Here is a 115,343-nt window from a genome sequence, read left to right on the forward strand (position 1 = left end):
AATAACTACAATCATTAAATAGTTTAATGGTATTCGTCTCCTGAAAATATTCAGTACCGAACTCCCCGGTGGGAATAGTGGAAGCAATGGCAATAACCGGTGCACCCGAACGGTGCGCGTCATACAAACCGTTGATAAGATGAACATGCCCCGGCCCGCTACTTCCGGCACAGCATCCCGGACGACCGGTCAGTTGTGCTTCCGCTGCCGCAGCATATGCTCCGGTTTCTTCGTGGCGGACATGTATCCATTTTATTTTATCGTTCTTTCTGACAGCTTCGTTTACTTCATTCAGACTGTCTCCCGTCACTGCATAAATGCGTTCTACCCCGGATTGCACCAGGGTATCTATGAGTTGTTCTGCTACTTTTCTTGCCATATCTGTAATAGGTTTAGGATTGATTTTTAAGTAATAACAGCTATCTGCAAAGAAAAGTTCTAATTTAACATATGCTAATAACTGCTTTGTGTCGGAACACATCGCTGTTTTTGTGTTAAAAAGAATTTTGTAACAACTTTTTAGCAAAGCGGTATAAATAAATGCAATATCCTTTTGTTATCTTTATAGGCGAAATCTTAACCTAATGTTTTAAACCTCTTAATAACTGTAGAAAATGAATAGAAGTGAAATCGGCGTGAATGCCGGTAAAGTTTGGCAACTGCTTAGCAATAATGAGAAGTGGGGCTACGGACTTCTGAAAAGAAAATCCGGGCTGAAGGACAAAGAGTTGGGCGCCGCTTTAGGATGGTTGTCAAGAGAGAATAAGATAGAGTTCGACCAGTGTGATGAAGAACTTTACGTATATCTCTGTGTGAATGTTTACATTGGCTAAAGGAGTTTAGTACCTTAACAAGAACAAAAAAATCCCCGAAGTAACGACAGGATGGTCAATGCTTCGGGGATTTTTGTTTTTATTCCTTTTCTTTTTTATGGATGTTCATTTCAATGAGGAAAGCGCTTAAAAGACCTATACCGCCAAAGAAAAGTACGCATGCGCCATAAACGAGACTGGCTTGCTGTGATACATTCCATGCGGCATCTCTACCGGTAGAGTAATTAGGAAAAGCTGCACAACAAATGAAAAAAGCGATTAGAAGTCCTAAACCTATGCCAATCATCAGGAAACCGGCTTTCAGACTACTGAAGGTGAACCGTGAACGGGAATAGTTGACATTGAAAGATAATTTGCTGCTAATATCCCCCATGCTAAGCTTATCGCCTAGTTTCTCAATCATGATTATCCGTTCTTTTTTGCATACAAAGAGTTCGAATAATTTGTAAATACCCAATGTGATAATACCTACCACTAAAGGAACCAAGATAAAATCCATCATAATTATACTATTTTTAAGTGATTATTTTCGTTCTTTGTACCGTTTGACGCAGACAGCAGAAAAAGGTTACACATCACGGCTGGTTATTTTTCAATTCTATTTTTTTATTCTGAAACTGTAACCTTTTATAATACATAGCGTCTAATTGGTCAAGATGGAACAGAAAGACGAGATATACTATATAACACGAATACTGGATGGGGAAACAGAATATTTTTCTGTGTTGCTTGACCGTTACAGCCGTCCTTTATATTCGTTGATAGTACAAATCGTCGGTTGTCCGGAAGATGCGGAAGAGTTGTTACAAGATGTTTTTCTGAAGGCTTTTCGCAATTTGTCCGGTTATAAGGGTGAATGTCGTTTTTCTACCTGGCTCTACCGGATAGCCTATACTACTGCTATCTCAGCGACTCGAAAGAAGAAACTGGAGTTTCTGTATATTGAGGAGAATACTATTAATAATGTACCTGATGAGAAAGCGGATGAAGTGATTTCTTCGGCAAGAGATGAAGAACAGATAGAATGTCTATGTAAAGCCATCGAGCAATTGACCGGAGAAGAAAAGGCATTGATTACTTTATTCTATTATGAAGGGAAATCAATGGAAGAGATAGGTGAGGTGTTGAAGATAACGATAAGCAATGTGAAAATCAGACTGCACCGTACCCGCAAGAAAATATATGTATTAATGAATGGTAAATGATAGAAGAGGAGATGGAAACGGAGAAGAAAATAGAAGATAATATGCGAAGTGCATTGAAACAGGCACTTGAACGGCGGCAAATGGAACGTTTGTCTTCCAATTTCTCCTATCGGATGATGGGACATATCCGGCTGGAAGCAGAGAAACAGCGAAAAAGAAAAGCGAAAATCAGTTGGGTGGCCCTGCTGACATCTGTCTTTGCATTGCTGGGACTCGGCATTTACTTTTTGTTCTTTTATGTGGATATTAACTTTGCCGATTACTTGCCACAGACAGATGTCCGGTCGGAAGCTCCTTTGTTGAAGTTTTATATCTATATAGCTTTGTTGGTCTTAATTTTACTGGGGGTAGATTATTGGTTGCGTAAGAAGTATATTTGGAAATAAATCTGTTACTTTGCAATTCAATTTAAAATGCAAGGAAACAATGAGAAGTTTTGCCTCTGATAATAATTCCGGTGTGCATCCGTTGGTGATGGAAGCGTTGAACCGGGCGAATATAGACCATGCACTAGGCTATGGCGATGATAAATGGACAGAAGAAGCAGTAGCTAAGATAAAGGAAACCTTTACGCCGAACTGTGTCCCCTTATTTGTATTCAACGGTACAGGCAGCAATGTCGTGGCATTACAATTAATGACACGTCCGTATCATTCTATCTTTTGTGCGGAAACAGCTCATATCTATGTAGATGAGTGTGGCTCTCCCGTAAAAATGACCGGCTGTCAGATTCGCCCGATTGTTACCCCGGACGGCAAACTCACCCCGGAACTGATGCAACCTTACCTTCATGGCTTTGGCGACCAGCATCATTCACAGCCCAGGGCGCTTTATATTTCCCAATGTACCGAACTTGGCACGATTTATACTCCCGAAGAACTGAAACGCCTGACCGACTTTGCCCATCTGAACGGTATGTACGTCCATATGGACGGAGCAAGAATCGCCAACGCCTGTGCTGCCCTGAATCTCTCTCTCAAAGAACTGACCGTAGATTGCGGAGTGGATATTCTGAGTTTCGGCGGTACAAAGAACGGATTAATGATGGGAGAGTGCGTTATCATATTCAATAAAGACTTGCAATCGGAAGCACGGTTCATTCGTAAGCAGTCTGCCCAGTTGGCTTCGAAGATGCGTTACCTTTCCTGCCAGTTTACAGCTTATCTGACAAACGACCTTTGGCTGAAAAATGCGAAGCATGCCAATGCGATGGCAGCCAAACTTTACAATGAGTTGAAGAAATTCCCGGAAGTAACCTTTACTCAAAAGGCGGAAAGCAACCAGCTATTCCTGACCATGCCCCGCCCGGAAATCGACCGGATGCTGGAATCTTATTTCTTTTATTTTTGGAATGAAGATAATAATGAAATCCGCCTGGTAACTTCTTTTGATACCACAGAACACGATGTTGACGAGTTTATTCGACTTTTTAAACGTTAAAAAGGAAAAAAGGGTCAACAAAAGCTCCTGAAACTCTGTTGTAATAAGAAGTTTGAAACTAACTTTGTCCCAAAAGTTTTCTACTTCTTATTACAATGAATACTAGACAGAACAGGCTAATATTATTCGCGCTATTGTTACTAACACAAACCTCACTTGGCGCGCAGATGCATTCTACCGAAATTGAACTGCCTGGAGATTCTGTATCAGTAATTGCCGAAGATACTGTTGCGGTAAAGCGCAGCTTCTTCAAGAAGTTTCTCGATTACTTCAATGATGCCAATAAGGAAAAAAAGAATAAAAAGTTTGATTTCAGCGTGATAGGCGGTCCTCATTATTCCAGCGATACTAAATTCGGACTTGGACTGGTGGCGGCGGGTTTATACCGCACCGATTATAATGATACGATTCTTCCCCCTTCCAATGTATCCCTCTATGGAGATGTCTCTACGGTTGGCTTCTATTTATTGGGAGTTCGTGGAAATCATCTGTTTCCACAAGATAAATACCGTTTGAACTATAACCTTTATTTTTATTCTTTCCCCAGCCTTTATTGGGGCAGAGGATATGATAATGGAGCAAACTCTGATAACGAAAGCGATTATAAACGCTTTCAGGCACAAGTGAAAGTAGACTTCATGTTCCGTATGGCGAAGAATTTCTATATCGGCCCGATGGCTGTATTCGACTACATCGACGGACGGGACTTTGAAAAACCGGAACTATGGGAAGGAATGGCAGCACGGACTACTAACACAAGTCTCGGACTTTCCCTTCTCTACGACTCACGTGACTTCCTGACAAATGCTTACCGGGGATATTATCTGCGACTGGACCAACGGTTTAGCCCAGCTTTCCTTGGCAATAAATATGCGTTCAGCAATACCGAATTGACTACCAGCTATTATCACACCGTATGGAAAGGCGGAGTGCTGGCAGGACAATTTCACACATTGTTGACCTACGGAGATACCCCTTGGGGACTGATGGCAACCCTGGGAAACTCTTATTCGATGCGTGGATACTACGAAGGTCGTTATCGTGACAAGTGCGCGATGGATGCGCAAATAGAACTCCGGCAACACGTTTGGAAGCGGAATGGAGTAGCTGTATGGGCAGGGGCGGGAACAATCTTCCCGAAATTCTCCGAGTTTACCCCGAAGCATATTCTACCCAATTACGGTTTCGGTTACCGCTGGGAGTTTAAAAAGAGAGTAAATGTACGTTTGGACTTAGGTTTTGGTAAACACCAGACCGGATTTATCTTTAATATCAATGAAGCTTTTTAAGAATATAAAGAATTGGTTGGAAAATCAGGAACACTTGTTTTATCTGTTCCTGTTTATCCTGATAGTGCCTAACATCGTCCTCTGTTTTACAGAGCCGCTGCCGGTGATGGCAAAAGTTGCTAATGTATTGTTGCCTTTTGGCTGTTATTACCTGTTGATGACGCTGTCGAGAAACTGCGGTAAGATGCTTTGGATTTTGTTCCTGTTCCTATTCTTCGGAGCTTTCCAAATCGTACTGCTTTACTTGTTCGGACAGTCCATCATCGCTGTCGATATGTTCCTGAATCTGGTGACTACCAATTCGAGTGAAGCACTCGAACTGCTCGATAACCTGACTCCCGCTATTATCGCCGTAATCATACTTTATGTCCCTGCATTGATTTTAGGAACGATTTCAATGATTCGCAAGCGCAAGTTATCGGTAGAGTTCATCCGCAGAGAACGGAAAAGGGCTCTCATAGTCTTTGGTATTTCCCTTCTCAGCCTTGCCGGAGCGTATGTACAAGATTCGGGCTATGAACTAAAGTCGGATTTATATCCGCTGAATGTCTGTTATAATGTAGGTCTTGCCTTCCAACGGACAGCCTTGACGCAGAATTATCATCAAACCTCGAAAGACTTTACCTTCCATGCCAAAGCCACCCATCCGCAAGAGGAACGGGAAGTGTATGTGATGGTAATAGGCGAAACGTCCCGTGCCCTGAACTGGCAATTGTACGGTTATGAACGCGAGACGAATCCATTATTGTCTCAGCAGACAGGATTGATTGCTTTCCCGAAGGTACTGACAGAGTCGAATACGACACACAAAAGCGTACCTATGCTGATGTCGGACGTCAACGCCTGCAACTACGACTCTATTTATCACCAAAAAGGAATCATCACCGCCTTTAAAGAAGCCGGTTTCAAGACCGCCTTCTTCTCTAATCAGCGTTACAACCATTCATTTATCGACTTCTTCGGAAAGGAAGCCGACACCTATGATTTTATAAAAGAAGATTCTCTTGATTCGAGCTATAACCCGTCCGATGACGAACTCTTGAAACTGGTGGAACAAGAACTGGCGAAAGGCGCAACGAAGCAATTTATCGTACTTCATACCTACGGTTCCCACTTCAATTATCGCGAACGTTATCCATTGGAAAACACTTTCTTCACACCGGATTATCCGGTCGATGCGGAACGGAAATATCGGGATAATCTGGTGAACGCTTATGATAATTCGATCCGTTACACGGATGGTTTCCTGGCAAGAATCATCCGTATGTTGGAAAAGCAACAGGTAGACGCCGCTATGATTTATACCTCCGACCATGGAGAGGATATTTTCGACGATTCCCGTCATTTGTTCCTTCATGCTTCGCCCGTGCCTTCTTATTATCAGCTTCATGTGCCGTTCTTCATTTGGATGTCCGACAGTTACCGGGAAACTCATCCCGAACATTGGCAAGCGGCAATGGATAATAAAGAGAAGGACGTTTCTTCCAGCAGTTCCTTCTTCCCGACCATACTGGATTTGGGCGGGATAGAAACTCCTTACAGGGATGATTCACAATCCGTAGCAACTTCACTTTATCAAATGAAGCCGAGAGCATATTTGAATGACCATAACGAACCCCGTCCGTTGGATGATTTGGGCATGAAGAAACCGGATTTCCGAATGTTGGAGCAGAAGGAGATTAAGTATAAAGAGAAGTATTAAGTAGTATGCCATGCGGACGGAAACTTGCCGGAAGCCACGGCTAATACCTAATACTTAATACTTGCTAAAATTTGCATCCAAAAGCAGGATTGGCGTGTTATTTGCCGTATGATGTATGAACGATTAAATTCATAAAACATGGCCTATATAGATTATTACAAGATTCTTGGAGTAGACAAAAGTGCTTCTCAGGACGATATCAAAAAGGCTTTTCGCAAGTTGGCCCGGAAATACCATCCTGACCTGAACCCCAATGACCCGAGTGCAAAGGATAAGTTTCAGGAAATCAATGAAGCCAATGAAGTACTGAGTGACCCTGAGAAACGTAAAAAGTATGATGAGTACGGAGAGCATTGGAAGCATGCCGATGAATTCGAAGCACAGAAACGAGCGCAGCAACAAGCCGGTGGCTTTGGCGGCGCGGGCGGTTTCGGCGGATTCGGTGGTGGCGGAAGTGGCGGACAAGGTTTCTCTGACGGAAACGGTGGATACTGGTACAGTTCCGACGGTGAAGGTTTCTCCGGTGGTAATGCCAGTGGTTTCTCCGATTTCTTCGAATCAATGTTCGGTGGACATCGCGGTGGACGGGGACAAGGTTCTGCGGGATTCCGCGGACAGGACTTTAATGCCGAACTTCACCTGTCTCTTCGTGATGCTTCTCAGACGCATAAACAAGTATTGACCGTTAATGGTAAACAAGTGCGTATCACTATCCCTGCCGGTGTAGCCAACGGACAAGTGATTAAACTGAAAGGCTACGGAGCCGAAGGTATCAACGGCGGTCCTGCGGGCGACCTGTACATTACTTTCGTCATAGCCGAAGACCCCGTATTCAAGCGCCTGGGTGACGATTTGTATGTAGATATGGAAGTAGACCTTTACACAGCCGTATTGGGTGGTGAAAAGCTGGTCGACACGTTGGACGGTAAAGTGAAACTGAAGATAAAACCGGAAACACAGAACGGTACGAAAGTCCGTCTGAAAGGAAAAGGATTCCCGGTTTATAAGAAGGAAGGACAATTCGGTGACTTGATTGTGACCTATTCTGTCAAGATTCCTACGAACTTGACGGACAGACAGAAAGAGTTGTTCCGCGAGTTACAGAGTATGAACTAAAAAGAATGAGTACTATGCAGACCGAATTAATTATTGTCAGTGAATACTGTCACAAATGTCATATCGAGCCTTCATTCATAGAACTGTTGGAAGAAGGCGGTTTGATTAACGTACATACCGAAGGCGGTGAACATTATCTGCTTTTGTCGGAACTTCCGAGCGTAGAACGTTATAGCAGAATGTACTACGACCTGTCCATCAACATGGAAGGTATCGACGCCATCCATCATCTGCTGGAAAGGATGGAAGAGATGAGACGTGAAATGAGTTCACTTCGCAATCAACTTTTGCTGTATCGGAAACAGGGAATAGAAGATGTGGACTGGTAAAAAAACGAAGGCTCTGTTTGCGCCAAACAGAAGGTCTATTTATATAAAACAGAGGCTCTGATTCATTCAATCAGAGCCTCTGTTTTTTTGCATGATAGCGGTACTCCTGCAATTACCCGATGTATGTGCAAATTTCTTCCAGATAGCGTGCGTCAACCGTATCGAAACTATCCAGCGTATCACTGTCTATATCCAATACCCCGATAACTTCTCCCTGCTTTATCATCGGCACTACTATTTCCGATTTTGAATCCGAACTGCACGCGATGTGTCCGGGAAATCGCTCTACATCAGGAACAATCAGTGTACGCGCTTCTTTCCAGGCTGTTCCACAAACTCCTCTGCCGATTCGGATACGTGTACAGGCGATAGGCCCCTGGAAAGGACCTAATACAAGTTCATCTCCTTTTACCATATAAAAGCCTACCCAAAAGAAACCGAAAGTCTGCTTCAGGGCTGCCGCGACATTGGCAAGATTGGCAATGAAATCTGTTTCCGTACTTACTAAAGCATGTAGTTGCGGAAGTAACTCGCGATATTTCTCCTCTTTGCTTCCTGTGCTGATTAATAAATTTTCTGCCATATCGTCCTTATTTGATTTGGTTCAGGATACTCGGGTCTTTTATCTTATTGTCTTCTGCAAAGAAGATAATCTTAGTCAATATCTCCGCCGTTTTCGGGTCTTCATCTACAAAAGGCAGGAACAGGCGTCCGCGGCTTTGCGAATGTACCGGAAGAACTGCAATCTGTGCACCGCCTTCCTGATGAATCACACCGCTGCCCAGGTGGATGTTGTATTTACCCAGTTTGCCTTCTATATGGGCAAAGTTGCCTTTTACCTTCACGTTGTTGAGATGGAATAAAGGCATAGTCAGTTCCACCAACGTGCTGCGCATTTCGATAGTAGAGTGACTGGTTTCCGGGTCTACGCTTCCGGCATGGGCTACACTGACCGCCAAGTCCACATCTCTCATTACTTCAGAGAAAATAACGGGTGGAATTTCCGAGATATTCATCAGTTTGTAGTCCCTGCGGTTGTGGAAGCAGACATATTCCAATGTCGGAGCTTCGATGTCGGCAGGAGAGAACCAGTCCGCCATAGCGTAGATGGTGGCGATGATATTCTCTTTATAATATATCTTCTGAAGTCCGTCTTCATAATCGGCCACCCATCGGCGTCCTTTCAGTACGGCGACAGTTTTCTGCGGTTGAATCTGATTTCCGGCATAGCGGCGGGATTGTGTGGCGCCTTCCTCTTCCGAAGTAGGCACATAAAGCTCGCGGAATACCTGTTTGAAAGGTTGGCGGATGGCTTTATCGAACAGGAATTTCTGATACGTATGCCAGTCACCGCTTGCGTACAGGTCGGTAGGATGGGCGATACGTAATTCATCTTTCGACTTCAACGGGAGACAAACGGCATTTGCCGTCACCAGTAATCCGTCGGTATAGAAACCTGCTTGTCCGTTACAGATAAAGACAAGATGTCTCAATAACGGCCAGATAACAGGGTTCTGCATCAGTTTGCGAAGCTCGTTTTCTTCAAAACAGATGCAGTCTTCCATAGCCTGTTCCAGCATGACGCGGGAGCGGGTGTACTGGTCTTTCAGCTTCTTGTGTACCGCTTTCAGTTCTTCTACATACGGATGCTTTTTCAGCTTGGCAGGCATACTGTTGAGCTCTTTTCCGGCTTTGATTTGTTTGATTTCCGCCTTGCCTTCGTCGCTGATTTGCACATACACTTCTACATCTTCTATTTCTTTCGGAGAGAGGTAGGGGAGAAGTTCTTTAATCAGTTCGGTTTCCATACTCCAGGTCAGACGGGTGACGTCACCGTAACCGGAGTTGAGGGCTAAGTTTTGCAGGGCGATGCCCACTGCTTTCTTTTCGCTTTCCTGTCTTTGTGCGCCGAAGTCCTTGCTTTCTTTCAGGAACTTTTGCAGGAATTGGTAGCGTTCCAACAACTCTTTATCCGCTTTCTTTCCTAGTGGGATGAGGCCGTAGCTCATTAATAAATCTTTGTTGCGCTTGGCTGATATTTCCTTCTTTATATCCGCTGCTTTTACTGCTCCGTTAGTGGCGTCCGCAAACTTGCGGGCACGGGTGTGGCTGTTGCTGCATGAAATATACTTGGCAGCATTGTAGACTACTTCAAAGCGTTGTTTGCCAATCGTCTTGAAAGCATCTTTGAACCAGCCGATGTCAAAAGCGCCATCCCGAAGGTCTTCTACGTCAATCGGAGTATAGCGGGCGATAATTGCTTTCTTCTTGTCGTCGCAAGTCTCGTTGGTATGGGCATGGAAGTAGTAAGCTGCGCTTGTCAGTCCTTTCCATCCTGTGGCTTGCTCGGTGAGTTCAATCCATTGTGGGGCGAACATGGCGGCTTCCACCAGACGTTCGTCGCTGATTTCTGCTTGCTTGGCCAACTTCTTGAGATGCTCGCTTGTGTCTGTTGCCAGCGGATGGCAGGCATGAAGCAGGCTGCTCAATACACCGCGTTTGGTGTTTTTCCAATTATAGCTATCACGTATGAACGTATCTTTGCCGAATGCTTGCAGGATACGGATAAACGTTTCGGCACCATAAACACAAGTCAATTCTTCAGCCAGGCGGGTAACCTGCGTTTCGGAATCTCCGCGTGACAGTTCGATGTCGAGGATACGGTCGACTACCTTTTGCAGCAGGGGTCGGAAGAGAGAGAAATTGAAGTTTTTGGTGTATGTTATCAATTCTCTGTCTCTTTCGTTAGGGCGGCGATTTTCGTTCAATACCAGGGTGATATTCTTGATTTGTTCGGGAGAGTTGACACGGGCTATCAGTTCACGATATACTTCTTCTGTCGGAATCAATCCCAGCATCCAGGCACGGGCAAAGTCCACGCATTGCAGATAGGAATCGGTTTCTTCCAGTTCGGGCGTGTGCTCCATATAGTTGGTGAGCTTGTAGAGCTGATAGCGCACGGTGAAGTAGCGGGTAAACAAGGCATCGTCTATCTGTTTGCGGGGCGTGTCGAGCCAGAACTGGACAAACTTATTGTTGTGTATCGGATAAACGATGAGCTTTTCTCCGTATTCCAGTTTGTCTCTGAGCCATGCGTGTTTGTTCGTATATTGGCGGAAGATATTCTTTGTATCGAGTAAGGGTGTCAGTTGGAGCAACATATTGGCAGCCATTCGTTGATAAACCGTTTCGTCTCTGTATTCAGACGTCAGCGCGTCGATAATATCCTCCATTTGTTCATAGTAAGGCAACTTCCGGAGTACCTTCTGCAATCCGCGGTAGGTGAAACCCGCATACATCTTGTTGACAAGCGGTTCAAAGCTGTTGGCTGATTTGATATCGGCTTTTCTGTCTTCTTCATCCTCCTCGTCGTAGTCGTCATTATCCTGGGCAACGCCTGTCGATGCAAGCATGAAACTCATCATCATTAATTTCTCGTAACTTCCGATTTCACGTTCGTAGAAATCCTGCCAGAGTTCCGGGAGTCCAAGACCGCTCAAACCGCCATAGTTACTCCATTTCATCAACACACTGTTGCCCACCAGGCGTGCTTCCCCGTAGTCGTTTTTAAACTCGTCGTTTTTGTGTGCGGCGATGTATTTACTCAATCTTTCGAAAGTGAGTTTGGCTCTTCCGAAGCCGATAAACTCGAATGCTTTCTTGACATTGAATCCTTTGTCCGGCGCAATTTCCGGCAGGCTTACTTCGAAATCAGGAGTGTACAGACCGAAACCGTTTTCTTTGGTGTAGTGCTGCGTGGCTTTCTTCTCCGTTCCGTCACCAATCAAAGATTCTATCAGCACCTTTTCTTTTGCGTTCGGTTTCTGAATCTCTTTGATGGCGGGAAGAAGTTCCTGGTAGATGTCTTGCAGAAATTCTACATTATGAATTGTCTTCATCATATCCAGTCCCGCCAAGCGGCGTTCGGCCACTTTGTCTGTAATCAATCGTCGGATGCTGCCGGCCAGTTCTTCTTTCGGCTGTTTCATCAGCAGGTTGATAGCGTTGATACGCATCTCGCTATATTTGAAACGAAGCAACTCTTCCACTTTCTGATTTTGTTCGGGCGATAAGGCCATTTCAGACAAAACTTTGTAAGCCTCGTTGCGCACATCGAGAGAACGGTCACCCAGTGATTGTAATATATATTCTTCTTGCAGCGGACTGCTGGGCGGATTCAGTACGATGCCGATATAGCTTGCCCGCATATAAGAATCTAAGGACACCAGATAACTGCAAAGGTCATCTTTCATGGCAGAATCATTCAGCATCCAATTGATATATGCCATTTTGAGAACCACTTCCGACTGGGTGAGCTGTGTGCTTTCCCACGGGAATATATAAGGAGCATAGGTTTCTTTTGCGGAGATGGACTGATAGATTTGTTTCAGATATCCGTAATGGCGCACGGCTTCTTCCCTGTTCTCAAAGTAATCGGTGAGTTTCGGGTCTTCACGTCCACCATACCGGCTAAGGTAAAAATCAGAAAGATAGAGTGGGAGGATACCTGCCACGACCGACGGGTCATTATGCCACTTTTCAAAGGCATCTTTGCTGATACAATAACTCATGGCGGAGTGTTGCGTACAACGCAGGAAATAAAGGTAGGTCTGCACTTGATGTTTGACACCGTTCTTGATGATGTCCGATGCAAGTGCCTGAATATCGTTTGTATTATAAAATCCGATGCTCCATAAAGCCAGATAAAGTTCGATGCTATCTTTGCTTTGAAGGGCTTTGCGTGCCTCGTCCTGATTCTTCAGGAATTTCAGGATTAGTTCTACATATTTATTGTTGATACGCTCGCTGCTGTCCTGCTCTCCGATTCCCGTGCTGACTGCGATGCCCCGTTTCACGGAAGCAAAGCGTTGCAGCCCGTTGTCGTAAATCACCGAGAGCAGATAGATATAACTTTCGGGACATCCTTCGTCCATTGTTTCCATGATGGCCTGTCGGAGTCCTTCTTGTAATTTGGCCGCCAAAAGTAATTTTCCTTCTAGTTCCAGTAATGGACGGTGTCCGCTTATTGCGATAGCTTTAAGATGTCCTTGATTAAGGCGATTAGCGTTATTCTCACTGGTCAGTACGTTGTGCAGGTAGTCAATGACGGCTTGGTTGCCTTCTGCTATTTGGGCTGCCATCCAGTTCTGACAGTTCATGCTGTCCCTGTAGGCTTCTATTTCTTCCGGCGTATTTCCACCGTTCAGTATGACTTGGTCTGTGAATCCGGTAGCGCGTAGTTTTAGGAATTGCGTCAGCGCGTCTATCACATGAGAGAAGTGCAGATAGGGATTGATGGCGCGTTGTGACCGTCTTGAATATCCTAGTGTGTATGGGCAATGTGCTTTGAGCTTCAAATAAGTGTGGAACAGATGTGCGTATTCATCCCCTAATAAATAACGGAGCAGCTTGTTCAGTTTTCCGTCGAAAAGATTGGCTACGCTCTTGATTTTCTCTTCCTTGATAATACTTATAACGCAAGGTTCCAGCTTGTCGCTATATGTGCCATACCGGGTATCCATATCAAAGTATAGCATAAATATATCAAACAAGACGCCGGTCTCTTTATCCAAACTACTTTTCTTCTTGGTTAATTTCTCCAAGTACGGAAGTATCCGTTTATTTAATGCTTCATTATAAATGAGTCTCATGATTCTATTGTTTTTTTAAGTGTTTTCTTTTCTTTTATGGGATATGAATTACCACAATCTTCCTGACAACATGGCTAGCCGGATAAAAGTCAGTGTGGATTCTTCTTTCACTAGGATAGGAGAGGATAAATCTCCCGCTTCCTCGTCGTCGATGAAGATACGGAAAATTCCGTCTTCGTAGGATTGCAAGGCGTTTGTGATGGCTTCGGCTTCTGCGGCGGGCTTGCCGTTGTAATTTACCCCGAAACCTACCTTGCCGGAAGCAGCTTTATCTTCCACTTCTTCCCGGGTGAGGTATTTCAGCACTTCGCTTTGTTGCAAGCGTTCGTTGTATTCACTGACTTGCCAACTGACGATGGCTTCTATCAACTCCTGTACATGGGCAGGTGGAGCAGGAAAATCGACGGGAATCTTTTCAATACCGCACTTCCGCTTTCCTAATTGTTTGACTTGGATATATACTCTCATATTCTCTTTATTTAGTTATCTGAATACTTGATGCGATGGCTTCTAAATCGGGTTCCGCTTCTTCGTCATAGACGAGCATGACAATACTAAAGATTCTTTTATTACTCTCTTGGAAATATTGTAATACAATTTGTTGTATATCTTCTCCCGGTTCGTCGGGAGCGCCAATATGCAAAGGGTTGGTAGTCCTTGTCATGGATAGTCCGTTGATATTGACATTGCTCTGCTTATAATCTTCCGATGGTTGTCCCTGTGCATTTCGCGGGAGAGTGAGCAATAATTCTTTCGTATGTTCAAATTCTTTCTGCGTATCGTAGGCAAGGGACGTAACAGTCAACTGGCTAGCTCCGTTGACAAGTTTGAGCAACGGCGGCCGTGCGTTGGGTGTTAACCCTTTTGCTCCTGTTATTTTTGTCCAGTTGGTAGGATATTGGCAACTGAATTTGGTTTCTGCATCGTAGTAAGAAAGCCATGTATCGTTATTACCCACGGGAACATATGAAGGAAACTGCCTGCCGGAAGAATCATCGGAAGCACTCATAGCCGAATCATCCTCGTTGTCTTCTTCCAGTTCTCCGTTAAGATAGGCTTCTACGATTCCGCTGTTCCACTCCTGACGTATCTCTTGATACAGGGGCGAGACATTCTTGCAAAGCATAATGAAACTGAATAGGAATATGCAGAATATGCCAAGTTCTCCGATGATGGATATGGTTCGCCGTGCATCGGCTTTTTCGAACTTATAGCTGAATACATAAACAATTCCCAGTAGGAAGCCGCTTAATAATCCGCCGATATGTGCTGCATTATCAATTCCTTCTTTCATCCCATAAACCAAATTATAGCCGACGAAAATAAGGATACTGGTTAGTAATGCCTTTCGTTGTTCTTTGGCAATGCCGTGGAATAAGAGGAAGGCGAGGAATATACCGTAGAGTCCGAAGATTGCCCCGGAAGCTCCGGCGCTGATTGTCTCGGCATGCATATATAGGCTGAATACGGCCGAGCATAGCCCGGTCAGGAGATAAGAAGCGAACATCCGGCGGCTTCCTATCAGTTGTTCCAGGAAAAGGCCGACAAACATGAAGGCATATATGTTCATCGCAAGATGGAAACCACCGATGTGAATGAAGTTGCAGGTCACCGTACGCCACCAGTCGCCTGTAAGAGTCAGCGGTCCGAAGTCTGCTCCCCACTTTAACAGCGCCAATGTGCTGGGTTCTAAGACTCCTACTCCCGAAGTAACCATCAGGATAAATACCAGAATGTTGATGTCTATCAGGATAGGCGTTGCTATAAATCCTTTGCGTGGAATGAAGAAAGACAAGAGAGAACCTTTTTTCTTTTCCTCTTCCATATATGCTTTTTCTTCTTCTGTGAGCGGACGGTTAAATTCTTCTTTCAGCTTATTTGCTTTTTGGATAAGTTCTTCCGAGGGAAGGGTAGCTCTAACTTCTTCCATCATCTCTTGTAGCTTTTGGATATTCTTCCTGTTCTTTCCATAATCAACAAATTGCATGGACGTACATTCGCTGTGGATGGATACCTCTCCGTCACCTTCCTTTTCCAGAGTGAAAGTTATTTCTTCTCCGCTGGTGTGCATATTTATGGGGACTTCAAAACGGATCCATTCCGGAGCTATTTCTTCAATATTCCATTCAAGTTTTTGAGAAGCCTCAAGAGCTAATATAAGAATTTCCGTGTTTGATAATCCTGATATGTGCAGTTTGTCATCATATGAAGGTTTCAATGCCATATTTCTTTCTCTATCTCTGGTTACTGATTAAAAATTTACTTATCTCCCTGACAAATGTATAGAATAATAATGAAAAATGACAGAATATGACAAATAAAAAAGCATCCGCTTCGTGAGAAGAGGATGCTTTTTTTATTATTAGTAGCTAATCTGTTACTTTTTGTAGAAAGCCAAGTCTTCTTTATCGAAGTTCTCGATGAAATTTGTATGCTTTTCTACCTCTGCTTCTGCATAATTCAAATATACATGTGCAGATTTGGAGAACAGCTCAGAAGATTTGCTGGCGTCTTGAATCAACAGGTGACACATGATGATGTCAGCGGACATTTCCATCAGTCTGCGGGCAACGAAGTCCAGCAATTCCTGATCTTGTGCTTCTTTCACAGCGTTCGTACTTGCTTCGAACTTATCAGCCATTTTCTTCAGACGGGACATCAACGGTTCCATTTCCGGTGAGCAAGGAATTGCCTCATACTCGCGGATAGTAGCGATGTAAGAACCATTTGTCACGTAACGGATAGCGGCTACGGTTTGCAACTGGGTTGTTCCTTCGTAGATGCTGGTGATACGTGCGTCGCGATAGATGCGTTGACAAGCGTATTCCATCATGAAGCCTGAACCACCGTGAATCTGAATACAGTCATAGGCATTCTGATTGGCATATTCAGAGTTCATACCCTTGGCAAGCGGAGTGAGACTGTCGGCCAGTTTGGCATATCTCTTCTGCTCCTGGCGTTCTTCGGGAGTCAGCTTGCGCTCGCGGGAAATGTCATCCAGCGCTTTGTAGATGTCTACGTAGCGGGCTGTTTGATACAACAATGCACGTCCGGCATCCAACTTCCCTTTCATGATAGCGAGCATGTCATATACTGCCGGGAAATCGATAATCGCTTTACCGAATTGCTTACGGTCTTTGGCATAAGCCAATCCTTCATTGTAAGCAGCCTGGCTCAAACCTACGGATTGTGCGGCAATACCCAGACGGGCGCCGTTCATCAAAGCCATTACGTATTTAATCAAACCGAGTTTGCGGTCACCGCAAAGTTCGGCTTTAGCGTTCTTATATACCAATTCGCAAGTAGGAGAGCCGTGGATACCGAGCTTGTGTTCGATACGACGTACATCTACACCACCTTGCTTTTTGTCGTAGATAAACATAGAAAGACCGCGACCGTCTCTTGTTCCTTCTTCAGAACGGGCTAACACGAGGTGAATATCAGCATCACCGTTGGTAATGAAACGTTTTACACCGTTCAGCAACCAGCAGCCGTCTTTTTCGCTGTAAGTCGCTTTCAGCATCACTGCTTGAAGATCGGAACCTGCATCCGGTTCAGTCAAGTCCATAGACATGGTTTCGCCCTGGCACACACGAGGGATGAAACGGCTGTGCTGGTCGGTTGTACCGAATTCGTACAGAGTTTCGATACAGTCCTGCAAAGACCAGATGTTACCGAAGCCTGCGTCGGCAGCAGCCACAATTTCTGCGCACATAGTGTACGGAGTAATCGGGAAGTTCAGACCACCGAATTTACGTGGCATAGTCATACCGTTCAAGCCGGCTTTGACCATAGCGTCCAGGTTCTCTTTGGTTCCTGAAGCGTATTCTACACGACCGTTGGCACAGTGAGGGCCTTCTTCGTCCACGCCTTCTGCGTTGGCGGCGATGATTTCTCCTGTGATTTCTCCTGTAATCTCCAACACTTTGTCGTAAGAGTCTACAGCGTCTTCGAAGTCCAGCGGAGCATAGTCGAATTCATCTTTATCTCTGTAATTGCGTTCTTTGAGTTCGCAAATACGTTTCATCATCGGATTGTTCAAGTGAAACTTGAGTTCCGGTATGTCTGTATAATAATTAGCCATCTTTCCTTACTTGCTATTTTGTTTATAATACTTAATCATCTTCGGCACAACTTCTTCGATACTTCCGTTGATTACGTAATCGGCAATCGTGTTGATAGGAGCATCCGGGTCGTTATTGATAGAGATGATGATACCACTTTCCTGCATACCGGCGATATGCTGAATTTGTCCGGAGATACCGCAAGCGATATAGAGTTTCGGACGAACCGTTACGCCTGTCTGGCCGATTTGACGGTCGTGAGCGGCGAAACCTGCGTCGACAGCAGCACGGCTGGCACCTACTTCTGCGTGAAGTTCTTTAGCGAGGTCGAACAATAGGTCGAAGTTCTCTTTTGAACCTACACCGTAACCACCGGATATGATAATCGGAGAACCTTTCAGGTTGTTCTTCGCTTGTTCTACGTGGCGTTCGATTACTTTTACTACATAGTCCGTATCGGCTACATATTTCTTCACGTCGTGACGAATCACTTCTCCCTGATAAGTAGGAGAGAGGATTTCTTTCTTCATCACACCTTCGCGAACGGTTGCCATCTGCGGACGGTGTTCCGGGTTCACAATCGTAGCTACGATGTTACCGCCGAATGCCGGGCGAATCTGATACAACAGGTTCTTGTAAGTCTTACCTTCTTTTTTGTCTTCGTGGTCACCGATTTCAAGTGAAGTACAGTCGGCAGTCAGTCCGCTGGTCAAAGCAGAAGAAACACGCGGACCGAGGTCACGACCGATAACGGTAGCACCCATCAGGCAGATTTGCGGTTGCTCTTCTTTGAAGAGGTTCACAAGGATGGCAGTGTGAGGAAGTGAAGTATAAGGATAGAGCCCTTCGCCGTCGAAAACGTGAAGTTTGTCTACTCCGTAAGGAAGGATTTGTTTTTCAATCTCTTTGAGGCCGCTTCCGGCAACCACAGCTTCGAGCTGACAGTTCAACTGGTTGGCTAACGAACGACCTTTGGTCAGAAGTTCGAGGCTAACGTCCAAAACGTTACCTTCTTCTATTTCGCAATATACAAATAAGTTATTCATGATTATCCGATGGTGTGGTTAGCTAACAGTTCAACAATCAGTTCTTCCACGTCACGGTCACTGCCGCTGATGGTTTTGTTCTCTTTAGCCTGGAACACGATGTTCTGGATGGCTTTCACTTTTGTCGGCGAACCGGACAGACCGCACTGTGCAAGATCACCGTTTACGTCGGATACGCTCCATTCCGCTAGATTCAGATAGTCGCGCTTGTCATACAGGTCGGTGTAATCAAGATTACCTTGCTGCTTTTCAGTAACAGTTTTTGCGTGTTTGTATTTCTGAACCAGTTTCGCGTTGCGCGGACGACAGGGAGCTGCAGAACCGTTTACGGTAATCACGATAGGCAACGGGCCTTCTACTGTTTCAACACCACCATCAATGTGACGTTTCACCTTAATCTTGTCTTTACCCACTTCCAGAATTTCTTCTGCGTATGTGATTTGCGTCAATCCCAGCTTCTCTGCTACTTGAGGACCCACCTGTGCGGTATCACCGTCGATAGCCTGACGACCACCGATAATAATGTCACAGTTACCGATTTTGCGGATGGCAGTAGCCAGTGCGTAAGAAGTAGCCAGTGTATCTGCACCAGCGAAAGCACGGTCGGTCAGCAAGTAACCGTTATCTGCACCACGGAAAAGTCCTTCACGAATAATGTCGGCTGCCCGTCCCGGTCCCATTGTCAGGATGGTTACGGTAGAGCCTGGATGAGCATCTTTCAGTCGAAGCGCTTGCTCAAGAGCATTCAGGTCTTCGGGGTTGAAGATGGCGGGAAGTGCCGCACGGTTAATCGTTCCGTCGGCTTTCATGGCATCTTTCCCAACATTACGTGTGTCGGGAACTTGTTTTGCCAATACAACAATTTTCAAACTCATGCTATAAATTTTAGTATTAGTATTTCTACAAGTTAGCAGCCAGTAGTCAAGTAGTAATATCTTGCTATCCAAACTATCCGGTTAACTATCAGCGTGCAAAATTAGTCAAACACTTGGTTCTGACAAGAAAACCGAGTAAAAAATGCACAACTTTAAGGATTTTGAGCAAATGAAGAGGAGCTTTTGTAGATTTGGTTTAGGGTTGGCGATGCGTTTATCGAATTTATTTTTGCTCATTTGGGTACGGTTGTGAGTCAATTATCAGTAATGAACTAATTAGTTACTTTTAGGTAATTGCTTCCTTATTGATATATAGTTCATAGCCTAACGAGTTTTCGTTCTACAACTGTTGAACGAACGCTCTACAACTGTTGAACTATCGTTCCACATATGTTGAACGAAAACTCATTAGGCTATGAAGAAAATAATATAGGTGAGAAGAGGAAATAAAAGCTGCATATTGACGAGCTATTGTCAGCGATAGCATCTTTGGCTCATTTATGCACCATTTTACTCTTATTCAACTACTGATTTGCATAACTCATAATAATGTGCATCTATAAAGATTCCATTCTTGAAAATAGCCTTTCGTAGAATCCCGACTTTGGCGAATCCCGCTTTTTCTAATACACGCATGGAAGGAATGTTATGTTCAAAAATGGTAGCAAATACACGTACCTTATCTGTGTGTGCGAAATAATAGTTGATAGCTTCTTTCAAAGCATCAGTCACGATTCCTAGATTCCAATAAGGTTCTGCAAGCCAGTAGCCCACTTCTGCGTTAAAGCGTTCTACGTCTGCGCAAGGTACAAAACCAATATTTCCGACTGCTTCCCCGTTTATCTCGATACAGAAGTCATGAATACCTTCTTTCCTCTGTGGCATGTCAATAAAGGCTTTTGCGTTTTCCTTGCTATAAGGATAAGGAAGACCGTCACGGCAATTATCCCAAATCTTTTTATTATTCAGATAGTTGGATAATGACGCTGCATCTTCAGCTTGCCATGTGCGAAGTATATAGTTCTCTTTTTTTGCGATAATGGTATGACAACGTTTCATGGGAATACTGGATATACCTTGAACGGTTTGCTTTTCTCCCATGACTATAAATCCCAGGCTTTGGTAGAAAGGAACAGCATAACTGGAAGAGTTTACCGTCATTTCTACTGAAGGACAATCATTTATAGCATAGGAGAAAAGCTCTTTTCCTAACCCTTTTCTATGATACTGTGGCTTTATGAAAAATAATGAAATATGTTTGCCGCTGTTTTTTATTCCGATAATACCTGCAAGTTCTCCATCGTTCTCGAAAGCTCCATACAGGGCAAGTGCGTCAATCTGCTTTTCATCATAGATAAAACTTTTGAAAGCATTCAGACCTTCTTCATCGAAATCTGCTTTACCACATTCCACATATACCTGGAGAGATAACTCAACGGCGGCGTGATATTCATTTTTTTCTAATTTTCGTATCATAGCATATCTATTTATTTTCTATGTTATTGTATGCCAATCTCGGCTATTCCCATCGGTTCTCCGTCATGTATCATCCGTGTTGCTTTCAACTGAACATAGCGGGCTTTGACTGGGGTAAAGTAGACGGATTGTAGAATCGGATTGTTCTTTATATTAGAAAATTCGTCTTTCGCTACTACTTGATTGACTGCATTACTATCCGTTCCGACAGATATTTCATATGCGGCGATTACACCTTTATTATATTCGCTTTGGTCGGGAAGGTAATGGAATGAAGTAATTGTACGCTCTTCTCCCAAGTCAATCAAGACTGTATTTCCATTGATGAAACAGGTCGTTTGGTCGTTCTTATCCATACCTTTCTGAGCTTCTTCCGCGTCTACTCCGCTAATAGTGAACGGGAAACTCTTCAGTTCTTCCGCTTTTGCGGTGTATGTGTCTGAAGTTTCTCCTGCATAAAATGCTTCAATATTATTGATGCAAAGACAAGCACGTGAATCTGTGAAGCGGACACGAATCTTATCGGTCGTGATTGTTTCGAAACGGAGAAGACGTTTGTAACCAACGGTTGTTGTTTCTTCATTGAGTTTCACGGGAAGCCATTCACCTTCCTGGTTATATTCTACTACGAATGATTTTACACGCTGTCCGAGAGGTACGTATTCCTGCAACATCATACGGTTGATTTTCTCCGGTTGAGGCAAGTTGAATTCGATAGTGGCAGACGTTACTCCGTCGTTAGTAGCCCAATAGGTATCGTAATCATTGTCTGTGACAGCTTTAGCAGAGAATGCAGAACCTCGTTCGTCCGATGCCTTAGGAGAAAGACCTGCCAATAGGTTGTTTGCCAGTTGTTTTTGCACGTTCTTGTGGAAATTAACGGCGTTGGCAGAGTCTGTCGGATGAATCAATCCGTCACGGTCAACGGGGAAGTTCAGTAATAAGGTTGCGTTATGTCCTACACTGTGGTAATACAAATCGGTCAGGTCGTCCACTGTTTTCACACGGTCGTCTTCTTCGGGGTGATAGAACCATCCCGGACGGATAGAAACGTCACATTCGGCAGCTACCCACTGGTTGCCGTCGGCATGACCGTATTGCAATTCGCGATAGTTGGGATAACCCGGATAGACCTCTCCGGCACGAAGGAAAGACCAGTTGGTCGCTCCGGCAAATCCTTTCTCATTGCCTACCCAGCGACAACCCGGGCCACCATCGGAGAAGATAACCGCTTGTGGTTGCAGTTCGTCAATCATCTTATAAGCTCTCGGATAATCATAATAAGTTTTGCGGTCGATAGTACGGCTGTCTTTTGCGCCGCCGTACCAGCCGTCACCGCCATTAGCGCCGTCGAACCAGATTTCAAAAACGTCACCGTAGTTGGTCAGTAGTTCATTGAGTTGTTTATAGAAGTAGTCTACGTATTCGGGAGAACCATAATTGGCTTGATGCCTGTCCCATGGAGACAGGTAAACAGCGAATTTGATGCCGTACTTTTTGCAGGCATCCGATAGCTCACGGACGATGTCACCTTTTCCATCTTTATACGGAGTGTTGCGAATGCAGTACTCTGTCAGTTGGGTAGGCCAAAGGCAGAAACCATCGTGATGCTTGGCTGTCAGGATAACTCCTTTCATTCCGGACTTTACAAAGGTTTGTACCCATTGCTCGCAATCCAGTTTGGCGGGGTTGAATGTTTTAGGGTCGGAATCTCCGTATCCCCATTCGCGGTCGTTGAATGTGTTAAGTCCGAAGTGTACAAAAGCGTAGGTTTCCATCTTTTGCCATTCTACCTGTTTAGCTTCGGGGATGGGCAAGATAGCTTCCGGTGCTTTTGCCGGTTGGCAGGCACTTAGTAGAAGAACTCCTGCGCAGAAAATAAGAGAGTGTTTTTTCATGGGGGTGATAATTAATAAATTATTAAATAGATAAATTAATTTGCTAGAGTGTAATTCCGAATACAAAATAAACCTGTTCCGCGTAAGGATTGGCTATCAGCTTTCCGAATATGGGCAAAGAGAAACTGGATGTTATTTTGATTTCTTTCGTTGCGGATAGTCCGACGTTGACTACATTGAATTTATCAGAGTAGAAGCTCTCCCAAGGGGTAAATCCAGCCTCGATACTCAAATCTACCTCTTTTACACTGAACGGATAGCTCAGTTCGCAGTAACTGGACCAGGCGCGTTTCCCGTTTTCCCGGTAGTCATTTCCGGCAAATGTAGTGTACCAGCTTACTGATAACGGGAATTTCTCGCTTAACATATATCCGGCACCTACTTCAAAAGTATGTCCGGTGGAGTGTGAGTTGTAATTGAAATATTTGAAAGGTTCATCCTCTGTTTGGGTAAAATAGTTGTTGGCGTAAAGAGTCAGGTTTTTATAGGCATATTCCAATGAAAGGTCTATTTCATTATTCTTTTCACGAAATTCGGTAGAGCCCCATGCATAAACGGTCAGTCCTTTCCAGTTGAGGCCGAGTGAAGGTTGCACATTTGCATTACCACTGTCTATACCACGCCAAATATAGCTGCTGACAAAGTCCGCATTTACAAAAACTTCTTGTGCCTGTGCAAAGGCTGTGCAAAATAGGAGGGCAATAAGTACAATATGTTTTTTCATTTTATCGGTTGTATCTTTTCATTTTCAGGGGGTAAAGATAATCAATATATGGATAAATATTGGCAGGTAGGGTAAAAAAAGAAAACGGCTGCGTTGTGCAGCCGTTCCTTAATCAATTGTAAATCTTACTAGTTATTTAGAAAGTGACATCCATTTTCAGTACGAAAGTACGTGGAGCGGCAACTGCCATCGGGCGGTAGCTGTATTCCTTGTTCAACAGGTTGTTCACCATAAACTGGAATGCTACTTCTTTGGTTGCTTTCACTCCGAAACGCAGGTCAACAGTGGCATAGTCCGTATTATGTTTTTTCCAGTAAGTAGCCAGTGTTTCGCCTTTTGAATAACCGAAGAGAATACCGCGTACATAATCCATCAGGTCATTTTGCTGCTTATCGCGTTCGTCCATCATCAGATAGTCTACTGCGAGAATTTTGCTCTTCCATGCTACGTTGGCACCTACGTTGATACGTTTCCACTGGAAGTCTACCGTGGCTTTGAAACTATGTTTCGGGCGATACTTCAGATACTTTCCGGTATTTGATTTCTCTTTCATCTGCAATGGATCGGTGTAAAGACCTTCTACGGCATTGCGTTTCTGATAATCTGCGTCACGGGGTTCGGTGTATACATATCCTAAGTTATAGAACAGCTTCGTATTCTTATTGAAGTTATACACACCGTTTGTGGAGATTTCAACTCCGTAGATTTGCGCTTTCGATACGTTGTGGAATTGAGCGCCGATACCAAAACCTTTGCCGTCTGACAACATTTGGATAGCATCACCGATGCTGTTAATCATCGTATAATTAGCATTGTTGAACAATCCGAACTGGAATTCAACCATGTCTTTATATTGTGTATAGAATCCGGCAACGTCTACAAATCCCTGGAAGTTACCGATTTTATATCCTTGTTTGAATCCTAATTCAGCATTAAATCCTTTTTCCGGTTTGATGTCCAGGTTCGGATAGACGCCGACTCCGCCAATATCCTTACGTAGATATTTCTCATTGATAGACGGGTTGCGGTAACCTTGTCCGAAGCTGGCACGGATAAAGCTGTAATCAGCCAACTGATAGTTTAATCCGGCACGGAATACGGGACGGAAAGGAACTTTTGTTCCGAATATTTTGGTTTCTGCTTCACGGTGGTGATTGTTTACACGGTAATATTCGGCACGTACACCGGCGGATACACTCAGTCGGTCCCAAAAGCGTTGGTCATACTGGAAGAAAGCGGCGATGTTGTCACTTTTGTATACTTCGTCCATGATGGCAGAATCATAACGGATATGCTCAAAAGTAGCTCCGGTTGTGATTTGTGCGCCACAGTCCCATTTTTTGTTGAACTGGTAGTCGAGATAATAGTCGAAGTTCTTATCGGTTTGAGTTTTCGGATTGTTACGTGAAGGATTGATGACATTGGATAACCAGGGAACAAGGTCGCCCGGTAATTTTCCATCCTGTACTAACTTGTCCAAATCACTAGGCAATCCATTATCCATAGCCCATGAGATAAGGTCACAATAATCGGCGGTTGTTGCATTCGGGAAGATATTACCTAATGAAGTAAATACTCCGTTCATAGCATCATCCAGATTTCCGTTAATCAATCCTGAGCCAATGCCGACTAATGCCGGGTAGAGTGAACTATAATCACCACCTGCAATATTCTGTATGGTTTGGGCGTCTGTTCCCATATTTCCAAGAATATCGGTAATAGATGCTCCTTCGGTTGGGCGTACGATATTGTCAGAGCTATAATAGAAACGGCCTTTAATTTTGTGTGATGTACCGTTTTCGGGATTTACATAGTTGATGAACGGGTCGATATGGAAGTTATTTTCTTCACGTCCCATGTTGGTGAAAGGAGATGGCTTGTACACTTCTGTCGGTGAACGCCAAATGAAGAAGTCACCATACTGGTTGGAAAGGAAGTCTACATTGAAACCATAGTTCAACAGTTTCATTCCCATATCCGGCTGGTGGTAAGTTAAGCTACCGCCCATGCGGAAACGTTTGTTGTATCCTTGTTCACGGTATCCTTCGTCTGTGAAAAGATTAATACCTCCACTGACATCGAAATTACCAATACGGCGGGAGTGAGAGAGGTCGAATCCTTCGTAAATCGGATTTCGTACACCGCTAAGAAGACTTCCGCGTAAAATCGGTTTTACTGCATACTTGTCGTCTTTCCAAAAGCTCTTGTCACTCCATTGATATTCATCATTTTCTGCATCTCCATATACACCGACATAGGCACTGAATCGTGTTTTCGGTGTCAATCCCGGACGTGCGGTACGGATGTTGATGATACCATTCAAAGCTGATGAGCCATATAATACGGAAGAAGCTCCTTTAATCACTTCCACCTGTTCTACATTTTCCAAAGGAACAGTGTTCCAGTTGATTTCTCCTGTTTTAGGATTCAGTGTACTCATTCCGTCTACAAGAATCTGACTGCGTGCACCTACTCCGTAAGTCCATCCGCTACCGCCACGCATAGAAGGTTGTTTGTCTACAATGTCTACACCGGGTAGGGTGCGGAGAGTAGAAGAAATGTCTGTTGGCGCTTGGCGTGCAATATCTCCCGATTTAACAACGTCCATGGAAACAGTGACGTCGCTTAGTTTCTGTTCGAAACGACCTGCACTAATTACAACTTCTTCCAGTAACTTAGTGCTTTCCTTCATGTAAACATCTTTGGTTACTACTTCACGCTTGTTAATAACGATTGGCATCAATACGTCATCATAGCCTACGTAGCTGAATACGAGGTCAACTCCGCCTTCGGGCAGTTTGATTTCGTATTCTCCGTTGATGTTGGATACTACTCCCTGGTTACCGTGAAGCTTATACGTAACTGCTGCACCTACCAATGGTTCATTGGTTTTTGCATCATATATATGTCCTTTCAAGGTTTGGGCAAAACTTGCTCCAAAGCTGGTAAGGCATAAAAGTAAAGTTAGAATATATATTTTCTTCATTGTTTCTTGTTTTTTTATTTAATATCACTGACTTTGAGATCTAAGCCAATATTTAGTGTCTTGATAACTGGCCAAGCCTTGACTATTGGTTTTACATATCCTGTGACTAATAGTTCTCCAAAAGTTGGAATAGCTTCTAGCGTTGGTATCATTCCTGATAAAAGATTGATAAACGGAGTCAATACAGCTTTATCCACATAGATGTGAGTGTGTCCATTAGCATTATCCAAATGCATAGGGATACCATTTTTTATCCAAGTGAAGATGGTTTGAAAGTCATTTTTATCCATTTCAGCTATTATGGATAACAATGAATTATCTAGCTGTTTATTGATAGTTACAAGAATAGTTTGTAATTGGGCAGGGTTTGATTTTAATAGAGCGTCCGTAAGAGTTGCTATTAAATTATAGTCAACATTTTTACCTTTATCTTGCATTGCTTTTACAATGATGGCAGGGAGATTCAGTTTAACATAAAAAAGTCCGTTTTGGGAATACCAGTATACTAATCCTCGAGGAGAAGAAGTATAAGTACGACCTGTTGTTACGCTTTCTATATCAGCAGCACTAAAACCACCTCCATATTCAACAGGAAAGAACAACTTCATTGAAATAAACTGCATCAATTTACTCATCGAATCTTGATTGTCCATGTCTATTTCACTGAATTTTTGTTCTCCTATTTGCATTTCATCTGTAGTATAATCAGCAATAATATTTCCATCCGGTGAAAGAGTAACAGTTTGTAGTAGTTGTGGAACTAAATATCCTCCAAAACCTTTTATGACATCCGAAACTGTGGCATATAAAAAGAGAGCCTCATCTTCCTGTAAATCAATATCCATGTCTGTATGGAGTGCGGTTATAGATAATTTATTCTCAGCTTCACCCCATTCGTACAAATTAGTTTCCTTATTAAGTACAGGGTCTTTTCTCTTACCATATTCTAAATCACTCATTCGGTATGAATGTCCCCATTGAGTACTATTGCCCATTTTTATTTCAGTTAGATTTATTTCTAACTTACCTTTTTCTACATAACCTTCATAATTAAAAGTAGTTTCTGTATTTGAACCAACTCCATTACCTTTGAAAGAGTAGCTATTTGCATTTCCTATGAGTGTAATTGCTGTAAGTTTTAAAGCTTCTTCTCCTGGGATAATGTCATAAAGAGTTATATTACCAGTTTCTCCTTTTACTGTACTGAAATCTACAGACTTTCCAATCATTTCTTCACCATTATAAGTCAGTAACAAATTGGAATTGGTATTTGAAAATTTATTGGAGTAATTGGCTGTTACATCCACAGGATTCGGTCCTGGATAGTCTTCACTACATGAGGTCAGCATTCCTGTGATACATCCTAAAAAGCTTATTAGAACGATAGATATTTTTTTCATATTGTTTTCGTTTTGGAATATTAATTAGTCTGAAATGAAATCGAAACCTAGGTCGAACTCTTCGACTAGTGGCCATTCTTTAGTCATACCTGTTAATAATTGGGTTATAAAACTACCCATTCCCATTGGGTTGGCTTCTTCTATTAGGGGACTAAGAGCAGGTAGTAATTCGATGATTGGGGTTAGGGCTTCTCTATTTAAATAAATATGTGTATGCTTATCATCTGTGGTTGCTATTGTTAATGGAATGCCATCCTTTATCCAAGAGAAAAATGTATTGAATTTGGCGTCGTCCATATTAGTAATGATAGATAATATATCATTTTGCAAAACAGAGTTCAAAGTCATCAGTATACTTTTTAATTTATTGGGGGCTGACTTTAAGATGGCCTCTGTTATTCCTGCAATAAGGCTTTCGTCAATCTCTGTATCGCTATCTTTTGTTATTTGAGATATGATGGATGCTACATTTAGTTTAATGTAGAAGTTTTCTTTTCCTTTACACCAAAAAGCGATATTTTCAGGCGAAGGGGTATATGTACGTTTATCGACTAGTGATTGTATATAACTAGCATTTACCCCGATTCCTATAATCTTGAGCCAGTTTTCAATAACTAATTCTTCAGAAGAATATGTTGCATAAATATTTCCATCATTTTTCAATTGAATATCATTCAATATTTGAGGTAAAATAAGTCCTAATGCAGCTTGCGCTATTGAGCCTATTGTTTTAGATATAGGATTACTTGGTGCGTCAGGACTCATTTTTACGTAGGAATAGGCTGCATTAATCTTTTGTTGGGTGTTATATTCCGCAAATTTATAGCTTTTTGCAATATTATTGGCATTTGCCATCACCACATTCATATCCAACTTCATTGTTTTTGGAGTAATGCTACCATTGTATTTCACCGTAGCACCTCCCATCGTGATATTCGTTCCGCTGAAAGTATAACACCCTTTCTCTTCATTCTCATAAAGTTTGATGTTATTGATGGGGGTAGTAGCCTCTCCTGGAACTACATCATTCAGCGTCAACGTTCCCGTCTCACTGTTTTCTGTCTTAAAGCTGACAGTTTTTCCAATTAATTTCTCTCCACTGTAGGTTAGGTCTAACGTGTATGGCTTAATATACGAGCCATATTCCTGGCTGATTTCTCCCGGCCAAAATAACTTGTCATTGTAAGTCTCTTCACATGATGTAAAGAAAAAGGCAATACAAGCTACACAGAATAGTTCTTTTAAATTTCTCATTTTGCTTCTTGTTTTTATTGCATATTTAATAAAACTTTGCAAAGTTCGGCTAACAATCCTTTATTAACAAGGTCTATTTTTCTACAATGATGTTCTCTTTTTAAGTATTATGAGTTGAATGGTGAATAAAGTGCAATTATTAGTGTTCTATTTTTAATATGAATTGTTCTTCTTTTAAGAATAGCTATAAGTGAAAAGAAAGAAAAAATAGAAAAAAACGAACGACTTATTGAATGTGTAATGATATGATAAGCCGTTCGTCTTTTTCTTCAATAAATATATTTGTAAATATAAGAAGATAAGTCCGTAGGAATATTGGGAAAAGTAGAATATGAAGAAGTGAGCGGACTACTTTTGTAGTTCGTGAATAGCTGCTAATGCCAGTTCAGCTTTATCTTCAGGCACAAAGATATGATCGTGATAATATGCTGCGACAACATTGGCACTAATTTCTTTTTCTGCCAGTTTTGCGGAGAATGCCGCTGTTAACCCCACTGCATCCAGGCTGGAATGAACGTTTAGAGTAATCAATCTGTAGACAGATTCATACTTTATATTATTGTCGATGGCTTGCTGTTCCGTTATAATAAATGTTGCACCCTCTTTTTCCTGGAAAAAGCCTGTTGGATTCAGGTGCTTCATACTATTCCAGTCGAATTCCGGGAAAGTGCAAAAAACAAAGTTGCGTTCATCCAGTGCCGGAGCTATATTAGACAATAATGCCTTCAAATCTTTAATACCTGCCATATAATTTTTGAATCAAGTGAATGGCGCAAAGATAGTTAATATGCAAATACAAAGCTATTTAGTAGCCTGCCTATTTATATATATACGATAATTCAAGAGAAATAGAAAACGTTTGTAGCCACAATAAAGCCTATTCACCGATAAGAATCCCCCGTTCATTGATTTTTTTTCCTTTTCTGCTTTCTCTGTCATACATTTGTTATAGAATTGTAACATCGAATAGTCCAAACCCTATGAATATGAACGAAACATTCAATGTTGCCCCCGCACTTTCCACTTTCTCGCCCATTTCTTTGGAAGAGATGAGTACCATCCGTTTAATGAACCGTACAGATACGAAATATATTGTTTCGCTGCCTGTTTTGATGGATGTACTGCGGCGTGCAAGTCAGTATTATCGTGTACAGGAAGTAGAAGGGGAACGGAACATTGCCTATCATACTACCTATCTTGATACACCGGATTACGCCATGTACCTGGCACATCAGAACGGAAGAGTGATACGTGAAAAGATACGTGTGCGAACTTATGTTGCTTCCGGCCTGACATTCCTTGAAGTGAAAAATAAGAATAATAAAGGGCGCACGGATAAAAAACGTATCCGGGTGCAGGGAGTCGATTCTTTACATGTGGATGGTGGAGAAGAATTTCTTCGTAATCACGCCTGGTATGAATTATCCGCCTTAGACCTTCTTTTAGAAAATCATTTCCATCGCATTACATTGGTGAATAAAGCCATGACAGAACGCCTGACCATTGATACAGGTGTACATTTCCATCATCTTCTTACGGGCACGGAAGCCAAACTCGACAACCTGGCAATAATAGAACTGAAACGCGACGGAAGAACCTATTCACCTATCAGTGAAATACTGCGCGAACTACATGTACGACCTTCGGGAATTAGTAAATACTGCGTAGGAACCGTATTAACGGCAGGCGAGTTGAAATACAATCGCTTCAAACCCAAATTGAGACTCGCACAGAAAATTGCAAAGCGTAAGATAATGGATATATGATGAAGTAGGGGATATATGATAAAAAGATATATGATGAAGTAGGAGATATATAATAAATAGAGGATATATAATAAGGTAATGAATATATAATATTAAAATTGAATAGTATGTTTGACGAACTTAGTGATATTACATTAATAGAAACGCCATTACTGGATAGTGCGGGCTTTATGGAATTGCTGCTGCGATTCTTCTTTAATTTATTGGTCGTATCCTGCATTATCCATCTGTTTTACTATCCTAAAAGTAAACGGCGCGATTATTACTTCACCTTTACTCTGATTAGTATCAGCATCTTCCTGATGATTTTCCTCTTGGGAAGTGTCAAGCTGAAAATCGGCTTTGCACTCGGACTATTCGCCATTTTCGGAATAATACGTTACCGGACGGAGTCGATGCCTGTACGCGAGATGACCTATCTTTTTGTCATCATTGCCATCTCTGTGATAAATGCCCTTGCCGTAGCTATCAGTCATGCCGAATTGCTATGTACCAATCTGCTTTTCATACTAAGCATATGGATTTGCGAAAGTAACCGATGGCTGAAACACATCTCATGTAAACTGATACAGTATGACAAGATAGAACTGATAAAACCCGAACGGGAATCGGATTTACTGCGTGACCTTCGCGAACGTACAGGTCTTGACGTACTTCGTGTGGAAGTCGGTCACATAGATTTTCTGCGTGACACTGCCATACTAAAAGTCTATTACGAACCTTTGAGAGACGAGGCAAATACGATAGATACCCTAACCCGCCTTCCTAAAGAAAATGAATGAGAAAATGAACGACCAGGAAAACAAAAAAAGACAAACCCGCTTCAAAAGAGCAGGAATGTATCTGATGGGCTGCCTGTTATTGCTATGCATGACAGAAAATGCCCATGCCCAAAGTGATGATTTCGGCATATGGACCAGTGCGGAAGTAAAGAAAAAACTATTCCCCGGATTCGACGCTTCCTTGGAAGGCGAGTTCCGTACCAGGGACGGATTGCAGACAGTAGAACGTTGGTCAGGTTCGGCAGGCGTTTCCTATAAAGTGTTCCGTTGGCTGAAAGCATCCGCCGGATATACCTTTATTAATTACTATCATCCGATGGAAACAACCAAGAAAGGTAATTACATCCCCGAATACTGGCAAGCCAAGCATCGCGTAAACTTGTCATTGACAGGAAAAGTAGACTGGCAACGTTTCACCTTTTCTCTTCGTGAGCGATGGCAGTACACCTATCGCCCCAGCCAGTCGGTCGCAAAGCTTGACGGAGACGACGGGAGCGCAAAGAATGATGAATATATCAGCGGAAAGGGGAAAAATGTACTTCGTTCCCGTATTCAAATAGAATATAATATACGCAAGTGCGCCTTTACCCCGTACACTTCGTGCGAACTTTCCCATTCGTTAAATGACAATGCAGCTTTTGAAAAGCTGCGGTGGACATTAGGCACAGAATGGAAACTCAGTAAAAAACACTCCCTTGATTTTTACTATCTGTATCAGAATAAAGCAGATGATGATGAGGCGAACGGACACGTAGTTGGTGCAGGATATTCGTTTAAGTTTTAATATATAAAGCGGAAAGTTATGAAAAAGAATGTGTTGTTTTGGATGCCGGTACTGTTACTGTTGTTTGTAAACTGTACGACGGAGTCATTCGACTTCGGTGGGGAAGAAGGAATATTAGTCGAAGGTTCGGGAGGCGGAGGAAGCAGTCAGCCTAACCCGACAGTTCCCGAAGAATCGGGAGACTTACTGGGATTTACCATCGCTTTCGATGAAACTGACGAATCGACCTACGGAAGTATGTCGGAAACAGTTTCGGCGGATGAAGAAGATTTTATAGAAAACTCCGAATTTACGTCCATAGTGACCATTACCTACAACGGAACGACCGCGACGGTAAACAATAATGTTTCCGGCGTAGAAGTATCAGCCAATGGGGGACATGTGGTCGTAAACTCTTCGGTCAGTAAAGTAGAATACGTATTAAGTGGAACAACAACAAACGGCTCGTTCAAAGTATATAGCGAGAAGAAGTTCAAATTATCATTGTCAGGAGTATCTATTCTTAATCCAACAGGTGCCGCCATAAACATACAATCTTCCAAACGTGTGTTTGTAGTATGCGCGGACGGAACAACGAATATCCTGACAGACGGTTCTTCCTATACATCCGTCACCGAAGGCGAAGACATGAAAGCCTGCTTTTTTAGTGAAGGACAGCTTATCTTCAGCGGCAGCGGTTTGTTGACAGTCACCGGAAATTACAAACACGCCATCACGAGTGACGAATACGTACGTCTCCGTAGCGGATGCAATATCACAGTCGCTGCTGCCAAGAAAGACGGTATTCATACCAATGATGCCGTTATTATCGGTGGTGGAGTACTGAAAATATCTTCCACCGAAGATGCCATCCAGTGCGAAGACGGCGGAATCACTATGACAGGCGGCTTTGTAAAAGTCTCTACAACCGCTAACAAGGCACATGGACTGAAAGCTTATCTGGACGTAATAATCAGTGGTGGTGCTATTCAGGCACAAGTAGCGGGAGCCGCTTCAAAAGGAATCTCCTGTGACGGCAATCTCACCTTCTCGGGTGGAAAGCTGACAGCATTTACCTCGCAGACCGCACTTTATGAAGACAATGACTTAAGCTCGTGTGCCGGCATCAAATGTGACGGCAATATGCTTATCACAGGCGGTGAAATAGCCATCCAAAGTACAGGCGGAGCCGGCAAAGGAATAAACTGCGACGGTTCTCTCACCATCAATGACGGTACGGTGAAAGTCATTACTACTGGTACCCAATGCGTATATAACAGACTCGATTCATCCGCAAAAGGAATTAAAGCGGACGGCGCCCTGACAATCAACGGTGGAACAGTCCTGGTGAAAGCCACCGGCGGCGAAGGTAGTGAAGGCATCGAAAGTAAAAGCGTGCTGACTGTCAATAACGGTATGATTGCCGCCCTCTGCTATGACGACTGCATGAATGCAAGTAACAGCATTGTCATTAACGGCGGCACTATCTACTGTTACAGTTCCGGCAATGACGGCATCGACTCCAACGGCACTTTGACTATCACAGGCGGAGTAATCGTGTCATCCGGCACCACCTCTCCCGAAGAAGGATTCGATTGCGACCAAAATACCTTTAAGATAACCGGTGGTATCGTCTTGGGCATTGGTGGCGGAACGAGCACACCGACATCCAGCGTATGCACACAGCGAAGCGTTATCTATGGCGGTTCAGGCTCGAATGGCGAATACCTGAATATCCAGTCTGCCGACGGAACCAGTATTCTTACTTATCAGATTCCCCGCGCCTATTCACAAATGACAGTCTTGTTTAGTAGTCCGAATCTCACATCAGGCGGAAGTTACATCATCTCGAAAGGCGGAACAGTATCCGGTGGCTCCGAATTCTTCGGCTTATATACAGGAGCAACCTATTCCGGCGGCACGCAGGCGGCAACTTTCACAGCCAGCTCGATGGTGACACAAGTCGGCAGCACTTCCGGCGGCGGTCAACCTGGCGGCGGTGGACACGGTCCTGGCGGCGGAGGATGGTAAACAGCAGTTTACCGTCGAAATCCGTCCTTTGGTCGATTCTATTTGTGATAAAGTAGCATCAGTCCTACCTTTGTCCTGCTAACTTGGAACAATGAAGCATGAAAAGACTGCGTAAACAACAGTTGTTGGAACAGAGTATTTACGGAGCCATTTGGACCGTAATATTTCTTCTTCCGCTGATAGGTGGATACTTTGCCCTGAGCGGCGGACTCGAAAGAGAAGAAGTCCGCACGGTTATCCGTGACTCATGGCTGGGTATCCTTCCTTTCTTCGTACTTTTTTTGCTGAACAATTACGGACTGGTTCCCTATTTCCTTTTTAAGAAAAAATACTGGCAATATACTGTTTCATTGTTTTTACTGATAGTTGCCATGTGCTGGCTTGCTCCGTCTCCTTCCATGACACGCTTTCCGAAAGGCTTCCGGCGTGACGGTCTGCACCGCAACATGAAGGAGAATCCGAGAGACCAAATAATAAAGATGAGAGAAAAGAGCAGGGAGGAAGGCGAAGGGTACCGGGATGAGCCTAAACGTGAAAAGCCCCCTATGGGAATGGGAAAGCCTAAAGGCGGTCCCGATGCTTTTCCGAAGCCGGGTCCTTTCCCTTATCCGCCCTTTGGTATCCGTTATCTCATCCATTTTGCCATCGCCTTTCTGATGGTAGGGTTTAACATTGCCATCAAACTATTTTTCAAGTCTTTCCGCGACGAGGAAATGCTGAAGGAACTCGAACATCAACGCTTGCAGTCGGAACTGCAATATCTCAAATATCAAATCAACCCGCACTTCTTCATGAATACGCTTAATAATATTCATGCATTGGTGGATATTGATACGGGAAAAGCGAAAAGCACGATTGTGGAACTCTCCAAACTGATGCGTTATGTGCTCTATGAAGCGAGTAATAAAACCACCCTGCTTTCACGTGAAGTACAGTTCCTTGAGAACTATGTCGGCTTGATGAGCCTGCGCTATACCGACAAAGTATCTATCGAGATGCACTTCCCTGCCGAAGTGCCCAAAGTACAGATTCCCCCACTGCTCTTTATCTCTTTTGTAGAGAACGCCTTCAAGCATGGAGTCAGCTACCGGAACGAGTCTTTTATTCGCGTCCTCGTGCAGTTGGAAGAAGACAACCGCTTGTCTTTCCGTTGCACGAACAGCAATAACGGTTCGGCAGACGAACAGCATCACGGTATCGGACTCGAAAACGTCCGCAAACGCCTGCGGCTCCTGTTCGGCAATGACTATACGCTCTCCATTACCAATGAAGAACAACTATTTGATGTATTACTTATTATACCTTTATTATAATGAAATGTTTAGCAATAGATGACGAACCGTTGGCACTGACGCAATTATCGGATTATATCTCCCGTGTCCCTTTTTTGTCTTTAGTGAAGTCCTGCCAGGATGCATTCGAAGCAATGAAGGTATTATCCGAAGAAGAAGTGGATTTGATATTCGTGGACATTAATATGCCCGATCTGAATGGACTGGACTTTATCCGTTCATTGATTAGCCCGCCGCTTGTCATCTTCACCACCGCTTATTCCGAATATGCGGTAGAAGGCTTTAAACTGGATGCCGTAGACTATCTGCTGAAACCGTTCGAGTTCCAGGATTTACTGAAAGCGGCGGACAAAGCCCGTAAACAGTTTGAATACCGATTGTTGGAACAACAGGGCGAATTAGGAAATGCTTCGCAGATAAAAGGAGACTCACTGTTTGTGAAAAGCGACTATAAAGTCGTTCGTATCGACGTGAACAACATCCGCTATATTGAAGGCATGAGTGAATACGTACGTATCTTTGTAGAAGGGGAAGACAGGGCGATTATCACGCTTGCCAGTCTCCAAAAAATGGAAGAACGGCTTCCCACGCATTTCATGCGGGTCCACCGTTCTTATATTGTCAATCTTCGTAAGATTACCGAAGTTTCCCGTCTCCGTATTATCTTCGATAAGAATACCTACATTCCTGTCGGTGATAATTATAAGGAAAGATTTACGGAATACATCGGAAAACTGAGTCTGTCTTAATAAGCGCAACTGCACTTATTTAATACCCAACTTCTTCGCGATATCCTTAGGAAGCGCATCTTTGTGTACCAGGATATTCATAGTCTTGTAGGCTACGAATGCTTTGGAAGCATACCAGATACCATCGTATTTGCCCGCTTTACCCCAAGAGTTCTTCACCATGAAGTATTCCTTTCCGTTTTGGTCTTTAGCGATACCGTAGATTACCATTCCGTGGTCGTCAGTCGTTTCCCAGTTATCGAAAGCTGTTTGGCGCATTTCCTGAGTGATTTCCATTTCCTGGAACGGTTTGGTAGTCATTTCTTTCTGCTTGTCAGCAGCCGTCAGACCTGTCCAGCGAGCCATATCCGAACCGCTAAGTTCAGCGCCTTTTTTTGCATCCGGCATTACGGCAGTACCATTGCGGGTGAAACCTTGTTCGCTCACGTCGCTGCCCCATGCAAAAGTATAACCTTTCTTTACGGCATTGTCCATTACAGCCATCAGTTCCTCGATAGGCAGGTTGTAAGACAACCCATTGCGCCAGTTATCCTGAATCTCGATAGCGAATTGAGTATAGAACGGGTGATGATTGTAAGAAGTCAGTGATACATAGTCGTCACAGTTCAATCCCAATGACTCGGCAAAAGACTTCGGAGTATATTCTTTCCCTTTATAAGTGAAGTTTTCAGGGCATTTACCCAAATAAGTGTCATAGATAGCAGCCAGGCCGTTTTTCCATACCGGAGACAACTTGCTAAGTTTGCCCTTGGCGATAGCGTTGATATATCCGCCTGCTACGGCATCCAACTCGTTGTGTACCGGCAGCGTATCACCATACATGATACCCGGCATTACTTCCTGCGGAACGATACCGTAATTCTTGATGCAATACATTACATCGTAGAAACTTCCACCCGGCGAGAAAGAACTGTCACCGTGGTAGCGTACATAGTTCACTCCGCGGTCCTGCATCGTTTTGTGTACCACAAACATTTCAGCCAGGTCATATTCGCCTTTGCCTAAACGAAGCAGTTCTGATTCAACAAATCCGAGAGTGGAGAAACTCCAGCAAGTGCTCGAACGGTTCTGATTCTTGATAGAAGTAATCGGGTTTTCTTTCACTGTCGTGAAAACAAATCCCTCTTGGGGTTTTGCGTCTTGTGCTGTCATGCCCAGGCTGCATAAGCCCAGGGCAGCGATAAGGATACTTTTTTTCATTCTTATGACATTCATATTAAATTTGTTTTGGCTACAAATATAACGATTCCTCTTTTGAAAACCATCCATTTGGATTCAATTTGCATAAAAAAAGAATGAATATTACTGTATCCTGGCGCGATAGGTTCGTTCGGAGAAGGTGATATTGAGGAACAGAGACAGGCTGTTTTCGCGTTGCATACCGGCGGGTACCTTCATCTGTCCCTTGTATTTCAGCCCGATGGACAGTACATTATTATTGCGCAGACCCAAATTCAACCCCGTACTCATATAGTATTCAGTCGCCTTTTTCTTTTGGATGACAATGTAGGAATTGTTGATTCCCGTTCCCAGCAACAAGCTGACCGGATTGCGGTACACATTGCCTAAGGTATATCTTCCTCCCAGTGACAACCGGTGCTGATTCTCAAAACTGATATTGGATTGTGAAGATTGCATCCGGCTCCAGTCCACATACTTATAATCAATGGTTGCCATCCACCGCAAACTATTGTAAGAAACCCCTAACCCGAAGAATTGGGGAAGGCATTGCCGATAACGTTTCAGGTCTTTTGCAATATCATCCCCGCCCGAACTGCTGCTGACGTATAGACTGTTCTCCTGCTTGAAGTCCTGCGAATAACCATAGACGGCACCTGCAACGAAAGAACGGTCACGGTCGATTGCCCATTTATACTGCACGCCGAAATCTGCATAAAACGTATGTTTGTACGAACTCGTTTCTTCTGACGCGCTGCCCTGTGTTTCCGTCTGCGTAATAGTACCGGTGACGTAGGAGAGATTCGTACCGACAGAAAATCCTTTTCCGAAAAGATACGCCGTGCTGATACCCATTTTAGACAGCCCGCCTTCGCCTTGAAACAGGGAAGAAACGGTACTCCCGTTACTGCCCGCCACCTCTTCATCCAACGTGATGGCATATCCTACGCTACTCACGGGAGCCATAAAGATAGCCCCATACCATCGCGGAATAATCCGGCAACCGATACTCAGGTTATTCAGATTCCCCGTGACAGAACGGTTGTTTGCTCCCCGCTGCGAATAATTCTGATAGGACCCCATGATGCCGGCATCTATCTGAAACCGCTGTTCGCTTAGTTCCGTGAGTGAAGCCGGGTTGGCACTGTTCAGGAAATTATTACCCCGCAGAGCAATCCCCGCACCACCCAGTCCGGCATATTGTCCGCCTTCTCCGGTAGAGAGTTCGCCCAATCCGAACATGGAAGTGGGGGAGTTCGTTGTGTTTTGTGCCATCAATAAGTGAGCGGGAGTATAGAATGCCAAAAGGCAGAACAAAATCTTTTTCATTGTTGATAAGTTTTGTAGAGTATGATAAGTTTGGTGTTCTTTTTATTTGCCGTATGTTCCCCATCACCGAAGATAACACCTTGCAGGGTGGTGTAGAACAAGTTGTCGGGGAGAAATAACTGTAACTTCTGCCGGTTATAGCCGGTTGTTCCCAGGTTGCTTTGCAGAAAAGAGGTGATGTCGAAAGAATAATACGTCTCTTCGTAAGCCATCTCGTCAACCACCAGGTTGCCCGTTTGTACGGAGCTTCCGGTAAGGTCGGTGATGACGTCCTGTCTCACATTATCCTCATTGGACGTATAAAGAGTCAGACTTGCGGGGAGCGGGTACATTCCGTCATACGTCCCTTTCACCGGATAGAGTTGTAACGTGGCGCTTTCGATGGTCACGAGTTCGCTTTCTGCGCAGAGATTATTCAAATGCGGGAAGTCGATAGCGATATACATTCCTGTCATGCCTTGCAGATAACATTGATGTTCTGTCCGGGCGGTGGACAGGGCATTGTCGGCCCCGCTTTTAAGTCCCTCAATCGGAGTGCCGGTTCGGTCATATGATACCTTATTATATATAAGAGAACTGCTGGCATTGAATACAAGAGTCTTTTCCGTTGAGATTTCCGCCTGTTCATGGTAGTAGAGCGTAATACACAAACTGGAATCATTCACCTGGAATCCGTTGACACAGGCATCATTGTCGATGTCCGGAATAAAGGCGATACCCTTGAAGTAATCATGGAAGAGCTCCTGCGACTCCATTTGCCGCGCGTCTTGCTGCATCAGGTTAAACCACTCTTCCCCCCAGTCGTCGGGCAGGCGCACTTCCAGCTCTTTCGTCCTTTGTCCGGGAGTCGGCTTGAAACTGAAAGAGGTGAGGGGAGATGCTTCATACGATGTCCGGGTGGTACTGTATAGATACCCGTAGTCATCCAGTTGGATATTTTCCGTCAGGCGGTGCATATGGATACGTTGGGTACTCAGTGTATCTCCTAAATAATTGCCGGAAGAGTAAAGGCGGATGGTGATAGAATCGAATGTATATACCGTCTCGTCATTAAAGGAGAAAGAGGGTAATTCGTATTCGGCATAGAATGAGGCTGTAATAGTTCCCCATAATTCGTCTTTGCGATGTCCTATCTGACAAACGGTATCACCCGAAGTTGCCAGTGAATCACTAAGAATGGTACTGAGCGATACGGTACAACTATCTGTCTGTACATTCCGGAAAGAGCTTTCCACCCATTTCCCGCCTATTGCGGATGATTCGTCCAGGCAAGAGGAAAAAGAAAGAAATAGAAAGAGCGAAAAAAGTACTAAGATTGATTTCATGCAATACTAATGAAATTGGTTTTGTGACGGCAAAAGAAGACTTTTTGAACAGTCTCCCCAAAAACTATCGACTAAGTCTTGCTATTTGTCGACCTCAATTTCGTTGGTAGACAGAATGTATCTGTTTGTCGATAGTTTTTTTATCCGTGCCCGTTGCCCCCTACTTTTGCGGGTAATAAACGACATATTTAATGGATAAAAAAATGAATAAATTACTTTGCATGGTGGTCGTACTGCTCTCATTGGCGGCATGTACGGAGGATACGGAATATACGGCAGGTGTGTGGTATCGCCGTTCTGATTTTGATGGTGTGGCACGCAATGATGCTGCCGGGTTTACTATTGGCAACAAAGGATATATTTGCGGCGGATACCGGGGAAGCAACAAAGACCGCCTGAAAGATTGCTGGGAGTATGATATTGATAATGACTGGTGGACTCAATGCAAAGACATGAGTGAAGAAGCCATTGCCCGGAACGCGGCGACAGGCTTTGCCGTAGGGACGAAAGGATATATTGCCACCGGATACGACGCGAAGACCAGTTCGTTTCTGAAAGATTGCTGGCAATATGACCCGGCAACGAATGATTGGAAACAGATGGCGGACTTTCCCGGGGGAGGACGACGTTATGCACTTTCTTTCGGCATCGGGCAATACGGTTATTTGGGTACGGGTTACGATGATAACTATCAGAAGGATTTTTACCGCTTTGACCCTTCGGTGGGCGATAAGGGAGAATGGACTCTTATCAATGGCTTCGGCGGACAGAAGCGACAGGGCGGACAGGTTTTTATCATTGATGACATAGCCTATATCTGTGGTGGCGAGAATAATAATTCGGATGTCACGGACTTTTGGTGCTTTGACCCGTCGAATGCATCCAACCCCTGGAAACAACTGCGTGACATCAAAGATTCCAGTGATGAGGATTATGATGACGACTACACCTCTATCGCACGCTGCTATGGCTGTGCTTTTGTGATTGACGGTAAAGGATATCTGGCAGTAGGACAGGCTGCGGGCGGGAGCTTGCGCACCAACTACTGGATATACGACCCATCTACGGATTTGTGGGAAGGTGAAGACCTGACCAGTTTTGAAGGCAGCGCCCGTGCGAAAGCTGTTTGCTTTTCCACAGGAACACGGGGATTTATAACGACGGGTGGCAGTACTTCCTCATCTTACTATGACGACACCTGGGAGTTGAAACCTTATGAATATGAAGAAAAATAAGATAATAATAGGTATTGGATGCCTTATCCTGTTGCTCACCACCGGGTTTGTCTGCTATCGGAACACTGCTCCCGCAGACCGCTACCATTTGGAAGTGATGAAACTCGGAGAGAACGGATACGGTTATAAAATCTATGAGGGAGAACGTACGATTATTGTTCAGCCTTTCATTCCTGTCATCGCTGGAAAAAGAGCTTTCCGTGCAGAGAAGGATGCCCGGCGAGTAGGAAATTTAGTTCTTGAACGCATAGAAGCAGGAGATGAATTTACTATATCGAAGGGGGACTTGGAGCGCTTAGGGATTGTGTATTAGTGCCACTTCGTTGGCACTGTAATGCCACCGTATTGGCACGACTGTGCCATCGTGGTGGCACAGCTGTGTCAATACGATGGCACAAATTTAGTACTAAGGTGTGGATTACTCTCCCTTTTGAGGGTTAATTACATAATCTTCCTTGATGAACTCATCATACACACGTTTCGGATGGTCGAATTGTGCAGTTCCACTCTTTTGCTCATTGAAATTCTGACGGCGGAATTGCTTCAACTTCAGGTTATCTTCGGCATATTCCCTCAGTTTTTTAGGCTCATTTCCATAAAGCGAACTCTCGGTGACGTCCGAATTGAGCAATCCCTCTTTCGGGGTGATAGTCGGCAGGAGTACTTGTTCCAATAATCCACGATAGGCACCGTTGTATTCGCACCACACGATGTCGTTGGTTACGAATATACGATAAGCATACTTTGACCATGCGGTTTTGATTTCGATGGATGCAGCATAGATTTCAACGGTAGCTTCAGAACCATACGCCTGGTCACGAATCACAACGGTCGTCCGACCGCTAATTTCTTCCTTCACGGAAGTTTGCCATTTCTCGGAATGCATGATTTCCTCAATGATTTCCGGCAATCTTTCTTTAATCTCAAACTGTATTCTCATGGTGCTTGCCTGCGGGCAGGACTTATTTGTTTTTTTCCTACTTAAACAATAAAGCTAGCCTAAAGTTACATAGATTGAAGTAAAAAAACAAGGTTTTGTTTAAATATTTACTGTTTTTGCCAAACTATCTGCCTTTTTCGTTTGTTTTTATTATAATTATGCAACAAATAGTAGAAAGTTGAACTTATGCGGAATAGGGCTCGGAAGAATTATATCATCTATGTATTGATGTTACTCCTGTTTGGAGGGTTGATTTATGTTGCTATTGAAGAGGGCGACCGGTTTTCGCATCATGCGATAAATACGCTGAATGTGGTACAGGGCAACCCTTTCACGATGTTTCTCCAGTTCCTGCAAGACAATCTGCATCATCCGCTCACCACCTTACTTATTCAGATTATAGCCGTCCTGCTGATGGTACGGCTTTTCGGTTACCTGTTCAACCTTATCGGGCAACCGGGAGTGATTGGTGAAATCGTTGCCGGTATTGTTTTAGGTCCTTCCGTGCTCGGATTTTTCTTTCCTGATGCTTTCCACTTCCTCTTTCCCGCCCATTCACTCACCAATCTTGAATTGTTGAGCCAGGTAGGGCTGATACTCTTTATGTTTGTCATCGGTATGGAACTGGACTTCAGTGTGCTGAAGAATAAAATCAATGAAACGCTCGTCATTAGCCATGCCGGTATTTTAGTGCCTTTCTTCCTCGGTATCCTGTCTTCCTACTGGATTTACGAAACCTATGCCGCTTCCCAAACCCCGTTTCTGCCTTTTGCCCTGTTCATCGGTATATCCATGAGTATCACCGCCTTTCCCGTATTGGCACGTATCATTCAGGAGCGGAACATGACAAAATCCCCTTTAGGAACCCTTGCCATTGCTTCCGCTGCCAATGATGATGTAACAGCCTGGTGTCTGTTGGCGGTAGTGATTGCCATCTCCAAAGCGGGAAGTTTTGCGAGTGCGCTCTATTCGGTGGGGCTGGCGGTGGTCTATATCGCCATCATGTTCCTGGTAGTCCGACCGTTCCTCAAAAAAGTAGGAGAGGTGTACGCCAACCAGGAAGCAATCAATAAAACATTCGTAGCGTTCATCCTGCTGATTCTGATTATTTCATCCTGCATTACGGAGATTATCGGTATCCATGCCCTGTTCGGCGCTTTCATGGCGGGGGTGGTGATGCCGTCCAATATCGGTTTTCGCAAGGTGATGATGGAAAAGGTGGAAGACATCTCACTGGTGTTCTTCCTGCCTCTGTTCTTTGCCTTTACAGGATTGCGTACAGAAATCGGTTTGATAAACAGTCCGGAGTTGTGGCTCGTTTGTCTGTTGCTGGTGACGGTTGCCGTAGTCGGCAAACTGGGTGGCTGTGCCATTGCCGCCCGTTTGGTGGGGGAGTCGTGGAAAGACAGTCTGACCATAGGCACATTGATGAATACCCGCGGCTTGATGGAACTTGTCGCTTTGAATATCGGTTATGAAATGGGAGTTCTTCCGCCTTCCATTTTCGTAATTTTAGTCATAATGGCGCTAGTTACAACCTTTATGACTACTCCGCTACTACATTTAGTCGAACGTTTTTTTGTACATCGGGAAGAAAAGCTATCTTTGAAACGCAAATTGATATTTTACTTCGGCCGCCCGGAATCCGGGAGCAGTTTGCTTTCCATTTACGCTTTGCTGTTTGGAAAACAATTGAAGAAGAATCATTTGATTGCGGCGCACTATACAGTCGGTACGGACTTGAATCCGTTGAATGCGGCCCACTATGCCAGGGAGAGTTTCGTTCCTCTTAATCAGCGGGCGAAGGAACTGGACATACAAGTGGACAATCATTACCGGGTGACGGATAAACTGGTGCAGGAAATGATTCATTTTGTCCGTGACGAGCATCCCGATATGTTGCTTTTGGGAGCCGGAAGTCATTATCGTCCCGATATGACGGTGCCGGGTACTCCGGGGGCTATTTTATGGCTGACTCTGTTTCGCGACAAGATTGATGAAATCATGGAGCAGGTGAAGTGTCCTGTCGCTGTATTTGTGAATCGCCATTACCGGGAAGGGGCTTTAGTCAGTTTCGTATTGGGCGGCATGATTGATGTATTCATGCTTTCCTATTTGGAAATGATGTTGCAGAACGGACATTCCGTACGTCTCTTCGCTTTCGATACGGAGGATGAAGAATTCGGGCAACGGATTGACAATTTGCTGGCGCATTATCCCGGACAGGTCAATGTGAACTGGTTTAAGGGAACTGAAGAATTAGTAACCGATGAGAAAGACGGGCTGTTGATAATGAGCCACCTTTCTTATTCTAAATTATCCGAGGATGAAGCAGTGATGAAGGAACTTTCTTCCCTGTTAGTCATCCGCAGGAATAAAAGTAACGAAAAGAAATGAATAACTTACAAATCGACGAATCTACCGGATTAGTGTTGGAAGGCGGGGGAATGCGCGGCGTATTTACTTGCGGCGTACTCGATTATTTGATGGATTGCGACATTCGGTTCCCTTATGCGATAGGGGTATCCGCCGGAGCGTGCAACGGGCTTTCTTATGCTTCCCGCCAACGGGGACGTGCCAAATACAGCAATATCGACCTGCTGGAAAAGTACAATTATATCGGTCTGAAACATCTGCTCAAGAAACGCAATATCCTCGATTTCGATTTGTTGTTCAATGAATTCCCGGAACATATTCTTCCCTATGACTACGAAACATATTTTGCTTCGCCCGAACGTTTCGTCATGGTGACTACAAACTGCCTGACGGGAGAAGCCAACTATTTTGAAGAGAAGAAAGACAAGAACCGGGTGATTGATATTGTCCGTGCTTCCAGCAGTCTGCCTATTGTCTGTCCCATTGCTTATGTAGACGGAGTTCCGATGCTCGATGGGGGAATTGTGGACTCTATTCCTCTGTTGCGTGCCATTGCCGATGGCTATACGCGCAATCTCGTTGTGCTCACCCGCAACCGTGGTTACCGGAAAGATTCCAAGGATATTCGTGTCCCGTCATTCATCTATCGGAAGTATCCGAATTTGCGTGAAGCGTTGAGCCGGCGTTGTGCCTTATACAATGAACAGTTGGAAATGGTGGAGCGCATGGAAGACGAGGGAAAGATTGTCGTTATCCGTCCGTTGAAACCGGTAGCCGTAGACCGCATCGAGAAAGATGTGCAGAAGCTAACTGAGTTTTATCAGGAAGGATATGAGTGCGCAAGAGCTTTATTTGAAGGATAAAGGAATCTTCCTGCCCTTTGCTTTTCTCTGTATGGTGGATAAGATTGATGAATATAGGCTAGGCTGTGCTTCCTGTTCATTGTGATTATTCACTCTGAGTCTGTATATTGTTCGGCAGCTCTTTTTAGTTTTTTGCCCATCAATTCTACCAATGTATTCGGATACAGAACCTGTATCCCGTTGGCATATCCGAAGAATACCCGTTCCAGTTCATGGTTGATGACTACTTCAATTTCCAGTATGACGCTTCCGTCAGCCAATTCTTCTATTAATTGCTGGCTGCGGTGTATAGGTTTGGTAATGATATATGGCGCTTCGTTGGCAGCCACTTTGAAACCTACTTTCTCGGCTTTGCTTCCTGAATTCTTAGTCACTCCTACCAAGTCGTCAAAGAATGTATTCGGGTCGAAGAACGTATTCTTTATAGATTGCTCTTGTGACAGAACTTCTAACGAATGTATTCTGTCCAAAGCTAAGTTCTGCAATATCCGTCCGTTTCCTCTCACTCCATACACAAACCACCGGTTGCGGTACTCTTTCAATAAATAAGGATGGAAAATGAAATCGTTTGCCGAACGTGCTTTGAACGAACGGTATTTCAGCCGTATGGGATGCTCGTTCACAATGGCGTGATAGATTGTATCGAGGTAATCCAGTCCTTTCAGTGATTCATTCTTCTCGAAGTCGATGACCGGAGTTGTCTTCATTCGTGCGGAAGCGACATGGTCTTCCAGGCGATTGATAATATCGCTCATCTCCGTGAAGTAAGAGAATCCTTTGAATTGCCGCAATACTTCCACTGCTTCCGACATCATTTTCAAATCCTGTTCGTTCAGCGGAGTTTGCGTGATACTGTATTCCGGGTCTTCGTATTTATAATATTTATTCTCGTACACTACAATCGGAGCATTATAACCCAGTTTTTCGCTGCGCATCATCTGAATATCCATTTGCACCGTACGTTTGCTTATCCCCTTATCAATGCCTTCATATTCATAAAGGGCATCCGAGCAGGCATCCACCAAATCTTCCAGCGTCCAGCGACGGTAAGGATTACGCAGGCAGTTATCAATTGTTTTATAACGAATCAAGGCATTTCTATTGGCTGGCATAAGCAGGAGAATTAAGATTGGCTTCAAAAGTAGAAAAATTAATTCAGGAAAGCAAAGAGGTTATTCGTCTTTATTCCTGCGATATCTCCGTAAATATGCATATTTTTCCGTTACTTCTCCTTTTTTCTTCCGATTAATTCGATTTTAAGTCATTATTAATTCACTTTGGCGGAATTTATTAAGGGGTGCCCCTTTACTTTGCTGAAAATAGTTTTAAAGACTTAAAAGTATAACATGAAAAACAAAGGAATAACATGGTAAAAAGGTTTGATTGGTTATTGGTATTTTTATTGTTTTCAATAGGTGTGATGGCACAATCCGGTGGGAAACAGTATAATTCTTACAAAGGATTGGTTATGGCCGGTTATCAGGGGTGGTTCAATGCCCCTGGTGACGGCTCCGGCCGTGGTTGGCATCATTACAATGGTCGCGAGGGATTTCAACCGGGGTCATGCTCCGTAGATTTTTGGCCGGAAGTATCAGAGTATAAGAAACTCTATAAGACGGCATTTACCTTTGCGGACGGCAAGCAGGCATCTGTTTTTTCTTCTTATGACGAGTCTACCGTCAATGTTCATTTCAGATGGATGAAGGAATATGGACTAGACGGAGTGTTTATGCAGCGCTTTATCGCAGAGATTCGGAACGAAAGCGGATTGAAGCATTTCAATAAAGTGCTGGACTCGGCAATGAAAGCCGCCAATAAATATAATCGCGCTATCTGCGTGATGTATGACTTGAGCGGAATGCAGTCGGGTGAAGAAGAGTTCTTGCTCAAAGACATAGCAGAAATCGCCCAACGACATTCTATAAAAAATCATGCAAAGAACCCTTCTTATCTGTATCACAATGGCAAACCGTTGGTTACGGTATGGGGAGTGGGATTCAACGATAACCGCCGCTACGGATTGAAAGAAGCTGCGCGTATCATCGACGGACTGAAGTCACAGGGATTCAGTGTGATGCTTGGAGTACCTACCCAATGGCGCGAATTGCAGGGAGACACGGAATCAGACCCGCAGTTGCATGCACTTATCAGAAAATGCGATATTATCATGCCCTGGTTTGTAGGGCGATACAATCAGACTACCTATCCGAAATATCAGAAACTCGTAGAAGAAGATATTCAGTGGGCGAAGAAGAATCAGGTTGATTATGCGCCGTTGGTTTTCCCGGGTTTCTCATGGGCGAATATGAAGGGGAAGGATAATAATTCACTTATCCCCCGCAACAAAGGTTCTTTCCTTTGGGATCAGTTGATGGGAGCCATTCGGGCAGGTGCCGAAATGATTTATGTAGCCATGTTTGATGAAATAGACGAGGGAACGGCTATCTTCAAGTGTGCCAAGAAAGTGCCGGTAGGCGAAAGTACATTCGTACCCATCGAGGAAGGAGTGGAAAGCGACCATTATCTGAAACTGGTAGGCGAGGCAGGTAAGATTTTACGCAAGGAAAAGGCGATAGCATTGAATACAAGCCTGAATCCTGCGGCTCCGAATCCCTTTATCCGGCATATGTACACAGCTGACCCTTCGGCTCATGTATGGAAAGACGGACGCTTGTATGTATATGCTTCCCATGACATCGCCCCGCCACGCGGATGTGATTTGATGGACCGTTATCATGTGTTCTCAACTGCTGATATGGTGAACTGGACAGACCACGGGGAGATTTTGAGTTCTGACCAAGTACCTTGGGGACGAAAAGAAGGCGGTTTTATGTGGGCGCCGGACTGTGCTTACAGAAATGGTACTTACTATTTCTATTTCCCCCATCCCAGTGAGACAGCTTGGGATAACAGTTGGAAGATTGGCGTGGCTACCAGCAATAAACCCGCGGAAGGATTCAAAGTGCAGGGATATATCGAAGGAATGGACCCGATGATTGACCCTTGTGTCTTTGTGGACGACGACGGACAGGCTTATGTCTACAATGGCGGTGGCGGCATCTGCAAAGGTGGCAAACTGAAAGATAATATGATGGAACTGGACGGACCGATGCAACCGATGAAAGGACTGGAAGACTTTCACGAAGCAGCCTGGATTCACAAATATAAAGGTAAATACTACCTGTCTTATTCCGACAACCATGACGAGAACTGGAATGACGGCGTAAAAGGAGACAACCGGATGCGCTATGCCATGAGCGACTCCCCGTTAGGCCCGTGGGAATCAAAAGGCATCTACATGGAACCGACCGACAGTTACACCAATCATGGCTCTATTGTCGAATTCAAAGGACAATGGTATGCTTTCTATCATAACAGCGCCTTGTCCAGGCATGATTGGCTACGCTCCATCTGTGTAGACAAACTGTATTATAACCCGGACGGCACCATTCAGATGGTGAAGCAAACGAAGTAGATAAACGAAATCTTAATAATATTAGAAAAACGAGCATAACATGAAAAACAAAATGAAATGGATGCTGGCAGTAGGCTTACTGTCATGTTCCGTAGCAATGGCACAGCAACAAAGCGATATATTATCGGTATCGGCTTCCGCAAACGCGGAAAATGCGGCTTTGGCCTTTGACAAAAATGTAAAGACGATGTGGACATTGCCTTCCCAGGCACTAAAAGCCGAACAATGGCTGATGTTTACCATCCAGCAACCCGGTGATGTCTGCGAACTGGACCTTCAGATGCAGGGAATCAGCAGAAGCGAACTGAAAGACGCGCTGGATATATTTGTCACCTATGACCCGATGAACCTGGGAACTCCCGTAAACTATCAGGTAGAAGGGAATGACAAACAAATGAAAGTGAAATTCACCCCGAAATATGGCGCTCATGTCAAGCTGAACTTCAAGCCCGGAAAGGTGGACAAGCCTTTTTCTCTAAAGGAGATTTCAGTACTCGTGGCAGAGAAAGTCCTCACAGACAGTAAAGGGAAAGTGACCGACCGCCGTTATATGGACGCGTCTCTTCCGGTAGAAGAACGTGTGGAAAGCCTGTTGGCGGTGATGACGCCGGAAGATAAAATGGAACTGATTCGTGAAGGATGGGGCATCCCCGGTATTCCTCATTTATATGTGCCGCCAATCACCAAGGTAGAAGCCGTGCATGGCTTCTCATACGGTAGCGGCGCAACTATTTTCCCGCAAGCCCTGGCAATGGGAGCCACCTGGAACAGAAAACTGACGGAAGAAGTGGCGATGGTCATCGGTGACGAGACGGTAGCGGCAAATACCAAACAGGCATGGTCGCCCGTACTGGACGTTGCGCAGGATGCACGCTGGGGACGTTGTGAAGAAACTTTCGGAGAAGACCCCGTACTGGTTTCACAAATTGGCGGTGCATGGATTAAAGGCTACCAATCCAGGGGCTTATTTACCACTCCCAAGCACTTCGGCGGACACGGTGCCCCGCTAGGCGGACGTGATTCGCATGATATCGGACTGTCTGAGCGTGAAATGCGCGAAGTACATTTAGTTCCGTTCCGTTATGCTATCCGCAACTACGATTGCCAGTCTTTAATGATGGCTTATTCAGATTATATGGGCATCCCCGTAGCCGGAAGCAAAGAACTGCTGCAACAGATTTTGCGCCAGGAATGGGGATTCAACGGATTTATCGTCAGTGACTGCGGCGCTATCGGCAACCTGACTGCCCGTAAACACTATACGGCAAAAGATAAGATTGAAGCAGCCAACCAGGCATTAGCCGCCGGCATCGCTACCAATTGTGGTGACACCTATAATAATAAGGAAGTAATTCAAGCTGCCAAAGACGGACGCATCGACATGGAGAACCTCGACAATGTATGTCGCACCATGTTATCCACCATGTTCCGTAACGAACTATTCGAAAAGAACCCCTGCAAACCATTGGACTGGAAGAAAATCTACCCGGGATGGAACTCGGACAGCCACAAAGAAATGGCACGTCAGGCAGCACGTGAATCTATTGTAATGTTGGAAAACAAAGACAATCTCCTGCCTTTGGCAAAGACGCTGCGCACTATCGCAGTACTCGGCCCCGGAGCAGACGACCTCCAGCCGGGCGATTACACCCCGAAATTACAACCCGGACAATTGAAATCCGTACTGACCGGTATCAAAGAAGCCGTCGGCAAACAGACGAAAGTGCTTTATGAACAAGGCTGTGACTTTACCAATCCGGATGCAACGAATATCTCTAAAGCTGTCAAAGCAGCCTCCCAATCGGACGTCGTAGTAATGGTGTTGGGCGACTGCTCCACCAGCGAAGCCACCACTGATGTTCGCAAAACGTGCGGAGAGAACAACGACTGGGCTACCCTGATTCTGCCCGGCAAACAGCAGGAACTGTTGGAAGCTGTTTGCGCAACCGGAAAGCCGGTCATCCTGATTCTTCAGGCAGGACGTCCCTATGACATTCTGAAAGCGTCTGAAATGTGTAAAGCCATTCTTGTAAACTGGCTTCCGGGACAGGAAGGCGGCCCGGCAATGGCAGATGTTCTGTTCGGTGACTACAATCCCGGCGGTCGATTGCCGATGACTTTCCCGCGCCACGTAGGACAGCTCCCTTTGTATTATAACTTCAAGACTTCAGGCCGTCGCTATGAATATGTAGATATGGAATTTTATCCGCTTTACCGCTTCGGATTCGGTCTTAGCTACACTTCCTTTGAATACTCGGATTTGAAGATTAAGGAACAACCGAACGGCAATGTAACCGTTCTGGCTACCGTGAAGAATGTAGGAAGCCGTGCCGGAGATGAAGTGGCACAATTGTATGTGACGGATATGTACGCCAGTGTAAAGACCCGCGTCATGGAACTGAAAGACTTCGATCGTGTTCACTTGCAGCCGGGAGAATCGAAAACCGTCTCTTTTGAACTGACACCCTACGACATATCCCTGCTCAACGACCATATGGACAGAGTCGTGGAAAAAGGAGAATTCAAGATATGCGTCGGTGGCATGAGTCCCGATTACAAAGCTAACAATGAAATTAAGCACAGTGTAGGCTTCAGCGATAAGAAGAAAGGCGTATCCGGTATGCTTAATTATACGCATGAGTTTGGCGCCAACTTCAATCTCTCCATATCGAAAGTAGAAGAGAACCTGACGAAGAATCAGAAGACCGTATGGGTAAGCGTGAAGAATGAAGGTTCATTGATGGATATTGGCAAAGTTGAAATGTTTATTGACGGTATCAAGATAGGTGATGCCATCCATTATGAACTGGGAGCAGGAGAAGAAAAACTGATTCCGTTCAAGCTGAATAAAGACAGTAAGCAACCTGTTGCTTTTACTACCAAGTATAAAATGGTGGCTCTTTAGAGCCGCCATCATCATCTAACTTCTGATAAAATGAAACGAATTCTTTTAGTCTCGTGGCTCTTCCTACTTTCCGTCGTCCTTGGATTGCCGGAAGTGAATGCTGATGTAAAGATGCCTTTGATATTCGGCAATCATATGGTTTTGCAGCAGGACGCCAATATTGCGATTTGGGGCTGGGCAGATGCCGGAGAACACATCGAGATAACCTTTGCCGGACAGAAAATGAAAACAACCGCCAACGCCGACGGGACATGGCAGGTGAAACTGAAACCGGTAAAAACAAAGAAGAGAGGTGAGACGCTGACTATCACCGGAAAGAACAAACTGGTTTATTCGGATGTACTGGTAGGCGATGTATGGGTAGCTTCCGGGCAATCGAATATGGAGTGGGGCGTCAAGGTGAGAAAAGAATATGCTGACGATATAGCCCATTCGGAAGATTCCTTGCTGCGTCTATTCTTTGTCCCTAAAAACACATCCCTGCAACGCTTGGCGGATATTGAAATCCCACAAGGAACAGCCAGTCCCGAACGGGCTGCCAGGTGGGTGCTTTGTACGCCGGAAATGCTGGCGAAAATCAACGGACAGGGATTCTCTGCCACCGCCTATTACTTTGCACGTGATATGCGTGCGGCCAACGGGCGTCCGTTAGGAGTTATCCAATCAGCCTGGGGCGGTACGCGTGCAGAGGCTTGGACAAGTCTTTCCGGTCTTCAACAGGAACCCGCATTGGCTCATTATGTAGCTGCTTATGAGAAAAATGTAAAGGACAATCCCGAGATATTGGCTACTTATCCGCAGAAGCAAAAAGAGTTTGATTCGGCAGTAAGGGAATGGGATAAAACGGTAGGCAAGGAATGGAACCAGGCGCAGAAAGAATGGGCGGTAGCGGTACGTGCCGCACAAGCCGCCGGAAAACCTGCCCCTCCCAAACCGGCTCCCCGTGCACCTCGTCCGCCCAATCCGCGCAAACCGGACGGCGGCAATAACGGCCCGTCCAACCTGTTCAATGCCATGATTTCTCCGTTAATCCCTTTAAGCATCAAAGGAGTCATTTGGTATCAGGGCGAGTTTAATTCCGGTGGCTCGGCAAAGGAATACGCGACACTTTTCTCCCGGATGATTACCGACTGGCGGGAGAAATGGGGGATTGGCAACTTTCCTTTCGTATATGTGCAGCTTCCCAATTACGAACCCGTAGACCAGGAACCTTCTGTCGAAGGAAACGGCTGGCGCTGGGTGCGCGAAGGTCAGTCGAAAGCATTGAACCTTCCCAATACGGCCATGGCAGTAACAATTGATGTCGGCGATCCGTTCGATTTGCATCCGGTTGACAAATACGATGTAGGACACCGCTTAGCCCTTGCTGCCCGCAAGTTGGCGTATGGCGAGAAGATTGTCGGCATGGGGCCTCTTTATAAGAAAATGACAGTGAAAGGAAATAAAATAATCCTGGAGTTCACCAATCAGGGCAAGAAGTTGATGATGGGAACTTCCCCTTATCTCCCTGAAGGCGAACAACCCCAACCGAAACCGACCAAGCTGACCGGATTCGGTATTGCAGGCGCCGACCGCAAGTTTGTATGGGCGGATGCCATCATCGAAGGGAATAAAGTCATTGTATCGAGCAACGAAGTTGCCGAGCCCGTAGCTGTACGCTACGGATTCTCCAACAGCCCGCGCTGTAATCTGTATAATGAGAAAGGTTTGCCGGCATCCCCTTTCCGCACAGATAACTGGGAATAATAAAAACGAATGTCCGGACAAAGCAAGAAAGACGAACCTTATTGCCTGTATCTACTGGATAAGCCAATGAATTTCCGATATCTGCGAGTTCGTAATACAAAAGATATGGAAGGATGTTTTTTCTTTATCAAATTTTTATATATACGGCATGGGAACAAAGAAAGATAAGTTGACAAATGTAATTAATACAATGTAAGATAGAAAAATGGAACTAATAAATAGGTATAGAAAGTTTTTGCTGGCAGGTGCTTTGTCTGTGATGTCCTGCTCTTTTGTACAGGCGCAGGAATTGTATAAGAATGACAATGCGCCCGTGCACGAACGAGTGACGGATTTACTCTCCCGCATGACGGTGGAAGAAAAGATAAGTCTGCTGCGTGCCACTTCTCCCGCCATTCCCCGCTTGGGCATTGATAAATACTATCATGGCAATGAAGCGCTGCACGGAGTGGTACGCCCGGGACGTTTTACCGTATTCCCGCAAGCCATCGGACTGGCCGCTACCTGGAATCCAGATTTACAGAAGCGGGTAGCTACCGTGATTTCGGATGAGGCGCGTGCCCGTTGGAATGAATTGGATCAGGGCAGGGAACAGAAAGAGCAATTCAGTGATGTGCTGACCTTTTGGTCGCCTACCGTGAATATGGCACGTGACCCCCGCTGGGGACGTACCCCGGAAACGTATGGGGAAGACCCTTTTCTCAGTGGAATTATGGGAACTGCTTTTGTGCAGGGACTGCAAGGCGACGACCCGCATTATCTGAAAATCGTTTCCACTCCCAAGCATTTCGCCGCCAATAATGAGGAACACAACCGCTTTGTCTGCAATCCGCAAATCTCCGAAAAGCAATTGCGTGAATATTATTTCCCTGCGTTCGAGATGTGTGTGAAGGAAGGGAAAGCCGCTTCCATCATGACTGCCTATAATGCGTTGAACGATGTGCCCTGTACGCTGAACGCCTGGCTGTTGCAAAAGGTTCTGCGTCAGGACTGGGGATTCCGGGGATACGTCGTTTCCGATTGCGGCGGGCCGTCCTTGTTGGTAAACGCCCATAAATATGTAAAGACCAAAGAAGCCGCCGCTACTTTATCCATCAAAGCGGGACTGGATCTGGAATGTGGAGACGATGTCTACGACCAATATCTCCTGAATGCCTACCAACAATATATGGTATCCGACGCCGATATTGATTCGGCTGCCTATAATGTCCTGACAGCCCGTATGAAACTGGGGCTTTTCGATGGAACGGAACGCAATCCGTATACTAAAATCTCTCCGTCCGTGATTGGCTCGAAAGAGCATCAGGAGATAGCTTTGGACGTTGCCCGCCAATGCATTGTTCTGTTGAAGAATAAAAAGAATATGCTTCCGTTGAATGTCGATAAGTTAAAGTCGATAGCAGTGGTCGGTATTAATGCGGGCAAATGCGAGTTTGGCGATTATAGCGGTGCACCGGTAGTAGAGCCTGTTTCCATCTTGCAGGGAATCAAAAACAGGGTAGGCGATAAAGTAAAAGTCGTATATGCTCCCTGGAAATCTGCTGCCGACGGACTGGAATTGATTCAAGGTGAGAACTTCCCCGAAGGATTGAAAGCGGAATACTTTGAAGATACCCATTTGAAAGGTACTCCCAAAGTGCGCACGGAAAACTGGATTAACTTTGAACCTGCCAACCAGGCACCCGACCCGTTTCTGCCTAAATCTCCGCTCTCTATTCGTTGGACGGGAAAGCTGAAACCGACTATCTCCGGTCGCTATACATTCAGCTTTACTTCGGATGACGGTTGCCGTTTAAGCATTGACGACCAATTGTTGATTGACGCATGGTCGGCGCATGCGGTATCTACGGACTCGGCTTCCATCTATCTTGAAGCAGGGAAAAACTATCAGCTAAAAGCCGAATATTATGATAACCGTGATTATGCCATTGCAAAACTGCAATGGAAAGTTCCGCAAATAGGAAAGGCTACCCGTCTCGATTTGTATGGAGAAGCCGGAAAAGCGGTCCGTGAATGTGAAACGGTGGTTGCCGTAATGGGAATCAATAAGTCGATAGAACGTGAAGGGCAGGATAGATACGATATCCAGCTCCCGGCAGACCAAAGAGAATTCTTACAGGAAATCTATAAAGTGAATCCGAACATAATCGTTGTTCTCGTTGCGGGAAGTTCATTGGCTATCAACTGGATGGACGAACATATTCCTGCCATCGTGAATGCCTGGTATCCGGGCGAGCAGGGCGGAACGGCTGTCGCCGACGTATTATTCGGTGACTATAATCCTGCCGGACGTTTGCCGCTGACCTATTATAAATCGTTGGATGAACTGCCACCATTTGATGACTACGACATCACAAAAGGACGTACTTATAAGTATTTCAAGGGCGATGTTCTCTATCCTTTTGGTTATGGACTGAGCTATTCCGCCTTTAAATACAGTGATTTGAAAGTAAAAGACAGCGCAAGCAAAGTCACTGTTTCTTTCCGCCTGAAGAATACCGGAAAGAAGAAAGGGGATGAAGTAGCACAGGTGTACGTGCGAATCCCCGAAACCGGCAGCATCGTTCCAATAAAAGAACTGAAAGGTTTCCAGCGCGTGCCTTTGAAGTCAGGTGAGAGCCGTTTGGTAGAAATCGAACTCGATAAAGAACAACTTCGCTACTGGGATGCAGCAAAAGAACAGTTTATAGTACCTACGGGTGCATTTGATATTATGGTCGGTGCTTCTTCCAAAGATATTCGCTTGCAAACGATAGTCAATTTGTAGACTATGGGGGAGTGTGTCAAAACTCCCCTTTTAATGAAATCATCCTCGCTATAGATAGTTGTAGCAAGGATGATTTCGTTCTTCTCTTGTAATGTGTGATGTCTTGAAATAAATAAACCCCGAAAGTTGGACAAAAGACTTTCGGGGTTTACTTCATTTTGACAGGCTCTCTCCTTTTGTTCTTCTGTCTTTTTCTCTTCTTCTTCTTCTGCTGCTGCTACTCTTCTTCTTTAGTTCTTCCCCTTTTATTGTTGCCGCTACTGCCCTTTTGTATGAAATATTTAATTCCTGTCTATGCATTATCGAATATAACTGCTATGGAAAAAGTATATAGTAAGGACTTAGTTCCGGAAGCTCTGATGAACGTCTCGTTCCTCGGTGAGAAACAGGCGTTCCCTCGGTGGGGAACGGGCGTTTCCGTTAAAGGAAACGGCAGGAAACTGTAAGGCGCTGATTTCTAAAGTTATAAGTAATCGAGCATATCTCATATGAATCGAATATTTCCGTCTTAGGTATCAGATATAAATAAAGAGAGGAACTGTATTCATAGATACAGCTCCTCTCTTCTTTTGTTTCGGCTTTTTACCTTTGTCTATTGTATATGTACTTATTTATTTGTAGTCAGACAGTTGATCATATTCACTACTAATTTACCGGCTATCGGGTCGGTTGCGGCTTTTTCCGTACACATGGTAGAGATAATCGCTTCTCCTTTCCCATCAGCTATCTGTAACATCGTCAAGCCGCGCATGGATTCTATACGTTCGATGCGGTCTTCCGGTTTGCCACCGTCGATGTAAGCGTGGATTTTCATTTGTCCTGCCAGTTCCGTTACATTCTTATGGCGGTGAGCTTTCAGGGTAGCGGTACATGCTACGGGGATTTCACGCTTATTGTTGTTGAAATAGCGTAGTTCCAGTACGTCGATGTCATTAAAGACAGGAGCATCGTTGCGTTCCATGATAACGATATCGCCTTCTGTCGGGATAATCCATCCGGTGATGTATTCGGGATATGCAGTCTTCACTGCTTCCTTGCTGTTGAGGAAAAGAAGTTTTCCACCTTTGGACTGATAAGCGCGGAGCATTTCCTTTTCTTCATCGGTGCAGGCTGTCAGACCGGAGATGACGCAAAGGTCAGCTTTCAGTTTGCTGTTGAGCAACTCTTTTACGGAAGAAACCGGCTGATACTTGATGTTCAGGAAGTCGAATACCCCTTTCGTGTTGTCTTTATCCAATAATACAATCTTTTTGCTGTTGTCCACCTGACCTGCATTCCACTCTTTGCGGGCGAGCAGCAACTCGTATTCATTGGCAGAGATGGGCAAGCCGTTTTCTGTGAGTTTCAATACCAGTTTGGTTTTTGTTTTGCCGGCGGGCAGACAGGTCGGTAACTGGATATCAGGTTCGATATAATATCGTGCGTAATGCTTCACGACAGGGATATTTTCACAACCGTTTGCCAGTCGCTTTCCGGTTTCGTCTTGTATCTCCCAATGGAGCAGAGACGGTTTCAAGTCCGTGCCGTTCTCGCGGTCGTTTACTACATAGATACGTGTAAACAGCTTTTCGCCGGCATACAAATTGCGTCCCCATAACTCTGCGCTGACCAATACAGGTTGCAAAGCCCGCTTCAAAGCATAGTAAGTAGGATACGGCTCGATATTCTGATAATCGTATGTCTGACGGAACCATGTCATCAAGGCAAAGTGCATAATACCCGAAGCCTGGTCGTTGGAACGGCGGAGTGTTTCAGCCAGTTCGCCTGTGATGAATGCCTGTACTTTCAGGAAGGATGCAGGGTCAGCCCAGTCGTAAGCCTCATAACCTATCAATGTATAGGGATTCTGATGGATAAGCTGGTAAGAGCGTGTAGGGTGTCCCGTTTCATTGTTGGGATAACCCGTAGACATTTCCTGGCTGATAAGCGGACGGTCGGCCACTTTGAACTGCTTTTGGAATTCACCGTTGAAGAAACGGAATACAGAGTAGTCATACCAGTTGTAATAACCGTGCATATCGTCAATGTCGCCATCATCAATGCTGTTCATAAAGTCGGTGCCGAATTTCTTGTCCTTGCCTTTGGCCTGATAGTTGGAGTCGAAGCAGATGGGGCGGGTAGGGTCGATACGGCGCATCTCTTTCACTACGTCCGAGATAATGCGATATTTCTCTTTGGCACGTTCCAGGTCGCTGTCGTTGTCGTAGAACTTCATTTCATTGTTTACTGTCCAAAAGAGTAATGACGGATGATTGCGATACTTTTTCAGCAGTCCCAGGAATTCGTCGCGCCACATCTCCAACAGACGTTCGTCGGGAATCGGTGTGGAGTGAATCATCAGCCATGACCATGTACCTTCGAATGAAACACCGATACCGTTGTTATCGGCAGCCGCCATCCAAAGTTTGTTCCACGGGGTGGTATGCGTGCGGGTAACGTCAATGTTTCCGGCTTTCATCAGTTGCATGAAGGTATTTGCCAGGTTCTCATCGTTGGGCGCCAGTGCGAAAGGGATATGGTTTCCGCCGCGCAGCCAGTATTTACTGCCGTTCAGGTAGAAAAGTCCGTCCTTCACTTCAAAAGTGCGGAAGCCGGAAGTTTCCGTCAGGCAGTCCAGTTCGGTTCCCTTGTCTGCGACCAGGCGGAACTTGAAGTCGTAAAGATTGGGATGCTGCGGTGTCCATAGACGGGGTTTCAGGTCGTTTATGGTGTACGTTTCCATTCGTTCTTCGCCTGCGTTGAGGTTTAGTTTCCGCAGGGATAGCCCGGAGTAAAGCATAGAGCCTGTCTCCTTGTCGATGATGTCCGTATAAAGGTCGAATTGCTTCTTCTTGTTGCCGTGGTTCTTTACGGTCACGTCAAACGTAGCACCCTGCAAGGTAGGCTTGATAAAGGCATCTTCCACTTTCATCGGGTCGGTGACAGTCAGCTTCACAGGTTGCCATATTCCGGCAGGTTCATCACCGTAGAAACCATGTGCGATGTCTTTCAGAATGTCTTTCTTTACGGTCACTTTACCATCCTCTTTCTCACTTTCGCGAACGGACGAGTAGAAGAAGTCAATAGAGTTGGAATCGGAAGAAGCACTGCCGTCCGCGTTGCGTGTCACTTTTACTGTGAGCAGGTTCTTGCCGGGTTTCAGCAGTTGGCTGCCGTCTACCTGGATTTCACCGAACATACCGATGTTTGAAGCTGCCAGTGTGCCGTTGATATAGATTTCGGCAATTTTAGAAACGGCGTCGAAAGTCAGTGTCAGGTTCTTGCCTGCTACGTCGGCGGGCAGTTCCATCCATTGGCGATACCAGGCGTATTTCACGCGGCGGTAATCAAAGGTATAGTTTTCGCAACGGTCGGTTTCCTGTTGGTAGTAGGTGTCCGATACGCCTTTCGGTTGTGCTCCGGTGGGAGAGGGCATTGTTTCGCCGTGCAGCCAGATGCGGATGGGATTCCAGAAATTGGGGACGGACATGATGTGCCAGTCCTTATCGTCGGTTTGTGCGGAAATAGCTTTATCCTTGTTGTCCAGTTGATAGTCCGGCATAAAGAGCCAGTTGCCATCCAGCGTGATGTCCGTGCGGCTGCCGATGAGGGCTTTTAATTGTACGGGCGCGTAGGCAGCACGTTCCTGGCGGCGTTTGTTTTCTTTCTCCGCAGGGGTGGCTTTCTTTTTATATTCCGCCACTTTTACGTCTTTCAGTGCGTCGTCCGCCATCGGGGTTACGACAAGGTCGTCAAACTCTGTCTCTATCCATCCGCCGCCTAAAGCAACTTCACCCGATGGAACGAGGTTCGCGTTTTTATCCACGAGGTCGATGCGGGGTTGTTTCTCATCATTGAGGAAGATACGGATGCGGTTGCCGCAAACTTCTACTTTCACCTGATACCATTCTCCCGGTACAGGATGGAAGCCCAGCGGACGAACGCCCATAAACTCATCCGTACCCATATATCCGGTACGCATCAGGTAGAGGTCGTCCTGCAATCCGCCTTTAATACCTACCACATAGCGGTCGAAGCGGTTGTAATTGCGGAAACTTGCCCATATCTGTACCTGTTCGGCATTCTTAGGGGCACGGGCTTTGAAAGAGAAGGAGTAGTTTTTCCATTCAGGATTGCCGAATACGGCGTATGCGCCTTTGGAACGGAATACGTTGTCGGCAATGCTGCACGTTCCCCGACCTACTACTTTCAGAGTCTCTCCGGCATTGGAGAAGTCGTTTGTCCATGTAGTATTGTCCTGTGCTTGTCCGTTCATGCAGAAGGCGCTGCATGCACAAGCTAGAAATACTTTGCTAATTCTATTCATGATATTACAAGTTAATAATAATTTTGGGATAAAGGTACAGTCCGACGAATAATTTTTAGGTTATGTTTCGCTTAATGTGCGCTTAAAATGCGCTTAATTGTTTCGTCATAGTATAAAAAGAGCCATGCCGCCAACCGAAGTGCGTGTACTTGCGGTTTTGCGGCATGGCTTTTAAAGAAAATCTCTCTCTATTATGCTACTCTATTTGTATAGAAGAGATTTCAAGTTCTGATTATCCTTTGATTATTTTGAAGTACAAACTCTGACTGCTGTAATCGGTTTCAAAGATAATTCTGAGCTGGATTTCCTTACTTGATTCTCCTTTCAATTTGAAGGTTTGGTTATCCGAATCTACTTCCAATAAAGATTTAGCTTCATCATTGGCTCCTTCAAACGCTACTTTTATCGGTTTTTGTACGCCGAAGTAGGTACTACAATGGTCTGTTGGCGCAAGTCTGTTCAATGATGAGTTGTATTGCAACAATACTGGTAAATTCGTTCCGGAAGCATTGCTTTCACCACCGTATACATCCCATGCGCAACCTTTTCTCCAGAATTCGTGATTCTTCAAAGCGTCTCCCAGATTGTAAACCTTGCCGACAACCAGTTCTGTCAACTCTTCCTTGCCAGGTTCAAAGTCGGATATTTTCAGGTTATAGTCTGTGCTGATAACACCTGTCGCGTTAGGTTGCTTGTCAACGCCCATATAAATCATATGGTCTCCCGGTTGGCGTACAGGGTCTTTTACGTACCATGCTTCATTACCTTCAGATGATACTTCTCCCTTACCGGCGCTGAATGTCCATGATATCTTGATGCCATTATTGGCTTCTGTCATTTCATTTATCTTCTTGTCGTTAAAGTTGAAGTGGAATAATTGCAGATGCGGAGTGTTGCGGACGATTGTCAATTCGTTCTTGTAGGCATCCCATAAAAAGTTATTAGCATCCCATCTTTGTTGTACTTTGTCATTTTGGTCACCTTTATTCAGGGTGATTGTAAAGTCTGCGTCAGCAGGTTTGAAGTTGTACAACGCTTTGCGCAAGTCCATATCAGTGAAGTGATAGCCTTTTACCTTATCATACACACCCGGGATAGCAAATCTGTTACCAATATTGAGAACTGGGCTTGCATGGTCGATACCGGATTTACCATAAATAGGAATTTCCAATTCAGGTTTCTTCGTCGGAGCTTCCACTACATACTTCGATGTAACATTGCCTATATACAATCCTACTTGTTTGTCATTGAGAGTGAAAGATTCCTTATCTGTTCCTGTTTCATTCATAGCGAACAGGTTGGCTCCTACTATACCTTCAGCCTGAGGACCTACCAACAGATAACTAGTCTTTTGAAGAGCGTCGTAGTAAAGACAAACTTCACCGTTAGCCAATTCTGTGTCTTGTGTGATACTTGCAAGATTTGTATTCATAGGAATAACATCCCAGCTGCCACCGTTTTGTTGAGCACCCAGTTTCCATGCTTTGGATGCTGCAACTCCCATGCTTTCCAGTGTAGTTTGAGCATTGTGCACTTTGATAGCTTTTGTACCCTTGTAAAGACTTTCAATGTCACTTAGCAGTTCTGTTACACCTGTCAGTCCGATACCGTTTTTGGCAGTCGATTCATCCTGTGAGTAGACCAATACTTCTTTAGTGAAATCTTCTTCGGCCACAGTATAAGTGATTTTCACTATACCTTGTCTATTGGCTGCTTTAGCGGTCAATACCCCCTTGTCAGTCACTTCGAACGTGTTGTTCGGATTTTCTGTCAGTTCATAAGTCGTTGCGATTGCCAGTTCACTGAATCCCAGTTCGTCAACGAACTTCACTTCTTCGCTTTCGCCGAATCCCCAACCGATTGTTTTGGCAAGGTCGAGACTTTCAGTGCTGATGAATTTCAGAGATTCCGAATTCTGATAATACGTACGTGTTTCGCGGTAAGCAAACTGACCGTTGCTAGCGCTGTAAGAAGTCGGTTTCACTACGAAGTAATTGGAACTTGTAGTTGTCTTGTCCAATGTGATTTCCAACACTGCGCCGTAGTACGGAGCCGTCATATTACTTGGAGTCAGTTCTACGGTCAGGATACCGTTTGCGTCGAGCTTCTTATCTGTATTAACCAACAGTTGAGGAAGTTCCGCACGTGTCATCTTCAATTCGTGAATATCTGCGGATTCAAAAACAGCTTCGGACAAATCAATGTCTTTAGGCAGAATCTTGAACTTCGCGGTAGCTGTATGGGCGGTAACCACTTTACCTAGCTTGTTGGTATAGCTGGCTGCTTCGAGGAATTCATCTTCTTCAAATACAAATTGCTTCTGGAAGAGGATGGAACTGATACCACTGAAACCGCCACCTTGTACGGGAAGGATATAGTTTTCACCGTAGATGTAGACAGAGAGTGTCTTGTTCTCTTTATTCTCTGCCAGAATCGGTGTGTCCTTATCCGCAGTGATAGTGGTTTGCACCAGTTCGCCTGTTTTCTGGATATAGATGTAACCGTTGCTCTTGTCATAGTACAGTTGGTCTTTGTCCGTTCCCGGAATTTCCTGCTCAGTGCCGAATGTCAGTACCTTGTACCAGCCCGCGCCTTTATCTTTGGTATATCTCCATGTGCCTTCTTCCACCTTGAACTGGTAGAAAGGAGTAGCCTTATTGGAAGCCTGAACGTATAGTTCGTCTCCGTTGCTCAATACGATGGTGTATTGCGACTGGTCTTCGCTGGGATACCAGCTTTGTACTGTTAAGTTTGCATTCAGTGCAGCCTCGATCTTTTCTTTGAATCTATCCATGTCAGACTCAACCGTTGTGATACGGTTGTTCAGACCTTCGATATCCGAGTCGTAATCCTTGCAGGAAACAACTCCTGTTCCTAATGAAAACAACAGTGCTCCATAGAGAAAACTGTTTAATACTCTTTTGTTCATCATAGGTAAATTTTTAGTTTGATACATATTTTACTATTCTTGTTTTTTATTTTTCTGCGATAATCTCTGCGTAGTTCAGGCTGATGGCACCTTCGGTCACTATCAGGTTGAAGTCGGCATATCCGCGTGCGTCACGAGTGTAAACTGCTACCTGTGCTTCTTCCCATGTGCCGCCTGTGGCAGGAAGACTTACGCTTTGCGTCATCGTGTCGCCAATCTGGCAACGTACGCTGGCTGCGCCATTGCTTGAGTAACGGAAACGGATAACGGATTCTCCTTTTCTGAAAGGCAACTCTTTCCATCTCAATGTATTCAGCCCGGCGGAAGTGAGGTTGGTGTGCCAACCACCGCTGTATTTCGTATCGTTGCAGTATTTCACTATGCCCTGTTCAGGTGCATTGTTCATTTCCGACTCCATCAGCAGAGTTCCAATCTTATTGCCTGAAACACTGCCTTCATAACAGTAATCGCTAGTTTCCGCTTCAATTTTTTGATTGGTAGGGAAGGGATTATTACTATATTTACGAAGCTGATTGATGCGTTGGTTTGGAAAGTCGTAATAGATCTTATCCGAACTTCTCCACCAGGCTGCGTTCTCGGCAAGGTCAGTGAATCCTTCGAGGAATACCAGGTCGGGCTTTTTAGCCAAGAAGGATTCGAACATCTTGGTTGCGTAGCGACCGTGGTCGGAATCGATAAACTGCCAGTTCGGACGGGCGAGATCACCCTGCACGAAGCCCGGACATCCGCTGCCTACACTGAAGCCCTTGAAATTGTAAGAGGAAATGTAGGTGTTGTATTTCAGGTTCTCATTGTACACGTCTTCTTTCATGTCCATTGTAGGAACGGCAAACCAGTTGTGGATACCATCCAAATAGGGGCAATCCACCAATGAGAAGTCGCGGTCGGTCCATTCGCGCTGGATGATAAGGAACGGGCGTACGCCGAACATAGCATTGAAGTCTTCGCTGAGACATTTCAGAATGTAACTCAACTTGCCATGATAAGCGTCTGACTTCGTCTGGTCGAGTCCCGTAGTACTTTTGTATTTTATCGGGTCTTTGGCCATCAGTTCGCTGAGATAACTGTCTTGCAGGAAACCGTTCGGATTCCAGAACAATACAACCGGACGTCCGTCTATCTCAAACCAATAGTCACGCGGAACGTTTTCAAACGATGGCTTAATGTTGGCATCCCAGATGTAGTAATAAATCTCCTTACGGAAATCATTGTTTGCACCTTTCATATCCTCTTTCTCAGGGTCGAGGAAGAGCAACGGATAGTGTGAACCTTCTACGCGGCTACCGTTTCTGAACGGTTTGTTATCGTAACCGTATCCTTTGTGCGCGTTGCGTGCCGCCGACCATGAAGCAGGAGTATCATCGAAGATAGCGATTTTGAACTCATGTTCCACACCTTTGCGCTTGATGGCTGCCATCATGTCGATGAGCTTGTCGGGACGTCCGTGGTCTATATCGGGATTGGACTCACCACGACAGTTCATGGCAACATAGTCCTGACCGCTATAAGCGATTTCTTCCACAAAGTTGTCCCACCAGTCGGCTTCGGTGATCGGGCCGGGATACGGCTTGTCTTCCTGTGCTTCCGGATAGGCGGAAGCTACGTAGCGGCAAAATAATGAACGGTTGTGCATGGTAGATACGTCGGTTTTAGACTTGTCCATATTCCGGCGCAAGTTGCCTTCGAAACCTGCCAGTGTACCTATCTTGTAGGAACGTACGATTTCCTCTTCCGTTCCCTGATTGCCTTCAGAACCCGGGCCGTTTGGTCCGTCAGCAGGATTGTCGTCCGAGCACGCCCAGCAGAAAGCGCCCAAACCCAACAGGCAAATGTATTTCCAATATTTATTTCTCATATTCTTTCTATCATTAAAGAGTTAACATTCTTAGTTCTTCTTGAATTGCTGGCGGGTGATTTCCAGATAGGTCTTTCCGTATCCGTTACCGTAGCCCTCTACTGTCGGCTCGATGAAGGAGTCGAAGTTGTACTTGTTGTAAGAGTCGATAAGGATGAGGCGGCTGCGTCCGGCGTTCATCTTTGCCACGTTACAAATGGTGCGGTAGGTGGCAGGGTCTTTCTTCACAATCGGAGAGTTGCCGATAGAACCGCGACCGTCCTGCACCAGCTTGTTCCAGGCAGGGCCAACAGTAGGAACGTACTCCATACTACCGTTACCGAAGGCAGGCAATGCCGTTTCGCGGTTGTACTTCCAGTTTTGGTCTATCATCTGCGGATACATATAAGAACGGCTCATTTCCGACTGGTCGTACATGTTACGGCTGGCTACGGCGTCTACGCAACCTTCCATGTAGAAGTATTGGTAACGCATCTGATTGCACCATACATCGGCACTCTCCACCATGATGTAAATGTCGTAACCGGTAGCTTTTTTCACAGCTTCGCGGATGCCGTCATACATGGCTTTGGCGTCTTGCGCATAGATTTCGCCCGTCTTGTTTTTGATGTAAACCATCGGTCGTGTGCCGCCTACTTTATAGTAGCGCTCGTCTGAGAAGTAACAACCTATTTTGCTGAAGAAGTTGTTCAGCAGTTCCTGGCGTGTATAGGTGACGCCGTCATAGGTTCTTCCGGTAGCCGTCTCGATGCAGTTGCTTGAAGACAGGGTAGGAGACATATCAACGATGTTGTTCCAGTTGATAGCAGCCACGATTTTCATCGTTTTCAGGTCTACGAAGTCTACTCCCGGTTGTCCCAGGTGTGGCATCGGCAGGCGTTTGCCCCCTCTGCCTGAACGTCCCAGCATCATGGTTATAAACAGTGAATCTCCCTGGTTGATTTCTGTGCCGGGGCCTTTGCCCAAGTCTACGCCCGCTTCGGGGAGAATCATAAAGTTCGCTCCCGCTTCGATGCAGTCGTCTACGTGTTGCTGCACCATCGGAATCATGCGATAACTCTGGCTTCCTGCGTCCGGTTGCAGGAAACTTTCTTGCTGTGATGCGGGCATTACCTGCGGTGTCAGGTTGTTATAGTCGTTCTTCGCGCTCAGTTCCGCGTCGGTCAGTGTCAGGAGTTCCCAACGGGTGAAGTTAGCATCACCGTTCGGTCTGCTGGCTATGTCGGTTCCTTTGTTGTAGAAGATACCTACCTGATAATCTTCGGTGACAGGAATTTCCGGAATTTCGTAATTCAAGAAGTAGTCGTCGATGCTCGGACCTTCTTCTTTGTCGCATGCCGCAAGAAGTAGCAAAGCTGCGGAGCATCCGGTAATGTATTTCATTAGTTTCATAACTGTCTATCTGTTTATTATATTATTTTTTATCTTCTATGCGCACAAACTTGATACTTGCTTCCAGGCGTGCTTCTCCTTCCAGGGAAATGTATTCCGGATAGTCTGACAGTACATTGTCTACAAACTCTTCGATAGTGTCGCCATACCAACGGGCTACCATTTCATTGTTGTACATCAACTGACCGCCTTTCCAACGCTCGTACAGACCTTCCTGGTTGTACGTTCCGCCAATGCCAAGCGGGGTGAAGAAGTTGTCGTTATAGTTGCCGTCTGAACGGGGTGTCAGTGAAGTGGATTGCAACATGCGGCAGGCTTCACGGTAATAGTTCATGTTCCAGTTGCGTTCGTCCGTAGGATATTGCAGACGTTCGGGAACAGGGTCGAACTGGTTGGCACCGTAGGTTCCGTAGTTGTTCGGAGTTCCGTTGTAGAAAATAGGAGGATATTGCATCACACGTGTTCTGCGTTCCAGTGTCCATCCGGCGAATCCGTTGAAGTAGTCGGCGATGTAACGTTGCTTCCACACTTGTTCCAAGTTGTTCTTGTAACCGCCTTTTCCGTTGATATCGGCTTTGTAGAAGGCACGGTAGTCACGACAGCCCAGTCCGTTAGTATTCCATTTGATACCATTACGTTGGATGTAGTCGGTTATTCCGGCAGTCACACTGTACTCGTTCATGGAAGCAGTGATACCATTGTAGTAGTACTGCTCGGCACTTTGCGGCAATGCTATGTTCAAACCCCATTCGTCTTTACGTAATTGGATTTCGGAGAGCATGAAGTTTACGTCCGCCCATGTCAGTAGTTTCACCTGAGCGTCCTGCTTGATGAAATCACGCTGAATCAAAGCGTATGTATAGCCTTCGATACTAACGGAAGCGGTGGAATAAAGACTTTGAAGGTTGTTGTTGTGTTCATCCTTGCCCACAATCCATCCGGTAGGCGTCTGTTTCAGTTCGAAGCGTGGCAGGAAAGGTATTCTGTATGATACCTGGATGTATTTCTCCTCTGCTGTCGACCACAGGGAATCTCTTACCACGGCGCGGTAGTCACCACTCTCATTGTTGCGTGAAGGTTGTGCATATTTGCTCAAACGGGGATCTTTGTAAGAGCGCATATAGCAGAAGAAATATTCGTCCATTGCCGGGTAAGTCAGACCACCCATTTCTGTTTCCAGTTTCGTTCCGAGGTCAAATTCTTTCAGGATACGGTTGTAATATAAGGAAACGTCGGCATTGGGGTCGGTACCATAGCGTCCTGCTGCGTTGTCATTATTAGAGTTGAACAGGTAGTTGCGGTTGGTTTCGTTCAATGCTTTTTCTATCTGCTCGCGTGCCATAGAGATGGCTTCGGGGCTTTTCTTCATGTTCATCATGCGGATAGCCACGTCCAGGCGCAGGGAGTTGGCAAACTTACGCCATTTCTCGATGTCACTGTCACCACCGGCAGAAGGATAGAAAGGGTCTTTCAATATCTTCGCTCCGTTTGGGTCGAATGTTTCTACCGCCTGGTCCAGCCAACGGAGTATCTGCATATAGGCTTCGGCTTCGCTGTTGTAGTAATATACGTTTCCGTAAGTCTCCTTACAGGCTGAATCCAAAGGTACAGGACCCCATGTTCCGGTCAGTACGGAGTAGAGATAAGCCTTCCAGGTAGTCAGGATTGCCCAATAGTTTCCGTTGGTATCCTGGTCGTATTTCTCTTCCATAATAGCTACGTCACCCAGAACTTTCTTGTAGAAGTTATAGAACCGGTCGCCTACGTTGTCCGAACTCTGCGGGCTCGTCCATGACACTACGTAACGTGCCATATAGGCGTAGTAGTTATAGTTCATTTCGGATAATACGTCCAGGGATTTGTAGATAGTACCCGGAAATATCTTTTGGATATCAACTTCATCCAAATATAGCTTGTTGGGGTTTTGGTTGACTGCGTCGAAACCATCCACGCAAGAGGTAGCTAGTCCCAATAAGGCTGCGGTGCATAGTGTATATAAGTACTTTTTCATCGTCATCGCTGTTAAAAAGTTATTTTAAAATCGAAACCGTAACTGGAAGTAGGCAGGTTAAAGCCTCGTTCCAAACCTTGTTGGATTCCCATGGATGAAGTAGCTTCCGGGTCAATCCCTTTCGGCGTTTTCTGATGAAGGATGGCTACGTTTCTACCTACGGCCGAAACTCTCATGGATTGTATGAAACCAATCTTTCTCAACCAGTTCTTGGGGATATTGTATCCTAAAGAGATTTCTTTCAGTTTCACGTAAGAAGCGTCGTACAGGTAGAGTTCACCGTTCTTGCCACTGTCATTAGTCCAATAGTCGATAGGCTTAATCCATGCCTGGCAAGGTTGTCCCGCCAGTCCCGGTACGGAACTGTCATAAACGGCTCCGGGTACGTTCATTCCTTTCGGGCGGGAAGCATCCATATAGATGTTGCTCTTGCCGTTCGGTACATATTTAGGGTCCAGGATGCCGAGATAGCCGGTCTGGTCACCTTCATTCAGAATCAAGTCAGAGAACAGGTGTTCGGTACGTCCGCCCATTGACATGATGGATTGTGCGTTTCTGGAAGACTGGAAAGCCGTTTCCGACCATACGTGTCCACCCATACGAATATCGAACATAGCAGAGAATGAAAGGTCTTTCCAACGAAGTGAAGTACGGATACTGCCTGTCCATTTCGGTTCTACGCTGGCGAGGAATTTGGCTTCTCCTGAGAGGGGACGGCCGTTGGCTCCTACCAATACTTGTCCTTCGTCATTGGTCTTCCACGGTTCGCGGCAGTAGAGACTTACCAGCGGTTCACCTTTCACGATACGCAGTTCCACGCTGTTTTGTACGGTAGTCAACGTCATGTAGTCCATACCGTTTGCCAGCGATACAACTTCCGAGTTGTTTTTCGCCCAGTTGAGGTCTACTTTCCATTCCCAGTCCTTGTTCTTGAAAGGAACGACTCCCAGTGTTACTTCATATCCCCAGTTCTTTACTTCACCGGCGTTGAACAAGGCTTCTCCATAACCGCTTACACCATTGATAGTGGAAGTCAGGATTTGGTTCTTGGTGTTCTTATTATAATAGGTGAAGCTCAAAGAAGCGCGGTCTTTCAGGAAACGAAGGTCAAGACCTGTCTCGAAAGAGGTGGTACTTTCCGGTTTCAATGTATTGGTTTTCCGTTTGTTTTCACTTTCAAACCAAGCCATATCGCCCAAGTAAGAAGTATTGTAGCTGAATCCGTTCAGTAACTGGTCGAAGCCGGTATCGTTACCTACCTTTGCGTAAGAACCACGAACTTTGGCATAGGATAACCAATCTTTGGGAATACTCTTCACCAACTCTGTCAGTACGAAGCTGACACCGTAGGAAGAATAGAAATAAGAACGGTTGTCGGAAGGCAGGGCAGACGACCAGTCGTTACGTCCGGTTACGTCTACATAGATAAATTCCTTATAACCTACGCTGGCAGTTCCATAGACTGCTTGCTTTTGCTTCGCGTTATATTCCGGCCATGATTTGATAGTAGCGCCGTTGTTGGTCAGAGAGACAAAGTCCGAAGTAGCCAGCGTTCCGGCTTCCGAGTTTTGTTTCTTGAACAGGAAGTCTTGAAAATTGGTACCCACACTGGCAGATACGTTGAAGTCTTTCCAAGTCTTGTTGTAAGAAAGCATGGCTTCGTAAGTATAGTTACGCGCTTTCTCTGTGAATTCTTTATAGAATCCGTCGGCATCCCCCGGTGTATACATATTGCGGAACTCATAGCCGTCTTTCATATTCATGTCGAGGGCGGCTTTCAGACGCAGTTTCAGGTCTTTGGTCAGTTTGTAGTTTACCGTAATGTCTGCCAGTATCCATTCTTTCTTGTCCTGGTTGGAGAGTTCGTTCAGCATCCATACCGGGCTTTTGAACTGGAGGGCGGTCGGTTTTCCGTTCTCGTCCTTCCAGGGATACATTTCCTGTATGGAAAGGTCACGGGGCATATCCATCAGTGTATAAATCGGGTTACGGTCCGAGTTGTTACGGTAAGAGCGGTTCTTTACATTCTCATGGGTATAACGGCCGTTCAGGTCGATGTCCAGTGCCTTTGTCAGTTTCACGTTGGAACGCACGTTGAAAGCGTTACGGGTAAGGTTGTTCAGTCCTTCCAGTACGTCGTCGCTCCGCAGGTTGGTAAAACCGATACGGGTGGAGACATGCTCGGTGGCACGTTCGATAGAAACACTGTTCGTCCAGGAGTAAGCAGTCTGATACATAGAGGTGGTATTCGCCGGGGTGGGGACGTAGGATTTAAGTTCCCCGTTGCGGCCTACTACCTGGAAGCCTAACATGGGCATACCCCATGAACGGGAGTTGTCATAACCGCCCATGCGTTGGATACCGTAAGGCAGATTCGGGTCGTAGGGAACTTTGACGTCACCATTGAATGAGTTTGCCTTGTTGTTCTCAAAACGGTTGATGTGTCCGCCACCATATATATTCTGATAGATGGGGTATTGGGAGAACTCTGTGAACTGTACGTTCGTGGAGTACGTGACACCCAGTCCGCTTCTCTGACCGGCTTTCTTGGTGGTAATCAGGATGGCGCCGTTGGCTGCGTCCGAACCGTAAAGGGCGGAAGCGTTGGCACCTTTCAGGACTACGATGTTTTCGATGTCGTCCGGGTTGATACTGTTGGCAGGGTTACCGTAGTCGATTTCACCGCCTGCCACATCATTAATAATAGGTACACCGTCGATAACATAGAGTGGCTGGTTGTTACCGGAGATAGAGTTGGCACCACGGATACGTACAGTGGCCGAACCGGCGGCACCGTTGGAGATAACCTGCAATCCCGCCACTTTACCTGCCAGCATGTTGACGAATCCGGCGTCCCGGTTTTCGGTCATGCTTTCTACATCCATCTTTTGGAAAGCGGTAGAAAGTGATTTTTCATCACGGCGCAAGTCCATGGCTGTTACTACTGTCTGCTCCAGCATGACAGCATCTTCTTCCAGGGTCACATTCAATATGTTCTTTCCTTTCACTACATTGAATGATTTGGTCTTGAAACCGATATAGGAGAATTTCAACACAGCACCGTTTTCAGGGACTTGGATAGAGTATTTACCATCAAGGTCGGTTATTACACCTTTTGTTCCGCCCACTATCACTACATTAGCACCGATAATAGGCTCACCTTGTGCATCAGTCACTGTTCCTTTTACCGCCCGGTTCTGTGCTTGCATTACCGAAACGCTGAACAGCATTAAAATTAAAATGAGACTTCTTTCATAGTATCTCATGTACTGAGAAAATCGTTGTTTCATGTTTTTCATGAATTTATTTATGAATAATCACTAAATTAAGAATTAACCGGATGAGGAAGCTTGATTTAATTGTGGGCTTCATCATTCGAATCAGATTAAGGTGTTCTTTCTTCTTTCATAATATTGATATGTTTTTAAGATTAATTTTCAGCAAAAGAACTATGATCCAATAAAAAAAGAGGGGTGTTTGCGATTAATTGGGGATTAAAAAACAATTAAATGTGAATTAAGTCTTTTTTTTCTTATAATCATTCACGAATAACTGCATTTTCCTTGTATTGAATGAAAATAAAGCTATGAGCAATGAGAAATGTCGTCGGGATTATTCAGTTTTGTGGTGCGGAATATATAAAAAGGAACTCCCCTTTCCCTAAATCTTGATATGTATATCGGTGGTTCAGGGAAAGGGGAGGAGAGAAATTAATTCTGAATAACTTGTCGTCCGGGCTATAAATCGGCAAATGGGACTTTATAGCTTTCACCCATGGAGTCGTGATACTCTTTGCAGAACCGGTCGTACAGGTTTCGGGCAATGCCTTTTTTACCTTGTGCGGCCAGTACATTACATTTGGCTGCCAGTGCTTCTTCGTTAAGCGGGTCGTGCAGGAACATGATGTCGGCAAGGCGGATAATCATATCCTGATGATTCCGTTTCATTTCAATATCCAGCAGGTTCTTCAGCAGGTCGATGGAATGACTGGAATAGGCATCCTTAAAGTCGTCCAGCCAATCAAGGATAGTGTTAGGCACTAAGGGACCGTATAGCAGCAGTTCCAGGATTCGATTCAGCAGTTCTTCGCTTTTCTCCTGCTCAAACTGTTTGGTACATGCAATCAGGGTATGGTAATCGCAGAAAACATTGGTTCCCCATTTGATGCGCAGGAAATTGTTTTCTATCATTACTTCCATGTCGCCGATGCTTTCCAGCAGCACCCGCAGCTTGCGCAGGTTTACGTTGCGGTTGTTACGGGCGGCGGTTTCTTCTTTTTCCGGCCATAGTATCTCCGTTGTTTTGGAAGCTAAGATGCCTTGTGGATTTTTCTCTGTATGGAGTATCAGAAGGATAAGCATATGTTTCAAACGGGGCGTAAAGTTGGAAGTGATGTCATTCCCGTCTTTATCACGTACGTTGAAACAACCTAATAAAGAAATGGATGCACGGCTACGGTCGTAATAGTTGATAGCTTCTGCGAAAACAGGCTCTGTGTCTTGCATGATTTCTCTTTTTGGTGTACTCCTGGCTTCCGTCAGTTCCGGTTGTTTTTGAATGTTTCCGGTTGCTGCGTTGGCTGTCTTTTCCGCTGTCTTCTTTGATGAAGATGCTTCTTTCTTTTTGCTGCTGCATTTGAAGCGGTAGAATATAAAGCCACATATGGCAAGCAATAATAAGATGCCGACGGCATAGATATACCAATGGTTAGCAGTACCTTCTTCGGTCGTGGACTGCCGGATATCCATCTCGTTCACGAGCGGCATATTGATAGAGTAGATAGCAACATCATGTGTATGGTTGCTTAGTATCTTATCCAATACGAGGAACAGTTTCCCGTGTGACGGAGAAGTATATAGGCTGAAGTCACAGTCTTGATAAGTCGATTCATTATATATCGGTTTGGAGACTTCCGTGTAGACGGAATCTTTCATGGAAATCTTCCACAATACGCCTCCTTTATTTGTAGAGACGGCATAAAAAGTGCTGTCCGATGGTTCGAAATACATGGATGAAGCCATAATCGTACCATCTGCTTTGGGCTTGTCTTTTTGCCAGACGATGCGTGATTGCTTGGTTTTCAGATTAATGGCGCATAAGCCCCAATAATAGTGGGTACTTAATTCCTGCTTGCCATACTTGTTTCCTCTACCGCCAAAGATATATAGTTCATCGCCTACTACGGCCATAGCTGCCGAGTAACGGGGATAGAGGGGACGTTCATATTCTATTTGTTCCATTTTGCCGGTGCCGGACTTCATCCGATAGAGGTCGTTACGGTATTGGTAGAAACCATAACCGCCGAAAAAGTAGAATGAAGAATCAGCCGGATTGAATGCCCTGGCATGATTATAGTTGGAAGCTTCTTCCGTATTGCGTATCTCATTACTCCATTTATCCGTATCGAATGAAAAACCGGAAGTCGTGCCCTTCTTCGGATAATAAGATACTAATTGGTTGCTTAAAGTATCGTATATAAGGTGGTTGGGAGATTCGACAGCCGGGTAACCGCCGCGTATGGTTATTTCTTTTTGTAAGACTCCGTTTTCGTCTAATATATCAATCGACCGGGAATTAACTAAGTAGAATAAGGCTTCACGAACGTTGAAAGCTATATCCAGTTTTCCCGGAATTTTAGCCTGATGGATAAGTTTCCACTCGATATGATTGTCAATCAACCATAAAGGATAGACTGCGCGTGCCACGGCTCCTTCTATTTCATCATAACACACACTGTCATTGTGTTTCCACAATTTCCATTCGCGTGTCTGTTTCCCATCTTGTGTGATGGTTATATTTCTCAGGTCGATAGGAGCCACGTCCGCAAGGTATTGTTGCATTTGCCCGAATGAAGCCGTAACGCTTTTCACTCCTTGCAGGGGAGCCATGGCAGATATTTTCTTGTTATCGTAATCTACTTCGATAACGTTATCTTTCAGGCGTAGATGCAAAGAGACATCAAGCCATTTTTCACGTTCTATGGGGCTGTTTATGTTTACGATTCCTTCATTGAGCACCAATGCCGGAAAATGTCTTTCTTCACCCGCGACGAATGAAAAACGGATAAACTGGTTCGTATTTGTATGCAGATGGAGAATGGAGCCAAAGTCGGGTTCGTTGGCACGTACATACATTTGAAATGAAATGGTGAAGTCGTTTTTTATAGAGAGAGGTTGGTTATCATTTAAATACAGGGTAGTTCTCTCCACTCCCGGTACTGTATGGGATTTGAGAGAAAGTCCATAATCATACAAAGAAGATGCGTCCACTTTACCTACCGTGCAAAGCAGGACAAAGAGCAAAATTTGCAGTTGGTATTTCATAGTACTCTGTTTATAGTGCAAAAATACAAAAAACTGTATGATATACCCAAGAAATGGGAGTTATTTATAAAGGCAATACTTTGAAACGGGCATTGGGTATGACTATCATACGTTTTATGAAAAATGAAGATGTCTCAAAATAGAATGTAGGAAATGAAAATTCTATTTTGCGGCATCTTCATATAAACCGTCCGGAGTTTATTTACTGTCTGCTGATGGGGGAGCGTCGTTGGCTCCGCTGCCCCATGTCTTATTCGGTTTATTACCCATTGTCAGTACTAATTTGCCGCCATTCTTCAGGTCGTCATGACTGAACCAGGGCTTTTCCCATTTCTGCCCGTTCAGTGTAGCCGACTGGATGTATTTATTTTCTTCGGAAGCGTTCGGAGCTTCGATTTCAAATACGGAACCGTTGCTGAGTGTAATCTTTGCATTCGTGAAAAGCGGGCTTCCGATATTGTAGACGTCCATTCCCGGAGTGACAGGATAGAAGCCCAGTGAGGAGAAGACTACAAATGAAGTCATACCGCCGCCATCTTCATCTCCCGGCATACCCATAAGGTCATTGCGGAACCAGGTTTTCAGCATTTGGCGGATACGCTTCTGCGTTTTCCACGGCTGGCCTGCATAGTTGTAGAGATAAGGCACGTGCAATGACGGTTCGTTTGCCATGGAGAACTGTCCGACGTTGCCTGTGTGGTCGGGGAGTGTTGAATAGAACTCATATTTGCTTCGTCCCAACGGTTCGCTGAAGGTGCGGTCGAGATTGGCGATAAACTGCTCTTTGCCACCCATCAGGTTGATAAGGTCGGCTACATTGTGAGGTACGTCCCAGCGATATACCCAGCCGTTGTTTTCTCCGTAATATTCGCGGGCACCCATACCACCTGAATAACGATAGTCGAATGGAGTAATCCAGTTGCCATCCTTGTCTTTCGGGTGGAAGAAACTTGTTTCTTTATTGAAGATATTCCGGTAGTTGTAAGAGCATTGCAGGTAATGGGCGGCTTCGTCTTTTTTGCCTAATACGTCTGCTATGCGTGAAAGGCACCATTGGTCGTAGCTGGTTCCCAGTGTGACGGCAACAGGCTGACGCTTTTCAAAAGGATGCACGTTCGGGTCGGTTTCCTTTTCATCCGGGCGAAGGGCGGGGATGTATCCGTTTTCACGGTAGAAGTTATCCAACCAACCTGCGGCTGCTCCCGACCAGGGGGCAAGGTTTTTTTCTTCAATTCCTTTCCGGCAGGCTTCGTAGGCTTTTGCCGCATCTATGTTCAAGCCTTTGGCAAGGGCGTCGGCTATGGTGGCGACGGCATGATTGGAGTTCATACGACGTGAGTCGCCTGTCACTTCAGGGAAGGTAGGCATCCACATCGTTCCCATCTGTTCAGCCATCAACAGAAAAGAAGCGATGATGTCTTCTTCTTTTTTCTGGTCGATGAGTGTGCGAAGCGGGTGGGCAGCGCGGTAGGTGTCCCAAATCCAGTCGTCGTTATAGAAAGGAGTACCGTTGTCGTCATGTACTTTGCCGTCGAAGGCGCTGAAGTAGCGGCCGCCGGCTTCGCTCATACAGATAGGACGTTCGAAAGTACGGTAGAATGAAGAGTACAATACGGTCTTGTCGTCTTCTGTTCCTCCCTCCACTTTGATGGAGCCTAAGGCATCATTCCATATCTGTCGTCCTGCTTTTGCCAGGTTCTTTATGTTGTAGTCTTTCAGTTCATTGCGCATGTTCTTTTCAGCCTGTTCTTCGCTGATGAAAGAGATGCCGTAACGAAGGCTGACCGATGTTGTGCCGTCGGCAAAACGCCATGCTGCGCAGGCGTTGATTCCTTCCGCATTGTCTTTGCTGGCTTCGATGACTCCATCGTTCAGGATGCCGGTGCTTATCGGTTTTTCCTGCGGCTCGATATATACATATACATTGGTATTTGCACTCAATTGCTGGTGTCCGCTGATAAAGTTTTCACCTACATGGATGGAACCGTTGCGAGAGTTGACAATGATATAGGCGGGTTTGTCCGCCTCAAATGTAATCCGGTAGAGAGCCGACTGATGGGAAAGGGCATATTCCGCTTTCATACGATTGTCGTCAAGCTCTACTTCATATGAATAGGGAGTGAGGTGCTCGTTGTCATAGTTGTAAGTAATGATGGGACGAAGCTCTTTTCCCTGATAGGGACTGAGGTTGAATGCGGAACGTTCCCGGTGGTTGGTGACAATCAAAGGCAGTCCGTTCAATAATTCGGTTGTGTAATCGGCACGTTCGGGATAGACACGAAGCATACTGTTTGGCAACTGGACGGTAGCGAACGTGGGAACCAGTAAGTGGCTGATATTCCCGATGTATGGATTGACATAATCGACCGGCGTCCGGTTGGAAGTCTGTAGTTGTCCTCCATTACATCCGCTTAACATGGCAATGATTGCCGTAGTAGCAAAGAAATGTAGAATTCTCATGATTGCTTTTATTTTTAATCGTTTTACTATGAATCGTTTTATTAAATAGTCTTTTAATCGTCTTTTAGCAGGCTTTTATTTGACTTTTATTGAGCCTTTTATTTGGCTTCCGGGTTTATAAAAGCTGTTTGCAAGGTCGGAAGAAAATCCTTCTTGTTGTCGCATTTAAAGAAACCGCTGAAGTCGTGTCGGTCGCCGTCTCCTATTTTAATGACTAGCTTATTCCATCCTTGCAGTAGGGGTAACTCTTTATAAATAATCTCGTTACGTCCTTCATGGGATACGCTGGCATAAGGTTTGTCATTAATGAATAGTTCGCGTTTCTTTGCTTTTAGCATTAAGGAGAGTTTCGGCATATTAGGCTCTATCAGCAAGTCGTCCAAAGGACGCGGACTAAATACGTAAAACTCCAATGCCCAACTATCATCTGCCTTTACAAACTTATCTTTGGTAGCTACCGGGAAGTTTACTTGCTCGTCGCGGAGGAAAAAGACTTCATTGATGTCGATTTCAGGCTTTTCATAATGAATACCTGCATTCTTCAAGATGATGCTCAGTGTGTTGTATCCTTTTTCTGAGTTGGCAAATTCAGTGATTGTACTCAAATAGAAAGTGGAAGCGCCCTGCTGGTATTTCACAAATACCGGAGTGGCGGACGTACATTCGTATTCGCTGCGAAGAGTTCCGGCAGTCTTGATTTCTTCCGGACGCTTGTTCCATTTGCGCCAGTCGGTCTTACAGGCGTTCAATAAGACATCACCTTCTTCTACCAACGCACCTTTCAAAGAATAATCGGAAGCATCCGCCTTTTGAAGCTCACAGAAATAGAAGTCGGAATTGTTGAGTCCATGCATCCATGCTTTCTGTACGGGTAGGAAAGAAGAACGTTTCAATGGGTCTAATGCTACCGGAAGCGGCAGAATCTCGTTGTATCTTCCTACGGTTTCCGGTGCAATCCCCCAAATCCACAGGTCTGCGCCTTTGACAAGTTGTTTTTGTATTTCCTTTTGGGTAGTGGCATCCAACGCCTGGCTGCCGTCTACGATATAGAGCAATGACGAAGGAGTCGTTATTTTAGAAGCGAATATTACTCCTTGGGCATCCATCAGTTGTTTCACTTTGCTGCTTGGCTGGCCGATAAATACTACTTCCTTATATTTTTTGGCTGTATTGGCTGCTTCGTGAGCTTTATACCGGTCTTTGTCGATTGTGGCGTAAGGCGACCATGCCGGTTGTCCCGGAGCATTGGCTGCGCGTAAAGCTGCATACATCGGCCATTCCCGATAGAGTGGCAATGTGGGGTCGTATCCGGGATTGAATGTGGTGCAATAAGGCCCTACACGTTCGGGTTGTACACCCGGAATTCCTTCTTTATATTCACCGAAGAATATACCGTCTTCGCCGACAGTAGGCGCTTTGGTGACATCTCTTTTGCCGAGTGGGAGCGGTTGTAGTGCGTACCATGCCATATTGAAGACAGTGGTGTATGAAGCACCCATATTACGTTGGTTGGCTATCAGGTGGTAACATTCGTTGGCCAAGCCTTCCATACGTCCTTCCTGTGATTCGTAGGCACGTTCTCCGTTGTATTTGGAAACTTGTTCAGGTGTGCCGTAGTAAGCCATGCTGTGTTCACCGATACCCCAGGGTTTTCCGATGCTAATCCAGTGTTTCATGGAGTTGATGTCTCCATAGTGTCCTACGGTTACAGGCAATATACCGTTACCGTCGTCTTCTCCATCCGATGAAATCCAGGGGCGCGTAGGGTCGTACAGGCGTACGATGTCACGCCATTCTTCCCATGCCTTTTGTTGGGCAGGTATCAGTTCGGGACGGTTGTATACATGCAGGATAACGGGTTTGTTCTCGTTGCTGACACTCCATCCGAAAACGGAAGCATGATTGCGGTCACGCAAGACGAAATGTTTCAGATGTTCTTTCGATGATTCCCAAAAGTGTTCCGAATCCAGTTTCGGACCGCCGTCGCTAGCCCAGTTGGCTGTTTCATTCAGTACGCAGATACCCATTTCATCGGCTATATCCATGTAGAAACGAGGATAAACCTGTGCGTGGGGGCGAACTGCATTGCCATTCATTCCTTTAATAGCAGTGAACCAAGCCCATGCGTAGCGGCGTGTCATTTGCGGGATACCCATAAAGTGCCAGGAATCTCCGTGCAGCGCATACGGTTCGCCGTTCAGGTATTGCGTAGTACCTTGCAAGGTCCATTCACGCCAGCCGAAGCGTTCGTATTTTGTATCGACAGTTTGTTTCTTGTCTTTTATGGAAAGCAGCAGGGCATACAGATTCGGGTGTTCGGGAGTCCAGTATTGCAATGTATTCTCACTGACCGGAACTTCCACGGTTACTTTCTTTGATTCATTGGCAGCCAGCGAAACTTTGAGCGGAGCTACCTGCAATGCTTCCGTACCAAGTGTCCAGGCGGGAACGGGAGCCAAATTTACATCTGTTCCGGCACAGTTAATCCATTCTTTGACATTACCTTCCAGTTGTATATTCGCTTTTTGAGCGGTCTTATTTTGCAGGGTTATCTCGATTTCCAATGTATTCTTGCCAACCAGTGGTTTCACATATACATCTTCTATATGTACTTTAGGCAAAGCTAACAGATATACATCCTGCCAAATACCATTGATATGATAGCCCCACATCGAACCTCCGGGAACCGTACGGCGTCCGATGGTCGAATTATCCTCAAATAAGGATTGGCTGCGTACTCCCACAAGTATTTCCACTGTTTCGCCGGGAGTCACTTTATCTGTGATGTCGAAGCTGAAAGGCAGAAACAAATCGAAGTTCTCGCCTAATTTTGTCTTATTGATATAGACTTCGGAATATCCTGCGACAGCTTCAAAGTAAAGTTTGATTTGCTGACCTGTCCAATTGGCGGGAATAGTGATATTCTTCTTCATCCATGCCATTTTCACTTGTTCCCATTCTTTAGGGTAAGAAGGATAGTTGCGGTGGTCGGGACCTTCCAAGTCACGGTAACCGAAAGAGTTGATATTCCATGGTGAAGGTATTTTGATGCGTGTAGCACTCCAGTTACTACCGTCTTTCGGGAGCGGTAATTCGGGAGCTACCCCTTTTCCTTGTTTGTAGTCTTTCAGCAAAGAGACGGGTTGAAAATCCCAGTAGCCATTTAAGCAAATCTCTTGGCGATGCTCCTTCTCGGTTTTGTTCACCAAACCTTCACTGGGAGCAAAAGGGTAGGGATAAAGTAACTTTTGTCCGTTAGTCACTGTTTGCGCATTTGTCTGTATGGGCTGGATGGTAAAACTTGCCAGCAGACTGCACAATAGGATTAGATTCTTTTTCATATTTGTATATTAATAGTTTTTCTGATATTATTAGTTAGTGGCAAAGTAAAAGGAAAAGCATTAAAAAGGGGGAATGAAAGGGCTTAATCTAGGATTAAAAACTAATTAATTGCATAAAACATCTGTTTTTTTTCCAAATAAAGGAGAAAATAGGCTTTAGTTATTGTCTTGGCAGAACTAAAAAACGTATGAACAATAATATTTTTTTCAGTGTCCGGTTTACTCGTTTTAGTATGAAATTAGTTTCAGCTATACATAAATCTAATCGTCTGACTATAGTGCTTCTTTCGTCTCACTATAGTCAGACGGAAATTCAACTATAGTCAGACGATTAATTTGATTCATAATAAAAATTAGTTTTTTATTCATCGAAAACTATTATTTTCTATGAATAAATTTATTCGTCTGACAGTTGTTATCTTTTCGTCTGACAGCTGTTGAACTTGCGTCTGACAACTGTTGAATTTTCGTCTGACAGCTGTCAGACGATTAGATTTATGTATAGCTGCAACTAATTGCATTAAATATAATAGATAGAAATATGCCGGATTTAGAATTGTTCATAACGATACGCTTAGTTTATAACCGCATCAAGAGTGAATAAGAGCTTCTTTTCAACTATAGATTTGTATAATTGATAAGAAAAATAGCTTTTTAAGCGATTTAATTGTTTTTTAATCTTGGGTTAATCCGGTTTTAATACAGTAGGAAAGCGGCTCAATTTATCTTTGCATATACAGATATAATAAGTGCAATTTAATAAAATGAAAAACTATGAGACACAAATTGTTATTTGCTTTGAGGTGTTTTCTTCCACTGTTCTTTGGAGGATTCGTTGTTTTGAATGTTGCTTGCAAGGAAGACCGTTCATCAATCAATGATGATTCCGGGCAGGGAGATGATGATGACGATGAATATGTATATGTGGACGACCGCTATGATAATGGGATTAGCTGCGAGGAATACCTGGCAAATTATCGGGGAGTTCCGTTTAAGAAAGATTCGGAAGGAAATAGTTTGTCCGTGATTTCGGGAGTACCTGCTACGGTAGAAGCCGAAGATTTTGATGATGGCGGACAGGGTATCTCTTTTAATTTTAAAAACAGTACGGCCGGAAACTACAAAGACTATCGTACAGAAAAGGGAGTCGCTATCAGTAAAAGCGGGACGGTCATTAATATAGGTAATATCAACAACGATGACTGGCTTTGCTATACATTACAGGTTACACAAGCGGGAGCTTATTCCATTGAGACATACTGTGTGTCGGGTGGCGGAAAGACCAGCTTTTATTTTGAGGTGGACGGGAAATCTGCGGGGCAGATAGTGGATTCACCGGAAGATGAATGGAGTGTATTTTCACATTCTGTCAAAGTGACGAATGTTCAGTTGAGCGAGGGAAAGCACGTGTTAAGATGGTTTACCACAGGTAGTATAAACTTGGATAAGTTTGTTTTTACACGTACCGGCGAATATACAGGAGATAAAGTGGACGGCTCCCTATTTGAATATCCAAGATACGGTTATTATGAACACAACCCGTTATTTGTCAATTTCACTTCTCCAATGTTTCAGAACTCATTTACAGGAACGCTTTATACTGCCGACCCTTCGGCACACGTTTGGGCGGACGGACGGCTCTATGTCTACGCTTCACACGATATGGAACCGACACAGGGATGCGACCGTATGGACAGATACCATGTTTTCTCTACTACGGATATGAAAAACTGGACGGATCATGGGGAAATAATGAACTCGGCTACCGTAAAGGCACAGGTAGGCATGGGAATCGACGGCTTTATGTGGGCTCCCGATTGTGCATATAATAAGGAAGACCAATTGTACTATTTTTATTTCCCTCATAAGATTGATGCGAACACATGGCGTATCTTTGTGGCAACCAGCAAAGAACCTGCCGCCAAATTCAGAGTACAGGGCGTGATTGACGGGATTCCTTCCACGATTGACCCTTGTGTATTTGTCGATGATGACGGACAGCCCTATATTTATACCAGCGGTGCCGGCAAAGGCTGTTGGGGAGCTAAATTGCGCAAGGATGACTGGACGAAACTGGACGGCGTCATGAGTCCTTTGACCGGCTTTACCGATTTCCACGAAGCGCCTTGGGTACATAAGTATAAAGGTAAATACTATTTGAGCCATTCGGACAATCACGCAGGTAGCCAGGGAGGTAACCGGATGCAATACTCCATGTCCAATAATCCTTTAGGCCCATACACTCCATGCGGCTCCTATATGTATCCTCACGGAGAAGAAACAGCCCATGGCTCAATCGTCGAATATAACGGACGTTGGTATTCTTTCTATCATACGGCTAATTATTCAGGAAGAGGCGCTTTGCGTTCGGTTTGTGTAGACCCGATTGAATATGACCAAAATAATAAATTAAAAATGGTGCAGAACTGGGGAAGTCCCCGTAGTGGCCGGGCTATTGAAGTAAGAATGTCGCCATCTGTGACCATGCAGGCGGAAGACTATAATACAGGCGGTGAACATTATGGATATCATAAGAACCCGCTAGAAGGCGGCATGAAACAGGAGACACAAAACGGAATGACTTACCTCAAAGGTATGAAGTCCGGTGAATGGGTACGTTATTCCATTAATGTCAAGGAAGCCGGACGCTATGGCATCACTTGCCGAATGTTTCAGAAACGTTCAGGCGGTAAATTCCGTATTGCCGTCAATGGAATTTATAAAACAGGTGAAATAGCATTAAGCGGCTCTGCCGGCATATGGAATGAGACTTTTGTATATCCAATAGAACTGGAAGCAGGCGAGCAATATATCGACTTCCGCATAAAGAGCGGAGATATTGATATGGACTGGATTAAGTTTGGCGCAGGATACAGTCAGGTGCCCGGCGTTATTCAGGCGGAGGATTTTGACGAAGGACAATATGTGTTTAAAAACGGTTCATCCGGTAATTTCAAATCTTACAGAAGTGATCAGGGAGTAGCTATCAGTGCAAGTAATAATGTCGTTCACATTAGTAATACTTCCGGCGGAGACTGGATTCAATATACGTTCAATGTTCAAGAGAAGATTTCTAGCGTCAAGGTTCGTGCCGCGGCAGAAAAGGATGGAAAGTTTACCCTTTCTTTTGATGGCGGGGCGCAGTTGGATGCTGTATCCACGACTACGGGAAATTGGAATACCTATAATGATTTTACCGTATCGAACGTGCAATTATCAGTCGGCACTCATACAATGAAAATCCATATACTTAGTGCATTGAATATTGATTGGTTTGAATTCAGGTAGAGTAATAAAAATAATAGAATAAGGGAATGTATCAAAATTGATACCTTTTGAAACAAAGTTTATACACGAAGGCAAAGATACCCTCTATCTTTGCCTTCGTCTTATTTTAATTAAGTCGCGTTATTAAAATTGAATACTTTGTTGCCATGAGAACAACCCCCTGGATAAAACTATGTAAAGGTGCAGTGCTTGCGTTAGCAATCTCCTTCGGATTGGCTTATTGCCACACAAGCGGTACATTCGATACAGCCAAAACAGAGCAGTTCCGTCCTGTCTACCATCATACTCCCCTTTACGGTCGGATGGACAATGTGAATGGATTAACCTGTAAAGACGGGGAATATCATTTATATTTTCAATACACCCCCTACGATTCCAAGCAGGAAAATCTATATGGGGGACATTCTGTCAGCAAAGACCTTATACATTGGGAATATTCAATACCCGTTACTCCCCGTGATACACTGAAACATCTCATTTCCGATGATTCGGAAAACTGCCGTAATCCGAAAGTCTTTTGGTATGCACCGGAGAATAAATGGATAATGGTTGTTTCTACTGATAAAGAAATAGATTTCTATGATTCCAGGAATGAGAAAGACTGGAATTATATAAGTAGCTTCGGAGAAGGATACGGCGTACAACCCTGTCAATTCGAATACCCGGATATGGTAGAGCTTCCGGTAGACGGCAATACGAATCATAAGAAATGGGCACTGATAGTCAACGTAAATCCGGGATGTTATTTCGGTGGGAGCGCAACTCAATATTTTATAGGTGACTTTGATGGAACGAAGTTTATTTGTGACAATCTGCCGAATGTCACAAAATGGTTGGATTGGGGAAAAGACCATTGTGCTACTCTCTGCTCCTCTAATACCGGTGAGCGTGTGATTATTATGCCTTGGATGAATAACCGGCAATATTGCAATATCGTTCCGTCCGAACAATTTCGTAGTGCCAATGCGTTGCCGCGCGAGTTGGGACTTTACGCACAAGACGGTGATATCTATCTTTCCGCTACTCCCGTAACAGAGACAAGAGCACTGCGAAAAGAAACAAAAAAGATTCCTGTTTTCTCCGTAACAAAGGATTATCATATTCATTCTCTCTTATCTGAGAATGAAGGAGCTTATGAACTCTCATTGGATATTGTGACCGGAAAAGCCGAGATTATGGGATTCAGTCTCTTTAATGATAAAGGCGAGAAAGTCGATATTTACTTCAATCTTCCCGAGAAGAAGTTAGTAATGGACCGTACGAAAAGCGGAATCACAGATTTTGGAAAGAATAGCTTGCTGCATAAAGTAGAAGCTCATGACCGTAGGAAAACGACTGCTATTAATTACATAGATGATTTTGCGTTGGCTACATGGGCGCCTATTCAAAAGGATGACAGATATAAACTGGATATTTTTGTGGATAAGTGTTCGATAGAGATATTCTTGAATGACGGAAAGATAGCGATGACCAATCTTGTCTTTCCGACGGAACCATACAACCGTATGTACTTTTACGGTAAAGGCGGTACATTCAGTGTCGATTCTTTTAATGTGTATAGATTAGGATTATAAGTTAGGTTTTGTAGATTAGGTGTTTTTTTCAGTAGCTGTCAGATGCGAAATCCGGCAGCTACTTTTTTAGTTATGAGTTATATGAATTGAATCATTCATCAATTTCTATCGTGTATCCTCCTTTGAATACCTCACCCGGCTGTAAATGTTGCATCCAGTCTTTATCTTTGTATTCCCCTGTATAGTGTGTACGGTCGCAACGTCCATACCACGGTTCGATACATACAAAAGGAGCATTCTTTGCAGGTGGTGACCAAAGTCCTACTACCGGAGCATCAAAATGCAGGCTTAGATAAGCACTCTTCTCCTTATTATATAAGGTAACTTTATGAATCTGCTCACCTTCCAATATCAAAGCATCTTTATCAAAACTATGTATATCAAGTGGCAACAATCCATCCGTCAACTCTAACGCATATTCCGTAGAAGGGTCTGCACAGCCCTTTTCAGAGATAAGAATATACTTCAACCCTTCTTGCTTATCGAACCCGAAGAAACCTCTTTCTGAAGTGGCAGCATCAAAATCCGGCCAATAGAAAGCAGGATGCGCACCTATCTGAAAATACATTTCTTTATCACCTGTATTCTTTACTTCCCATATCACCTCGATTTGTTTCCCCTGAATACGATAACCTATTTCCAAACAGAATGGAAACGGATATTTCTGCAAAGTCTCCTCATCGCTGACAAGACGGTAACGTACTTCATTCTCTTTTTCATAAACGAGTGTGAACTCCCTGTCACGGGCAAATCCATGTTGGGTGAGTGTATAAGAAATCCCGTCATTCCGATATTCGTTCTCCCATACACTTCCTACAATAGGGAACAGGACAGGAGAGTGGCGTTTCCAAAATGCGGGATCGGCTTGCCACAGATATTCTTTTCCATTGGCAAAGATACTGCAAAGTTCAGCTCCATGCGGAGATACCTGGATAGTAAGTTGTTCGTTGGATATTGTTTTCATATCATTCATTACTTATTTTATTGTATCATCTTTTGATTCGTCTTTTAAGAGAATGCCGCTTTTAGCATTCAGGGGAGAGATTACTTTCTTTCCCGTTTTAGTTTCAAGTTCCAGCCTTGCATTACGGGCTATTTCTCCACCTTGATGGGCAACATTCATATGCTCTTTGAACGTTTCCGGGTTGTTGGCTTCGGAGATTTCTTTAGTCGATAGTTCTGCAAGCATATTTAGTACCAATTCTTTGTTAGTCATATTATCCCGCAGATTTTCCTTTTTCAATCCTTTGAACTGCTTATACTCCTTAGCTGTCATATCCGACCATGTCTGATAAATAATATCTGTGAGTGTAGCAAATTGAACACCTTCCTGTAATCCGTGGCTTTTCCACTCATCAGTTAAGTCTTTGCGGATTTCTATTGACTTCAGCCGTTGATTAATCCAGTTCTCAGAATATCCCATACGTTTATAATCCGTTAAAGCCTGGTCAATGGATAATTCGGGATCTTGTATTTGGTTAAGTCGTTCGCTGGCGACTTTAGCCATCCATACTTTGAAAGGTTCTGCCTTGGGAGAAGGAATAGATTGTATAAGGCGGAGAAGCTGTTCGGTATCGGCAACGTCGGTAAGACGCATTTTGCCATCCGATGCCTGCATTTTCAACTGGTGACAATTTGTCACCGTTTCATTTCCTTCTTCTTTTAGTCTTTGTTTCAGCTTATTCCAGTATTTACGTCCATCAATACTTTCTGTTAAGATGCTGACTACATCTACTATTGAAAAATACCACTTCTCTTGTTCGTCATCCCATACAGTACGTACCCTTTTTTCTTCGAAGAGTTTTAAAGCTTGTTGCTTAGTCATGAATTTTATTTTTAGTTATCTTTTAACGAAAAGCAGTCCTTTTTGCGGGGCTTATATCACTATACAAAGGTAACATTTTCCATACTTATAAGAGAATAGATTCCCTATAATTCTTTCACCTCGAAGAAATCTGTATAAAACCCTATAAAATAGCGTTCTATGCAACATAAATTACAGCCTTTGAAACATTTCTTTCAGTCGATTGACATAAATCAACCGTAATTTGCATCATCGATAAAGAGAAAATTCGTACTTTTAAATTAATAACATTAAACTAATGCTCAGTATTATGAAGAACAAAAAACTTCTTTGCAGCGTTTGTTTCCTGTTTGCTTTCATGTCAGCCCTTTGGGGGCAAAGCATTACGGTGAAGGGAAACGTTACTTCCAAGACGGACGGACAGCCGATTATCGGAGCCTCTGTTATTGAAACTACAGCTACAACCAACGGAACGATTACCGACTTTGACGGTAACTTCACCCTTTCCGTTCCTGCTAATTCAACTTTAAAGATTTCGTATATCGGCTACAAACCCGTAACCGTGAAAGCGGCTGCTTCTATCCGTGTATTATTAGAAGAAGACACACAAATGGTAGACGAAGTCGTCGTGACCGGCTACACCACCCAACGCAAAGCCGATTTGACCGGTGCGGTATCCGTAGTCAGAGTAGACGATATACAGAAACAAGGTGAGAACAACCCCGTGAAAGCCCTTCAAGGCCGTGTCCCCGGTATGAACATCACTACTGACGGTAACCCGAGCGGTTCCGCCACCGTACGTATTCGCGGCATCGGTACGTTGAACAACAACGACCCTCTTTACATTGTCGACGGAGTGCCTACTAAATCGGGAATGCACGAACTGAACGGAAACGACATCGAATCCATCCAAGTGTTGAAAGATGCTGCTTCCGCGTCTATCTACGGTTCGCGTGCTGCCAACGGTGTGATTATTATTACTACCAAACAAGGTAAGAAAGGACAGATTAAAGTAAACTTTGACGCTTCCGTTTCGGCCTCAATGTATCAGACCAAGTTAGAAATGATGAATACCGAGCAATACGGCCGTACCTTGTGGCAGGCTAATGTTAATAGCGGCAAGAACCCGAACGCCAATCCTATCGGTTATAATTATAACTGGGGATACGACAGCAATGGCACTCCGGTACTTCATGGAATGTCATTACCCAAATTCATTGATTCGGAAAATACCATTGCCGTAGGCGATACCGACTGGTTCGACGAAATCACCCGTACCGGATTTATCCAGCAATACAATCTTTCTATCAGTAACGGTACTGAAAGAGGAAACTATTTCTTCTCATTAGGCTATTATAAAAACGACGGTTTGATTAAGTACACAAACTTTGACCGTATCTCTGCCCGTATGAATGCCGACTTTAAGGTAATCGGCGACCTCCTTACCATTGGTGAGAACTTTACCCTGAACCGCACTACTGAAGTGCAGGCACCGGGCAACTTGCTGAGTGATGCCATGATTTCACTTCCGATGATTCCCGTACATACGGTAGACGGAAAAGGGTGGGGCGGCCCAAACAAAAGTATGCCCGACCGTCAGAACATCGCCCGCGTGCTGCATGACAATAAAGACAACCGCTATACATACTGGCGTATCTTCGGTAACGCTTATGCCAACCTGCATCCGTTCAAAGGATTCAATATCCGCACTAACTTCGGTTTGGACTATGCACAGAAATATCAACGCAACTTTGTATTACCCTATAAAAACGGCGTTTTGGAGAACAGCACCAACGGCGTGACTATGAAACAGGAACATTTCACCAAATGGATGTGGAATGCCATTGCTACTTACGAACTGGAAGTCGGCAAACATCGCGGAGATGTCATGGGTGGTATGGAGTTGAACCGTGAAGACGACATCGACCTCGCATCTTATCGTGAAGACTTTGCAGTCATCGACCCCAATTACATGTACCCCAGCGCAGGTACCGGACTGGCGCAAGCCACAGGTGGCGCAGGTGGTTTCTCACTGGTTTCTTTCTTTGGCAAGTTGAATTACTCTTATGACGAGAAATATCTCGCATCCTTCACCATTCGTCGTGACGGTTCTTCCCGTTTCGGTAAGAACAACAAATATGCGAACTTCCCTTCCGTTTCCGTAGGATGGCGTATCAGCCAGGAGGCTTTCATGGAAAAGACACGGAGCGTAGTGGATGATTTGAAAATCCGTTTTGCATGGGGACAGACCGGTAACCAGGAAATAGAGAACAACGGCCGTTTCTCCCTGTATAACTCTAATTACGGAACAGGCGAACCGCCTACATACGGAACTGCCTATGACATCATCGGTAATAACGGCGGCCTGATTCTTCCTTCCGGTTTCAAACGCGACCAGTTAGCCAATGACGACCTGAAATGGGAGACAACGACACAGACGAACATCGGAATCGACTTTACACTCTTCAACCAAAGTCTGTATGGCTCTGCCGAATACTTCTATAAGAAAACAACGGACATACTGCTGAAACCATCGTACATCGCCGTATTGGGAGAAGGTGGAGCGCATTGGCGAAATGCTGGTTCTATGGAAAACAAAGGTTTCGAAATCAATTTGGGTTATCGTAACAAAACAAAATTCGGACTGAGCTATGACATCAGCGCCAACTTGGGAAGCTACCGTAACAAGGTTCTTTTCGTACCTTCCGAAGTGGCTTCTACCGGAGATTTCGGTGGTGACGGTGCCATGAATATCATCGGTCATGCCTATCAGATGAGAGCCGGATACATTGCCGACGGCATCTTCAAGACACAGGAAGAAGTGGACAATCATGCCGACCAAACGGGAAAGGGCATTGGCCGTATCCGCTACCGGGATGTAGATGGTAATGGGGTAATCGACCAAAATGACCGTACATGGATTGGTAATCCGAACCCCGACTTTACGTATGGTATCAACATCTATCTGGAATATAAGAATTTTGATTTCACCATGTTCTGGCAAGGTGTGCAAGGAGTGGATGTAGTAAATGACGTGAAGAAGAATACCGATTTCTGGTCGGTAGGAGACATGAACGCCAATCGCGGTACACGCCTGCTGAATGCATGGTCGCCATCAAATCCTTCTTCCACGATTCCTGCATTATCTGTTGACGACCTGAATGATGAAAAACGTTTCTCCAGTTATTTTGTAGAAAACGGCTCTTATCTGAAACTTCGTAATTTGCAGTTGGGCTACACCCTGCCCGCCGCTATTTCCAAGAAGATTTGCATGGAACGCCTGCGCTTCTACTTCAGTGCACAGAACCTGCTGACTATCAAGAGCAAGAACTTTACCGGCCTCGACCCTGAAGACAAGGATAAAGGTTTTGCTTATCCGATTCCTATGAATCTCACATTCGGATTCAACATCGGTTTTTAATCCAGTTACTTATCAATAATACATGAAGATATGAAAAAGAGAAAACTATATATATCATTGCTGTTGACAGCTTCCTTGTTGACCACTACCGGTTGTAATGATTTTCTGGACCGGAATTTGCAAGGCTCCCTCACGCAGGAAGAAATCACGACGCCCGAATATGTGGACAATCTCGTTATTGCCGCTTATGCCTACATGGTGACAGGGCAGGACATGAATGCCCCGTTCAGCCTTTGGCCATATGGAAATGTCCGTTCGGACGACGCATACAAAGGCGGACTCAACTCCGAAGACGGCTCGCACTTCCACTTTCTTGAAATAGGAAAAGGAATCACGACCGATAACTGGGCTTTTGATGATATCTGGTATCGTTTTTATTGCGGTGTCTCCCGTACAAACGCTGCATTGAGTTCACTCAACTCGATTGATGAAGCCAACTATCCTTTGAAACAGGCACGTATCGGAGAAATGCGTTTCCTGCGCGGTCACTATCTATTTATGCTCAAAGAGATGTTCAAGAATATTGTGATTGTGGACGAAACGATTCCGACAGAACAATACACGAAGATTTCTAACGTGCAATATACCAGTGACGAGCAATGGCAGAAGATTGCCGACGACTTTAAGTTTGCTTTCCAAAACCTGCCGGACACCTGGATACAGGATGGGCAAACCATAAAGGGACGTCCCACCCGTGCCGCAGCTTCCGCCTATCTGGCAAAAACAATGCTCTACAAAGCCTACCGTCAGAATGAAAAGAATGAAGTGACGGAAATTAACGAAGATGACCTGAAAGCCGTATTGGCTTATACGGACGACGCGATTATGAAAGCGGGCGGTTTCAGCCTGGAGCAGGATTACTCCATGAACTTTCTGCCGCAATACGAAAATGGCAGAGAGTCCATTTGGGCGGTTCAATACTCGGAGAATGACGGAACTAAATATGGTAATCTGAACTTTGGCGACCAGCTGACTGCTCCGCAAGGAATCGGCTGCTGTGACTTCCACAAGCCGAGCCAAAACCTGGTGAATGCATTCAAGACCAGTGTGGATGGATTTCCTTTGGTCGGTTCCTATGATACCGAAAATTATAACAGTGCAACAGACCCGGTAGACCCCCGTCTGTTTCACACGGTAGCTATTCCGGGTTTCCCCTATAAGTATAATGAGAAATATACTTTCGATGAAAGTTGGAGCCGCAACAAAACCTTCTATGGTACATATGCGTCACTGAAAGAAAATGTGGATAAAGACTGTACCTGTCTGAAAAAGGTCGGTGTGTTCTATGCCAACTCGCTGAATCATATCGTGCTGCGTTATGCAGATGTACTGTTGATGCGTGCCGAAGCCCTGATTGAGCTTCACCGTTACCAGGAAGCACTGCCTTTGATTAATGAAGTGCGCAACCGTGCCGCCAAGAGCACAGTATTGATTTTCGACTACAATGCCCGTTTCAAAGTATCTCCGTATGCCAGCTTTACATCGGAAGAAATGGCTCGCGAAGCATTACAGTGGGAACGCCGTTTGGAATTTGCCATGGAAGGAAGTCGCTTCTTCGACTTGGTACGTTGGGGAATTGCCGATAGAGTAATAAATAACTATTACCGCACTGAGACTGCACGCCGTTCTTATTATGGCGAAGCTGTATTCACGAAGAATAAGAATGAATATCTGCCTATCCCGCAGAAACAGATAAATTACAGCGGTAACCTGTACAAGCAGAATTATGGCTGGTAATCGTAAGACAGATAAAATCAAATTATTAAAAAACAGAATCACTATGATACAGAAAATATATATGTTATTCTTGTCGGCACTGCTGCTTTTGACTGCCGGATGCGATGACGATAATACTTCTTCGCTGATACTGGACAATGACGTGTGGATTACTTCTTTCCGGATTGGCGAACAGGCAGGCGAGATAGACCAGATAGCCAAAACTGTGAAAGTGCACGTTCCGGTAGGTACGGATATTACCAATCTTACCCCCGAATTTACCCTTTCAGAAGGAGCGACAGCCAATTTAAAAAGCGGTACGCCGGTTGATTTCACATTGCCGGTCGTAGTAAGAGTGACGAACGGAAATGTTTTTCTTGATTATACCCTTACCGTAGAATGTGATGAGGCTCGAATCACAGAGTTTAAAGCCGGAGCATATTTAGGCAGCATTGATGAAGCAGTCAAGAAGATAACTATCTATGTGCCATTGGCTACGGATGTCACAGCCATGTTGGTAAGTATTCAGGCAAGCGAGGGAGCTACTATCGAACCCGAATCAGGAGATATCATCGACTTTACCAGTCCGGTCGTATTTACCGTGACCAATCGCACCGCTACTGCTGCTTATACTGTTACCGTCGTACCGACCGAAGTTAAGTTTACAGGTTTCATCGGCACGGCCGCTTCTGCCGACCAGTTGGAAAGCGATGACGAAAAGGCTGCATGGGCTTGGATGAAGAACACTGTCGCAGCGTCAGAATACATATCTTTCGAAGCCGTAAAGAATGGAAGTGTAGATTTAAACCGTTACACAGCTATTTGGTGGCATGGAGATTTCCATCCGCATGACAATCTTCCATCAATAGCCGATGATGTTTCTGCTGCCATGCGCTCTTACTTCGAAGGAGGGGGCAACCTGTTGTTGACACGTTTTGCTACGAAGTATGTAGGTAAATGGGGGATTGCTTTGGATGGTAAGGAACCGAATAACTGTTGGGGTAATTCTGTATCGGAAGCATTTGTGACAGATGCTCCCTGGGGAGTTTCATTCAAAGGACATGAAGACCATCCGTTATTCCGCGGATTGACATTGAAAGACGGACGTTTAGATGTAGCTTACCTGTTCGATAAAGGATATTATACAACGAACAGTACTGCACAGTGGGTGACGCAAATCAAGGAACACTGGGCTGATGCATACTCTACCATGGTCGACTGGAGAGAAAAGACAGGAGGTATCGACCTTGCCGCTTCGGATGGCGATGTAGATGCGGAGGAAGACAGAAAGGCGGTAGTAATAGCCGAATTCCCGTCGCGCAATGGCAGTGGTAAAGTAATCTGTATCGGCTCAGGCTCTTACGACTGGTATGGTGAGAACGGAACCAGCGACAACCTGTATCGTCCGAATACGGAGAAGTTAACCAAGAATGCTATCGACTATTTATGTGAATAATGCCTATTAAACTATATAAAGACACCATTATTATGAAAACTATGATATTCAGTATATTGTCACTGGGACTTACGTTATCGTTCGCTGCTTGCAGCGACGATGACAATCCGGTCATCACCGACCGTCAGTTGGATCAGACTACGACCTATTTCACCCGTTCCGAACCGGATAGTTATTTCACTTACTACAAGCCCCAAGTGGGCTATGTAGGTGACCCGATGCCATTCTTCGACCCGGTGAGCAAGGAATTTCGTATCCTTTATCTTCAGGACTGGCGCGACGGTGCGGCTACTTTCCACCCCATTCATTGCGTCGCTACAAAAGATGCGGCTTCTTATATTTCCTTTGGTGAAGCAATCCCCTGCGGAGCATTGACAGAACAAGACCCTGCCATAGGCACCGGAGGTACGATTTATGCTGACGGCACTTATTATACTTTCTACACGGGACATAAGTTCAACTATAAAGGCGACCAAAAGAAAGAAGTGTTGATGTTGGCTACCTCTGCCGATTGCCGCACATGGACAAAAGACCACTCTTTCCGTCTCGAAGCCCCCGAAGGATATAACCCGAATGAGTTCCGCGACCCGCACGTGTTCCGTGACGAAGATGCCGGACTCTACCGCATGGTAGTATCTGCCATTAGAAACGGTAAATCCGTCATCGCTCATTTTACTTCCACCGACTTGCGTAACTGGACTGTGCAGGAACCTTTCTTCAACAATATATGGGGACGATTCTACGAATGTCCGGATGTATTTAAAATGGGAAACTACTGGTACATGATTTACTCCGATAAAGACGAAACCCGCATGGTGCAATACTTCTTTGCGCCTACACTGGCCGGACTGATGGGATTGCCGGATAGCGGTTATCCCGGCTATCTGCCTCGTGAAGGCAAGTTGGAAGGTACTTCATTCTATGCCGGAAAGTCGGCAAGCGACGGAAGCGACCGTTATCTTTGGGGATGGTGTGCCACTCGTGAAGGAAAAGATAATGCAGCCAATGCCGACTGGGCAGGCGCTTTGGTAGCCCATAAACTGGTACAGAACGCAGATGGCACGTTAAGCCTGGATGTCCCCGCCGCAATTAATGCCAAATATACACAAGCAGTTGTGTGGGAAGAAAAAGCAAGAACAGGAGAGGTGAGTGGAAATACCTCAGCCTATACCTTGAAAGCAGGCGCTTCCGTTCGCTTCGGACGTTTGCAGGATAATAATAAGATAGAAATGACGGTGAAAGCACCCGGAAACAGTGAAGCCGTATTCGGAGTCTCGTTTGTAGACTGCACCGACCGTAATGTGAAATACAGTCTCTTTATCGAAGCTCGATGGAATATGTTGAAACTTGCCAAAGTTGTGACAGACGAGGAAACCGGAGAAGTGACCGAACGGAAAGACATCACGGAAGTTCCTTTTGAGAAATCCGCCGATGGTACATACCGCATCAAGATGTACACGGAACAATCTGTTTGTGTATTCTACGTCAACGATGCTTTCGCATTCACCAATCGGGTGTATGATTTGCCTAAGAATCCCTGGTCTGTCTTCTGCTCCGACGGTGAAGTGACCGTATCCGAAATAAAATTGAGTACTTATTGATAGTTTATTTATACTCTCAACTTATCGCTTATTCTTAAAACTCTTTGCTTATAAGTAAGATTTAGAACAGCGATAAGTTAGGGTATAGTATTTCTTACTTATCATTATTTATTTGTACTTCTTTTCCATCCCAAATGTTTAGAGTTGTACTATTAAGGTCATCATAGGAATAATCTTTGGAAACGTATTCTATTTGTGATACTTTTATAAAATGTCCCGTATCGTTAATTTTATATTCTGTATCAATGCGTTGTCCATTGAAAGAGGGTCTATTTGTAATTAACTCATTTATATCTATATGTTTTGCTGAAGAGGTAGGTTTGATATGGTAGATTGTAACATATAGTTCATTTGGGTTTTTGTCTACTTTCCATTGCTTGATAGTGTATATTTCATCTGTAGCCCATGCAACTTCACATTCAATCCAGTCAATAATCTTCCCCTCATTAGTATAAGTTATTAATAACTGTTTTCGAGGGTCAGACACACCGATATCTGCAACTACTAATATATATTTTTCATTAAATGGTATAAATTTTAAATATAATGCGGCATCTTCTTGAGGAAACTCCGTCTTTTGTGTACACTGAATATCTTCCCATGAATAAATAGGAAGTTCTCCCCAATAATCTTTAAAACCGATAGGTGTTTTTATAAATTGCTTTTGTGCTTCAGGCCATTGTTTAGCATTGATAAATGGATATACTGTACATGTCGGCAAATAATCTAATATTTGCTTCATAGTCCATTCTTGGGCAAATGTTGATGCTACTATGAGACTAATGATGGAAAATGCAAAAATTCTCTTCATGATATTTATTTGTTCTTTTGGATTTGTTGAATAGTTCCTTCGTAATCGCCATCATTAGGACGAACTTGGGTTATTTGATATTTATAATTAGGGTTAGATAGGTAAGAGTTTTTGGCTTCTAATAAAGGCGGTGGAGATGAAAAGTATATTCTATTCTTATTTAAGTCACATGCCGAACTAGCACTTCTTTGGTATCTTGCTGTTTCCATATAGGTGAAATATTCTCCTTTATCATCTTCACTATATCCTGTAATAACAATAAAATGATCTACTGTTCCATTATTTCTACCTGTTCCCATTTTATGATTAACTCCCACTATTATAGGTCTTTTTGCGTCTATATGGCGTACTATGCAATCCATTGCATTTTGGAAATTCTTTTCTGGGTCATTACCATATCTTTCTAATTTTCCATTTACTTCATGCATTAACTCATAAACATGTTCGGAGGAACCAAAGTCTTTTAGTCCATATGCTGTTAAAATCAATTTTGCAGCTTTTAAACAGTCTTTCGTTTTATCATAACCCACAAAGTTCTTAAAATTCATAAGTTCGACGCTTGGTAGTTGAGTTGGTATCGTATCTTTTTTGTCATCTCCATCAGATGGTGGTTCACTATGTGAAGGTCGAGTGCTTCCTCCTATATAAGATCCTCCGCCAAGTAGTTCTTCTGCATGTGCTTTATATAATTCAGGGTTTCTGCCTGTTATATAGAGATTGTAAGTATATGTACATTCTAACGAGAACCTGGCATAACGTGATATGCCATATTCTAAATAATCAATTATTGCTTCTTCAATAAATACTTTTGTCTTTTTTTCAGAGAAAAGTTCGTTGAGTTTTATATCTATGATTAATTGGTCATTTAAAAGTCCGCTTTTTATATTGACGTCATCAACAAAGATATAAGAATCTTTTAGATATAATTCCAGTTCTCTAATTAGTAGTCCAATATTAATCGAGATAATATTATAATCAGGGATTCCATGGTTATCTGATATATAGCCATAATCGGTATACCTAAGTTCTAAATTAATTTCTATACCATCTCCCCACACATCGTTTGCAATCCGTGTTTGTGGTTCATTAGTTGTAATAGTTAGATTTTTGTCACTTAGCAGTTTTGCTGGAGTCATTAGTGCTTCAGTTACTCTAAGCCCATTTTTATTCCATTTGATAAATGGAATAGAATAAAAAAATTGCTTAACAATAGGAATATCCTCATTTAATATTTTACAGTTCATTTGTATAGGTTTACCTAATATTCCATTATCAAAGGATGGACATTTGTCTATAGGATAGATAATGCACCCTTCAATAATATTTTCTGTATTTACATAAGGTATAGAGTAATAAGAACCTTGTGCTCCAGAATGTGATATAATGGTATATTCAAATAATACTTTTTTATCAGGTATGAGTTGTTTGAGTTGCTGATAACTTCCTTCTTGATTTTGCATTTGTTCGATAAGTTGTATTGCTACTCTATTGTTGACTGTCTTTATAGATGTTAAATCATACTTAGTTAATGAATCTTCTGTGGCACATGATGTCAACAAGATAATTATGCAAATAATTACATTCCAATCAGATGTTTTCATGATAAATGTGTTTAAACATATGACAAAGATAGTATTAAAAAAATAAAAGGATTATTTATTCGTAATATTTTTATTCAGAACGTAAACTTTTTACGCTATATGATTATGTAAGAAGAATATGCATACCTTTTAGTGATTGAATATAATCTGCTTTTTCTGATATTTATTAATCCATGTAACATCTTTCTTATCTTTTGAAACAAATGTGATAGGCGCTCTGCTCCATTGCGCCTATCTTTGCACTGTTACAAGAAACGTGATATCCTGAAATAAGTAACAACCTTAATACCATAAAACATGAATGTATTTTTGCCTTTAAAAAAACTTCAGACTCTTCTGATTTGTTTTACGCTAATGACTGTCTCACTCTCTGTCCAAGCGACCGGTTCTTCCTTATCCATCCGCAATTTGGGAGAAGGTTATTGCCTGGTGCGTGTCAACACGAATCAGAAATACCTGCTGTTGCCCGTAGAAGATGCGTCTCCCGATGTACGTATCAACATGATTGTTAATAATAAAGAAGTAAAGAACTTCGACGTCCGGCTGGCTATCAATAAAGTGGATTACTTTGTTCCGGTAGACCTTTCCGACTATTCCGGCCAACTGATTTCTTTCAAATTCAAACTGAATTCGAATGACCCGGTTCGTGTCAACCTTTCACCGGACAACACTGCCTGTTGCAAGGAAATGAAGTTATCTGATACTTTCGATACCGGCAACCGTGAAAAGTTCCGTCCCCTGTACCATTTCTCACCTCTCTACGGATGGATGAACGACCCGAACGGAATGGTATATAAAGACGGTGAATATCACCTGTTCTATCAGCACAATCCTTACGGCTCCAAATGGGGGAATATGAACTGGGGACATGCCATCAGCAAAGACCTGATTAACTGGGAACACCGTCCTGACGCTATCACGCCGGATGCTTTCGGAACCATCTTTAGCGGCTCGGCTGTCGTAGACTTTGACAATACCGCCGGCTTCGGCGCAGGCGCAATCATCGCCATCTATACACAAAACGGCGACCGTCAGGTGCAAAGTATCGCTTACAGCACCGACAACGGACGTTCGTTCACCAAATACGAAAACAACCCTGTCCTGGTTTCCGAAGCCCGCGACTTCCGCGACCCGAAAGTCTTTTGGTACGAAGGAACAAAGCGCTGGATTCAAGTGCTTGCCGTAGGACAGGAAATGCAAATCTTCTCTTCTCCGAACTTGAAAGACTGGACATTTGAAAGTAGCTTCGGCGAAGGATACGGCGCCCACGGTAATGTGTGGGAATGTCCCGACCTCTTCGAACTTCCCGTGGAAGGAACAAATGAAAAGAAATGGGTACTGCTTTGCAGTCTTGGCGATGGTCCTTTCGGAGATTCCGCCACCCAGTATTTTGTCGGCAGCTTCGACGGAAAGAAATTTGTTTGCGACAATCAGCCGGAAGCTACCAAATGGATGGACTGGGGAAAAGACCATTACGCAACTGTAACCTGGAGCGATGCTCCCGACAACCGTCGTATCGCTATCGCATGGATGAGCAACTGGCAGTATGCCAACGATGTTCCGACTTCCCAATACCGCAGTCCGAACTCCGTTCCCCGCGATTTGAGCCTGTTCTCCGTAGACGGTGGAATTTATCTTAAATCCGCCCCTTCTCCCGAACTGCTGAAACTACGTGATATCTCAAAGAAACGTTCGTTCAAAGTAAGCGGAACACGCACGGTCAAAGAAATGATTCCGGGCAACGAAGGCGCTTACGAAATAGAACTGACCATCAAGAACCAACAGGCAGACATTATCGGCTTCCGTCTCTACAACGATAAAGGTGAGGAAGTGGATATGCAATATGATATGAAAGAGAATAAATTCTCTATGAATCGTCGCAAAAGCGGAGATGTCGGTTTCAACGAGAACTTTCCGATGCTGACCTGGACGGCTATTGAAAGCGGTAAGGATGAGTTGAAACTCCGTCTGTTTGTCGATAAGTCAAGTGTGGAAGCCTTTGGAGACGGCGGACGTTTTGCGATGACCAACCAGGTATTTCCGTCGGAACCTTACCGCCACATTGACTTTTACAGCAAGGGCGGAGCTTACAAAGTAGATTCATTTGTAGTTTACAGGTTGAAGCTATAAGTTTCTTCTATTTATACTTCTTTCGGGTATTCATTCCCGGTACGGAAAGGAAGTAATTGTTAACTTGTCAGCCGTTTGTAGCTATCCCGCTGTTCATTAAAGGATAGCATGTGTTTCATTAATAGATAGCATATAAATCTCAGTTAGATTGAATGTACGAGATGAGCATCTCATGTATTACCAGATGAGCATCTCGTACAGCACCGGATGAGCATGTCATACATGACGAGATGAGCATCTCGTACATTCAATCTTATAATCATTAATATGTCATCCCTATATACTCCGGTTGCTATGTCTTAACAATCTGAATATTGCATCTTAATGTCTGTGTGCTAATATACGTAAGTTCAAGTTGATTCAAAACCGTGCGGGAATGAATGCGCAAAAGGTGAGCGTTTAAAATTTAAGTAAAAGATATAATAATGGACAACAGTAAAAACTCTTCTCTCTCCAAACTAATCCCGGTGATGCTTTGCTTCTTCGCCATGGGATTCGTTGACCTGGTAGGCATTGCCTCCAATTATGTAAAGGCAGACCTCGGTCTGTCAGACTCACAGGCGAATATATTCCCCTCGCTGGTCTTTTTTTGGTTCTTGATTTTCTCCGTACCGACAGGCATGCTGATGAGCCGCATCGGTCAGAAGAAAACCGTATTGCTTAGTCTGCTTGTGACGTTCGCTTCGTTGCTATTACCCATTTTCGGCGACAGCTATATGCTGATGCTGATTTCCTTCTCTCTGTTGGGCATCGGAAACGCATTGATGCAGACTTCCCTGAATCCGCTGCTTTCCAACATCGTGAGAGGTGACCGCCTGGCAAGTAGCCTTACTTTCGGTCAATTCGTGAAAGCGATTGCTTCTTTCCTTGCACCGTATATCGCCATGTGGGGAGCAACGCAAGCCATTCCGTCTTTCGACCTGGGCTGGCGCATTCTTTTCCCGATTTATATGATAGTAGCCGTCATCGCCATTCTCCTGCTCAACGTCACGCAGATTGAAGAAGAGAAAGAAGAAGGCAAACCGTCTACTTTCGGGCAATGTCTGGCTTTGCTCGGCAAACCGTTCATCCTGCTTTGTTTTATTGGCATCATGTGTCATGTCGGCATCGACGTAGGTACAAACACTACCGCCCCGAAGATCCTGATGGAACGTATCGGCATGGGATTGGACGATGCTGCTTTTGCAACAAGCCTTTATTTTATCTTCCGTACGGCAGGCTGCTTCCTGGGATCTTTCATCTTGCGTAAGATGTCTCCGAAATCTTTCTTCGGCATCAGTGTAGTGATGATGTTAATCGCCATGATAGGTTTGTTTATCTTCCACGAAAAAGCAATTATCTATGCTTGCATCGCCTTGATTGGTTTTGGTAACTCTAATGTATTCTCCGTCATCTTCTCGCAGGCATTACTTTATCTGCCGGGTAAGAAAAATGAAGTTTCCGGCTTGATGATTATGGGGCTTTTCGGTGGAACGGTATTCCCGTTGGCAATGGGGCTGGCTTCGGATACCTCTATGGGACAAAACGGTGCGATTGCCGTTATGACAATCGGCGTACTTTATCTGCTGTTTTATACGCTCCGTATCAGAAAATAATTTTATATTTGGGAATCAATTAAACTCTGTTTATCATGAATAATATAATAGTAGGAATGGGCGAAGCACTATGGGACGTGCTGCCCGAAGGAAAGAAAATAGGTGGCGCACCTGCAAACTTTGCTTACCATGTTTCACAATTTGGTTTTGACAGCCGTGTAGTCAGTGCGGTAGGCAATGACGAATTGGGTGACGAGATTATGGAAGTATTCAAGGAAAAGAAACTGAAGACGCAGATTGAACGGGTGGACTATCCTACGGGCACGGTGCAGGTGACACTGGATACGGAAGGTGTACCCTGTTATGAAATCAAAGAAGGCGTTGCCTGGGATAACATTCCTTTCACGGACGAACTGAAACGCCTGGCTCTGAACACTCGTGCTGTCTGCTTCGGCTCGTTGGCACAGCGCAATGACGTAAGCCGTGCCACTATCAACCGCTTTTTGGATACAATGCCCGATATAGACGGACAACTGAAGATATTCGACATCAATCTCCGCCAGGACTTCTACACAAAAGAAGTGTTGCGCGAGTCTTTCCAACGTTGCAATGTCTTGAAAATTAACGATGAAGAACTGGTGACTATCAGCCGTATGTTCGGTTATCCCGGCATCGACTTGCAGGATAAGTGCTGGATTTTGTTGGCTAAGTACAATCTGAAGATGTTGATTCTGACTTGCGGAATCAATGGCAGCTATGTATTTACTCCGGGTGTCGTTTCTTTTCAGGAGACTCCAAGAGTTCCCGTAGCCGATACGGTAGGAGCAGGTGATTCTTTTACGGCGGCTTTCTGTGCTTCTGTCCTCAACGGAAAGACGGTGCCCGAAGCTCATAAGTTGGCTGTGGAAGTATCCGCTTATGTTTGTACGCAGCGTGGCGCGATGCCGGAACTTCCTGCGGTGCTGAAAGAAAGAATATTGTAATCCTTAATTTTTTATATAAGTGAGGTATATTTCATTTTTGGGATATACCTCTTTCTTTTTTATTCTCTTATTTATGGTATGATGATTGGAGCAGGAGTTTTTTATATGGTTTGTTTGCTTTATTTTTATGGCTAAAGTGAGGTACGGGCATAAAAAAAGGAGCAACGCCTTGCTCCAACCTTTGTTAACCTTAAATCTAATACTATGAAAAACACATTGCAAAGATACGGACTTCTGTGGAATCTGCAAATAATCCAAATAAAAAGAGATGTTTTATAACATTGATTAAGTGTTTTATTGACGCTTTACACTTTTGTTAATAATTCCCTGTTTGATAGAATCGGGTCTTTTCGGTGGAGGATACTTGTTAATAAAGTCGATTTAGGGCCACTTGCATTCTGCTTTTTAGGAGAAAACTATTATCTTTATCCCGATATAGTGATAAACAATGTGATAGAAGATATAATTTGCAAAGAAATGATGATACTATGAGATATTTGCATTGGATAGCAGTATTGCTTTGTTTTCTTGGAATGGCTGCCTGTCGGCAGGATGCTCCTCGTTTCCGTATTGGGGTGGCTCAATGTAGCGATGATTCATGGCGGCATAAGATGAATGATGAGATTCTCCGTGAAGCGATGTTCTATGACGGGGTATCGGTCGAAATACGTTCTGCCGGAGATGATAATCGCCGGCAGGCAGAAGATGTTCATTATTTTATTGACAAAGGAGTTGATTTGCTGATAATCTCTGCCAACGAGGCAGCTCCCATGACCCCGATAGTGGAAGAAGCCTATCAAAAGGGAATACCTATTGTTTTGGTAGACCGGAAGATTCTTTCTGATAAATATACTGCATATATCGGTGCTGATAATTATGAAATAGGCCGTGCGGCGGGAAACTACATTGCATCCAGCCTGAAAGGAAAAGGAAATGTGGTGGAGCTTACCGGATTAGGTGGCTCGACTCCTGCTATGGAACGGCATCAGGGCTTTATGGCTGCCATCAGTAACTTCCCGGACGTCAAACTGATTGATAAAGCGGATGCTGCCTGGGAGTGTGGCCCGGCAGAAGTGGAAATGGATAGTATGCTTCGTCGTAATCCGAAGATTGATGCCGTATATGCTCATAATGACCGTATAGCTCCGGGCGCTTATCAGGCCGCCAAGAAAGTGGGACGGGAAAAGGAAATGATGTTTGTCGGCATCGACGCCCTACCGGGTAAAGGAAACGGGCTTGAACTAGTTCTAGACAGTGTACTGGACGCTACCTTTATTTATCCTACCAATGGCGACAAGGTATTGCAGTTGGCAATGAACATCCTTGAGAAAAAGCCTTATCCTAGAGAAACTGTGATGAATACTGCTGTTGTAGACCGTACGAACGCACACGTCATGCAACTTCAGACTACTCATATATCAGAACTGGACCGGAAAATAGAAACCTTAAACGGACGTATCGGCGGGTATCTGTCACGTGTAGCTACGCAGCAGGTTGTCATGTATGGCGGTTTGGTCATTCTTTTATTGGTGGCAGGATTATTAGTAGTTGTTTATAAGTCGCTTCGCTCTAAAAACAGGCTGAATAAAGAATTGTCGGAACAAAAGAGACAGTTGGAAGAGCAGCGCGATAAACTGGAAGAACAACGGGATAAGTTAGAGGAACAACGCGATAAACTGGAAGAACAGCGTGACCAATTAATACAGCTTTCCCATCAACTGGAAGAAGCTACCCATGCCAAACTTGTTTTCTTTACGAACATCTCTCATGATTTCCGTACTCCATTAACTTTGGTTGCCGACCCGGTAGAGCATTTGTTGGCTGATAAAACATTAAGTGGTGACCAGCATCGAATGTTGATGCTGATACAACGAAACGTAAATATCCTCTTGCGCCTGGTCAATCAGATATTGGATTTCCGTAAATACGAAAATGGCAAGATGGAATATACTCCCGTTCCGGTAGATATTCTTTCCTCTTTCGAAAGTTGGAACGAATCTTTCCTGGCAGCAGCCCGCAAAAAGCATATTCATTTCTCTTTTGACAATATGTCGGATACGGATTACCATACATTGGCGGATATAGAGAAACTGGAACGCATTTATTTCAATCTGCTCTCCAATGCCTTTAAGTTTACTCCCGAGAATGGAAAAGTAACAGTCCGCCTGGCCTCGTTGACGAAAGAAGATAGCCAGTGGATTCGTTTTACCATCGCCAATACCGGTTCAATGATTTCCGCAGAACATATCCGAAGTATTTTTGAACGTTTCTATAAAATAGATATGCACCATGCCGGTTCGGGAATAGGACTGGCATTAGTAAAGGCATTCGTAGAACTGCACGGCGGAACTATCTCTGTGGAAAGTGATGAAAAACAGGGAACTGTCTTTACGGTAGATTTGCCGATACGAACCTGTGAAATATCTATTTTGGAAGACTCTCCGGCATCCTCTATTTCCGAAGCTTCTTCCCTGAATGACGCTTTACCCATTGAAGAGGAAGAGGAACTGGGAAAAAGTTATGACTCTTCCAAGCCTTCCGTGCTTATCATTGATGATAATGCAGATATCCGTTCATATGTTCATGGATTGCTTCATACTGACTATACCGTCATTGAAGCAGCCGACGGCTCGGAAGGTATCCGCAAAGCTATGAAATATGTTCCGGATTTGATTATCTCCGATGTGATGATGCCTGGTATTGACGGCATTGAATGTTGTCGCCGACTGAAAAGCGAATTACAAACATGCCATATCCCTGTTATCCTACTCACAGCCTGTTCCTTAGATGAACAACGAATTCAGGGATACGACGGTGGCGCAGATTCTTATATCTCCAAACCTTTCAGTTCGCAATTACTACTGGCACGTGTCCGCAACCTGATAGATTCACATCGTCGCCTGAAACAATTCTTTGGTGACGGACAGACATTAGCAAAAGAAGACGTCTGTGATATGGACAAGGACTTTGTAGAAAAATTCAAAGCCTTGATTGATGCGAAAATGGGAGACTCCAATTTGAACGTAGAAGATTTGGGCAAAGATATGGGACTAAGCCGTGTGCAGCTTTATCGTAAGATAAAATCCCTGACTAACTATTCTCCTAATGAATTACTTCGAATTGCCCGCCTGAAGAAAGCGGCTTCCCTGCTTGCTTCATCGGATATGACTGTCTCTGAAATAGGTTATGAAGTTGGCTTCAGTTCTCCTTCTTATTTTACTAAATGCTATAAGGAACAGTTTGGTGAGAGTCCGACGGATTTGTTGAAGAGAAAAGGATAGAATGACTCCTTCACATCAAGATACAATAAATCCCGGTAAGTTGAGCTTTCAATACTTACCGGGATTTATATATATGGATTAATTATGTATCAATAGACTTTCGTCGGCATTTCCTTGATTATACCAATTCTGTTCATTCTTGCCACCACTTTGGGCCCATTTGGCAAAGCCTTTATAAGCTTTCAGGAAATCAGCTCCTTCAATGGCATGTGCTGCATTACCCGGTACTCTCAATCCCCAAATCAGGCGTTCTTTACTAAAATAGTAATTATCGTCTTCTTCATCTCCATCTGATTCACGTACCGGAAGTAAGTTCTTATCGTTGAATGGATATTTGTAAACTACCGGTTCAATGCCATTCATATGAATTTCTGTTCCGCTATCACTGCGTTTTAGATATAAATCGAATTCATCGTCTTTCAATATTTCTTTTACTTCTTTTCTATCCTTTAATTCAATCAGAATATGAACTTCAGGTAAGTCACCCGTAGTCACCAAAGCTTTCTTTTCTGTATTAAAATATTGGCTACCTGCGGGCTTATGCAGATTTTTAGTTAATAGGCTGCAATCAAGAACAATATGTTTATTGGGGATGAGTTTTATTTCATCAGGTGCAGGGTTTATGTTATTTGACTCATACACTTCTATACTTTCTATTTCATCAGGATCTATCTCTTTCAACCTTAAATAAGGAGAATAAGGGAATATTCCACCAACAGCTCTTAGGCGTAAACCTATCTGTATGTATTTTGCAGTATATTTTTTACCATCCTTTTTCAGACCTTGGAATTGTACCTTATAATTTACTACAAAATCATTGAAATCATAATCTCCTAATGAAGGGAATTGGTCTTCGAACATGATTGTTCCCCAACCATTCTTGGGATGATAAATGACTCCTTCTACTTTTTTTGTATCATCTTCTATATCATTGCCGCGTGTGATTGCACGAGTTTTATTAACCTTAGCATCAGTAATGTTCAGTGAGAAGTGTCCGTCTGCAACAGGTATGGCTACTTTCTTTATACCATTATTAGTGGTTTCATATTGAGCATACAACGTTTTTGCGTAAGTAGGAATACTTATAGGAAGACTTGAGGTTTCTGCATCTACAGGGATATCCATTCCTAATCTTTCTCCTTCACTACATGCCTCATCCAGAAAAAGAGAAACAGTGGTAGGAGTAGTAGCTGATACATTTCCGCTGGCTGCCTGAGTCAATTTCCATTGGAAATCTTCCGGTATCTCAAGGTCTTTTACATGAATTTCTTTCTCGGGTTGTTTGCTTTCATCATAAAGGTTCTTCTCGCAGGAACTGAAAGCGAATGTTCCTAATAAGCAAGAAGCCAACAGCGCAGTCTTCTTTTTCATAATAGCAGTGCTTGTTTTGTTAATAATTGGGTTGCTTTTAATGGTTACAAAGGTCGGGATTATTTGCATATTAAGCAAATAAAGTTGCAGATTTTATTTGAAGTCTCCTAATTATTTGCAAATTTTCTTCTTTTTGCCTAGCTTTGAAAACCAAATAAGTAGAAATCCGAGTAATGAAAGATTATAAAGTTGATAAAGCGAGCCTTTCCGATAACTTCTGCCAAGAAGTATATCAGGTGGTCTGTGAAATTCCTTCAGGTAAAGTTTCCACTTATGGTGGTATAGCTGCATTATTGGGAATACCTCAATGCTCCCGCATGGTAGGTCGTGCCTTGAAGCAAGTGCCGGATGACGTTTCTGCGCCTTGTCATAGGGTTGTCAATGCATCGGGGCGTCTCGTTCCCGGTTGGGAAGAGCAAAAACTATTACTCTTGGAAGAAGGGATTTCTTTCAAACAAAATGGGTGTGTAGACTTGAAAAAGCATCTTTGGAACTACTCCGTTTCTGAATAAAATTTGCATCTTTAATCTATTTTGCCTATCTTTGCACTAACAATATGCAAAAACAGGCTGTAATTCATATATAAAAATACTGTTTTTTACTGTTCATTGAGAGGATAATCTTATCAAATACTATTCCTTTTAAACTACTCAGTCTGTTTTTTTAATCATTAAAAACTCATCAGGTTGTCATGTTATAATGTAACGTGACCGAACCAAGCGAACTTTCAACTTGTTTATCATTGGTGAGAATGATAAGCGCAACAGTTGAAAACAAAACAAATATTATAATCTAAACCAATATATTATATGAGCAAAATAGAAATAAAGGATTTATATCTCATCTTCGGTCATGAGAAACAGAAAGCACTCAAGATGCTGAAAGAAGATAAGAGCAAAGCGGAAATCCTGAAAGATACCGGTTGTACGGTAGGAGTGAAAGATGCCAATCTTTCAATTAACGAAGGAGAATTTTTTGTAATAATGGGACTCTCCGGCAGTGGAAAATCGACATTACTACGTTGTATAAACCGTTTGATACGCCCCACATCGGGGCAAGTACTCGTCAATGGAGTAGATATTTCCAAAGTTTCCGAAAAAGAACTTTTGCAAGTCCGTCGGAAAGAACTGGCTATGGTTTTTCAGAACTTCGGGTTGTTGCCCCATCGTTCCGTATTACATAATATCGCATTTGGACTCGAACTTCAGGGAGTGAAGAAAGAAGAACGTGAAAAGAAAGCCATGGAAAGTATGAAGCTAGTCGGGCTGAAAGGTTACGAGAATCAAATGGTAGGTGAGCTTTCCGGTGGGATGCAACAACGTGTCGGGCTAGCCCGTGCCTTGGCCAATAATCCCGAAGTACTTTTGATGGATGAGGCTTTCTCCGCCCTCGACCCTCTGATTCGCGTACAGATGCAGGATGAACTGCTGGCTTTGCAATCAAAGATGAAAAAGACCATTGTCTTCATTACCCACGACTTGAGCGAAGCAATCAAACTGGGTGACCGTATTGCTATTATGAAAGACGGGGAAGTCGTACAAGTAGGAACTTCAGAAGAAATTCTGACTGAACCCGCTAACGACTATGTGGCCCGCTTCGTAGAAAACGTAGACAGAAGCAAGATTATTACCGCTTCATCCTTGATGATTGACAAACCATTGGTTGCCCGCTTGAAGAAAGAGGGGCCCGAAGTACTGATCCGTAAAATGCGTGCGAAGAATATAACAGTGCTTCCTGTCATAGATGCCGACGACAAGTTGGTAGGAGAGGTGCGTCTGAATGACCTGCTTAAACTGCGTAGTAAACAGGAGAAATCCATAGAACCAATTGTACGGACAGAAGTCCATTCAGTATTATGCGACACAGTATTGGAAGATATTCTCCCTCTGATGACAAAAAGTAATTCACCGGTTTGGGTGATTGATGAAACACACGAATTTCTGGGAACTATCCCACTATCATCCTTAATCATTGAAGTGACAGGAAAAGATAAAGAAGAAATAAACGAAATAATCCAAAACGCAATAGATTTATGATAAATATAGGACAATATATAGAAAGTGCCATCAATTGGATGATGGTACATTTCGCCACTTTTTTTGATGCCGTGAATGCAGGTCTCGGCAGTTTCATTATCGGATTTCAACACATCCTTTTCGGAATCCCCTTTTATATAACCATCCTCGTACTTGCCGTCGCAGCCTGGATGAAAGCAGGACGCGGAACAGGTATCTTCACGGTATTAGGCTTATTACTAATCTACGGCATGGGATTTTGGGAAGCAACCATGCAAACCTTGGCTCTCGTATTATCATCTACCTGCCTGGCATTGATTGTCGGTGTTCCTTTAGGAGTGTGGACGGCAAACAGTCCGCGTGCGGATAAGATACTCCGCCCCATTCTTGACTTGATGCAGACTATGCCTGCTTTTGTTTATCTGATTCCTGCCGTTCTTTTTTTCGGCTTAGGGGCAGTGCCCGGAGTGTTTGCCACCATCATTTTTGCCATGCCGCCTGTAGTCCGGCTTACCGGATTGGGAATCCGGCAAGTTCCTAAAAATGTAGTGGAAGCTTCCCGCTCGTTCGGAGCTACCCGCTGGCAGTTACTTTATAAAGTACAGCTTCCTTTGGCGTTGCCTACTATCCTGACCGGAGTAAACCAAACAATCATGATGTCACTTTCCATGGTCGTAATCGCCGCAATGATTGCTGCCGGTGGTTTGGGAGAAATCGTATTAAAGGGTATTACCCAAATGAAAATCGGACTCGGATTTGAAGGCGGTATAGCAGTGGTTATCTTGGCTATAATCCTAGACCGTATCACACAAGGAATGGCAGGAAGAAAAAGTAAGAAGGATTAAAATAGAAAGAACGAAAACAAGAAAGACAGAAAACAGAAAGGAATAAAAATGAGAATATATAAATTAGTAGGAATCGTACTGTCCGCTTTGTTTTTGCTGGCTTCCTGTACGAATTCCGACTCAAATAAGAAAAAAGTAAAAATAGCCTATGCCAATTGGTTGGAAGGAATAGCCATGAGCCATTTGGCAAAAGTGGTACTGGAAGAACAAGGATACGAGGTTGAACTACAGAATGCCGACCTTGCACCCATCTTCGTATCCATATCAGGAAAGAATTCAGATGTCTTTTTGGATACTTGGTTACCGATAACAATGAAAGATTATATGGACCAGTATGGTGACAGCATCGAATTTTTGGGCGAAGTATATGGAGAAGCACGTGTCGGACTGGTCGTACCTCAATACGTTACCATTAATTCCATTGATGAACTGGCCGCCAATAAAGACCGGTTCTCTTCTGAAATAGTCGGAATCGATGCCGGTGCAGGAATCATGAAAACCACGGATAAAGCCATCTCAGCTTATGGCCTTGACGGCTATACACTGCTGACTTCAAGTAGCTCGACGATGCTTGCATCTCTGAAAAAAGCGATGGAGAAAGGCGAATGGATAGTTATTACAGGATGGACACCACACTGGATGTTTGATCAGTTTGATTTGAAATTCCTGGAAGACCCGAAGAAAGTATATGGTGACTTGGAAGAAATCCATGCCATCGCCTGGAAGGGATTCAGTGAAAAAGACCCTTTCGCAGCGGAGTTCTTTAGTAATATCAAATTAACGACAGAGGAACTCAGCTCCTTTATGACAGCTATGAAAGACGCCCGGATGGACGAAGAAGACATAGCACGCAAATGGCGGGATGAACATCGGCAGTTGGTGGATAGCTGGATACCGAAATCAAAGGAATAAATAGATGAATAGATTGATTAAATAATACGAATCAGTAGTTGGATGAGAGTAAAAACGTACTGACATGTAACAGGCTTGAACATGAAAACCGACTTGAACATAAGAACTGACTTAGACATAAAAAAAGGGAGTCATGCATTGAGCAGACTCCCTTTTTTATATCTATCTGAGTGTGATTAATTATTCAGCATCCCAGTTTCCTTTAGCCAAACGTTTGTAGCTGTTGTAACGCCATTTAGCGTTGTCTTCAGCAGCCTGGAACAGTTCTTCAGCTTCTGCAGGATACATTTTCATTACAGAAGAGTAACGAACTTCGCTCTTGAGGAACGGTTGGAAATCTTCCCAGTTCGGTTCTTTGCTATCCAATTGGAATGGATTCTTACCTTCTTCTTCCAAAGCCGGGTTGTAACGCCACAAGTGCCAGTAACCGCACTTAACAGCCTTTTCTTCTTCTTCCTGGCTCTTACCCATACCAGCTTTCAGACCGTGGTTGATACACGGAGCGTAAGCGATAATCAAAGATGGTCCCGGATATGCTTCAGCTTCGCGGATAGCTTTCAGAGTCTGAGCCTGGTCAGCACCCATAGCAATCTGAGCAACATATACATAACCATAAGTAGTAGCCATCAGACCGAGGTCTTTCTTACGTACACGCTTACCAGCAGCAGCGAACTTAGCAATAGCACCTACCGGAGTAGCCTTAGAAGACTGACCACCTGTGTTAGAGTAAACCTCAGTATCAAGAACAAGGATGTTAACGTCCTTACCGGAAGCGATTACATGGTCAAGACCACCGTAACCGATATCGTAAGAAGCACCGTCACCACCGATAATCCACTGGCTGCGTTTAACAAGATATTGTTGCAGTTCAGCGATTTGCTTGCAATGATTACATTTATCTTTGTTAGCTTCAACTACCGGGATAATCTTAGCTGCCAATTCTTTAGTCTTGTCAGCATCCAGCATATTGTTGATCCATTCAGCGAACAGTTCTTTCACATCAGCAGGAGTGCAGTCAGCAGCGATAGCTTCGTTCATAACTTTCACGATACGGGCACGCATCTTCTCGTTAGCCAATTCCATACCCAAACCAAATTCGCAGAAGTCTTCGAACAATGAGTTAGCCCAAGCAGGACCATGTCCGTTTTCGTTCATTGTATAAGGAGTAGAAGGAACAGAACCAGAGTAGATAGAAGAACATCCGGTAGCGTTAGCAACCATTTCACGGTCACCATACAACTGAGTAATCAGTTTCACATACGGAGTTTCACCACAACCTGAGCAAGCGCCTGAGAACTCAAACAACGGAGTAGCGAACTGAGAATTCTTCACGTTAGCCTTGATGTCAACAAGATGTTGTTTAGTCTTCACGTTTTCAGAACAGTAAGTCCAGTTGTCAGCTTCAGCCAATTGGCTTTCGAGGTGTTTCATAGCCAATGCCTTGCCACCCTTCTTCGGATTACCCGGACAGATGTCGGCACAGTTACCGCAACCCAGACAGTCGAGAACATCAACCTGGATACGGAATGTCATACCGTCGAATACTTTACCTACCGCTTTCAATTGTTCGAACTTAGCACCCTTCTGCTCTTCAGCATCGAGTACGAACGGACGGATAGAAGCGTGAGGACAAACGTATGCACACTTGTTACACTGGATACAGTTTTCAGCATTCCATTCAGGAACGAATGCAGCTACACCACGTTTTTCGTATTTAGAAGTACCTTGATACCAAGTACCGTCTTCGATACCTTTGAATGCAGATACAGGCAACAAGTCACCATCCTGTGCATTGATCGGACGAACTACTTCGTTGATAAATGCAGGATCGTTGTTTTCAGCTTTTGCATCATCCGGCAGGTTAGCCCATGCAGGATCAACAGCCAAAGTCTTGTATTCACCACCGCGGTCTACAGCAGCATAGTTCTTGTTGACAATGTCTTCGCCCTTCTTACCGTAAGACTTAACGATGAATTTCTTCATCTGTTCAACAGCCTGTTCAACAGGAATTACACCTGTGATACGGAAGAATGCAGACTGAAGGATAGTATTGGTACGGTTACCCAAACCAATTTCCATAGCAATCTGTGTTGCGTTGATATAATATACAGAAATGTTGTTTTGTGCGAAATATTTCTTAACCTTGTTAGGCAGGTTCTTAGCCAAGTCTTCACCTTCCCAGATAGTGTTCAGCAAGAAAGAACCGTTCTTACGCAAACCACGGGTTACGTCGTACATGTGCAGGTAAGCCTGAACGTGACAAGCAACGAAGTTCGGAGTATTTACCAAGTAAGTAGAACGGATCGGAGTATCACCGAAACGCAAGTGAGAACAAGTGAAACCACCTGACTTCTTAGAGTCATAAGAGAAGTAAGCCTGGCAGTGTTTGTCAGTGTTGTCACCGATAATCTTAACAGAGTTCTTGTTAGCACCTACCGTACCGTCAGCACCCAAACCGTAGAATTTAGCTTCGAACATACCTTCGCCGCCCAAAGCGATTTCTTCTTTTTGAGGAAGAGAAGTGAAAGTAACGTCGTCTACTATACCGATAGTGAAGTGGTTCTTCGGCATTGGCATAGCCAGGTTTTCGAATACTGAGATAATTTGAGCAGGAGTAGTGTCCTTAGAACCCAGACCGTAACGGCCGCCAACGATAACCGGAGCATTTTCTGCACCGTAGAAGCAGTCTTTAACGTCAAGGTAAAGAGGTTCGCCGGTAGCACCCGGTTCTTTTGTACGGTCAAGAACTGCGATAGTCTTAGCAGTCTTAGGTACAGCAGCCAGGAAGTGTTTTGCAGAGAACGGACGATACAAGTGTACGGCAACCATACCCACTTTTTCACCGTTTGCTACCAAGTGGTCGATAGCTTCACGGGCAGCTTCAGTCACAGAACCCATTGCGATAATCACGCGTTCTGCATCATCAGCACCGTAGTAATCGAACAAACCGTATTTACGACCTGTCAGCTTGGAAATTTCATTCATGTATTCTTCTACGATAGCAGGAACTGCTTCATAGTAGTTGTTGCATGATTCACGATGTTGGAAGAAATGGTCAGGGTTTTCAGCCATACCACGAGCAACCGGATTCATCGGATTCAGTGCGCGGGCACGGAATTCAGCAAGAGCTTCCTGATCGATCAGCGGAGCCAAGTCGTCGTTTTCCAACATTTCAATCTTCTGGATTTCGTGAGAAGTACGGAAACCATCGAAGAAGTTCATGAAAGGAACGCGAGATTTGATAGTAGCCAGGTGAGCAACACCGGACAAATCCATAACTTCCTGTACAGAACCTTCAGCCAACATAGCAAAGCCAGTCTGACGAGCTGACATTACGTCTTGGTGGTCACCGAAGATACACAATGCGTGAGAAGCCAATGTACGTGCAGATACATGGAATACGCAAGGCAAAAATTCACCGGCAATTTTGTACATGTTAGGAATCATCAGGAGAAGACCCTGAGAAGCAGTGTAAGTACTAGTCAACGCACCAGCCTGAAGAGAACCGTGAACTGCACCGGCAGCACCACCTTCAGATTGCATTTCCTGT

73 protein-coding genes and 1 pseudogene (2 of these 74 cut by a window edge) are annotated in these 115,343 nt (G+C 44.3%); 37 read left to right on the top strand and 37 right to left on the bottom strand.

Annotated features, from left to right (window positions below):
- On the bottom strand, positions 1-379 hold the beginning of the coding sequence (locus tag HC965_RS00225) for a thiamine pyrophosphate-dependent enzyme (protein WP_191029537.1). The gene continues 1,361 nt to the left of window position 1, outside the view; the window shows 379 of its 1,740 coding nt (coding positions 1-379); the start codon lies at positions 377-379; its stop codon lies off the left edge, out of view.
- Positions 380-614: 235 nt separating this feature from the next.
- Between HC965_RS00225 and HC965_RS00230 the strand changes: the two genes are divergently transcribed.
- Positions 615-833, top strand: a complete 219-nt coding sequence (locus HC965_RS00230; RefSeq protein ID WP_022136827.1) for a winged helix-turn-helix domain-containing protein — start codon at positions 615-617, stop codon at positions 831-833.
- 79 nt (positions 834-912) lie between these two features.
- On the opposite strand, the gene HC965_RS00235 is transcribed toward HC965_RS00230, so the two are convergent.
- Positions 913-1,335 (bottom strand): DUF6249 domain-containing protein, encoded by a 423-nt coding sequence (locus tag HC965_RS00235; RefSeq protein WP_191029538.1) that lies wholly within the window; start codon positions 1,333-1,335, stop codon positions 913-915.
- 154 nt (positions 1,336-1,489) lie between these two features.
- Here HC965_RS00235 and HC965_RS00240 point away from each other — a divergent pair, with 154 nt between their 5' ends.
- The 7 genes from HC965_RS00240 (at position 1,490) to HC965_RS00270 (ending at position 7,914) form a co-directional block, all read left to right on the top strand.
- Complete coding sequence (locus tag HC965_RS00240) at positions 1,490-2,038, top strand: RNA polymerase sigma factor (RefSeq protein WP_191029539.1); 549 nt, start codon at positions 1,490-1,492, stop codon at positions 2,036-2,038.
- An 11-nt stretch (positions 2,039-2,049) separates the two neighbouring features.
- On the top strand, positions 2,050-2,424 hold the full coding sequence (locus tag HC965_RS00245) for a hypothetical protein (RefSeq protein ID WP_191030026.1): 375 nt from the start codon (positions 2,050-2,052) through the stop codon (positions 2,422-2,424).
- Positions 2,425-2,464: 40 nt separating this feature from the next.
- The gene (locus tag HC965_RS00250) at positions 2,465-3,478 is read left to right on the top strand and encodes a low specificity L-threonine aldolase (protein ID WP_191029540.1); all 1,014 of its coding nucleotides are present in this window, start codon (positions 2,465-2,467) and stop codon (positions 3,476-3,478) included.
- A gap of 95 nt (positions 3,479-3,573) precedes the next feature.
- Positions 3,574-4,767: a BamA/TamA family outer membrane protein gene (locus HC965_RS00255; protein WP_191029541.1), complete on the top strand. Its 1,194-nt coding sequence runs from the start codon at positions 3,574-3,576 to the stop codon at positions 4,765-4,767.
- The gene (locus HC965_RS00260; RefSeq protein ID WP_191029542.1) at positions 4,754-6,469 is read left to right on the top strand and encodes a phosphoethanolamine transferase; all 1,716 of its coding nucleotides are present in this window, start codon (positions 4,754-4,756) and stop codon (positions 6,467-6,469) included. The genes HC965_RS00255 and HC965_RS00260 overlap by 14 nt, the downstream gene beginning before the upstream one ends.
- Positions 6,470-6,607: 138 nt before the next feature.
- Positions 6,608-7,585: a DnaJ C-terminal domain-containing protein gene (locus HC965_RS00265; protein WP_191029543.1), complete on the top strand. Its 978-nt coding sequence runs from the start codon at positions 6,608-6,610 to the stop codon at positions 7,583-7,585.
- Between the two features lie 14 nt (positions 7,586-7,599).
- Positions 7,600-7,914: a chaperone modulator CbpM gene (locus HC965_RS00270; protein WP_191030027.1), complete on the top strand. Its 315-nt coding sequence runs from the start codon at positions 7,600-7,602 to the stop codon at positions 7,912-7,914.
- Between the two features lie 112 nt (positions 7,915-8,026).
- Here the strand turns inward: HC965_RS00270 and HC965_RS00275 are convergent, their stop codons facing one another.
- The 15 genes and pseudogenes from HC965_RS00275 to HC965_RS00340 all read right to left on the bottom strand — a co-directional run bounded on the left by HC965_RS00275 (position 8,027) and on the right by HC965_RS00340 (position 30,035).
- Positions 8,027-8,497: a GAF domain-containing protein gene (locus HC965_RS00275; protein ID WP_191029544.1), complete on the bottom strand. Its 471-nt coding sequence runs from the start codon at positions 8,495-8,497 to the stop codon at positions 8,027-8,029.
- A 7-nt stretch (positions 8,498-8,504) separates the two neighbouring features.
- On the bottom strand, positions 8,505-13,565 hold the full coding sequence (locus tag HC965_RS00280; RefSeq protein WP_191029545.1) for a DUF4132 domain-containing protein: 5,061 nt from the start codon (positions 13,563-13,565) through the stop codon (positions 8,505-8,507).
- 48 nt (positions 13,566-13,613) lie between these two features.
- Positions 13,614-14,033: a hypothetical protein gene (locus HC965_RS00285; protein ID WP_191029546.1), complete on the bottom strand. Its 420-nt coding sequence runs from the start codon at positions 14,031-14,033 to the stop codon at positions 13,614-13,616.
- A 7-nt stretch (positions 14,034-14,040) separates the two neighbouring features.
- On the bottom strand, positions 14,041-15,789 hold the full coding sequence (locus HC965_RS00290; RefSeq protein WP_191029547.1) for a rhomboid family intramembrane serine protease: 1,749 nt from the start codon (positions 15,787-15,789) through the stop codon (positions 14,041-14,043).
- A 153-nt stretch (positions 15,790-15,942) separates the two neighbouring features.
- The gene (locus HC965_RS00295) at positions 15,943-17,649 is read right to left on the bottom strand and encodes an acyl-CoA dehydrogenase family protein (protein WP_191029548.1); all 1,707 of its coding nucleotides are present in this window, start codon (positions 17,647-17,649) and stop codon (positions 15,943-15,945) included.
- A 6-nt stretch (positions 17,650-17,655) separates the two neighbouring features.
- On the bottom strand, positions 17,656-18,675 hold the full coding sequence (locus HC965_RS00300) for an electron transfer flavoprotein subunit alpha/FixB family protein (RefSeq protein WP_191029549.1): 1,020 nt from the start codon (positions 18,673-18,675) through the stop codon (positions 17,656-17,658).
- Positions 18,676-18,677: 2 nt separating this feature from the next.
- Positions 18,678-19,550 (bottom strand): electron transfer flavoprotein subunit beta/FixA family protein, encoded by an 873-nt coding sequence (locus tag HC965_RS00305; RefSeq protein WP_191029550.1) that lies wholly within the window; start codon positions 19,548-19,550, stop codon positions 18,678-18,680.
- A 516-nt stretch (positions 19,551-20,066) separates the two neighbouring features.
- The gene (locus HC965_RS26805) at positions 20,067-20,609 is read right to left on the bottom strand and encodes a GNAT family N-acetyltransferase (RefSeq protein ID WP_370539956.1); all 543 of its coding nucleotides are present in this window, start codon (positions 20,607-20,609) and stop codon (positions 20,067-20,069) included.
- 3 nt (positions 20,610-20,612) lie between these two features.
- Positions 20,613-21,026: pseudogene (locus HC965_RS26810) on the bottom strand (GNAT family N-acetyltransferase); the annotation flags it as partial.
- A 23-nt stretch (positions 21,027-21,049) separates the two neighbouring features.
- The gene (locus HC965_RS00315; protein ID WP_191029552.1) at positions 21,050-22,924 is read right to left on the bottom strand and encodes an alpha-L-fucosidase; all 1,875 of its coding nucleotides are present in this window, start codon (positions 22,922-22,924) and stop codon (positions 21,050-21,052) included.
- Positions 22,925-22,967: 43 nt separating this feature from the next.
- Positions 22,968-23,648, bottom strand: a complete 681-nt coding sequence (locus HC965_RS00320) for a hypothetical protein (protein WP_191029553.1) — start codon at positions 23,646-23,648, stop codon at positions 22,968-22,970.
- 136 nt (positions 23,649-23,784) lie between these two features.
- The gene (locus HC965_RS00325; RefSeq protein ID WP_191029554.1) at positions 23,785-26,634 is read right to left on the bottom strand and encodes a TonB-dependent receptor; all 2,850 of its coding nucleotides are present in this window, start codon (positions 26,632-26,634) and stop codon (positions 23,785-23,787) included.
- Between the two features lie 14 nt (positions 26,635-26,648).
- On the bottom strand, positions 26,649-28,034 hold the full coding sequence (locus HC965_RS00330; protein ID WP_191029555.1) for a DUF4925 domain-containing protein: 1,386 nt from the start codon (positions 28,032-28,034) through the stop codon (positions 26,649-26,651).
- A 24-nt stretch (positions 28,035-28,058) separates the two neighbouring features.
- The gene (locus tag HC965_RS00335) at positions 28,059-29,288 is read right to left on the bottom strand and encodes a DUF4925 domain-containing protein (protein ID WP_191029556.1); all 1,230 of its coding nucleotides are present in this window, start codon (positions 29,286-29,288) and stop codon (positions 28,059-28,061) included.
- 348 nt (positions 29,289-29,636) lie between these two features.
- Positions 29,637-30,035, bottom strand: a complete 399-nt coding sequence (locus HC965_RS00340) for an ACT domain-containing protein (protein WP_191029557.1) — start codon at positions 30,033-30,035, stop codon at positions 29,637-29,639.
- 239 nt (positions 30,036-30,274) lie between these two features.
- Here HC965_RS00340 and HC965_RS00345 point away from each other — a divergent pair, with 239 nt between their 5' ends.
- The 6 genes from HC965_RS00345 (at position 30,275) to HC965_RS00370 (ending at position 36,671) form a co-directional block, all read left to right on the top strand.
- Positions 30,275-31,054: a polyphosphate polymerase domain-containing protein gene (locus HC965_RS00345; RefSeq protein WP_191030028.1), complete on the top strand. Its 780-nt coding sequence runs from the start codon at positions 30,275-30,277 to the stop codon at positions 31,052-31,054.
- A gap of 107 nt (positions 31,055-31,161) precedes the next feature.
- Complete coding sequence (locus HC965_RS00350; RefSeq protein ID WP_191029558.1) at positions 31,162-31,836, top strand: DUF4956 domain-containing protein; 675 nt, start codon at positions 31,162-31,164, stop codon at positions 31,834-31,836.
- 55 nt (positions 31,837-31,891) lie between these two features.
- The gene (locus HC965_RS00355) at positions 31,892-32,620 is read left to right on the top strand and encodes a DUF2490 domain-containing protein (RefSeq protein WP_223854649.1); all 729 of its coding nucleotides are present in this window, start codon (positions 31,892-31,894) and stop codon (positions 32,618-32,620) included.
- A gap of 18 nt (positions 32,621-32,638) precedes the next feature.
- Complete coding sequence (locus HC965_RS00360; protein WP_191029560.1) at positions 32,639-34,630, top strand: carbohydrate-binding domain-containing protein; 1,992 nt, start codon at positions 32,639-32,641, stop codon at positions 34,628-34,630.
- 98 nt (positions 34,631-34,728) lie between these two features.
- The gene (locus tag HC965_RS00365; RefSeq protein ID WP_191029561.1) at positions 34,729-35,943 is read left to right on the top strand and encodes a sensor histidine kinase; all 1,215 of its coding nucleotides are present in this window, start codon (positions 34,729-34,731) and stop codon (positions 35,941-35,943) included.
- Positions 35,943-36,671, top strand: a complete 729-nt coding sequence (locus HC965_RS00370) for a LytTR family DNA-binding domain-containing protein (RefSeq protein ID WP_191029562.1) — start codon at positions 35,943-35,945, stop codon at positions 36,669-36,671. The genes HC965_RS00365 and HC965_RS00370 overlap by 1 nt, the downstream gene beginning before the upstream one ends.
- A gap of 15 nt (positions 36,672-36,686) precedes the next feature.
- Here HC965_RS00370 and HC965_RS00375 read toward each other — a convergent pair whose 3' ends face one another.
- The 3 genes from HC965_RS00375 to HC965_RS00385 form a co-directional block, all read right to left on the bottom strand.
- Positions 36,687-37,871 (bottom strand): aminopeptidase C, encoded by a 1,185-nt coding sequence (locus tag HC965_RS00375; RefSeq protein WP_191029563.1) that lies wholly within the window; start codon positions 37,869-37,871, stop codon positions 36,687-36,689.
- A gap of 102 nt (positions 37,872-37,973) precedes the next feature.
- Positions 37,974-39,179, bottom strand: coding sequence for a hypothetical protein (locus HC965_RS00380; RefSeq protein ID WP_191029564.1), 1,206 nt, complete (start codon positions 39,177-39,179; stop codon positions 37,974-37,976).
- Positions 39,176-40,504, bottom strand: coding sequence for a DUF4270 family protein (locus HC965_RS00385; protein ID WP_191029565.1), 1,329 nt, complete (start codon positions 40,502-40,504; stop codon positions 39,176-39,178). Before HC965_RS00385 ends, HC965_RS00380 begins: the two co-directional genes overlap by 4 nt.
- Before the next feature lie 191 nt (positions 40,505-40,695).
- On the opposite strand from HC965_RS00385, the gene HC965_RS00390 reads away from it, so the two are divergent.
- Together HC965_RS00390 and HC965_RS00395 are read left to right on the top strand one after the other, a co-directional pair.
- Positions 40,696-41,739, top strand: a complete 1,044-nt coding sequence (locus HC965_RS00390) for a kelch repeat-containing protein (RefSeq protein ID WP_191029566.1) — start codon at positions 40,696-40,698, stop codon at positions 41,737-41,739.
- Positions 41,726-42,052, top strand: coding sequence for a DUF4907 domain-containing protein (locus tag HC965_RS00395; RefSeq protein ID WP_223854620.1), 327 nt, complete (start codon positions 41,726-41,728; stop codon positions 42,050-42,052). The genes HC965_RS00390 and HC965_RS00395 overlap by 14 nt, the downstream gene beginning before the upstream one ends.
- 105 nt (positions 42,053-42,157) lie before the next feature.
- Here HC965_RS00395 and HC965_RS00400 read toward each other — a convergent pair whose 3' ends face one another.
- On the bottom strand, positions 42,158-42,679 hold the full coding sequence (locus HC965_RS00400; protein WP_191029568.1) for a hypothetical protein: 522 nt from the start codon (positions 42,677-42,679) through the stop codon (positions 42,158-42,160).
- A 186-nt stretch (positions 42,680-42,865) separates the two neighbouring features.
- On the opposite strand from HC965_RS00400, the gene HC965_RS00405 reads away from it, so the two are divergent.
- Positions 42,866-45,076, top strand: coding sequence for a cation:proton antiporter (locus tag HC965_RS00405; RefSeq protein ID WP_191029569.1), 2,211 nt, complete (start codon positions 42,866-42,868; stop codon positions 45,074-45,076).
- Positions 45,073-45,918, top strand: coding sequence for a patatin family protein (locus HC965_RS00410; protein WP_191029570.1), 846 nt, complete (start codon positions 45,073-45,075; stop codon positions 45,916-45,918). Before HC965_RS00405 ends, HC965_RS00410 begins: the two co-directional genes overlap by 4 nt.
- 89 nt (positions 45,919-46,007) lie before the next feature.
- On the opposite strand, the gene HC965_RS00415 is transcribed toward HC965_RS00410, so the two are convergent.
- Positions 46,008-47,030 carry a YafY family protein gene (locus HC965_RS00415; RefSeq protein WP_191029571.1) on the bottom strand — a complete coding sequence of 341 codons (1,023 nt, stop codon included), beginning with the start codon at positions 47,028-47,030 and terminating at the stop codon, positions 46,008-46,010.
- Positions 47,031-48,469: 1,439 nt separating this feature from the next.
- Between HC965_RS00415 and HC965_RS26815 the strand changes: the two genes are divergently transcribed.
- The 5 genes from HC965_RS26815 to HC965_RS00440 all read left to right on the top strand — a co-directional run bounded on the left by HC965_RS26815 (position 48,470) and on the right by HC965_RS00440 (position 57,257).
- Positions 48,470-49,393, top strand: a complete 924-nt coding sequence (locus HC965_RS26815; protein WP_370539957.1) for a family 43 glycosylhydrolase — start codon at positions 48,470-48,472, stop codon at positions 49,391-49,393.
- Positions 49,394-49,433: 40 nt separating this feature from the next.
- A complete protein-coding gene (locus HC965_RS00425) occupies positions 49,434-52,298 on the top strand; it encodes a glycoside hydrolase family 3 N-terminal domain-containing protein (RefSeq protein ID WP_191029573.1) in 2,865 nt (954 codons plus the stop codon).
- 30 nt (positions 52,299-52,328) lie between these two features.
- Complete coding sequence (locus tag HC965_RS00430) at positions 52,329-54,044, top strand: sialate O-acetylesterase (protein WP_191029574.1); 1,716 nt, start codon at positions 52,329-52,331, stop codon at positions 54,042-54,044.
- Positions 54,045-54,249: 205 nt separating this feature from the next.
- Complete coding sequence (locus HC965_RS00435; RefSeq protein WP_191029575.1) at positions 54,250-56,811, top strand: glycoside hydrolase family 3 C-terminal domain-containing protein; 2,562 nt, start codon at positions 54,250-54,252, stop codon at positions 56,809-56,811.
- A 272-nt stretch (positions 56,812-57,083) separates the two neighbouring features.
- Positions 57,084-57,257 (top strand): hypothetical protein, encoded by a 174-nt coding sequence (locus HC965_RS00440; RefSeq protein WP_191029576.1) that lies wholly within the window; start codon positions 57,084-57,086, stop codon positions 57,255-57,257.
- A gap of 161 nt (positions 57,258-57,418) precedes the next feature.
- Here HC965_RS00440 and HC965_RS00445 read toward each other — a convergent pair whose 3' ends face one another.
- The 9 genes from HC965_RS00445 to HC965_RS00485 all read right to left on the bottom strand — a co-directional run bounded on the left by HC965_RS00445 (position 57,419) and on the right by HC965_RS00485 (position 81,449).
- Positions 57,419-61,117 (bottom strand): glycoside hydrolase family 2 protein, encoded by a 3,699-nt coding sequence (locus tag HC965_RS00445; RefSeq protein WP_191029577.1) that lies wholly within the window; start codon positions 61,115-61,117, stop codon positions 57,419-57,421.
- A 232-nt stretch (positions 61,118-61,349) separates the two neighbouring features.
- On the bottom strand, positions 61,350-64,049 hold the full coding sequence (locus HC965_RS00450; RefSeq protein ID WP_191029578.1) for a hypothetical protein: 2,700 nt from the start codon (positions 64,047-64,049) through the stop codon (positions 61,350-61,352).
- 43 nt (positions 64,050-64,092) lie between these two features.
- Positions 64,093-65,922, bottom strand: coding sequence for a DUF5010 domain-containing protein (locus HC965_RS00455; protein ID WP_191029579.1), 1,830 nt, complete (start codon positions 65,920-65,922; stop codon positions 64,093-64,095).
- Positions 65,923-65,952: 30 nt separating this feature from the next.
- On the bottom strand, positions 65,953-67,314 hold the full coding sequence (locus HC965_RS00460) for a glycoside hydrolase family 99-like domain-containing protein (protein WP_191029580.1): 1,362 nt from the start codon (positions 67,312-67,314) through the stop codon (positions 65,953-65,955).
- A 22-nt stretch (positions 67,315-67,336) separates the two neighbouring features.
- The gene (locus HC965_RS00465) at positions 67,337-69,325 is read right to left on the bottom strand and encodes a SusD/RagB family nutrient-binding outer membrane lipoprotein (protein WP_191029581.1); all 1,989 of its coding nucleotides are present in this window, start codon (positions 69,323-69,325) and stop codon (positions 67,337-67,339) included.
- Positions 69,326-69,336: 11 nt separating this feature from the next.
- Entirely contained in the window at positions 69,337-72,615 is a 3,279-nt protein-coding gene (locus tag HC965_RS00470) for a SusC/RagA family TonB-linked outer membrane protein (RefSeq protein ID WP_191029582.1), read from the bottom strand.
- A gap of 447 nt (positions 72,616-73,062) precedes the next feature.
- Entirely contained in the window at positions 73,063-75,648 is a 2,586-nt protein-coding gene (locus HC965_RS00475; RefSeq protein ID WP_191029583.1) for a hypothetical protein, read from the bottom strand.
- A gap of 198 nt (positions 75,649-75,846) precedes the next feature.
- Positions 75,847-78,108: a GH92 family glycosyl hydrolase gene (locus HC965_RS00480; RefSeq protein ID WP_191029584.1), complete on the bottom strand. Its 2,262-nt coding sequence runs from the start codon at positions 78,106-78,108 to the stop codon at positions 75,847-75,849.
- A gap of 98 nt (positions 78,109-78,206) precedes the next feature.
- Positions 78,207-81,449, bottom strand: a complete 3,243-nt coding sequence (locus HC965_RS00485) for a glycoside hydrolase family 2 protein (protein ID WP_191029585.1) — start codon at positions 81,447-81,449, stop codon at positions 78,207-78,209.
- 774 nt (positions 81,450-82,223) lie between these two features.
- Here HC965_RS00485 and HC965_RS00490 point away from each other — a divergent pair.
- On the top strand, positions 82,224-84,737 hold the full coding sequence (locus tag HC965_RS00490; RefSeq protein ID WP_191029586.1) for a family 43 glycosylhydrolase: 2,514 nt from the start codon (positions 82,224-82,226) through the stop codon (positions 84,735-84,737).
- Between the two features lie 146 nt (positions 84,738-84,883).
- Positions 84,884-86,311 carry a GH32 C-terminal domain-containing protein gene (locus HC965_RS00495; protein WP_191029587.1) on the top strand — a complete coding sequence of 476 codons (1,428 nt, stop codon included), beginning with the start codon at positions 84,884-84,886 and terminating at the stop codon, positions 86,309-86,311.
- Between the two features lie 91 nt (positions 86,312-86,402).
- Here the strand turns inward: HC965_RS00495 and HC965_RS00500 are convergent, their stop codons facing one another.
- Together HC965_RS00500 and HC965_RS00505 are read right to left on the bottom strand one after the other, a co-directional pair.
- On the bottom strand, positions 86,403-87,275 hold the full coding sequence (locus HC965_RS00500; protein ID WP_191029588.1) for an aldose 1-epimerase family protein: 873 nt from the start codon (positions 87,273-87,275) through the stop codon (positions 86,403-86,405).
- A 12-nt stretch (positions 87,276-87,287) separates the two neighbouring features.
- Positions 87,288-88,136, bottom strand: coding sequence for a Bro-N domain-containing protein (locus tag HC965_RS00505; RefSeq protein ID WP_191029589.1), 849 nt, complete (start codon positions 88,134-88,136; stop codon positions 87,288-87,290).
- Positions 88,137-88,425: 289 nt separating this feature from the next.
- Here HC965_RS00505 and HC965_RS00510 point away from each other — a divergent pair, with 289 nt between their 5' ends.
- The 4 genes from HC965_RS00510 to HC965_RS00525 are packed head-to-tail and all read left to right on the top strand — an operon-like array spanning position 88,426 to position 96,309.
- A complete protein-coding gene (locus HC965_RS00510) occupies positions 88,426-91,536 on the top strand; it encodes a TonB-dependent receptor (RefSeq protein WP_191029590.1) in 3,111 nt (1,036 codons plus the stop codon).
- Between the two features lie 30 nt (positions 91,537-91,566).
- Positions 91,567-93,273: a RagB/SusD family nutrient uptake outer membrane protein gene (locus HC965_RS00515; RefSeq protein WP_191029591.1), complete on the top strand. Its 1,707-nt coding sequence runs from the start codon at positions 91,567-91,569 to the stop codon at positions 93,271-93,273.
- 43 nt (positions 93,274-93,316) lie between these two features.
- Positions 93,317-94,708 (top strand): DUF4960 domain-containing protein, encoded by a 1,392-nt coding sequence (locus tag HC965_RS00520; RefSeq protein WP_191029592.1) that lies wholly within the window; start codon positions 93,317-93,319, stop codon positions 94,706-94,708.
- A gap of 32 nt (positions 94,709-94,740) precedes the next feature.
- Positions 94,741-96,309, top strand: a complete 1,569-nt coding sequence (locus HC965_RS00525; RefSeq protein ID WP_191029593.1) for a glycoside hydrolase family 32 protein — start codon at positions 94,741-94,743, stop codon at positions 96,307-96,309.
- A gap of 94 nt (positions 96,310-96,403) precedes the next feature.
- Here HC965_RS00525 and HC965_RS00530 read toward each other — a convergent pair whose 3' ends face one another.
- Complete coding sequence (locus HC965_RS00530; protein WP_191029594.1) at positions 96,404-97,120, bottom strand: hypothetical protein; 717 nt, start codon at positions 97,118-97,120, stop codon at positions 96,404-96,406.
- Positions 97,121-97,125: 5 nt separating this feature from the next.
- Positions 97,126-98,721, bottom strand: a complete 1,596-nt coding sequence (locus tag HC965_RS00535) for a C39 family peptidase (RefSeq protein WP_191029595.1) — start codon at positions 98,719-98,721, stop codon at positions 97,126-97,128.
- A gap of 297 nt (positions 98,722-99,018) precedes the next feature.
- Here HC965_RS00535 and HC965_RS00540 point away from each other — a divergent pair, with 297 nt between their 5' ends.
- From HC965_RS00540 to HC965_RS00555, 4 genes are all read left to right on the top strand, one after another.
- Entirely contained in the window at positions 99,019-100,851 is a 1,833-nt protein-coding gene (locus HC965_RS00540; protein ID WP_191029596.1) for a GH32 C-terminal domain-containing protein, read from the top strand.
- 425 nt (positions 100,852-101,276) lie between these two features.
- Positions 101,277-102,446, top strand: coding sequence for an MFS transporter (locus tag HC965_RS00545; protein WP_191029597.1), 1,170 nt, complete (start codon positions 101,277-101,279; stop codon positions 102,444-102,446).
- A 35-nt stretch (positions 102,447-102,481) separates the two neighbouring features.
- On the top strand, positions 102,482-103,369 hold the full coding sequence (locus HC965_RS00550; RefSeq protein ID WP_191029598.1) for a carbohydrate kinase: 888 nt from the start codon (positions 102,482-102,484) through the stop codon (positions 103,367-103,369).
- A 533-nt stretch (positions 103,370-103,902) separates the two neighbouring features.
- Entirely contained in the window at positions 103,903-106,650 is a 2,748-nt protein-coding gene (locus tag HC965_RS00555; RefSeq protein ID WP_370539958.1) for a substrate-binding domain-containing protein, read from the top strand.
- A gap of 78 nt (positions 106,651-106,728) precedes the next feature.
- Here HC965_RS00555 and HC965_RS00560 read toward each other — a convergent pair whose 3' ends face one another.
- A complete protein-coding gene (locus HC965_RS00560) occupies positions 106,729-108,111 on the bottom strand; it encodes an LruC domain-containing protein (protein WP_191030029.1) in 1,383 nt (460 codons plus the stop codon).
- Positions 108,112-108,194: 83 nt separating this feature from the next.
- On the opposite strand from HC965_RS00560, the gene HC965_RS00565 reads away from it, so the two are divergent.
- The 4 genes from HC965_RS00565 to HC965_RS00580 all read left to right on the top strand — a co-directional run bounded on the left by HC965_RS00565 (position 108,195) and on the right by HC965_RS00580 (position 111,793).
- Positions 108,195-108,533, top strand: coding sequence for an MGMT family protein (locus HC965_RS00565; RefSeq protein ID WP_191029600.1), 339 nt, complete (start codon positions 108,195-108,197; stop codon positions 108,531-108,533).
- Between the two features lie 297 nt (positions 108,534-108,830).
- Positions 108,831-110,057: a glycine betaine/L-proline ABC transporter ATP-binding protein gene (locus tag HC965_RS00570; RefSeq protein ID WP_073342548.1), complete on the top strand. Its 1,227-nt coding sequence runs from the start codon at positions 108,831-108,833 to the stop codon at positions 110,055-110,057.
- A complete protein-coding gene (locus HC965_RS00575; RefSeq protein ID WP_191029601.1) occupies positions 110,054-110,881 on the top strand; it encodes a proline/glycine betaine ABC transporter permease in 828 nt (275 codons plus the stop codon). The genes HC965_RS00570 and HC965_RS00575 overlap by 4 nt, the downstream gene beginning before the upstream one ends.
- Before the next feature lie 48 nt (positions 110,882-110,929).
- Complete coding sequence (locus HC965_RS00580; protein WP_191029602.1) at positions 110,930-111,793, top strand: glycine betaine ABC transporter substrate-binding protein; 864 nt, start codon at positions 110,930-110,932, stop codon at positions 111,791-111,793.
- A gap of 180 nt (positions 111,794-111,973) precedes the next feature.
- Here the strand turns inward: HC965_RS00580 and nifJ are convergent, their stop codons facing one another.
- A protein-coding gene (gene nifJ, locus HC965_RS00585; protein WP_191029603.1) for a pyruvate:ferredoxin (flavodoxin) oxidoreductase crosses the window boundary here: on the bottom strand, positions 111,974-115,343 show its 3' portion. Its footprint extends 179 nt past the window's final position; only the last 3,370 of its 3,549 coding nucleotides appear in the window; the start codon falls outside the window, past its right edge — the gene reads right to left on this strand; its stop codon occupies positions 111,974-111,976.

Source organism: Bacteroides sp. GM023, assembly GCF_014750685.1.
Lineage (GTDB): Bacteria > Bacteroidota > Bacteroidia > Bacteroidales > Bacteroidaceae > Bacteroides.

Coding starts and splice junctions, on each gene's coding strand:
- HC965_RS00230 (WP_022136827.1), top strand. CDS start 615: ATGAATAGAAGTGAAATCGGCGTGAATGCCGGTAAAGTTTGGCAACTG.
- HC965_RS00235 (WP_191029538.1), bottom strand. CDS start 1,335: ATGATGGATTTTATCTTGGTTCCTTTAGTGGTAGGTATTATCACATTG.
- HC965_RS00240 (WP_191029539.1), top strand. CDS start 1,490: ATGGAACAGAAAGACGAGATATACTATATAACACGAATACTGGATGGG.
- HC965_RS00245 (WP_191030026.1), top strand. CDS start 2,050: ATGGAAACGGAGAAGAAAATAGAAGATAATATGCGAAGTGCATTGAAA.
- HC965_RS00250 (WP_191029540.1), top strand. CDS start 2,465: ATGAGAAGTTTTGCCTCTGATAATAATTCCGGTGTGCATCCGTTGGTG.
- HC965_RS00255 (WP_191029541.1), top strand. CDS start 3,574: ATGAATACTAGACAGAACAGGCTAATATTATTCGCGCTATTGTTACTA.
- HC965_RS00260 (WP_191029542.1), top strand. CDS start 4,754: ATGAAGCTTTTTAAGAATATAAAGAATTGGTTGGAAAATCAGGAACAC.
- HC965_RS00265 (WP_191029543.1), top strand. CDS start 6,608: ATGGCCTATATAGATTATTACAAGATTCTTGGAGTAGACAAAAGTGCT.
- HC965_RS00270 (WP_191030027.1), top strand. CDS start 7,600: ATGCAGACCGAATTAATTATTGTCAGTGAATACTGTCACAAATGTCAT.
- HC965_RS00275 (WP_191029544.1), bottom strand. CDS start 8,497: ATGGCAGAAAATTTATTAATCAGCACAGGAAGCAAAGAGGAGAAATAT.
- HC965_RS00280 (WP_191029545.1), bottom strand. CDS start 13,565: ATGAGACTCATTTATAATGAAGCATTAAATAAACGGATACTTCCGTAC.
- HC965_RS00285 (WP_191029546.1), bottom strand. CDS start 14,033: ATGAGAGTATATATCCAAGTCAAACAATTAGGAAAGCGGAAGTGCGGT.
- HC965_RS00290 (WP_191029547.1), bottom strand. CDS start 15,789: ATGGCATTGAAACCTTCATATGATGACAAACTGCACATATCAGGATTA.
- HC965_RS00295 (WP_191029548.1), bottom strand. CDS start 17,649: ATGGCTAATTATTATACAGACATACCGGAACTCAAGTTTCACTTGAAC.
- HC965_RS00300 (WP_191029549.1), bottom strand. CDS start 18,675: ATGAATAACTTATTTGTATATTGCGAAATAGAAGAAGGTAACGTTTTG.
- HC965_RS00305 (WP_191029550.1), bottom strand. CDS start 19,550: ATGAGTTTGAAAATTGTTGTATTGGCAAAACAAGTTCCCGACACACGT.
- HC965_RS26805 (WP_370539956.1), bottom strand. CDS start 20,609: ATGAAACGTTGTCATACCATTATCGCAAAAAAAGAGAACTATATACTT.
- HC965_RS00315 (WP_191029552.1), bottom strand. CDS start 22,924: ATGAAAAAACACTCTCTTATTTTCTGCGCAGGAGTTCTTCTACTAAGT.
- HC965_RS00320 (WP_191029553.1), bottom strand. CDS start 23,648: ATGAAAAAACATATTGTACTTATTGCCCTCCTATTTTGCACAGCCTTT.
- HC965_RS00325 (WP_191029554.1), bottom strand. CDS start 26,634: ATGAAGAAAATATATATTCTAACTTTACTTTTATGCCTTACCAGCTTT.
- HC965_RS00330 (WP_191029555.1), bottom strand. CDS start 28,034: ATGAAAAAAATATCTATCGTTCTAATAAGCTTTTTAGGATGTATCACA.
- HC965_RS00335 (WP_191029556.1), bottom strand. CDS start 29,288: ATGAGAAATTTAAAAGAACTATTCTGTGTAGCTTGTATTGCCTTTTTC.
- HC965_RS00340 (WP_191029557.1), bottom strand. CDS start 30,035: ATGGCAGGTATTAAAGATTTGAAGGCATTATTGTCTAATATAGCTCCG.
- HC965_RS00345 (WP_191030028.1), top strand. CDS start 30,275: ATGAACGAAACATTCAATGTTGCCCCCGCACTTTCCACTTTCTCGCCC.
- HC965_RS00350 (WP_191029558.1), top strand. CDS start 31,162: ATGTTTGACGAACTTAGTGATATTACATTAATAGAAACGCCATTACTG.
- HC965_RS00355 (WP_223854649.1), top strand. CDS start 31,892: ATGTATCTGATGGGCTGCCTGTTATTGCTATGCATGACAGAAAATGCC.
- HC965_RS00360 (WP_191029560.1), top strand. CDS start 32,639: ATGAAAAAGAATGTGTTGTTTTGGATGCCGGTACTGTTACTGTTGTTT.
- HC965_RS00365 (WP_191029561.1), top strand. CDS start 34,729: ATGAAAAGACTGCGTAAACAACAGTTGTTGGAACAGAGTATTTACGGA.
- HC965_RS00370 (WP_191029562.1), top strand. CDS start 35,943: ATGAAATGTTTAGCAATAGATGACGAACCGTTGGCACTGACGCAATTA.
- HC965_RS00375 (WP_191029563.1), bottom strand. CDS start 37,871: ATGAAAAAAAGTATCCTTATCGCTGCCCTGGGCTTATGCAGCCTGGGC.
- HC965_RS00380 (WP_191029564.1), bottom strand. CDS start 39,179: ATGAAAAAGATTTTGTTCTGCCTTTTGGCATTCTATACTCCCGCTCAC.
- HC965_RS00385 (WP_191029565.1), bottom strand. CDS start 40,504: ATGAAATCAATCTTAGTACTTTTTTCGCTCTTTCTATTTCTTTCTTTT.
- HC965_RS00390 (WP_191029566.1), top strand. CDS start 40,696: ATGGATAAAAAAATGAATAAATTACTTTGCATGGTGGTCGTACTGCTC.
- HC965_RS00395 (WP_223854620.1), top strand. CDS start 41,726: ATGAAGAAAAATAAGATAATAATAGGTATTGGATGCCTTATCCTGTTG.
- HC965_RS00400 (WP_191029568.1), bottom strand. CDS start 42,679: ATGAGAATACAGTTTGAGATTAAAGAAAGATTGCCGGAAATCATTGAG.
- HC965_RS00405 (WP_191029569.1), top strand. CDS start 42,866: ATGCGGAATAGGGCTCGGAAGAATTATATCATCTATGTATTGATGTTA.
- HC965_RS00410 (WP_191029570.1), top strand. CDS start 45,073: ATGAATAACTTACAAATCGACGAATCTACCGGATTAGTGTTGGAAGGC.
- HC965_RS00415 (WP_191029571.1), bottom strand. CDS start 47,030: ATGCCAGCCAATAGAAATGCCTTGATTCGTTATAAAACAATTGATAAC.
- HC965_RS00425 (WP_191029573.1), top strand. CDS start 49,434: ATGAAAAACAAAATGAAATGGATGCTGGCAGTAGGCTTACTGTCATGT.
- HC965_RS00430 (WP_191029574.1), top strand. CDS start 52,329: ATGAAACGAATTCTTTTAGTCTCGTGGCTCTTCCTACTTTCCGTCGTC.
- HC965_RS00435 (WP_191029575.1), top strand. CDS start 54,250: ATGGAACTAATAAATAGGTATAGAAAGTTTTTGCTGGCAGGTGCTTTG.
- HC965_RS00440 (WP_191029576.1), top strand. CDS start 57,084: ATGAAATATTTAATTCCTGTCTATGCATTATCGAATATAACTGCTATG.
- HC965_RS00445 (WP_191029577.1), bottom strand. CDS start 61,117: ATGAATAGAATTAGCAAAGTATTTCTAGCTTGTGCATGCAGCGCCTTC.
- HC965_RS00450 (WP_191029578.1), bottom strand. CDS start 64,049: ATGATGAACAAAAGAGTATTAAACAGTTTTCTCTATGGAGCACTGTTG.
- HC965_RS00455 (WP_191029579.1), bottom strand. CDS start 65,922: ATGAGAAATAAATATTGGAAATACATTTGCCTGTTGGGTTTGGGCGCT.
- HC965_RS00460 (WP_191029580.1), bottom strand. CDS start 67,314: ATGAAACTAATGAAATACATTACCGGATGCTCCGCAGCTTTGCTACTT.
- HC965_RS00465 (WP_191029581.1), bottom strand. CDS start 69,325: ATGAAAAAGTACTTATATACACTATGCACCGCAGCCTTATTGGGACTA.
- HC965_RS00470 (WP_191029582.1), bottom strand. CDS start 72,615: ATGAAACAACGATTTTCTCAGTACATGAGATACTATGAAAGAAGTCTC.
- HC965_RS00475 (WP_191029583.1), bottom strand. CDS start 75,648: ATGAAATACCAACTGCAAATTTTGCTCTTTGTCCTGCTTTGCACGGTA.
- HC965_RS00480 (WP_191029584.1), bottom strand. CDS start 78,108: ATGAGAATTCTACATTTCTTTGCTACTACGGCAATCATTGCCATGTTA.
- HC965_RS00485 (WP_191029585.1), bottom strand. CDS start 81,449: ATGAAAAAGAATCTAATCCTATTGTGCAGTCTGCTGGCAAGTTTTACC.
- HC965_RS00490 (WP_191029586.1), top strand. CDS start 82,224: ATGAGACACAAATTGTTATTTGCTTTGAGGTGTTTTCTTCCACTGTTC.
- HC965_RS00495 (WP_191029587.1), top strand. CDS start 84,884: ATGAGAACAACCCCCTGGATAAAACTATGTAAAGGTGCAGTGCTTGCG.
- HC965_RS00500 (WP_191029588.1), bottom strand. CDS start 87,275: ATGAAAACAATATCCAACGAACAACTTACTATCCAGGTATCTCCGCAT.
- HC965_RS00505 (WP_191029589.1), bottom strand. CDS start 88,136: ATGACTAAGCAACAAGCTTTAAAACTCTTCGAAGAAAAAAGGGTACGT.
- HC965_RS00510 (WP_191029590.1), top strand. CDS start 88,426: ATGAAGAACAAAAAACTTCTTTGCAGCGTTTGTTTCCTGTTTGCTTTC.
- HC965_RS00515 (WP_191029591.1), top strand. CDS start 91,567: ATGAAAAAGAGAAAACTATATATATCATTGCTGTTGACAGCTTCCTTG.
- HC965_RS00520 (WP_191029592.1), top strand. CDS start 93,317: ATGATACAGAAAATATATATGTTATTCTTGTCGGCACTGCTGCTTTTG.
- HC965_RS00525 (WP_191029593.1), top strand. CDS start 94,741: ATGAAAACTATGATATTCAGTATATTGTCACTGGGACTTACGTTATCG.
- HC965_RS00530 (WP_191029594.1), bottom strand. CDS start 97,120: ATGAAGAGAATTTTTGCATTTTCCATCATTAGTCTCATAGTAGCATCA.
- HC965_RS00535 (WP_191029595.1), bottom strand. CDS start 98,721: ATGAAAACATCTGATTGGAATGTAATTATTTGCATAATTATCTTGTTG.
- HC965_RS00540 (WP_191029596.1), top strand. CDS start 99,019: ATGAATGTATTTTTGCCTTTAAAAAAACTTCAGACTCTTCTGATTTGT.
- HC965_RS00545 (WP_191029597.1), top strand. CDS start 101,277: ATGGACAACAGTAAAAACTCTTCTCTCTCCAAACTAATCCCGGTGATG.
- HC965_RS00550 (WP_191029598.1), top strand. CDS start 102,482: ATGAATAATATAATAGTAGGAATGGGCGAAGCACTATGGGACGTGCTG.
- HC965_RS00555 (WP_370539958.1), top strand. CDS start 103,903: ATGGCTGCCTGTCGGCAGGATGCTCCTCGTTTCCGTATTGGGGTGGCT.
- HC965_RS00565 (WP_191029600.1), top strand. CDS start 108,195: ATGAAAGATTATAAAGTTGATAAAGCGAGCCTTTCCGATAACTTCTGC.
- HC965_RS00570 (WP_073342548.1), top strand. CDS start 108,831: ATGAGCAAAATAGAAATAAAGGATTTATATCTCATCTTCGGTCATGAG.
- HC965_RS00575 (WP_191029601.1), top strand. CDS start 110,054: ATGATAAATATAGGACAATATATAGAAAGTGCCATCAATTGGATGATG.
- HC965_RS00580 (WP_191029602.1), top strand. CDS start 110,930: ATGAGAATATATAAATTAGTAGGAATCGTACTGTCCGCTTTGTTTTTG.